The sequence below is a fragment of the Streptomyces sp. AP-93 genome, from assembly GCF_022808175.1.
In the GTDB taxonomy this organism is placed as follows: Bacteria; Actinomycetota; Actinomycetes; order Streptomycetales; family Streptomycetaceae; genus Streptomyces.
Genome location: NZ_JALGBX010000030.1, coordinates 2305 through 117647, shown reverse-complemented (window position 1 = coordinate 117647; position 115343 = coordinate 2305). Strand labels below are relative to the sequence as shown.

At 70.1% G+C, this 115343-nt stretch carries 103 protein-coding genes and 2 pseudogenes (1 of these 105 running past the window's edge); 45 read left to right on the top strand and 60 right to left on the bottom strand.

The genetic code is table 11. The features are described from left to right. A protein-coding gene (locus MTF69_RS36525) for a transposase (RefSeq protein ID WP_243340687.1) crosses the window boundary here: on the bottom strand, positions 1-21 show its start. The gene continues 1194 nt to the left of window position 1, outside the view; only the first 21 of its 1215 coding nucleotides appear in the window; its start codon is at positions 19-21; the stop codon falls past the left edge of the window. Positions 22-331: 310 nt separating this feature from the next. Beyond that, positions 332-835 (bottom strand): ATP-binding protein, encoded by a 504-nt coding sequence (locus tag MTF69_RS36520; protein WP_243340686.1) that lies wholly within the window; start codon positions 833-835, stop codon positions 332-334. Positions 836-1063: 228 nt separating this feature from the next. Between MTF69_RS36520 and MTF69_RS36515 the strand changes: the two genes are divergently transcribed. The 3 genes from MTF69_RS36515 to MTF69_RS36505 all read left to right on the top strand — a co-directional run bounded on the left by MTF69_RS36515 (position 1064) and on the right by MTF69_RS36505 (position 3587). Then, the gene (locus MTF69_RS36515) at positions 1064-2266 is read left to right on the top strand and encodes an IS110 family transposase (protein ID WP_243340685.1); all 1203 of its coding nucleotides are present in this window, start codon (positions 1064-1066) and stop codon (positions 2264-2266) included. Positions 2267-2526: 260 nt separating this feature from the next. Then, positions 2527-3378, top strand: coding sequence for a helix-turn-helix transcriptional regulator (locus tag MTF69_RS36510; RefSeq protein ID WP_243340684.1), 852 nt, complete (start codon positions 2527-2529; stop codon positions 3376-3378). Positions 3379-3389: 11 nt separating this feature from the next. Then, the gene (locus tag MTF69_RS36505) at positions 3390-3587 is read left to right on the top strand and encodes a hypothetical protein (protein WP_243340683.1); all 198 of its coding nucleotides are present in this window, start codon (positions 3390-3392) and stop codon (positions 3585-3587) included. Between the two features lie 35 nt (positions 3588-3622). On the opposite strand, the gene MTF69_RS36500 is transcribed toward MTF69_RS36505, so the two are convergent. The 15 genes from MTF69_RS36500 to MTF69_RS36430 form a co-directional block, all read right to left on the bottom strand. Beyond that, a complete protein-coding gene (locus tag MTF69_RS36500; RefSeq protein WP_243340682.1) occupies positions 3623-4258 on the bottom strand; it encodes an OmpA family protein in 636 nt (211 codons plus the stop codon). A gap of 4 nt (positions 4259-4262) precedes the next feature. Beyond that, positions 4263-4850, bottom strand: a complete 588-nt coding sequence (locus MTF69_RS36495) for a hypothetical protein (protein WP_243340681.1) — start codon at positions 4848-4850, stop codon at positions 4263-4265. A gap of 30 nt (positions 4851-4880) precedes the next feature. After that, positions 4881-5477 carry a pilus assembly protein TadG-related protein gene (locus MTF69_RS36490; protein ID WP_243340710.1) on the bottom strand — a complete coding sequence of 199 codons (597 nt, stop codon included), beginning with the start codon at positions 5475-5477 and terminating at the stop codon, positions 4881-4883. Beyond that, the gene (locus tag MTF69_RS36485) at positions 5477-5677 is read right to left on the bottom strand and encodes a hypothetical protein (protein WP_243340680.1); all 201 of its coding nucleotides are present in this window, start codon (positions 5675-5677) and stop codon (positions 5477-5479) included. Before MTF69_RS36485 ends, MTF69_RS36490 begins: the two co-directional genes overlap by 1 nt. 110 nt (positions 5678-5787) lie before the next feature. Then, positions 5788-6474 carry a response regulator transcription factor gene (locus MTF69_RS36480; protein ID WP_243340679.1) on the bottom strand — a complete coding sequence of 229 codons (687 nt, stop codon included), beginning with the start codon at positions 6472-6474 and terminating at the stop codon, positions 5788-5790. Continuing rightward, positions 6474-7712: a sensor histidine kinase gene (locus MTF69_RS36475; RefSeq protein ID WP_243340678.1), complete on the bottom strand. Its 1239-nt coding sequence runs from the start codon at positions 7710-7712 to the stop codon at positions 6474-6476. Before MTF69_RS36475 ends, MTF69_RS36480 begins: the two co-directional genes overlap by 1 nt. A 3-nt stretch (positions 7713-7715) precedes the next feature. Then, positions 7716-8606, bottom strand: coding sequence for a DUF5936 domain-containing protein (locus MTF69_RS36470; RefSeq protein ID WP_243340708.1), 891 nt, complete (start codon positions 8604-8606; stop codon positions 7716-7718). A gap of 20 nt (positions 8607-8626) precedes the next feature. Then, positions 8627-9565 carry a type II secretion system F family protein gene (locus tag MTF69_RS36465; protein ID WP_243340677.1) on the bottom strand — a complete coding sequence of 313 codons (939 nt, stop codon included), beginning with the start codon at positions 9563-9565 and terminating at the stop codon, positions 8627-8629. After that, the gene (locus tag MTF69_RS36460; RefSeq protein WP_243340676.1) at positions 9562-10932 is read right to left on the bottom strand and encodes a CpaF family protein; all 1371 of its coding nucleotides are present in this window, start codon (positions 10930-10932) and stop codon (positions 9562-9564) included. Before MTF69_RS36460 ends, MTF69_RS36465 begins: the two co-directional genes overlap by 4 nt. A gap of 7 nt (positions 10933-10939) precedes the next feature. Then, positions 10940-11323, bottom strand: coding sequence for a TadE/TadG family type IV pilus assembly protein (locus MTF69_RS36455; RefSeq protein ID WP_243340675.1), 384 nt, complete (start codon positions 11321-11323; stop codon positions 10940-10942). Between the two features lies 1 nt (position 11324). Further along, positions 11325-11657 carry a TadE family protein gene (locus MTF69_RS36450; RefSeq protein WP_243340674.1) on the bottom strand — a complete coding sequence of 111 codons (333 nt, stop codon included), beginning with the start codon at positions 11655-11657 and terminating at the stop codon, positions 11325-11327. A 42-nt stretch (positions 11658-11699) separates the two neighbouring features. Beyond that, positions 11700-13004, bottom strand: a complete 1305-nt coding sequence (locus MTF69_RS36445; protein ID WP_243340673.1) for an AAA family ATPase — start codon at positions 13002-13004, stop codon at positions 11700-11702. Continuing rightward, the gene (gene iscB / locus MTF69_RS36440; RefSeq protein WP_279346718.1) at positions 13001-14335 is read right to left on the bottom strand and encodes an RNA-guided endonuclease IscB; all 1335 of its coding nucleotides are present in this window, start codon (positions 14333-14335) and stop codon (positions 13001-13003) included. Before iscB ends, MTF69_RS36445 begins: the two co-directional genes overlap by 4 nt. Positions 14336-14676: 341 nt before the next feature. Continuing rightward, entirely contained in the window at positions 14677-15372 is a 696-nt protein-coding gene (gene cpaB / locus MTF69_RS36435; protein WP_243340672.1) for a Flp pilus assembly protein CpaB, read from the bottom strand. A gap of 38 nt (positions 15373-15410) precedes the next feature. Next, positions 15411-16328 (bottom strand): hypothetical protein, encoded by a 918-nt coding sequence (locus MTF69_RS36430; protein WP_243340671.1) that lies wholly within the window; start codon positions 16326-16328, stop codon positions 15411-15413. A 323-nt stretch (positions 16329-16651) separates the two neighbouring features. Between MTF69_RS36430 and MTF69_RS36425 the strand changes: the two genes are divergently transcribed. Together MTF69_RS36425 and MTF69_RS36420 are read left to right on the top strand one after the other, a co-directional pair. Next, on the top strand, positions 16652-18391 hold the full coding sequence (locus MTF69_RS36425; protein WP_374325072.1) for a chitinase: 1740 nt from the start codon (positions 16652-16654) through the stop codon (positions 18389-18391). Positions 18392-18500: 109 nt separating this feature from the next. Continuing rightward, positions 18501-19838: a M14 family metallopeptidase gene (locus MTF69_RS36420; RefSeq protein ID WP_243340669.1), complete on the top strand. Its 1338-nt coding sequence runs from the start codon at positions 18501-18503 to the stop codon at positions 19836-19838. Between the two features lie 65 nt (positions 19839-19903). Here MTF69_RS36420 and MTF69_RS36415 read toward each other — a convergent pair whose 3' ends face one another. From MTF69_RS36415 to MTF69_RS36400, 4 genes are all read right to left on the bottom strand, one after another. Continuing rightward, the gene (locus tag MTF69_RS36415; RefSeq protein ID WP_243340668.1) at positions 19904-21793 is read right to left on the bottom strand and encodes a serine/threonine-protein kinase; all 1890 of its coding nucleotides are present in this window, start codon (positions 21791-21793) and stop codon (positions 19904-19906) included. A 140-nt stretch (positions 21794-21933) separates the two neighbouring features. Further along, a complete protein-coding gene (locus MTF69_RS36410; RefSeq protein WP_243340667.1) occupies positions 21934-22428 on the bottom strand; it encodes a lamin tail domain-containing protein in 495 nt (164 codons plus the stop codon). A 107-nt stretch (positions 22429-22535) separates the two neighbouring features. Beyond that, positions 22536-22955, bottom strand: a complete 420-nt coding sequence (locus tag MTF69_RS36405; RefSeq protein WP_243340666.1) for a RidA family protein — start codon at positions 22953-22955, stop codon at positions 22536-22538. Beyond that, on the bottom strand, positions 22952-23725 hold the full coding sequence (locus tag MTF69_RS36400) for an IclR family transcriptional regulator (protein WP_243340665.1): 774 nt from the start codon (positions 23723-23725) through the stop codon (positions 22952-22954). Before MTF69_RS36400 ends, MTF69_RS36405 begins: the two co-directional genes overlap by 4 nt. A gap of 136 nt (positions 23726-23861) precedes the next feature. On the opposite strand from MTF69_RS36400, the gene MTF69_RS36395 reads away from it, so the two are divergent. From MTF69_RS36395 to MTF69_RS36380, 4 genes are all read left to right on the top strand, one after another. After that, the gene (locus tag MTF69_RS36395) at positions 23862-25139 is read left to right on the top strand and encodes an amino acid deaminase (RefSeq protein ID WP_243340664.1); all 1278 of its coding nucleotides are present in this window, start codon (positions 23862-23864) and stop codon (positions 25137-25139) included. Positions 25140-25143: 4 nt separating this feature from the next. After that, positions 25144-26718, top strand: coding sequence for an amidohydrolase family protein (locus tag MTF69_RS36390; protein ID WP_243340663.1), 1575 nt, complete (start codon positions 25144-25146; stop codon positions 26716-26718). Between the two features lie 54 nt (positions 26719-26772). Beyond that, positions 26773-27783 (top strand): YdcF family protein, encoded by a 1011-nt coding sequence (locus MTF69_RS36385; RefSeq protein ID WP_243340662.1) that lies wholly within the window; start codon positions 26773-26775, stop codon positions 27781-27783. A 100-nt stretch (positions 27784-27883) separates the two neighbouring features. Further along, positions 27884-28069, top strand: coding sequence for a hypothetical protein (locus MTF69_RS36380; RefSeq protein WP_243340661.1), 186 nt, complete (start codon positions 27884-27886; stop codon positions 28067-28069). Between the two features lie 60 nt (positions 28070-28129). Here the strand turns inward: MTF69_RS36380 and MTF69_RS36375 are convergent, their stop codons facing one another. Then, positions 28130-28789 carry a DUF4386 domain-containing protein gene (locus tag MTF69_RS36375; protein WP_243340660.1) on the bottom strand — a complete coding sequence of 220 codons (660 nt, stop codon included), beginning with the start codon at positions 28787-28789 and terminating at the stop codon, positions 28130-28132. A 159-nt stretch (positions 28790-28948) separates the two neighbouring features. On the opposite strand from MTF69_RS36375, the gene MTF69_RS36370 reads away from it, so the two are divergent. Further along, complete coding sequence (locus MTF69_RS36370; protein ID WP_243340659.1) at positions 28949-29656, top strand: TetR/AcrR family transcriptional regulator; 708 nt, start codon at positions 28949-28951, stop codon at positions 29654-29656. 41 nt (positions 29657-29697) lie between these two features. Here MTF69_RS36370 and MTF69_RS36365 read toward each other — a convergent pair whose 3' ends face one another. Then, on the bottom strand, positions 29698-30174 hold the full coding sequence (locus tag MTF69_RS36365) for a macro domain-containing protein (protein ID WP_243340658.1): 477 nt from the start codon (positions 30172-30174) through the stop codon (positions 29698-29700). A gap of 260 nt (positions 30175-30434) precedes the next feature. On the opposite strand from MTF69_RS36365, the gene MTF69_RS36360 reads away from it, so the two are divergent. The 3 genes from MTF69_RS36360 (at position 30435) to MTF69_RS36350 (ending at position 33511) form a co-directional block, all read left to right on the top strand. Continuing rightward, positions 30435-31697 carry a PTS transporter subunit EIIC gene (locus MTF69_RS36360; RefSeq protein WP_243340657.1) on the top strand — a complete coding sequence of 421 codons (1263 nt, stop codon included), beginning with the start codon at positions 30435-30437 and terminating at the stop codon, positions 31695-31697. Positions 31698-31699: 2 nt separating this feature from the next. Next, the gene (locus MTF69_RS36355; RefSeq protein WP_243340656.1) at positions 31700-31954 is read left to right on the top strand and encodes a DeoR family transcriptional regulator; all 255 of its coding nucleotides are present in this window, start codon (positions 31700-31702) and stop codon (positions 31952-31954) included. A gap of 345 nt (positions 31955-32299) precedes the next feature. Then, on the top strand, positions 32300-33511 hold the full coding sequence (locus MTF69_RS36350) for a pyridoxal phosphate-dependent aminotransferase (RefSeq protein ID WP_243340655.1): 1212 nt from the start codon (positions 32300-32302) through the stop codon (positions 33509-33511). Between the two features lie 93 nt (positions 33512-33604). Here MTF69_RS36350 and MTF69_RS36345 read toward each other — a convergent pair whose 3' ends face one another. Next, complete coding sequence (locus MTF69_RS36345; RefSeq protein WP_243340654.1) at positions 33605-34246, bottom strand: biliverdin-producing heme oxygenase; 642 nt, start codon at positions 34244-34246, stop codon at positions 33605-33607. After that, positions 34243-35364, bottom strand: a complete 1122-nt coding sequence (locus MTF69_RS36340; protein WP_243340653.1) for a polyprenyl synthetase family protein — start codon at positions 35362-35364, stop codon at positions 34243-34245. The genes MTF69_RS36345 and MTF69_RS36340 overlap by 4 nt, the downstream gene beginning before the upstream one ends. A 304-nt stretch (positions 35365-35668) precedes the next feature. Here MTF69_RS36340 and MTF69_RS36335 point away from each other — a divergent pair, with 304 nt between their 5' ends. After that, a complete protein-coding gene (locus MTF69_RS36335; protein WP_243340652.1) occupies positions 35669-36067 on the top strand; it encodes a hypothetical protein in 399 nt (132 codons plus the stop codon). Between the two features lie 209 nt (positions 36068-36276). Here MTF69_RS36335 and MTF69_RS36330 read toward each other — a convergent pair whose 3' ends face one another. Then, positions 36277-36798, bottom strand: coding sequence for a hypothetical protein (locus tag MTF69_RS36330; protein WP_243340651.1), 522 nt, complete (start codon positions 36796-36798; stop codon positions 36277-36279). A 143-nt stretch (positions 36799-36941) separates the two neighbouring features. Here MTF69_RS36330 and MTF69_RS36325 point away from each other — a divergent pair, with 143 nt between their 5' ends. Genes MTF69_RS36325 through MTF69_RS36310 form a run of 4 tightly spaced genes read left to right on the top strand, consistent with a single transcriptional unit; the run spans position 36942 to position 41461 of the window. Then, positions 36942-38021, top strand: coding sequence for a substrate-binding domain-containing protein (locus tag MTF69_RS36325; RefSeq protein WP_243340650.1), 1080 nt, complete (start codon positions 36942-36944; stop codon positions 38019-38021). 14 nt (positions 38022-38035) lie between these two features. After that, entirely contained in the window at positions 38036-39229 is a 1194-nt protein-coding gene (locus MTF69_RS36320) for a toxic anion resistance protein (protein ID WP_243340649.1), read from the top strand. Next, entirely contained in the window at positions 39226-40854 is a 1629-nt protein-coding gene (locus MTF69_RS36315) for a substrate-binding domain-containing protein (protein WP_374325061.1), read from the top strand. The genes MTF69_RS36320 and MTF69_RS36315 overlap by 4 nt, the downstream gene beginning before the upstream one ends. Beyond that, positions 40841-41461 carry a hypothetical protein gene (locus MTF69_RS36310; protein ID WP_243340647.1) on the top strand — a complete coding sequence of 207 codons (621 nt, stop codon included), beginning with the start codon at positions 40841-40843 and terminating at the stop codon, positions 41459-41461. Before MTF69_RS36315 ends, MTF69_RS36310 begins: the two co-directional genes overlap by 14 nt. Positions 41462-41536: 75 nt before the next feature. Here the strand turns inward: MTF69_RS36310 and MTF69_RS36305 are convergent, their stop codons facing one another. Beyond that, a complete protein-coding gene (locus MTF69_RS36305; RefSeq protein ID WP_243340646.1) occupies positions 41537-43396 on the bottom strand; it encodes a phosphoenolpyruvate carboxykinase (GTP) in 1860 nt (619 codons plus the stop codon). Positions 43397-43616: 220 nt separating this feature from the next. Here MTF69_RS36305 and MTF69_RS36300 point away from each other — a divergent pair, with 220 nt between their 5' ends. Next, the gene (locus tag MTF69_RS36300) at positions 43617-44303 is read left to right on the top strand and encodes a hemolysin III family protein (protein ID WP_243340645.1); all 687 of its coding nucleotides are present in this window, start codon (positions 43617-43619) and stop codon (positions 44301-44303) included. Positions 44304-44377: 74 nt separating this feature from the next. On the opposite strand, the gene MTF69_RS36295 is transcribed toward MTF69_RS36300, so the two are convergent. From MTF69_RS36295 to MTF69_RS36260, 8 genes are all read right to left on the bottom strand, one after another. Then, on the bottom strand, positions 44378-46798 hold the full coding sequence (locus MTF69_RS36295; RefSeq protein WP_243340644.1) for a galactose oxidase-like domain-containing protein: 2421 nt from the start codon (positions 46796-46798) through the stop codon (positions 44378-44380). Positions 46799-46820: 22 nt separating this feature from the next. Beyond that, on the bottom strand, positions 46821-47996 hold the full coding sequence (locus MTF69_RS36290; protein ID WP_243340643.1) for a glycosyltransferase family 2 protein: 1176 nt from the start codon (positions 47994-47996) through the stop codon (positions 46821-46823). Between the two features lie 6 nt (positions 47997-48002). Continuing rightward, complete coding sequence (locus MTF69_RS36285) at positions 48003-49703, bottom strand: ArnT family glycosyltransferase (protein ID WP_374325056.1); 1701 nt, start codon at positions 49701-49703, stop codon at positions 48003-48005. After that, positions 49700-51004 carry a glycosyltransferase gene (locus MTF69_RS36280; protein WP_243340642.1) on the bottom strand — a complete coding sequence of 435 codons (1305 nt, stop codon included), beginning with the start codon at positions 51002-51004 and terminating at the stop codon, positions 49700-49702. The genes MTF69_RS36285 and MTF69_RS36280 overlap by 4 nt, the downstream gene beginning before the upstream one ends. Positions 51005-51294: 290 nt before the next feature. Beyond that, complete coding sequence (locus tag MTF69_RS36275; RefSeq protein ID WP_243340641.1) at positions 51295-53346, bottom strand: thioredoxin domain-containing protein; 2052 nt, start codon at positions 53344-53346, stop codon at positions 51295-51297. Between the two features lie 284 nt (positions 53347-53630). Further along, positions 53631-55304 (bottom strand): DUF262 domain-containing protein, encoded by a 1674-nt coding sequence (locus MTF69_RS36270; protein ID WP_243340640.1) that lies wholly within the window; start codon positions 55302-55304, stop codon positions 53631-53633. Between the two features lie 2 nt (positions 55305-55306). Beyond that, the gene (locus MTF69_RS36265; RefSeq protein ID WP_243340639.1) at positions 55307-56335 is read right to left on the bottom strand and encodes a hypothetical protein; all 1029 of its coding nucleotides are present in this window, start codon (positions 56333-56335) and stop codon (positions 55307-55309) included. Continuing rightward, a complete protein-coding gene (locus MTF69_RS36260) occupies positions 56322-57584 on the bottom strand; it encodes a DUF3696 domain-containing protein (RefSeq protein ID WP_308401497.1) in 1263 nt (420 codons plus the stop codon). Before MTF69_RS36260 ends, MTF69_RS36265 begins: the two co-directional genes overlap by 14 nt. Before the next feature lie 451 nt (positions 57585-58035). Here MTF69_RS36260 and MTF69_RS36255 point away from each other — a divergent pair, with 451 nt between their 5' ends. Continuing rightward, positions 58036-59100: a serine hydrolase domain-containing protein gene (locus MTF69_RS36255; RefSeq protein WP_308401496.1), complete on the top strand. Its 1065-nt coding sequence runs from the start codon at positions 58036-58038 to the stop codon at positions 59098-59100. A gap of 10 nt (positions 59101-59110) precedes the next feature. Here the strand turns inward: MTF69_RS36255 and MTF69_RS36250 are convergent, their stop codons facing one another. Beyond that, a complete protein-coding gene (locus tag MTF69_RS36250; RefSeq protein ID WP_243340636.1) occupies positions 59111-59845 on the bottom strand; it encodes a DUF4344 domain-containing metallopeptidase in 735 nt (244 codons plus the stop codon). Between the two features lie 163 nt (positions 59846-60008). Here MTF69_RS36250 and MTF69_RS36245 point away from each other — a divergent pair, with 163 nt between their 5' ends. Then, positions 60009-63404, top strand: coding sequence for an ATP-binding protein (locus MTF69_RS36245; RefSeq protein WP_243340635.1), 3396 nt, complete (start codon positions 60009-60011; stop codon positions 63402-63404). A gap of 664 nt (positions 63405-64068) precedes the next feature. Here MTF69_RS36245 and MTF69_RS36240 read toward each other — a convergent pair. Genes MTF69_RS36240 through MTF69_RS36230 form a run of 3 tightly spaced genes read right to left on the bottom strand, consistent with a single transcriptional unit; the run spans position 64069 to position 66007 of the window. Beyond that, positions 64069-64287: a hypothetical protein gene (locus MTF69_RS36240; protein WP_243340634.1), complete on the bottom strand. Its 219-nt coding sequence runs from the start codon at positions 64285-64287 to the stop codon at positions 64069-64071. Positions 64288-64289: 2 nt separating this feature from the next. Then, the gene (mca, locus tag MTF69_RS36235; RefSeq protein WP_243340633.1) at positions 64290-65171 is read right to left on the bottom strand and encodes a mycothiol conjugate amidase Mca; all 882 of its coding nucleotides are present in this window, start codon (positions 65169-65171) and stop codon (positions 64290-64292) included. Beyond that, positions 65168-66007 (bottom strand): transposase, encoded by an 840-nt coding sequence (locus MTF69_RS36230; RefSeq protein WP_243340632.1) that lies wholly within the window; start codon positions 66005-66007, stop codon positions 65168-65170. The genes mca and MTF69_RS36230 overlap by 4 nt, the downstream gene beginning before the upstream one ends. A 151-nt stretch (positions 66008-66158) precedes the next feature. On the opposite strand from MTF69_RS36230, the gene MTF69_RS36225 reads away from it, so the two are divergent. Together MTF69_RS36225 and greA are read left to right on the top strand one after the other, a co-directional pair. After that, positions 66159-66572, top strand: a complete 414-nt coding sequence (locus MTF69_RS36225; protein WP_243340631.1) for a DUF4307 domain-containing protein — start codon at positions 66159-66161, stop codon at positions 66570-66572. A gap of 125 nt (positions 66573-66697) precedes the next feature. After that, positions 66698-67195 carry a transcription elongation factor GreA gene (gene greA, locus MTF69_RS36220; RefSeq protein ID WP_243340630.1) on the top strand — a complete coding sequence of 166 codons (498 nt, stop codon included), beginning with the start codon at positions 66698-66700 and terminating at the stop codon, positions 67193-67195. 76 nt (positions 67196-67271) lie between these two features. Here the strand turns inward: greA and MTF69_RS36215 are convergent, their stop codons facing one another. The 3 genes from MTF69_RS36215 to MTF69_RS36205 form a co-directional block, all read right to left on the bottom strand. Further along, complete coding sequence (locus tag MTF69_RS36215; RefSeq protein WP_243340629.1) at positions 67272-68123, bottom strand: ABC transporter permease; 852 nt, start codon at positions 68121-68123, stop codon at positions 67272-67274. Beyond that, positions 68120-69142: an ATP-binding cassette domain-containing protein gene (locus MTF69_RS36210; RefSeq protein WP_243340628.1), complete on the bottom strand. Its 1023-nt coding sequence runs from the start codon at positions 69140-69142 to the stop codon at positions 68120-68122. Before MTF69_RS36210 ends, MTF69_RS36215 begins: the two co-directional genes overlap by 4 nt. 244 nt (positions 69143-69386) lie before the next feature. Further along, positions 69387-69524 (bottom strand): hypothetical protein, encoded by a 138-nt coding sequence (locus MTF69_RS36205; protein ID WP_243340627.1) that lies wholly within the window; start codon positions 69522-69524, stop codon positions 69387-69389. A gap of 140 nt (positions 69525-69664) precedes the next feature. Between MTF69_RS36205 and MTF69_RS36200 the strand changes: the two genes are divergently transcribed. Further along, on the top strand, positions 69665-71662 hold the full coding sequence (locus tag MTF69_RS36200) for a transposase (protein ID WP_243340626.1): 1998 nt from the start codon (positions 69665-69667) through the stop codon (positions 71660-71662). 15 nt (positions 71663-71677) lie between these two features. Here the strand turns inward: MTF69_RS36200 and ilvA are convergent, their stop codons facing one another. Next, entirely contained in the window at positions 71678-72910 is a 1233-nt protein-coding gene (ilvA, locus tag MTF69_RS36195; protein WP_243340625.1) for a threonine ammonia-lyase, read from the bottom strand. A 175-nt stretch (positions 72911-73085) separates the two neighbouring features. Here ilvA and MTF69_RS36190 point away from each other — a divergent pair, with 175 nt between their 5' ends. From MTF69_RS36190 to MTF69_RS36180, 3 genes are read left to right on the top strand one after another with little or no spacing between them, the layout of a single operon-like run. Next, a complete protein-coding gene (locus MTF69_RS36190; protein ID WP_243340624.1) occupies positions 73086-73619 on the top strand; it encodes a MarR family winged helix-turn-helix transcriptional regulator in 534 nt (177 codons plus the stop codon). Between the two features lie 47 nt (positions 73620-73666). Beyond that, positions 73667-74203, top strand: coding sequence for a sigma factor-like helix-turn-helix DNA-binding protein (locus MTF69_RS36185; RefSeq protein ID WP_243340623.1), 537 nt, complete (start codon positions 73667-73669; stop codon positions 74201-74203). Next, the gene (locus tag MTF69_RS36180; RefSeq protein ID WP_243340622.1) at positions 74200-74442 is read left to right on the top strand and encodes a hypothetical protein; all 243 of its coding nucleotides are present in this window, start codon (positions 74200-74202) and stop codon (positions 74440-74442) included. Before MTF69_RS36185 ends, MTF69_RS36180 begins: the two co-directional genes overlap by 4 nt. A gap of 45 nt (positions 74443-74487) precedes the next feature. On the opposite strand, the gene MTF69_RS36175 is transcribed toward MTF69_RS36180, so the two are convergent. Beyond that, positions 74488-75645, bottom strand: a complete 1158-nt coding sequence (locus MTF69_RS36175; RefSeq protein WP_243340621.1) for a cystathionine gamma-synthase — start codon at positions 75643-75645, stop codon at positions 74488-74490. Between the two features lie 173 nt (positions 75646-75818). On the opposite strand from MTF69_RS36175, the gene MTF69_RS36170 reads away from it, so the two are divergent. Further along, positions 75819-76931, top strand: coding sequence for a hypothetical protein (locus tag MTF69_RS36170; RefSeq protein WP_243340620.1), 1113 nt, complete (start codon positions 75819-75821; stop codon positions 76929-76931). Between the two features lie 130 nt (positions 76932-77061). Here MTF69_RS36170 and MTF69_RS36165 read toward each other — a convergent pair whose 3' ends face one another. Then, a complete protein-coding gene (locus MTF69_RS36165; RefSeq protein ID WP_243340619.1) occupies positions 77062-81387 on the bottom strand; it encodes a ricin-type beta-trefoil lectin domain protein in 4326 nt (1441 codons plus the stop codon). Between the two features lie 791 nt (positions 81388-82178). On the opposite strand from MTF69_RS36165, the gene MTF69_RS43605 reads away from it, so the two are divergent. The 6 genes from MTF69_RS43605 (at position 82179) to MTF69_RS36140 (ending at position 91340) form a co-directional block, all read left to right on the top strand. Continuing rightward, positions 82179-88982 (top strand): polymorphic toxin-type HINT domain-containing protein, encoded by a 6804-nt coding sequence (locus tag MTF69_RS43605; protein WP_243340618.1) that lies wholly within the window; start codon positions 82179-82181, stop codon positions 88980-88982. Positions 88983-89086: 104 nt separating this feature from the next. After that, positions 89087-89611 carry an Imm50 family immunity protein gene (locus MTF69_RS43920; protein WP_374325041.1) on the top strand — a complete coding sequence of 175 codons (525 nt, stop codon included), beginning with the start codon at positions 89087-89089 and terminating at the stop codon, positions 89609-89611. Next, on the top strand, positions 89598-89993 hold the full coding sequence (locus MTF69_RS36155; protein WP_243340617.1) for an Imm50 family immunity protein: 396 nt from the start codon (positions 89598-89600) through the stop codon (positions 89991-89993). Before MTF69_RS43920 ends, MTF69_RS36155 begins: the two co-directional genes overlap by 14 nt. Before the next feature lie 80 nt (positions 89994-90073). Then, positions 90074-90742, top strand: coding sequence for a peptide-methionine (S)-S-oxide reductase MsrA (msrA, locus tag MTF69_RS36150; RefSeq protein WP_243340616.1), 669 nt, complete (start codon positions 90074-90076; stop codon positions 90740-90742). Then, complete coding sequence (locus MTF69_RS36145) at positions 90739-90981, top strand: hypothetical protein (RefSeq protein WP_243340615.1); 243 nt, start codon at positions 90739-90741, stop codon at positions 90979-90981. Before msrA ends, MTF69_RS36145 begins: the two co-directional genes overlap by 4 nt. Further along, on the top strand, positions 90978-91340 hold the full coding sequence (locus MTF69_RS36140; protein WP_243340614.1) for a hypothetical protein: 363 nt from the start codon (positions 90978-90980) through the stop codon (positions 91338-91340). The genes MTF69_RS36145 and MTF69_RS36140 overlap by 4 nt, the downstream gene beginning before the upstream one ends. On the opposite strand, the gene MTF69_RS36135 is transcribed toward MTF69_RS36140, so the two are convergent. The 3 genes from MTF69_RS36135 to MTF69_RS36125 form a co-directional block, all read right to left on the bottom strand. Beyond that, entirely contained in the window at positions 91341-91574 is a 234-nt protein-coding gene (locus MTF69_RS36135) for a hypothetical protein (RefSeq protein WP_243340613.1), read from the bottom strand. Between the two features lie 606 nt (positions 91575-92180). Continuing rightward, a complete protein-coding gene (locus MTF69_RS36130) occupies positions 92181-93062 on the bottom strand; it encodes a hypothetical protein (protein WP_243340612.1) in 882 nt (293 codons plus the stop codon). Then, positions 93059-93304: a hypothetical protein gene (locus MTF69_RS36125; protein WP_243340611.1), complete on the bottom strand. Its 246-nt coding sequence runs from the start codon at positions 93302-93304 to the stop codon at positions 93059-93061. Before MTF69_RS36125 ends, MTF69_RS36130 begins: the two co-directional genes overlap by 4 nt. Positions 93305-93412: 108 nt before the next feature. On the opposite strand from MTF69_RS36125, the gene MTF69_RS36120 reads away from it, so the two are divergent. The 3 genes and pseudogenes from MTF69_RS36120 (at position 93413) to MTF69_RS43595 (ending at position 94515) form a co-directional block, all read left to right on the top strand. After that, positions 93413-93655 (top strand): hypothetical protein, encoded by a 243-nt coding sequence (locus tag MTF69_RS36120; protein ID WP_243340610.1) that lies wholly within the window; start codon positions 93413-93415, stop codon positions 93653-93655. Between the two features lie 81 nt (positions 93656-93736). After that, on the top strand, positions 93737-94033 hold the full coding sequence (locus MTF69_RS43600; protein WP_308401495.1) for a helix-turn-helix transcriptional regulator: 297 nt from the start codon (positions 93737-93739) through the stop codon (positions 94031-94033). Continuing rightward, a pseudogene (locus tag MTF69_RS43595) lies at positions 94008-94515 on the top strand (DUF5753 domain-containing protein). The gene MTF69_RS43600 and the pseudogene MTF69_RS43595 overlap by 26 nt, the downstream one beginning before the upstream one ends. Before the next feature lie 210 nt (positions 94516-94725). Here MTF69_RS43595 and MTF69_RS43590 read toward each other — a convergent pair. Next, complete coding sequence (locus MTF69_RS43590; RefSeq protein WP_243340609.1) at positions 94726-96210, bottom strand: recombinase family protein; 1485 nt, start codon at positions 96208-96210, stop codon at positions 94726-94728. 48 nt (positions 96211-96258) lie between these two features. Here MTF69_RS43590 and MTF69_RS36105 point away from each other — a divergent pair. The 3 genes and pseudogenes from MTF69_RS36105 to MTF69_RS36095 all read left to right on the top strand — a co-directional run. After that, positions 96259-96354, top strand: a pseudogene (locus MTF69_RS36105) (peptide-methionine (S)-S-oxide reductase); the annotation flags it as partial. Between the two features lie 138 nt (positions 96355-96492). After that, entirely contained in the window at positions 96493-96846 is a 354-nt protein-coding gene (locus MTF69_RS36100; protein ID WP_243340701.1) for a DUF6247 family protein, read from the top strand. 73 nt (positions 96847-96919) lie between these two features. Next, positions 96920-97417 (top strand): SRPBCC family protein, encoded by a 498-nt coding sequence (locus MTF69_RS36095; protein WP_243340608.1) that lies wholly within the window; start codon positions 96920-96922, stop codon positions 97415-97417. A gap of 64 nt (positions 97418-97481) precedes the next feature. Here the strand turns inward: MTF69_RS36095 and MTF69_RS36090 are convergent, their stop codons facing one another. After that, on the bottom strand, positions 97482-98528 hold the full coding sequence (locus MTF69_RS36090; protein ID WP_243340607.1) for an NAD(P)-dependent alcohol dehydrogenase: 1047 nt from the start codon (positions 98526-98528) through the stop codon (positions 97482-97484). Between the two features lie 239 nt (positions 98529-98767). Here MTF69_RS36090 and MTF69_RS36085 point away from each other — a divergent pair, with 239 nt between their 5' ends. Next, on the top strand, positions 98768-99736 hold the full coding sequence (locus MTF69_RS36085; RefSeq protein WP_243340606.1) for a helix-turn-helix transcriptional regulator: 969 nt from the start codon (positions 98768-98770) through the stop codon (positions 99734-99736). A gap of 25 nt (positions 99737-99761) precedes the next feature. On the opposite strand, the gene MTF69_RS43170 is transcribed toward MTF69_RS36085, so the two are convergent. The 5 genes from MTF69_RS43170 to MTF69_RS36050 form a co-directional block, all read right to left on the bottom strand. Further along, complete coding sequence (locus MTF69_RS43170; protein WP_279346702.1) at positions 99762-100751, bottom strand: GNAT family N-acetyltransferase; 990 nt, start codon at positions 100749-100751, stop codon at positions 99762-99764. A gap of 34 nt (positions 100752-100785) precedes the next feature. After that, a complete protein-coding gene (locus MTF69_RS36065) occupies positions 100786-101463 on the bottom strand; it encodes an ABC transporter ATP-binding protein (RefSeq protein ID WP_243340605.1) in 678 nt (225 codons plus the stop codon). A gap of 136 nt (positions 101464-101599) precedes the next feature. Then, positions 101600-103123, bottom strand: coding sequence for an ABC transporter permease (locus MTF69_RS36060; RefSeq protein ID WP_243340604.1), 1524 nt, complete (start codon positions 103121-103123; stop codon positions 101600-101602). A 160-nt stretch (positions 103124-103283) separates the two neighbouring features. After that, positions 103284-104567 carry an Ig-like domain-containing protein gene (locus MTF69_RS36055; RefSeq protein ID WP_243340603.1) on the bottom strand — a complete coding sequence of 428 codons (1284 nt, stop codon included), beginning with the start codon at positions 104565-104567 and terminating at the stop codon, positions 103284-103286. Between the two features lie 116 nt (positions 104568-104683). Next, a complete protein-coding gene (locus MTF69_RS36050; protein ID WP_243340602.1) occupies positions 104684-104968 on the bottom strand; it encodes a hypothetical protein in 285 nt (94 codons plus the stop codon). A 164-nt stretch (positions 104969-105132) separates the two neighbouring features. Here MTF69_RS36050 and MTF69_RS36045 point away from each other — a divergent pair, with 164 nt between their 5' ends. After that, entirely contained in the window at positions 105133-105423 is a 291-nt protein-coding gene (locus MTF69_RS36045; protein WP_243340601.1) for an LPXTG cell wall anchor domain-containing protein, read from the top strand. Between the two features lie 126 nt (positions 105424-105549). Here the strand turns inward: MTF69_RS36045 and hutH are convergent, their stop codons facing one another. The 3 genes from hutH to MTF69_RS36030 all read right to left on the bottom strand — a co-directional run bounded on the left by hutH (position 105550) and on the right by MTF69_RS36030 (position 109638). Then, positions 105550-107091 (bottom strand): histidine ammonia-lyase, encoded by a 1542-nt coding sequence (hutH, locus tag MTF69_RS36040; protein ID WP_243340698.1) that lies wholly within the window; start codon positions 107089-107091, stop codon positions 105550-105552. A gap of 436 nt (positions 107092-107527) precedes the next feature. Continuing rightward, entirely contained in the window at positions 107528-108646 is a 1119-nt protein-coding gene (locus MTF69_RS36035) for a sensor domain-containing diguanylate cyclase (protein ID WP_243340600.1), read from the bottom strand. Positions 108647-108837: 191 nt separating this feature from the next. Continuing rightward, positions 108838-109638 (bottom strand): enoyl-CoA hydratase/isomerase family protein, encoded by an 801-nt coding sequence (locus tag MTF69_RS36030; protein ID WP_243340599.1) that lies wholly within the window; start codon positions 109636-109638, stop codon positions 108838-108840. 152 nt (positions 109639-109790) lie between these two features. Between MTF69_RS36030 and MTF69_RS36025 the strand changes: the two genes are divergently transcribed. Beyond that, the gene (locus tag MTF69_RS36025) at positions 109791-111047 is read left to right on the top strand and encodes a transposase (protein ID WP_243340598.1); all 1257 of its coding nucleotides are present in this window, start codon (positions 109791-109793) and stop codon (positions 111045-111047) included. On the opposite strand, the gene MTF69_RS36020 is transcribed toward MTF69_RS36025, so the two are convergent. After that, positions 111031-112263 (bottom strand): adenylate/guanylate cyclase domain-containing protein, encoded by a 1233-nt coding sequence (locus MTF69_RS36020; RefSeq protein WP_279346701.1) that lies wholly within the window; start codon positions 112261-112263, stop codon positions 111031-111033. The genes MTF69_RS36025 and MTF69_RS36020 overlap by 17 nt on opposite strands. Before the next feature lie 136 nt (positions 112264-112399). After that, on the bottom strand, positions 112400-113278 hold the full coding sequence (locus MTF69_RS36015) for a biotin--[acetyl-CoA-carboxylase] ligase (protein ID WP_243340597.1): 879 nt from the start codon (positions 113276-113278) through the stop codon (positions 112400-112402). A gap of 131 nt (positions 113279-113409) precedes the next feature. On the opposite strand from MTF69_RS36015, the gene MTF69_RS36010 reads away from it, so the two are divergent. Both MTF69_RS36010 and MTF69_RS36005 read left to right on the top strand, forming a co-directional pair. Next, positions 113410-115005: an acyl-CoA carboxylase subunit beta gene (locus tag MTF69_RS36010; protein ID WP_243340596.1), complete on the top strand. Its 1596-nt coding sequence runs from the start codon at positions 113410-113412 to the stop codon at positions 115003-115005. A gap of 19 nt (positions 115006-115024) precedes the next feature. Next, the gene (locus MTF69_RS36005; RefSeq protein WP_243340595.1) at positions 115025-115234 is read left to right on the top strand and encodes an acyl-CoA carboxylase subunit epsilon; all 210 of its coding nucleotides are present in this window, start codon (positions 115025-115027) and stop codon (positions 115232-115234) included. Positions 115235-115343 lie beyond the last annotated feature (109 nt).

Genomic DNA, 115343 nt, shown 5'->3' with positions numbered 1-115343 from the left:
GAACTTGTACGCACGGATCACCCGGCCCACCCCCCTTCGGTCAAGGTGTCATCAACCTAGCGGAGGCCACTGACAACGCAGCGAACTCCGCCGCTCCGCGCCTCCGGGCCAAGGATCGCTTTCCCGCCCGGCCTAAAGGCCGGGATTCCCAGCGAAGATCAGGGGATGGCCATGCTCGCTACTCCCCCTGAGCGTGACGCCGCCGGTCGGCAGACGGGACGTCACGCGGCTCCCCCAGCGCGACGATCATAGGCAGCGGTCGCCCGACCGCTGACGCCGACGCCGACGCCGACGCCCGTCAACGTCGACGAGGGCACCGACGCGGTCACCGTCACTCCGGCGCAGCCGCTGACCCGGCCAGGTACCCGGCGGCCCCCGCCACCGGCAGGCTCGCCCAGGTCCGCGTCCCGCCGCCGGGCTCCCGCGACTCCCCGAAGCCCCAGGCCCCGCCGCAGTCCCGCACGACGGCGGCCATCACGCGCAGGGCGGCGCGGCGGCGGGCCTCGCAGTGGGCGGCGAGGCGGGGATGGGTGTGGGAAGTGTGCCCGTCGTAGACGGTGAGCCGCAGAGCCCCCTCGCGGTGGCGGAGGGCGAGGTACAGGCTCCGGCCGGGGTCCAAGTACCAGGCTGTGGCGATGAGTTCGCCGACGACCTGTACGGCGGCGGGCGCGACCCGGTCGAGGTGATGTGCGTGCAGGACGGACCGTACGGTGCTGCGCGCGATCTGGGCGCTGTACGGCTCCCCGGGCACGGTCAGGCTGCACGACAGCCCGTCGGGGGACGGCGGCTCATCGCTTGGCGGGCAAGCGTCGAAGCAGCCGGGACTTGCGGGCATGAAGGGGCTGAGCATGACGGACTCCGTAAGTTGTTAGGCGGCCCGGGAGGGCCGGATGTGGCTAATGACGGCTTGCCAGTCGTGGCTCGCAGGGAGTGGCCGTCCGGCTCTTCGGGGCGCCCTGGCTGCTGATTGAGATGTGCGCGCTGTGTGCGGTCGCTGATTACGGAGATGACAGCGGGGTGTTCCTCGGGCCAACGGCATGCCGTGCGGCACGAGGAGGGGCAAGTGAACGAGCAACGGGACCAGGTCTGGGCCGGTATCGACGCCGGCAAGGGCCACCACTGGGCGGCGGTGGTCGACAACAGCGGCGCGACCCTGTGGTCGAAGAAGATCGACAACGACGAGACAGCGATCCTGACCGCGATGGGCGAGATCCTGGATCTGGCCGACGCAGTCCACTGGGCAGTGGACATCTCCGGCACAGCCTCGGCCCTGCTGCTGGCCCTGCTCGCAGCGCACGGCCAGAAGGCCGTCTACGTGCCCGGCCGCACCGTCAACCGCATGGCGGGGGCCTACCGGGGCGAGGCGAAGACCGACGCCCGCGACGCCTACGCCATCGCCGAAACCGCCCGCCACCGCCAGGACTTCACCGCGATCGACGTACCTGCCCAACTGGCAGCCGACCTCGCGCTGCTGACCACCCACCGATCCGACCTGATGGCCGACCGAGTCCGGATGATCAACCGACTCCGTGACGTCCTGACCGGCATCTTCCCAGCACTGGAGCGGGCCTTCGACTACAGCAGCCACAAAGGCGCCCTCGTGCTGCTGACCGGCTACCAGACCCCCGCCGCTCTGCGCCGCCGCGGCCATGCGCGACTGACGGCCTGGCTCGCAAACCGCCACGTACGCAGTGCCGACCAGGTCGCGGCAGCCGCCCTGGAAGCGGCCCAGGCCCAACACACCACGCTGCCCGGCGAGGACGTCGCCGCGCAGATCGTCGCCGATCTCGCCACCCAGATCCTGGCCCTGAACGACCGGATCAAGAAGATCGACCGGCAGATCCGCGACACCTTCCGCACGCATCCGCAGGCGCCGGTCATCGAGTCGATGCCCGGCATGGGCCCCCTCCTCGGGGCCGAGTTCGTCGTCGCGGCCGGTGACCTGACCGCCTACACCGACGCCGGTCACCTCGCCTCGGCCGCCGGGCTCGTGCCCGTCGCCCGCGACTCCGGCCGCCGCACCGGGAACTTCCATCGGCCCAAGCGCTACAGCCGCCGCCTGCGGCGGGTCTTCTACATGTCCGCGCAGACCAGCATCATCCGCGACGGGCCGAACCGGGACTTCTACCTGAAGAAGCGCGCCGAGGGCTGCAAACACGTCCAGGCCGTCATCGCACTGGCCCGTCGACGCGCCAGCGTCCTGTGGGCACTTCTGCGTGACAACCGGGCCTTCACCCCCGCCCCACCGGTCACGCAAGCGGCTTGACTTCGTCATTGAGACTCCCTGTCGTGACGCGGATGAGGACGTGACTCCGGTGAGCTCGACGCGCACGGGTTGCTCTCGCGTTGTGTGGGGGCAGTGGCTCGTCGCCGAGGCCGAGGCATGCTGCGGCGATGCACTTCCAACTCCCTTGCGTGAGCGGTGCATTACCGAATGTAGCGCGCTCGGGCCTTTTTTGGCCCGCCACCCGGCAGAAGTCAGCCGTTCGTGGCACGAGGGGCTGTCGACGCGCAAGACTGCACCCCATGACCGCGAGGACAGCTCCCACCGAGCGCCAGAAGCGACTGGGGTACGAACTGCGCCGAATGCGCACGTCAGCAGGGCTCTCAGCCGAGTTCACGGCGGGCCTGCTGGGCGTGGACCGCGGCGCGATCTCCGCCATGGAGTCGGGCACCCGCGCCATCTCGACCGACCGGATCCGCACACTGGCCGCCAACTGCCAAGTGGATGACGAGCGATACATCGCCGGGCTGACGGACATGGCCCTGCCCGCAGGCCCTCGATGGTGGGACCGTTACAGGGGACAAGTACCGCAAGGCTTTCTGGACATCGCCGAGTTGGAGTCCCGCAGCATCCGCATGCGGGTCGCGTACCCTCACCACATGCCGGGGCTGCTCCAGACCTCAGACCACGCTCTCGCCGTGTTCCGCATGGTCATCCCCGCGCTCCCCGAGCACGAGGTCGCATTGCGACTGGCACTGCGCGTCGAGCGCCAGAGCGTCCTGGACGGCGAGAACGCTCCCACGTTCGTGACCGTCGTGCACGAAGCCGCCCTGCGGTTGCGGTTCGGTAGTAGGGACATCCTGCGGGCGCAGCTGAACCACTTGATCCAGCGCTCCGAACAGGACAATGTGACTCTGCTCGTCCTCCCGTTCGAGGCGGGCGGCTTTCCGGGAGCAGGGCAAACGGTGCTCTACGCGGAAGGGCCGACGGCGCAACTCGACACCGTGCAGATCGACAACTCACACGGGCCCGACTTCCTCCACGCCGAGACCCAACTCGCGAAGTACCGAGCTCATTTCGAGCTGATGGAGCAGATGGCGCTACCTCCGGGGGCATCCCGGGACTTCATCCACTCCATCGCGAGCGAACTGTGAGAGGGGACACCGTGACCGACGTGACCTGGGAGGACCCCTTCTGCGGCGAGGGGAACTCCTGCTACCGGATCGGGGTGGACGGGGAGGGCAACAGCTACATAGCCCTATCCGGCCAGGAGCACACGTACCTCACGGACACCCGCGAGGCACTGCACCAGCTCATCCGGGACATCAAGGCCGGCAAGGCCGACCACCTGCTGACGGACTGACCCCGCCCCCGCCGGAGCGGGGACGGGGTCCGGCACTACTTGCTGCTGCGCGGGAAGGTGATCTCCACGCGGCGGTTCTTCTTGCGGCCTTCCTCGGTGCCGTTGTCGGCGATCGGGTAGTCCTCGCTGTAGCCGCGTACGTCGAAGGTGACGCCGGGGTTCGTCACCGTCTTCGCCAGCTCGGCCTGGACCGCGTCGGCGCGCTTCTTGGAGAGTTCCTTGCCGTGCTCGTAGCTGCCCTGGTCGTCGGTGAAGCCAAAGACCCGGACGGTGGTGGCCTTCTGGGAGTTGATCTCCTGCGCGATGGCCTGGATACGAGCGGCGGCCTGGGCATTGAAGATGGCACTGTCCTCGGGGAACATCACCTCGGACTGCAGCGCCATCATGACGGTCTGGTTCGTCTCCTGGCGCCGTTCCTCGCCACCGAGGTCTTCGACGACCTCCACCATGTCCAGCACCTTTGAGGGTGCGAGTACGCCGCCCTGGGGGAGTTTCAGCCCCGGGGAGTCGGGCCTGATGGGCGGGGGCGCAGAGGCCGAAGGTTCGGTGCCCGGGGGCACGGACGGCGTGACGTCGTCCGCGTAGGCACTGGTCGCGCTGATGAAATGGGCCCCGGCAATGACGAGGCCGGCGACGGCTGTGGCAGCTGTGGTGCGATGGCGTTTGGTCATGGGGTCACCCGGAGATTTTGATGGTGGCCGCGGCAAAGGTCGGCAGACCAAACACGACCTCGGTGGTGGTGGCCGGTGGCGAGGGGAACTGCGCGAAGAAGGCGATGCTCTCCCCACCCTTGATGTTCGCGAGACCGGTTGTGCATGCACACCGCCCCTCTGTGTCACGCAGCACGAAGTAGCGCTTCTTGCCCACAGCATCGACCAAAGTTGCGCCGGCAACCGACCCGTGACTGGCCGTCTTCTCCTCACCGCGCAGAGAACCGAACTGGGAGAACGTCGTGGAACCTGCGTTCTTGATCTGACCGCTGACAGTGACGTACCCGTCTTGGTCGCGTACAGCTGAATTGACCTCCAAGACGATGCTGGAAGGCCCTTGTGCCGTAGCAATTACTTCGAGAGGCCCCGAGTCCTTGCTTGCGGTGGGCGCGGGCTGCTGAGGGCTACTTGCCTGGCTCTGGGGAGACTCGGACTTCGTCGGCTCCTTCGCCTTCTCGCCGCCTCCGCCGCATCCGGCCAACGCAAGGGCCAAGACCGCCGCAACCGCAACGGCCGCTCCCCCACGGACCTTCACCTTCTGCCGAATGCTCATGTACGCCGTTTCCTTGTCTCTTGTTCGATGTCAGTCGGTCAGTCGCACGACGAAGAGCTTCCTCGCCAGCTTGTGCAACGGGCCTGGATCCGACGGATCCACGGTGATCACTCCTCCGCCCCGGCACTTGATGCCGACATGCCCGGGTGGCGGTGGTGGGGTGGGCGCGGGATCCAGGAAGCAGCGTGGTTCGATCAAGGCCGTCGCCCTGGCCTGGCCAAGCAAGGTCTCGGTAGCCGGGATGACCGAGTCCCCGACCGCGTCGTTGGTGGTCACCGCGACGGTGAACTCGGGGACGTTGAAATCGCATACCGCAGAAGCCTCGTTCGAGCCAGCGAAGTCCTGCGCCTTGACACAGGCCCCCTTAGTGTCGAAGCGGCGACCCCTGAGGATCTCGTCCCAATCCGCCGGTGTGAGCGTGAGGAGATTCCTGCCCACGAACGCGTTGTCCCTGACCTCCCGCGCAGCGGCGAGCGCCGCCGCATCGGCGGCACCCTGCGCATCGCTGCGCGTGGCCCCCGCCATCCCGACGGTGACGAAGACCAACGCGGCGAAGAGCAGGCAGAACATCATCGCGGCGTAGAAGGGGAGAACCTGTCCCCGGTCACGCGAGCCCAACCCAGCCATCAACTCGTGATGTTGTCCAAGACGGTCTGAATCTCCCCCGCGATGTCGCCCGCAAGGCCGGTTGCGATGATCGCCGCGATGATCAGCGCGATGATCACGATGATCCCCAGGTACTCGAAGACCGTCTGCCCCTCGTCCCCACCCCGCCGCATCCGGTTCTTCCGTTCGACGATCGCCTTGAGCAGCCTGAGGTGCAGCATGGGAGTCCTCTCCAGAGCCGGCGCCGGTATCGGTTCGCGGACGGTACGTCGACGCACCAGCAGTTGCAAAGGGTCCCGGGACCCAATTACGGACCCACTGCGCACTCCGTCTACCCACGGCCAGCCACCCCCGGACGGGCGGTTCCCAGCCAACGGGCTATCGCCTCGCTGCGCGTGGCGGTCTGGAGCTTCGCGAAGATCCGGTTGATGTGGTTCTTGACCGTCTTCTCGCTGATAAAGCAACTGGCTGCGATCTGCTGGTTACTCATGCCGGAAGCGATGAGACCCATGACCTCCTCCTCACGTGAACTCAGCCCGAACACAGCATGGTTGGGAAGACGCTCCGAAGACTGTCCCACAGTTCGTTGCTGATGCGAAGAGGTCCGGAGTTCCGCGAGCACCGCGCTCGCCGCCGTCGGGCTGAAATGCGCCCGCCCCGCGCGGACGTCGCGGACGGCTGCGACGAGGTGGTCCGGCGTGAATTCGCCGTGCACCAAGTAGCCGCCCGCACCCAGGAGCAGCGCCTCCCGGACGATCTCGGACTCCTGGCTGTACGTCAGCATCAGCACCGGAGCGAGCTGCACCAGGTGGGGCAGCGCCGAGATGCCGTCCACCCCCGGCATCCGGACGTCCAGGAGGACCACATCGGGAGCGTGCAGCCGCGTCAGGCGGAGCGCCTCCCGGCCGTCGGCCGCCTCTGCCGCCACCTCGATGTCCTCCGCGGTGGCCAGGAGGGCCGACAGGCCGGCCCGTACGACCGGGTTGTCGTCGGCGATCAGGACGCGCAGCGGGGCCATCACGCACTCCTCCCCGCAGCGAGGGCCGCCAGCGGAAGGGTCAGGCGGACCTGGGTCCCCGGCTGCCCGCCCGGGCGGGCTCCTATGTGGAGGCGGGCGCCGATCGCGGCTGCGCGTTCCGCCATGCCCAGCAGGCCGAAGCGGCCCGCGCCGTGCAGCGACGCGAGGTCCACAGCAGCCGGGAGGCCCCGGCCGTCGTCTTCGATCACCAGTAGGAGGTCGGAGGCGGCTACGGCTGCCTCGACCGTGATCCGTTCCGCTCCCGCATGGCGACGGGCGTTCTCCAGCGCCTCCCCCGCCACCGCCAGCAAGTGCCGGGCCACCGGAGAGGGCACCACCGGGAGGGTGCCGCTCACGCGCAGCTCAGCCGTATCAGCATCGATCCGGGCCCGGAGTTCCGAGGCCAGCGAAACCCCCGGCGCGTCCAGGTCCCGGCGCAGGTCGGCCAGTACGTCCCGGGACTCCGCCACCGCGCGGCGGGCCGCGCCGGACACCAGGGCGGCCTGGTGGCGGAGGGTCGCCGGGTCGGTGGTGCGGGTCAGGGAGTCGGCGGCCAGGGCGAGGCCGTGCAGGGTCTTCGCGACGGAGTCGTGCAGCTCGCGGGCCAGGTGGTCCCGTTCGGCCTGTACTGCTTCCGCCACCACCAGGCGGGCCCTGGTCTCCAGCAGGGCCTGGCCGGCCGTGCCGAAGCGGAGGAGCAGGCCGCGCAGGGAGGCCCCGGCCGCGCCCGCCAGGACGCAGAGCACCGCCAGTGTCAGGGCCTCGGCGACCGCCGCCACCACGGCCGCCTGGACCACCGCGTAGACCGCCGCGCCGCGTCGGCCGTAGACGATCCCGGCCAGCAGCGGGGTGCACACCGAGGCGAGGAGGAGCGGGGAACCGGGGGTGGCCGTCAGGAGCAGCAGTCCGCTGAAGAACACCCAGTCGACCGCCAGTGGCCAGCGGTGGCGCAGGAGCAGCGGTCCGAAGCGCTCCCAGTCGCGGAGCAGGACGTAGGACAGCAGCAAGGTGAGCAGCACCGCGCCGCCCGCCAGGTGCGTCGGCGTCCCGGGTGCCGTGCGGCTCAGCACCACCGGCGTCCCGAGGGCGATCATCACGAGGCGGAACGCGAAGACCTGGCGGCACAGCGCCTGCAGGGCGTTGGCCTGGAGGGCGATCGGCAGCTGCACCGCGGGGCGCGGAGACGGCCGGTCCCGGGCGGCGGCGAACGCCGTGGCGTCCAGCGAGGTGGCAGTCATGGCTCAGCCGCCCCCGAACATGGCGCCGAAGTCGACGTCGGCTCCGTACACGAACCCGCCGATCAGGAGGATCATGGTCCCGGGCAGCATGAACATCGTGACGACGAAGGTGGCCTTCGGGACGGCCTTGGCGGCCCGGCGGCGGGCGTTCTGGGCGTCAGTGCGCCGCATGTCCTCGGCGATGGCGATCAGGGTGTCGACGATCGGGGAGCCCAGTTCCTCGCCCTGCTGGAGGGCGGTGACGAACTGCGCCACCTGCTCGGAGTCGTTGCGCCGGCGCAGCTCGTCGAAGGCCTGGCGGCGGCTGACGCCCATGGTCATCTGCTGGAGGGTGATCCGGATCTCGTCGGACCACGGGCCCTCGTACTTGTCCGCCACCCGCTCCAGCGCGGGCCGGAAGCCGAGCCCGGCGCTGACGACCACCGCGAGGACGTCCAGGAAGTCCGGCAGGGTCCGGTCGATGTGGTCGCGGCGGATCCGGATCGCCGACCAGAGGCCGGCCTCGATCCAGAACAGGCCGAAGGCCACCATCAGCAGGGCCAGGATCAGCTGGCCGTTGATCAGCATGGCGAAGGCCCCGACGCCGCCGAGGAAGGCGTAGACGGCGCGGCGGGCGGCGTAACGGTCGATGGTCAGGCCGGACGGGTTGCCCGCCGTGTCGATCTGGCGGCGTTTGCGCGCCACCCGGTCGGGGCCCATCAGGCGCAGTATCAGCGGCGCGTAGCGGATGCCGATGCGGTCGATGAGCGAGCCGACGGCCGTCGTGCGGGTGGCACCGACCTCCAGGGCCAGCATCAGGTCGGACGGGAGTTTGGTGTCGGCGCGGTAGAGCCGGATCCCGTGGAACACGCCGAAGACCGACAGGCCCACGGCCAGGGCCAGGAGCAGCGCGATCATGCGGACCTCCTCATACGTCATACGTCGATCTTGGACAGGCGGCGGATGGCGAGGAATCCGAGCGCGAAGAGCCCCAGGGCGACCAGGACGAGGGTCTGCCCGATGACGGATCCCGTCATCCGGTCCAGCGCGCCCGGCATCATCGCGTCCACGAGGAGCAGCGAGCCGATGCCCATGACCGGCACCAGGTACGCCGTGGCCGTGACCTGGGACAGCTGGGTACGGACCTCCCTACGGGTCTCCTTGCGCTGCTCCAGCGTCACCGTCAGGTTGCGCAGGCTGCCGACGATCGCGCCGCCCGCGCGGGCGGACAGGACGAGGGTGGAGACCAGGACGACCAGTTCGCGGGAGGGCAGGCGCTCTTCGATCTCGCCGAGGGCCTCCTCGATGGAGTGGCCGACCGCGAGCCGGTCGGCGACCCGGGCCAGTTCCTCGCCGGCCGGTGCCTCCAGTTCCTCGGCCGCCATGCCGATGGCCGTACGCAGGGCCAGGCCGGCCTGGGTGGCGTTCGCGAGGATGCGGGCCAGGTCGGGGAGCTGGTTGATGAACCGCTCGGTGCGGCGCGACCGCTGCCAGTTGAGGAAGGCGTTGGCGCCCCACAGGGCGATCAGACCGGCCACCGGACCGAAGAACGGGGCCAGGAAGGAGGCCGAGACCAGCCAGATCCCGGCGACCGTGGCCAGCATGTAGACGAAGTACTCGCCGACGGTGAGGTCCAGGCCGGTCACCGCGAGCTTGCGCTCGATGCCGCGGCCCAGCGTGGTCTTGCGCAGGCGCCGGTCCACGCCCGGGAAGCGGCGCCTGCGCCCGAGGGGGGCCGGGAGGCCGGTCGCCGAGAGGCGCTCGATGAGCGCGGCGCGCTGGGCGCGGCCCGCGGCGTAGACGTGGAGGCCGACGACCACCAGGACGCAGGCCAGCAGGGTGGCGCCGAGGGTGAGGAGGACGAGTGGGTTCACAGGGCAGTCCGGGTGATGCGGGCGGGGAGGGGGCCGGTGAGCGGGTCGGTGAGCGGCTCGTCAGCCGGCGCGACACCGAAGGCCTGCGGGATCGGCTGGTTGTTCATGTAAAGGCGGTCCGCGAGCCGGCGGGGCAGCGGGTAGTACTCGAAGCGGCCGTGGACGCGGCCGTCCGGGCCCATCGGCATCGCTGCGAAGCGGCAGACCGTCGTGATGCGGAACGGCTCGCGGCCGTGGGAGTCGAGGAGGGAGATCTCGGTGATGCGGCGCGTGCCGTCGCCGAAGCGGGTCAGCTGGACGATGACGTGGACCGCGCTGTTGATCTGGTCCTGGAGGGCCTCGAAGGGGATCTCCACCTCGGACATCGAAGCGAGGGTCTGCAGGCGCATCAGGGCGTCGATGGAACTGTTCGCGTGCACGGTGGCGAGCGAGCCGTCGTGGCCGGTGGACATCGCCTGGAGCATGTCGAGCGTCTCTCCGCCGCGGACCTCGCCGACGATGATGCGGTCGGGGCGCATGCGCAGGGAGTTGCGGACCAGGTCGCGGATGGTGATCTCGCCCTTGCCCTCCACGTTGGCCGGGCGGGATTCGAGGCGGATGACGTGCGCCTGCTGGAGCTGGAGCTCGGCGGAGTCCTCGATGGTGATGATGCGCTCGCCCTCCGGGATCAGGCCGGAGAGGGCGTTGAGGAGGGTGGTCTTGCCGGTGCCGGTGGCGCCCGAGACGATCACGTTCAGCTTCGCCGCCACCAGCCCCGACAGCAGGAGGACCATCTGCTCGTCCAGGGAGCCGACGCCGATCATCTCGGGGAGAGTAAAGGCGCGGGGGAAGCGGCGGATCGTGAGGGTGGCGCCGGTCAGCGAGAGCGGCGGGATGATCACGTTGACGCGCTCGCCGCTGGGCAGGCGGGCGTCGACCATCGGATTCGCCTCGTCCACGCGGCGGTTGACCGTGGAGACGATGCGCTCGATGGTCTGCATCAGCTGCTCGTGCGAGGCGAAGCGGAGCGGGAGCTGCTCCACGCGGCCGGAGCGTTCCACGAAGATCTGGTCGGGGCCGTTGACCATGATCTCGGAGATGGTCGGGTCTTCGAGCAGCGGTTCGAGCACGCCGAGGCCGAGGGCCTCGTCCACGACGCGGCGGATGAGCTGGGCGCGCTCGGCGGTGGACAGGACCGGGCCCTCGCGGCTGATGATGTGGCCGAGTACGCGCTCCAGGCGCGCGCGGCGCTCGGCGGGCGCGAGCGCGGACATCTCGGCGAGGTCGATCTCCTCCAGCAGCTTGGCGCGGTACGAGGAGACCAGGCGGCCGTCCTCGCGCGGGTTGTGGCGGTCGTCGGGGGTGTTCACCCTGGAACGCAGGCTCATGGTCCGGTCACCTCGGGTCTTCGTTGGGCATGACGACGATCCGGGTGACGGGGCGGGAGGCGATCCCGGGCACGACCGAGTTGATCGTGATGGTCACGGTCGCCGTGACCGTGTCGGGCAACGGCGCCACGTGGACGACCGTGCTCGCGGCCGTGCCGAGACTCGGCCTGATCGACGCCCTGCCGGCCGCCTCCCCCTCGCCCGGATAGCGGGCCTCCACGCGCGCCGCCGTACGGGCGGCCGTCTCCGCCTGCTGGGTCACGTACGCGGTCCAGCCCAACTGGATGCCGCCGAGCCCGACCAGGAGCAGGAAGGGCAGGAACCCGATGTATTCCAGGGCGACTTGACCCCGGTCACGATGACCGTCGCGGATGCTGCGGATCCGGTCCATCTCAGTCCTCCTTCTCGTTCGCGGAGCCGCCGTGGCCTTCGATGGGGACACCGATGTCGAAACCCGGGAACAGAAGCGGAAGGTTGAGCGTGACCTTGGCCTTGTAGAGGTTCCCCGAGGCCCCGCACTCCGCGGGGGGCATGTTCCAGCCCCCCGAGATGTGCTCCCGCGCGGCCTCCCGGCAGGCACCGTCTCCGTGCACCGCCCCCACCCGCGCCGCCTCGTCCGCCGCGTTCCCCGCCAGCGAGAACGCGTACCCGATGAGCACGCACTCCCACACCGCCACCACGATGAGCAGGATGAAGGGCAGCATGCCGACGAACTCGATCGCCACCTGCCCCTGATCCCCGCGGTCCCGTCTCCGCCCGGACACCCCTCAGCCCTCCCGCCCGCGCCGCAGCCACGGCCCGAGGGCGCCGCGGTCGCCGCCGCGCAGCCGGGCCACCGGCCCGGAGCCCCGTACGGCCAGGGCCGCGCCGGGCTCGGCCGCAGGGGCGTCCTGGGCTTCCGGGGCGGTCAGCAGACCCAGTTCGCCCGCCACCGCCCACAGGGCCTGCTTGACCGTCGAGCGGTTGTCGAGGTCCTGCACCCGGCCCGCGTCGACGACGGCCTGGAGTTCCTTGAAGGCGGCCGGCACGGGGGTGCGTACCGCCCGGGTCTTGGTGATCTTCTCTATCAGGGCGGGCTGGATCTCGGTCTGCTTGGACCAGCGGTTGACGACCATGGTCGTCTCCTCCGCCTTCCTGACCTGGAGCCGCTCCCACATCCGGACCATCCGCTTGGCGGCGCGTACCGCGACCACGTCCGGGGTGGTGACCAGGACGGCCACGTCCGCCAGCTCCACGGCCGCCGCGTTGGCGCCGGTCACCTGGGTGCCGCAGTCGATGACTACGAGGTCGTAGCGGGCGCGCAGGGCGGCGATCACGTGCCGGGCGGCACGGTCGTCGACCTCCTCGCCCCGTTCGCCGTCCGCCGGGGCCAGGAGCAGCGCGAGGCCCGTGCGGTCGTCGTAGACGGCGTCCGACAGGACGCGCGGGGAGATGTCCTGGATCCCGGCGAGGTCGGCGATGGAGCGGCGGAACTGCACGTCGAGGTACGAGCCGACGTCCCCGGCCTGGAGGTCCAGGTCGACCAGGGCCGTACGCCGGCCGGCCGCCACCGCGGCGAGCGCGAACTGCACGGCCGCGAAGGTGGCGCCGACGCCGCCCTTGGCCCCGGTGACCGTGACGACCTTGCCGCCCGGGCCGCTCGGGAGCTCCGGGCCGCGGCCCAGGTGACGGCGTACGCCCACGGACCACTGGGCGGCGGCCTGGACGCGGGCGGCGAGCTCCTCGTAGGCGAGGGGCAGGCCGATCAGGCCGCGGGCGCCGGAGTCCATGGCGGCGGAGAAGAGCGCGGGGCTCGCGTCGGAGGTGAGGAGGACGACGCCGACGGCGGGGAAGCGCAGGGCGACCTCGCGGATGAGGTCCAGGGCGGGGAGCGGACCGATCCGCTCGTGTACGAGGACCACCTCGGGCAGCTCGTCGATCGACTCGCCCGCGAGCCGGGCGAGCATGTCGAGGAGGAAGGTGGAGTCGGGTACGGGGGCGGCCGGCTCGGCCCCCGGGAGCTGGCTCAGCAGGGTGGCGATGATGCGCGCGGATTCCGGGTCGCCGACCGCGGGGAGGATGCGAGTGGTCATCGGACTTCCTTCGTGGAAACGCCCTGCTTCAGCTGGGTGGCGGCGGGTCCTTCGGGTCGGCTGATGTAGGCGTATCCGTCGGCTCGCTGAAGGAGACGGCAGTGTTTGTGCCCAATGCTCTGGATGAGTCCCTGGGCAGTTTTGATGTTGAAGCTGCCGTTGGCGCGGACGGAGATGCGGCCGGTGTGGGTGCCGGTCTTCTTGCCCGTGGGGACGACGGCGCGGGCGAAGTCGCCGGTCTGGTAGCCGAAGAACGTCTTGGACCTGGGCAGGCGCTGGCGGGGGAAGCCGTACTTGTCCGGGCGGGTGCGGGTGTAGGTTCCGCGCCCCGTCGCGGTGACCGCGAGGACATGGGCCGGGGTACGGGTGACGGTGTCGAGGTGGCCGACGCACAGCGCGTCGAAGGTGTGCGTCTTAGGCAGACCAGTCCGTTGGCGGTTCCATTTGGTGCGGCCCCCGGATGCGGTGCGTACGGTGGCGAACGCGGCGTCAAGGGCACGCCAAAGTGCCCAGCGGGTGGCGTTGACGGCTGCCGCGTCGCGGAGGGGGGCTTTTGCCTGGGCGAGGATGCGGGCCAGCCGGCGCGGCGACTGCTTGAGGAAGTCTTCGACCGGCTGGTTGGACTTCTTCTCGTTGCAGGGAATGCACGCGGTGCACAAGTTGGAGACACGATCACTCCCGCCCCGGCTCTTGGGGTGGATGTGATCGATGTTGAGCGGTACCCCAGTGGTGCCGCAGTAGGCACAGGTCCGGTCCCATTTGGCGAGGAGGTATTCGCGGACTTCTGTGCCGTGCAGGGTGCCGTGATGATACTCGGCCCCCTCTAGTGGTCCACCGTGGGACATGGCCTGGGTGTCGAACGCGACCCGCTCCACATGTACGACACGGACGGGTGCCCAGCGCGCAAGCCGAGTGGCCCACGACATGGTGGTGTCCACCCGGTGACGCAGCGACGGGGCGAGCCACCCCTTGGGGCGCACGCGGTTGAAGAAGCGAGGTGCGCGGTAGCGCAGGTTGTTGGTGCGCCTACGGCGCCGGTAGGCGGAACGAGCGGTCAGCTTGTCCCGGATGAGGCTGCCCCGGTGGGCGAGCTCGACCGTAAACAGGCCGCGCCGCTCACCATCCCTGGAGGTGAACACGGCGATCCCGGTGTGCTTGGAGCCGGGGTCGATGCCGAGTTCCACACCGTCCACCTGTGATGCGGAGACCGTGCGGTCCTTGAGGCGGATCACGAACGGGGTGTGCCGGGCTACGACGGCCCGGCCTTGGCGGAGGAGCTTGCGGGCTCTGGCAGGTGTAGTCGGTTGCAGCGGATGACCATGCTTGTCCAGGACGAACGCGACGGGGTGGCCCTCACGGGCCTTCTCCCCAACCTCACGGTTGGGGGTGACGCCACCGATGCCAGGTGAGGCATCGGCGGTCTCCCCTCGCACATGTACCGCGCCGGGTGCCTTACGGCCTTCGAGTCCCGTTTCGTCCCCGATCCGGGGGGTGTCTGCTGACTCGAATTCCAGAGCCAACTGCTGAGGAAGCACAGGTGGGTGGGTCTTCTGTCCTACGCGATACGTAGCCAACTTCGTTCACCTCCAAATATGCGTTGTTGGCTGGTGCTGGTAACGGCGGCCATCAGCCAGTGCGGCTGACAGCCCCCTCCTTCCGGAGGGGGATCCCGTTACTCCAGGGTGTAGAAGCGGTCGCCCGGGCTGGGCGCGGAGTCGGTGCCGGGGGCCACCAGGGCCAGGCGTACGTGCACCGCGAAGGACTCGGCGTAGGCGACGCGCTGGGTGTCCTTGGTGGTCAGGGCGAAGGTGATCGGGACCGCCTCGGCGGCGCCCTTCCTCTCGCTGTCCTTGGGGTCGAGGGGGGTGAGCTTGCCGACGTTGATGACGCGGGCGTTGGCCACCATGACCACCGACTGGTCGGGGCCGTCCGCCTTCTTGCTCTTGAAGGTGCCGATGATGTTGACCTTGGCGCCGGGGGTGATCTTGCCCGCCACACCCGTCGAGGCGTCGATCATGATGGCCATCTCCTGCTCCCCCGCCTGGAGCTTCGGCTTGTCGACGAACATGTCGCTCTGGAGGAGCGAGCCCTTCTTCAGGGCGGTGAGCGCCAGCTTGTCCTTGAGTGCGGCCAGGTCGGTGACGGCGGTCTCGGACAGCCACCGCTTCGGGACCGTGACCTGCTCGAACTGGCCGGACGTCAGGGGGGTGTACGGGGCTATGTCGCCCTTCACCCGGTAGGCGGCGACCTCGTTGCCGACCTTGGAGTTGACGTCGCCCATCACCACGAGGACTCCGCCGAAGGCGGCGAGGGCGCACAGGACCGACAGGATCAGCAGGATGACGCCGCGGCGCTGGCGTGAGTTCATGGCGTACTACCTCGCCGTTCTTCGTTCGTTCGGGGCGGTCAGTGTCTGGATCTGGGTCTCGGACGGAGCCGGTCCGCTGACGCCGTCGGCGGGGGTGGGGGCACCGGTGCGAGGAGCGGGGCCGCGCAGAAGCCGCAGCGGTCGCCGATGAGTTCGAAGCCGCACCAGCGGCACTCCTCGCGGCGGACCGAGGCGACGAGCTGGTAGAGCACCGAGGGGTCCGGGATGGCGGCCGCGAACTCCACGAGCTTCGGTGTGGCCCACCAGACGGGCGAGTCGGCGGGCAGCCGGCTCTCCATGACGCCCTGGACCCGCCAGGCGGGGGCCAGCTCGGTGGCCACCCAGTCGGTGGTGAGCTGGCCGCGGGCGAAGGTGAGGTGGGTGGCGAATTCGGGGCCCGGGGGGAGGGTGGCTCCGCCGCCGTGGGTTCCGCCGGAGCCAGAGCCCAGTTTGACCAGGTGCGGGGCCGGGTTGGCCAGTACGGCGAACTGGGCGTTCGGCGACCAGGACTTGGCGTGCGCCTTGAGCCCGACCGGCACCCGGTCCAGCTTGGCGACCGAGCCGAGCAGCGCGCCCGCGTAGATGTAGTGCGCGAGGAGCCGGGCGGCGGACGCGAGGACTCCGGGGCTGAAGTCGCTGACGCTGAGCTGGCGCAGCTGACGTACCAGCAGGGCGGTGCCCAGCGGCGGGAGATCGACGTCGACGAGGGCGATCCGGTCGGTTTCCAGGATGGCCCGGACGGTGTGCAGGCGGCGGACGGCGGAGGCGCGGAGCCAGGACGGCACGAGGACCACGAGGTGGCCGTGGCGCTCCAGCAGGCCGGCCGTCTGGGCGAGCGCGCCCTCCAGGTCGAGCTCCTCGGGCGGCGGCAGCACGGCGGCGGCCGGGGTGTGCCGGTCCGGGGCCGGCAGCACCAGATCGGCGCTGGTGACACCAATGGCGATCGGCACGCGCATCCCCCCGTTCACCCGGTCATCCGCAGGTGTTCCCCTGGCCGCCCACGGGTGCGCGCATGCTGCGCGACCGCAAACGATCAACACCCTTCCCCCTTGCCCCAGCACCATATCCACGTCCTTCCTGACAGGGCAGGGCCTTACACATTCCCGTGCCACGGGCACGTGTCACGGGGGGCGGGAAAATCCGGACAACAAGGATCGGAAGATGACGGCGCGGTCGATCAGTTCAAGCCATATTGCAAACACTCTTGACATGGACATTGGACTAGACCAACTTGGCCTCGGGGCACCCCACTTGCCCCAGACATGCCCCAGACACGCCTATGACGCGACCTCACTTCCCCACTCCCCCCACCGGAGCCCACGTGAACCGCATACGCTCCCTCGCCATCCCGCTCGCCGTGACCCTGGCTGCCGCCGGGCTCACCGCCCTGGCCACCGGCACCGCCCAGGCCGCCGACGTCAACGTCGTCCGCAACGGCGGCTTCGAGTCCGGCCTCGCCAACTGGACCTGCACCTCCGGCAGCGGCGCCGTCGTCTCCTCCCCCGTCTTCGCGGGGGCCGGCGCCCTCAAGGCCACCCCGGCGGGCCAGGACAACGCCCGGTGCAGCCAGGTCGTCACGGTCAAGCCGAGTTCGACGTACACGCTGAGCCAGCAGGTCAACGGCTCGTACGTGTACCTCGGCGCGACCGGGACCGGCACCCAGGACGTCTCCACCTGGACCCCCGGCACCGGCGGCGGCTTCCAGAAGCTGTCCACCACCTTCACCACCGGGCCGAGCACCACCCAGGTCACCGTCTACACCCACGGCTGGTACGGACAGCCGGGCTTCGTGGTCGACGAGTTCAGCGTCTTCGGCCCCGACGGCGGGGGCGGCACCGACCCCTCGCCGACCATCCCCGGCGCCCCGGCCGGCAGCGCCGTTTCCGGCCAGAGCTCCAGCGGGCTCACCCTTTCGTGGAACACGGTCACCGGCGCCGCCGGGTATTACGTGTATCAGGACGGCGTCCGCGTCCAGACCGTGACCTCCGGCACCTCCGCGCAGATCACCGGGCTCGCCGCATCGACCTCGTACGCCTTCCAGGTGAGCGCGTACAACGCGGCCGGCGAGGGCGCGAAGGGCGCGGCGGTCACCGGCACCACCACCGGCGGCGGGGGCGGCAACCCGAACCCGGCGGTGCCCAAGCACGCGCTGACCGGCTACTGGCAGAACTTCAACAACGGCGCGACCGTCCAGAAGATCTCCGACGTCTCCGCGCAGTACGACATCATCGCCGTCTCCTTCGCCGACGCCACGGCCACGCCCGGCGGCATCACCTTCGCCCTCGACTCGGCCGGACTCGGCGGCTACACGGTCCCGCAGTTCAAGGCGGACATCGCGGCGAAGAAGGCGGCCGGCAAGTCGGTCATCCTCTCCATCGGCGGCGAGAAGGGCACCATCACGGTCAACGACTCGGCGTCCGCGACCAACCTCGCGAACTCCGCGTACGCCCTGATGCAGGAGTACGGCTTCACCGGGATCGACATCGACCTGGAGAACGGCCTGAACCCGACCTACATGACCCAGGCGCTGCGCGCGCTGTCGGCGAAGGCCGGGCCCTCGCTCGTCCTCACCATGGCCCCGCAGACCATCGACATGCAGTCGACGCAGGGCGGCTACTTCAAGACGGCGCTCGCCGTGAAGGACATCCTCACCGTCGTCAACATGCAGTACTACAACAGCGGCTCGATGAACGGCTGCGACGGCAACGTCTACCACCAGGGCTCGGTGGACTTCCTCACCGCACTGGCTTGCATCCAGCTCGAGGGCGGGCTCGACCCCTCGCAGGTGGGCATCGGGGTCCCGGCCTCGCCCAGCGGCGCGGGCAGCGGCTACGTCTCGCCGGCCATCGTGAACAACGCGCTGGACTGCCTGACCCGGGGCACGAGCTGCGGAAACTTCAAGCCGTCGAAGACCTACCCGGGACTGCGCGGCGCGATGACCTGGTCGACCAACTGGGACGCCAAGGCGGGTAGTGCTTGGTCCAACGCGGTGGGTCCGAAGGTCCACGGGCTGCCGTAGCAGGTAGGTGTGTGGGGATGGCCGGTTCGTGTTCTTGACCCGGACATGCCACGAGAGCACGCTGTGCGCGTCCGCACGGCTACCCCCACACTCCCACCCAGGAGAACGCATGCGGCTCCACCACCGCCGAAGGGCCGCCATCACGGCGGCCCTTCTCGCGCTCGCGCTCGGCGCACCCGCCTACGGCATGAGCGCGACGGCAGCCCCGCCGCCCACCCCGTCGACCGCCACCCAGGACGAGTCGATCGTCCAGTACGAGATCCAGGGACCGTCCACGGCGACGGAACGCACCGCCCTGCTCCGTACCGGCATCTCCATCGACGAGGTGGACGCCCGCTCGGTCGTCGTCAGCGCCGACACGATGCAGGCCAAGAAGCTGCGCGCACTCGGCTACGAGCTGACCGCGCTGCCCGGACCGCCGGACCGCTCCGACGGGCGCGACATCGCCGCCGGGATCAACGACTTCCCGTCGAAGGACGCGCTCTACCACAACTACGCCGAGGCGAGCGCGGAGATCGACCAGCGCGTCGCCCAGTACCCCTCGATCATCAGCAAGCGGGTCATCGGGAAGTCCTACCAGGGCCGGGACCTCGTCGCGATCAAGATCAGCGACAACGTCGCGACCGACGAGGCCGAGCCCGAGGTGCTCTTCACCGCGCACCAGCACGCCCGTGAGCACCTGACGGTCGAGATGGCCCTCTACCTGATCAAGGAGTTCGGCTCGAAGTACGGGACGGACTCCAGGGTCACCAACGCGGTCAACGGCCGCGAGATCTGGATCATCCCCGACCTCAACCCGGACGGCGGCGAGTACGACATCGCCTCCGGCTCGTACCGCTCCTGGCGCAAGAACCGGCAGCCCAACGCCGGCTCCTCCTATGTCGGCACGGACGAGAACCGCAACTGGAACTACAAGTGGGGCTGCTGCGGCGGCTCCAGCAGCAGCAAGAGCTCCGAGACCTACCGGGGCCCGGCCGCCGAGTCGACGCCCGAGGTGAAGGCGGTCTCCGACTTCGTGCGCAGCCGCGTGATCGGCGGCAAGCAGCAGATCACGGCCGCCATCGACTTCCACACGTACAGCGAGCTCGTGCTGTGGCCGTACGGGTGGACGTACAACGACACGGCGCCCGGACTGACCGCCGACGACCTGGGCGCCTTCAAGGCGGTCGGTCAGAAGATGGCGGCGAGCAACGGCTACACGGCCGAGCAGTCCAGTGACCTCTACATCACGGACGGCACGATCGACGACTGGCTGTGGGGTGACCAGAAGATCTTCGGCTACACCTTCGAGATGTACCCGGCCAGTTCGAGCGGCGGCGGCTTCTACCCGCCGGACGAGGTCATCGACCGCGAGACGGCGCGCAACAAGGACGCGGTGCTCCAGCTCCTGGAGAACGCGGACTGCATGTACCGGTCGATCGGCAAGCAGGCGCAGTACTGCCCGTAGCGCCGGTCGTCACGTGAACCGGGGCGCCCCACCGCCAGGGGGGCGCCCCCCTCGCACGGGCCCGGCTAGTCCTTCGCCGCGTCCTGGGCGTTGCGCCAGATCGTGAGGTCGACGGTGATGTACCGGGTCGACTCCTTGTCGCCCGTCCTGCCGCGGAAGGTGGCCACGGCGATGTGCCCGGCCTTGCTCAGCACGCAGACCTGCGAACCGTCCGTGAGCTCGTCGAGGCCCAGCTTCTCGGTGAAGCGCGTCACCGTGCGGCAGGTCTCCAGGGAGCCCTTCTCGGAGTTGTTCAGCAGGACGAGCTTGCCGTTGTCGGTGCCGAACCTCTCGTCCCCGAACAGGGTGTCCCGGTAGTAGAAGAGGTCCCCGCTTCCGTAGAGCACGCCGCTCTTGGTCTCGGCGGGGCGCGGCGGATTGTCGGCGAACATCACCTGGTGGTTCTCGGGCATCTCGATGCGCTGGTAAGAGACCGGCTGCGGGTCGGCGCGCTTGCCGGACCCGCCGGGCGAGGCGCTCGCGCTCGCCGTGCCGCCGCCGCTGCCGGGCGACCCGGCCGCACCGTTCTTCTTGGAGTCGTCCGGCAGCAGGGACCCGAGGACGGCGAGCCCGATGACGGCGCCCACGACGGACAGGGTGACGATCAGCCCGGTCCGCTTGGGGCGGGTCGGCGCGGGCGGGTACGCGGGCTGCCCCCACCCGGGCTGCGCGTAGCCGGGCTGGGCGTACGTCGGCTGCGCGTACGAAGGCTGCTGGCGCGGAGGCTGCGCGTACGCGGGCTGCGGGTACGGGGGCTGCTGGTGCGGAGGCTGCGCGTACGGCGGCGGTGTCCCGTAGCCGGTCGGCACCGTCGCCGGTCCGGGCTGCGCCGGAGCGGCGTGCGTCGGGGCGGCGGCCAGGCCGGTGGGCGTGTACCCGGGCGCGGCGGGGGCGGCCGGAGGCGTGCTCGGGGCCGGCGGCTGCGCGGCGAGTTCCGTCGGAGTCGGAGCCGGAGCCGGAATCGGAGCCGCCGTGGCCGCCTTCGGCAGCGGGGTGGGCGCCGGGGCGGGGAGCAGCTGCACCCGCTCGGTGATGGAACCGGCGATCGCGCGCGGCAGCCAGTCCTCCCCCTGGCGCAGCGGAGCGGCCGAGGCGGCGTGGCACAGTGCGATGACCTCGGTCGGCGCCGGGCGGTCGGCCGGGTCGCGGCTGAGGCAGCGGGTCACCAGGGGCCGCAGTTCCTCGGGCAGCCCGCTGAGGTCGGGGTCCTCGTGCACGATCCGGTAGAGCACGGCGTGCGAGGGCCCGTCCCCGTAGACGGAGGAGCCGATCGCCGCGAAGGCCGCGATCTGGCCGAGGGCGAAGACGTCGGTGGCCGGGCTGATCGTGCCCGCCGAGGCCTGTTCGGGCGCCATGAACGCCGGGGTGCCGATGCTGACGCCCGTGCTGGTCAGGGCGGTGCTGTCGGCCGCGCGGGCGATGCCGAAGTCGATGACGCGCGGGCCGTCGGAGGCGAGGAGGACGTTGGCGGGCTTCAGGTCGCGGTGCACGATGCCCGCGCCGTGGATGACGGTCAGGGCCTCGGCGACCCCGACGGCCAGCAGCAGCACGCTGCGCGGCGGCAGTGCGCCGTGGTGGGCCACGGCGTGCGCGAGCGAGGGGCCGGGCACGTAGGCCGTGGCCAGCCAGGGCTGGGAGCCCTCGGTGTCCGAGTCGATGACCGGTGCGGTGTAGAGGCCCTGGACCCGCTCCGCGGACCGCACTTCCTGCTGGAAGCGCCGGCGGAACTCGGGGTCCTCGCCGAACTCGGACCGGATCACCTTGATCGCGATGGGCCGGCCGCCCGGCGTGTACGAGAGGTACACCTTGCCCATGCCGCCCGCACCGAGCACCGCCGCGAGCCGGTAACCGCCCACGACCTCGGGATCGTCCGCCTTGAGCGGTTGGAAGATGCCTGCCGAAGGTGCGCTGCTCATGAGGATCCGTCCCTGCTGGCGGCGTTCCGGCCCCCGCCGGCGCCCCGAGTCACCCGTGAGGGTACCCAATGGGCGATCACGTCCAGGACCCGGACCGCGGGACCGGCGGCGGCAGTTGGCCCGCCGCCGGTCTGCGCCGGTCAGCCGTGGAAGGTGATGTACCCGTTGCCGTCGGAGTCGGATCCGCTCTTGGTGTAGGAGTGGGAATCCGCGGACTTGCCGGACGGGGTGGACAGGTAGATCGTGTCGCGGTCGTTGTTCCAGATGAAGTTGCAGCTGCCGCGGTAGGCCACGTTGCCGGCGTCGGACTCGGTGCCGTGGCCGCCGCGGAGCTTCACGAAGTCACCGGGCTGCAGGTAGTGGTTGTTGGTGAAGGTGAAGCGGTTGCCGGTGGCGTCCTTGACGACGTAGCCCTTGAGGTTGACCGTCGACGTGGTGGAGTAGTTCTTGATCGTCAGGTACTCCGCGGCGGTGTTGCCGGTGGAGCAGCTGTTGGAGTCCGCGCCGGGGGCGTCGTACTGGACTCCGCGGATCTTCAGGGAGAAGCCCGACTCGGCGGCCTGGGCCGGGGTGGCGGCGAGGACGGCCAGCGTGCCCGTGGCGACGGCCGCGGCTATGACAGAGAGCTTGCGCAAGAGAGTTCCCCCCACATTGTGTGTACAAAGCGCGCTCAAGATACACAAAATGCGGAAGATGATCACCGGTTCGCACACACTCCGAGATGCGGGCCGCAGGCCCCGGCTCAGGCCCCGGCGTCGAGCACCGCGAGGGCGTCGATCTCGATCAGCAGGCCGCCGGGGAGGCCCACGTACACGGTGGTGCGGGCGGACGGGGCCTCCTTGAGGTTCTGCTCCTCGAAGTAGGCGTTGTAGATCGCGTTCATCTCCGCGAAGTGGGTGGTGTCGGTGAGGTAGACGCGCAGCATCATCACGTCGTCCCAGGTGGCACCGCCCGCCTCCAGGACGGAGCGGACGTTCTCCAGCGTCTGGAGGGTCTGCTCGCGCAGGGTGGGTCCGGCCGGCGTGGGCGCCTGCCCGTCCACGTGCGGGAGGAAGCCGACCTGGCCGGCGACCTGGAGGATGTTGCCCTTGCGGACGCCGTGCGAGAACTTCGCGGGCGGGTCGGTGTGGGTGGCGGGGGCGATCGCGGTCTTGACGGTCATGGCCTGTCTTCTTCCTGTTCCTGCACGGGGCCCGAGCCTGAGTACTCGCGGCCGATGGCGTCGGCGGTCTGCCGTACGAGCGGGAGGAGTTCGAGCAGCCCCGCGACGGGGAGGACCACTCCGGGGGCGGAGACGGACATCGCGGCGACCACGCGGCCGTCGGGTCCGCGGACGGGGGCGGCCAGGCAGTTCAGGGACTCCTCGTGGCCGCCGAGGTCCGTGGCCCACCCCTGGGCGCGTACGAGGTCCAGCTCGCGCAGGTACGCGGCGGCGTCGGGGGTGGAGCGGGAGGTGTAGGCCGGGTACTCGATGCGCGCGGCCAGCGCCCGGCGCTCCGCCTCCGGCAGGTCGGCGATCAGCAGCTTCGCCACGGCGGCGACGGTGAGGGGGACGGGCCGGCCGATGCGCGAGTACATCCGTACCGCGTAGCGGCTGTCCACCTTGTCGACGTAGACGACCTCGTCGTCCTGGTGCAGGGCGAGGTGCACGGTGTGCCCGGTGGTCCGATTCAGTTCCAGCAGGTGGGGGTGGGCGATCTCGCGCACGTCGAGGTTCTCGATGGACTCGCAGGCCAGGGCGAAGAGGGAGGCCCCGAGCCGGTAGCGCCCGTCGCCCTGCCGGTACACGAAGCCGTGTTCCTGGAGGGTCCGCAGCAGCCGCAGGGCCGTGCTCTTGTGCACGTCGAGCACCTCGGCGACCTCGCCGAGCCCGGCCGGCCCCTTGGCCAGCGCAGGCAGGATCCGCAGCGCCCGCTCCACCGACTGGCTCACGCCGTGTACCTCCGTACGGAACCCGGACCCGGACCCGTTGACCCGTCGTCATCCGGGATGTTAGACAGCATGCAGCGGTACGCGCAACGACTGTTGCACTGTACGCAACAACCGCAACCCCCTGGAGGCACACCACATGCCCAGCGACCCCGTCCAGGCCCTCGCCCAGGAGCCGGTGGACCACCGGTTCAAGGGACTCCCCCCGGACGCCGGGCAGGCGGGCCTCACCGTCGGGGAGCTCACGGCCCAGCGGCGCAACCTCCACACCGGCGGGTTCACCACGCCCGTCCTGACCCTCGACGCGGAGGCGCTGAGCCACAACCTCACTGCCCTCGGCACCTACGCCGAGCGCCACGGCCTGGCCTTCGCCCCGCACGGCAAGACCTGCATGGCCCCGCAGCTGTTCCGGCGTCAGCTCGACCACGGCGCCTGGGGCATCACCGCGGCCGTCCCCCACCAGGCCCGCGTCTACCGGGCGTTCGGCATCCAGCGGATCTTCCTCGCCAACGAGCTCGTCGACGCCGCCGCCCTGCGCTGGGTGGCCGCCGAGCTCGCCGCGGACCCCGCCTTCCGCTTCGTCTGCTACGTGGACTCCGTGCGCGGGGTCCAGCTCATGGACCGGGCCCTGGCGGGCCAACCGCAGCGCATCGACGTGGTCGTCGAGCTCGGCGCCGGGGAAGGCGCCCGCACGGGGGCCCGTACCGACGAGGACTGCCGGGCCGTCGCCGACGCGGTGGCGGGTACGGACACCCTGCGCCTGGTCGGCATCGCCGGGTACGAGGCGGAGGTGCCCGGGGCCGACCCGGACTCCGTGCACGCCTACCTGCGCCGGCTCACCGGCCTGGCGGCCGAGTTCGACAAGGCGGGGCGGTTCGAGGGCGTCGACGAGATCGTCGTCAGCGCGGGCGGCTCCGCCTGGTTCGACGCCGTCGCCGACGTGTTCGCCGAGCTCCCGGAGCTCTCGCGGCCGGCCTTGAAGCTGCTGCGCTCCGGTGCGTACGTCTCCCACGACCACGGCTGGTACACCCGCCTCACCCCCTTCAACCGGGTCCCCGAGGAGGGCGGTCTGCGCCCCGCCTTCCGGCTCTGGGCGCAGGTGGTCTCCCGCCCCTCCCCCACCCAGGCGTTCGTGAACGCCGGCAAGCGGGACATCGCGTACGACCTGGGGCTGCCCGAGGCGGAGCTGGTCCGCGATCCGCTCACCGGCGCCGAGCGCCCGGCGACGGGGATCCGCGTCCTCAAGCTGTCCGACCAGCACGCCTGGCTGGAGACGGATCGCGCCGAGGACGTGGAGGTCGGCGACTGGGTGGCGCTGGGGATGTCCCACCCGTGCACCATCTTCGAGAAGTGGCCGCTGATCCCGGTGGTGGAGGCCGACGGCACGGTCACGGAGTACGTCCGGACGTTCTTCTAAGCCCATGGACCTGGTCATCCGCGGGGCCCGCGTCGTCGACGGCACGGGCGGGCCCTCCTACACCGCCGACGTGGGGATCCACGAGGGCCGCATCATCGAAGTGGGCGGCCGGATCGCGGGCGGCGGACGGCACACGCTCGACGCCCGCGGCCTCGCCCTGGCCCCCGGTTTCATCGACATGCACGCCCACAGCGACCTCGCCCTGCTGCGCGATCCGGACCACAGCGCGAAGGCCGCCCAGGGCGTGACCCTCGAAGTCCTGGGCCAGGACGGCCTGTCCTACGCCCCCGTCGACGACCGCACGCTGGGCGAGGTGCGGGCCGCCATCGCCGGCTGGAACGGCACGGGCGAGGACATCGACTTCGACTGGCGCACGGTCGGCGGATACCTGGACCGGCTGGACGCGCAGGGCATCGCCGTCAACGCCGCCTACCTCGTCCCCCAGGGCACCGTCCGCGCGCACGTGGTGGGCTGGGGCGACCGCCCGGCCACACCCGAGGAGCTCGACCGGATGCGGGCGCTGGTCGCCGAGGGGCTCGCGCAGGGCGCCGTCGGCATGTCCTCCGGGCTCACCTACACCCCGGGCATGTACGCGTCCGGCGCCGAACTGACCGAGCTGTGCCGGGTGGTGGCGCGGTACGGCGGCTACTACTGCCCGCACCACCGCTCGTACGGCCGCGGCGCCCTGGCCGCCTACGCCGAGATGGTCGAGCTGACCCGCGAGGCCGGCTGCGCCCTGCACCTGGCCCACGCCACGATGAACTTCGGGGAGAACCAGGGCCGGGCGGGCGAGCTGCTCGCCCTGCTCGACGGGGCACTGGCCGGCGGCGCCGACATCACCCTCGACAGCTATCCGTACACCCCCGGCTGCACCACCCTGGTCGCCCTGCTGCCCAGTTGGGCGAACGAGGGCGGGCCCGAGGCGGTCCTGGCGCGCCTGCGCGACGACGCCGAGGCCGAGCGGATCCGGTACGCGCTGGAGGTGGAGGGCGCCGACGGCTGCCACGGGGTCCCGGTCGACTGGTCGACGATCGAGATCGCCGGGACCACGGATCCGGCCTACGGGGCGTACGTAGGCACGCGCGTCCCGGACTGGGACACGGCCCGGGCGCTGCTGCTGGGCGACCGGCTCGGACCGAGCATCCTGCAGCACGTCGGGCACGAGGAGAACGTACGGGCGATCATGCGCCACCCGGTCCACACGGGCGGCTCGGACGGCATCCTGCAGGGCGCGAAACCGCATCCGCGGGCCTACGGCACCTTCCCGCACTACCTCGGGCACTACGTGCGCGAGCTGGGCGTCCTCTCCCTGGAGGAGTGCGTCGCCCACCTCTGCGGCCGTCCCGCCGCGCGGCTGCGGCTGGCGGACCGGGGGCTGGTGCGCGTCGGGCACCGGGCCGACCTCGTCCTCTTCGATCCGCTGACGGTCGCCGCCGGATCGACGTACGAGCGCCCGCGCGCACTGCCGGCCGGGATCCCGTACGTCCTGATCGACGGGCGTTTCGTCGTACGGGACGGGCGCAGGACGGACGTCCTCGCGGGGCGGGCCGTGCGTCGCACCCCGCACGGCGGCCGGTAGTCGTCCCTGCGCCGATCATCCGACCGTCCTGTCTTCACACCTACGATGAGCGGCATGTACGCCTTCGTACCTGCCGCCCTGTTCCGCGTCCTCTTCGGCGTGAGCGTCCGGGAGGACCGTCGGCGCTTCCGCAACGCGGTCTACCTGGGCCTCACCTTCATATTCCTGTCCGTCGGCCTGCTCACCCTGGTCCCGGACCTGCCCCACGGCCTCGGCGGGATCATCGTCGCGCTGGTCTTCCTGATCCCCTCGCTCGGCACGATCGCGCTCGGCTTCTTCCTGATCGGCAACGGGCTGACGATGATCCGCAAGGAGGGCCGCCGCCCGGCCAATCTGCTCGCCTTCGTGGCGGGGGTGGGGATCTTCGCGCTGATCGCGTTCGTCCTGACGATGGGCAGCCGGGGCTCCCAGACCTGGGACGCGGTGGTCGGGGGCGTGGTCTTCCTCGCCGGGTACGTCTCCTTCCTCTTCCTGTGCTTCCTCGCCTACGCCTTCCTCTACGGCCGGATCAAGGTGCGCGGGGACGTCGACTACGTGGTGATGCTCGGCTCCGGCCTGATCGGCGGCGACCGGGTCCCGCCGCTGCTGGCCTCGCGGCTGCGCAAGGGCCGGGAGATCCACGACGCGCAGATCGCCCGGGGCGGACGGGCGCCGCTGCTGCTGACCTCGGGCGGCAAGGGGACGGACGAGAAGGTCGCCGAGGCGCGGGCGATGGCGGACTGGCTGATCGCCGAGGGCGTGCCGCAGGAGCACGTGCGGCTGGAGGACCGGTCCCGCACGACGGAGGAGAACCTCCGGTACAGCCGGACGATCATGGAGACGGCCGACCCCGGCTACCGCTGCGTGGTGGTCACCAACAACTTCCACGCCTTCCGCGCCGCGATGATGGCCCGCAAGGCCGGGGTGAACGGCCAGGTGCTGGGCTCGCCCACGGCGAAGTACTTCTGGCCGAGCGCGACGATCCGCGAGTTCGCGGCCGTGTTCTGGGAGCACAAGATCGTGAACCTCGGCATCTGCGGGGCGGTCGTCGCGCTGACGGCGGTACTGGCGATCAACAGCGCCTGAGGCACGGCCCCGAGGCGCGGCCCCGACGTGCGGCCCCGACGTGCGTTCATGGGGGCGCGGCCGGAGTATGGGGGCCAGGGGGACACAGCAGGAGGTAGCGATGGACAGTGAATCGGACCAGCAGCCCCAGCGCCCCGCCCACCTCTACACCGGGTCGGAGCACCCGTTCGACCCCGAGGACCTCGTCATGGCGCGCGGCCAGGACGTGACTCCGGAGCGGGTCGAGAAGGCCCGCAAGCTGATCGAGAAGGAGGGCGCGAGGGCGCTCGAACGCTACCTCCCGTAGACGGGCCCGGACCGGGGCGGACCGGGCTCCCCGGCCCGCCCCGAGGTGCGCGGCTCGTCGTCATGGAGCGAGGACGCCGGCCCCGTCGGCCGCTCGGGGCCCGAAGCCACGGACGATCAGCCACCCGGCCAGCGCCAGTTCCCAGGCGAACACGGGCAGTGCGGCGACGGCCCCCGCCGTGGAGAGCTGCTCGTAGGCACCGAACATCACGGCCACGGCCGAGGCGCAGATCAGCGGCCCGCCGACCAGCCCGAGCACGGCGATGAAGCGCGGCACGAGCCATGCGCGGTACGCCACGTACGCGAGCACGACGGTGTTCAGGCCGAGGGCGATGTTGGGCCCGAGCAGGAACGTCCAGTCGTGCACGGCCACCAGCACGACGTCGGCGCCGCCGTCCGCCGCCGTCCCCGCGTCCCGCCGCAGGGTGACGAGCGCCAGGACGGAGACGATCCCGACGGCGATGACGGCCGCCTCCAGCAGGCGCCCGAAGGCGTAGCCGAGCGCGAGCCCCTCGCCGTGGCGCCGCAGGACGGGGAACAGCGCCGCCCCGGTGCCGGCCACCGCCACCACCAGCACCACCTCGCAGAGCGCCCCGAGCAGCGCCTGCGTGTCGGCTCCCTGCGGGATCCGGCCGTCCGCCGCGCCCAGCAGGGGGCGGTACAGGATCGCCCCGGCTATCGCGGAGGCCTCGGTCAGCAGGAACAGCAACCCGGCGGCCACTGCGGTTCTCCGGTCCGGACTCATCTCTCGGCACCCCTCACTCGATGGAGGTGTACGCCGTACACCTGCCAGCGACCATAGGTGTACTGCGTACACTCGTCAAGGAGAGGGTGTCGTCGAGGCGGGAAGGACCCAACCGGAATGACCCGGCAAGAAGCCATGGACCAAGCCACGGACAGGGGCACGGACAGGACCGCGGACAAGCAGCGGATCCCCCTGAACAGGGACCGCGTGCTGCGCGCCGCCGTCGCGCTCGCCGACGCCACGGGCATCGACGCGCTGAGCATGCGCAGGCTCGCGCAGGAGCTGGGCGTCGTACCGATGGCCCTCTACAAGCACGTGGCCAACAAGGAAGAGCTGCTCGACGGCATGGTCGACGCGGTCGTCGGCGAGATCGACCCGCCGGCCGCGGATCCCGACTGGCGGCACGTGGTGCGCGGGCGGATCCTCTCGGCCCGGCGGGTCCTGCTCCGCCACCCGTGGGCGGCGCGGGTCATCGAGTCCCGGACCGGCCCCACCCCGGCCGTGCTGGGGTACCTGGACTCGATGGCCGGGTGCTTCCGCAGCGGCGGCCTCTCCGCCGACCTCACGCACCACGTCATGCACGCCATGGGCAGCCGCCTGCTCGGCTTCAGCCAGGAGCTGTTCGACACCTCAGGCCCCTCCGGCCCGCCGGACCCGGGGATGGCGGCGCGCTACCCGCACATCGCGGAGCTGGCCGCGACGGCCGCACACGACGGGGGCTCCACGGTCGGCAGCGGTGGCGGCTGCGACGACCAGTTCGAGTTCGAATTCGCCCTGGACCTCCTCCTGAACGGCTTCGAAGCCCTCAACCGCCAGGGCTGGACGTCGGCGCGGACGGCATAGCGAACGCCGCCGGCCGGACCTTCCGGAACCCGGAGCGCCGGCTATCCGAAGTCGTACACCGTGACGGGTATCCCCTTCGCGCACAGCCCGTCGCGGATCAGCGGCTCGATGCGCGACCACTTGCCGCCCGCCAGGCCGCAGCCGATGCGGGGCATGTGGACGGAGGCCCCCAGTTCGGCGGCGTGGGCCGCCAGGAGTGCGAGGCAGCGCTCGACCGCCTCGTAGCGGATGGGTGGGCCACCGCTGCCGGTGCGCATGCCGTGCTGGCCGACCATGTTCGCGACCCAGGTGTCCGGGCGGACCTGGACGAGCTGGACCGCGCCGAGCCCGAAGTCGTTCCCGCTGCGGCCCCTGTGCCAGGCCCGGTACGCGGCCTCCGGCTCGCTCCAGCGCTTCGAGAGCGCGAGGACGAAGCCCTTCCCCCAGCCCCCGAGGTCGTTGCAGACGTGCGCGATGATCTTCGGCCCCCGAGCCTGCGGACTGCTCGCATCCCCTCGGATGACGGTCGGCTGCTGCATGCGGATCCCCCTCCACTCCCCTGCCCGCAAGGTACCCGGACCCTCTGACATCGCCAGAGGGCACGAGGTTCGCGGGGCTTGGGACCTCAGCCTTCGGGTCATAGGTCCACAGTGTCTCCAGCCTTGGGTTTATGCGGTTTTAACCGTGTTACAACTGGAACATCGCGCTGCAAATGGCGCATTTTCCCTAGCTGTTGCCCAGCCCACACAAGCGCTGCCTGCCTTGGCAACACACCCCGTTTCCTCTGGAGGAAGCAACCGTGAGTACAGCCGAGCAGACGGCCACGTCTGCCAAGAAGAACTCCGCCGTGATGGCGGTCATGCAGCGCCTCGGCCGCAGCCTCATGCTGCCGATCGCCGTGCTGCCGGCCGCCGCGCTGCTGATGCGCTTCGGCAACGCCGACATGCTGGGCAGCGAGTCGCTGCCGGGCTGGGTCAACGAGATAGCCAAGTACATGGCCGCCGGCGGCAACGCCGTCTTCGGCAACCTGGCGCTGCTGTTCGCCGTCGGTATCGCGGTGGGCTTCGCGAAGAAGTCCGACGGTTCCACCGGCCTGGCGGCCGTCGCCGGTTACGTGGTCTTCGCCAGCGTGCTCGGCAAGTTCAGCGACGGCAACGTGCCGCAGATCGAGGCGGTCGTCGACCACAAGGTCGCCCTGATCGACGCACCCGTCAACGCCGGTGTCCTCGGCGGTGTCGTCATGGGCATCGTCACCGCCCTGCTGTACCAGAAGTTCTACCGGACCAAGCTGCCGGACTGGGCGGGCTTCTTCGGCGGCCGCCGCCTCGTCCCGATCCTGTCCTCCTTCGCGGGCCTGGTCATCGGCATCGTCTTCGGTCTCATCTGGCCGGTGCTCGGCAAGGGCATCCACGGTCTCGGCGAGTGGCTGGTCAACTCCGGCTCCGTCGGCGCGGGCATCTTCGGCGTCGTCAACCGCGCGCTGATCCCCGTCGGCATGCACCACCTGGTCAACTCCTTCCCGTGGTACCAGGCCGGCGAGTACAACGGCGCCCACGGCGACATCGCCCGCTTCCTCGCCGGTGACCCGACCGCCGGACAGTTCATGACCGGCTTCTTCCCGATCATGATGTTCGCCCTCCCGGCCGCCTGCCTCGCGATCGTCCACTGCGCGCGCCCCGAGCGCCGCAAGGTCGTCGGCGGCATGATGTTCTCCCTCGCGCTCACCGCCTTCGTCACGGGCATCACCGAGCCGATCGAGTTCACCTTCATGTTCATCGCCCCGGTGCTCTACGCGATCCACGCGGTCCTGACCGGTGTCTCCCTGGCCCTGACCTGGGCGCTCGGAATGAAGGACGGCTTCGGCTTCTCGGCCGGCGCGATCGACTTCTTCCTCAACCTCGGCATCGCGTCCAACCCGTGGGGCCTGGCCGGCATCGGCCTCTGCTTCGCGGCGATCTACTACTTCGTCTTCCGCTTCGCCATCACCAAGTGGAACCTCCCGACCCCCGGCCGCGAGTCCGACGAGGAGCTCGCCGAGATCCTCAAGGCCGAGGCGAAGTAACCGTGCCCCGGGCGCAGCGCACCCCCGGACGGGGAATGCCTTGCGAGGAGCGGCGCGAGCTGATCGCCGGTGCGGTGCATGCCAGGGGCCGCGTACGGGTCGCCGATCTCGTACGGGAACTGGGCGTCAGCCGGATGACGATCCACCGGGACCTCCAGCACCTGGACGCCCGGGGCCGGGTACGGCGGATCCGCTCCGGGGCGACCGCGATGCCGCCCGCGACGGCCGCCACGGAAGCCAGGCCCGTCACGGCCTGAGCTCCCCCCGAAAGCGGGGGCGGGGCACCACCGACCGACCGGTGGCGCCCCGCCCCCTTTTCGCGCTCCCTCGTTCCCGCGCTCCCGCGTTCCTCAGGCCCGGGCCACCAGCAGCCCGCGCCACCTCAGGACCCGGCAGGGTGACGAGCGCAACACCGGTCCGGGCCCCTCCGTCCGGCCCACCCATTCCGCAGGCGGGAGCAGGGAGCCGGCCCCGCTTTCCAAGGGCTCGTGGCGCCCGTACCCAAGCTTTGCGCGAAAGGGGACATATCGGTCCGCCGCCCGCCCCTCCGCTCCGGGCCGAATAACGGAGCGCGCCCGCATCCGGACCCGTAAGCTCCCGTCATGCAGGTGATCCAGTCAACGAAACTCGCCAATGTCTGCTACGAGATCCGCGGCCCCGTGCTCGAAGAGGCGATGCGGCTCGAAGCAGCAGGTCATCGCATCCTCAAGCTCAACACCGGCAACCCCGCGGCCTTCGGCTTCGAGTGCCCGCCGGAGATCCTTGAGGACATGCTCCGCAACCTGGGCAACGCCCACGGCTACGGGGACGCGAAGGGCCTGCTGTCGGCGCGCCGTGCGGTCATGCAGCACTACCAGACCAAGGGCATCGAGCTGGACGTCGAGGACGTCTACATCGGCAACGGGGTCTCCGAGCTGATCCAGATGTCCATGCAGGCGCTGCTCGACGACGGCGACGAGGTCCTCGTCCCGGCGCCGGACTACCCGCTGTGGACCGCCTCCGTCAGCCTGGCCGGCGGCACCGCCGTGCACTACCGCTGCGACGAGCAGTCCGACTGGATGCCGGACCTCGCCGACATCGAGCGCAAGGTCACCGACCGCACCCGCGCGATCGTGATCATCAACCCGAACAACCCGACCGGCGCCGTCTACGACGACGAGATGCTGCGCGGGCTCACGGACATCGCGCGCCGCCACAACCTGATCGTCTGCTCGGACGAGATCTACGACCGGATCCTCTACGACGGCGCCACGCACACGAACACCGCCGCCATCGCGCCGGACCTGCTGACGCTCACCTTCAACGGGCTCTCCAAGAACTACCGCGTCGCCGGCTACCGGTCCGGCTGGATGGCGGTGTGCGGGCCCAAGAAGCACGCCTCGTCGTACATCGAGGGCCTGACGATCCTGGCGAACATGCGGCTCTGCGCCAACATGCCCTCCCAGCACGCCATCGCCACCGCGCTCGGCGGCCGGCAGTCGATCAACGACCTGGTGCTGCCCGGCGGGCGGATCCTGGAGCAGCGCGACACCGCGTACGACCTGCTGACGCAGATCCCCGGCATCACCTGCGTGAAGCCCAAGGGCGCGCTGTACCTGTTCCCGAAGCTGGACCCGTCCGTCTACAAGATCAAGGACGACCGGCAGATGGTCCTCGACCTGCTGCGCGAGGAAAAGATCATGGTCGTGCACGGTACGGGCTTCAACTGGCCCGAGCCCGATCACTTCCGGATCGTGACCCTCCCCAGCGCGAAGGACCTTGCCGACGCGGTCACCCGGATCGGCAACTTCCTCGACGGGTACAGCCAGCCGTAAGTCCCCGCAAGTCCCCGCAAGTCCCCGCGCACGCGCGGACGGCCCCCGTGTGCGGACCCGTGAGTACGGGCCGCGCACGGGGGCCGCGGCGTTCTACGGGGCGGCGACGAGTCCGGTCGACAGCGCCCCGGCGATCGCGGCGACGTGGTGGTAGGCGCGCCCGGCGGCGGTGAGCACGCCGTCCTGCTCGCACGGCCCGGGGAGGGCCTCGTTCATGCGCGCCGTGAAGCGGGCCCAGCGCTCGCGGTCGCCGCTGGCGTAGTACGCCACGCCGTCCGTGTCGCGCAGCCCGTAGGCCTCGGCGACGTACCGGCGCAGGATCAGGCCGCCGAGCGTGGAGCCTTCCAGTACGTAGAGGAACCCGAGCAGCGCCGGGGGGTCCGAGACCGCGGCGGCGCGGATCTCGCGCGCGAAGGCCTGCGCCTGGGCGGCCGCGACGGACGCCGGGAACACGCCGTCCTCGGCGAAGTACATCAGGTCGCGGTCTATGAGGGGGAGTTTGACCAGGTCCGGCGACCACACCGAGGTGACGCACGGGCCCGTGGCGCGGGAGAGCTCGTCCTCCAGCACCTTCAGGACCACGCGGTAGGCGGCGAGCTGGTCGACGTACCGGTCGAGCGGGAGCGTCCCGGCGAGCATCGCGGTGGCGAAGGCGGTGCCCTCCAGGTCCTCGTGCCAGATTCGGGTGCTCGCCCGGATGCGCTCGACCATCGTGTGGCAGTCCGTGGGGCTCATGCGCCTTCACCCTTCAGGAGCGTCGCGTGCAGCCGGTCGATGAGGTGTCCCTTGCGTTCGATCGTCACGTCGAAGTACCGCGCGCTCCGCTCGGAGCGGCACACGCCGCGCACCGCCGCCATCGCCGAGCTCTTCAGCTCCACCGCCTGCGCCGCGAGCGACAGCAGCGTCTCCCGCAGGTCCGGGTGGCCGAGCACGAACTCCTTCAGCCGCGCCCCCACGAGCTCGCCCGGGGCGCGCTGGTCCGCGGGCGCGGAGTCGAGCAGTTCGAGGAAGACCCGGTTGCTCAGCTGGTCGAAGTCCTCGTGGGCGCCCCGGCCTGCGAACTCGGGCACGAAGTCGGTCAGGTCGTTGAACAGCTGGCTGGCCAGGCCGAGATCGCGCATGGCCCCGTCCAGGACCCGCCGCTCGTCCTCCACCACGCCCAGGGCGGCCACCGCCGCGTCCAGCGGCATCCAGAACAGCGTGCCCGTCTTGAGCGCGGCCATCGACTCCCAGAAGGCCACCCGCTCGGCGAGGGGCGCGGCCACCAGCTGGGCGCGCGTGAGCGCGGTCCGCGTGGAGACGTCGACGGCCTGGCCGGTGAGGCCCCGGCCGACCGACTGCAGCAGGCTCCGCACGACGGCCGGCTCGGCCGCGTGCTCCAGCGCCGCCGTGATCAGCAGGGAGCCCGTGTTGAGGGCCAGCGGGATGCCGTGGGTGACGTGGAGGGCGGGCTCGCCGTAGCGGATGCCGCTGCCGTCCTGGATGTCGTCGAGGGCGACCGCGGCCTTCAGCAGCACGCGTACCGCCACCGCCGCGCGGCGGACCGCGGCCAGGTCCGCGGCGGAGGCCTCCTCGCCGGCCCGGCCGGGGAAGCCCCGGTAGTTGCGGTAGGCCCAGAACACCATCGAAGGGCGCAGCGGGGCCCGGCCCGCGGGCGCTCCCGCGGCGGGAGCCAGGGCCGCCTGGCCCACCTTCGAGCCGACGGCGTCGGCGACCGGCGCGTACAGGGAACGCCGCAGCGCCGCCTCGTACACCGATTCCGGCGCGGACGACCCCTGCCGCGCGGGCGCGGTGGTCAGGGAGGCCAGGAAGGCCGCCAGGTCGTCCTCCAGGAGCGCCGCATCGCTCCGCACCACTGCCTCTACCGCGGATGTGTCCGCATCCGATTCGTCCGATACATCCGATGCGTCCCGCGCATCCGACACGTCTCTCGCTCCAGCCATGACTTGTCCCACCCCGAACTTCGTGTACGTCGGCCCGCAAGGATCCCCCCATGCGGGTGCCGAAAGGAGAAGAGTGCTGGTCAGTGCCCGACCGTCACAAGACGCATTCAAGCCGCCGCACACGATCAAGACATCGACACGCGCGGCCAAGATTCAGCTCAAGTTTAGAACCGATCCAATGTAGGATGGTCTTCTGACCACGCAGGAGGCCTCCATGTACGAGCCGATTCGCACCAAGGCGGTCGACCCCCGCATAGGCGCCCACCGCAGCGAGTACCCCCGCAGCAGCCGCGCCGAAGCCCTGGACATCCAGCTCGCCGGGCACCTCGCCGCACTGCTCACCGTGACCGACGAGCTCGGCCTCGACGAGGCCGCCGCCGTCGTCGCCGCCCAGGTGACCCGCCTGCGCGGGTCTCAGCCCGCACGCGCGCCCCGGCGCCCCGGCCGGGAGCCCGACGCCGAGGCCGCCGCCTCGCTGCACCAGCGCGCCCACGACCTCGCCGCCCGCGCCCTGCTCGTCGCCGCGTCCCGCGCCGACACCACGGTCGCGATCCTCGCCGCCGAGCGCATGGACGCGCACGCCGCCGCGCTCGACCTCGTCGGCGCCCACTGACGGCCCCGGTCCGGGGCCGCGGAGGCTCCGGACCGGGCGCCATGCCCTGCGGGGCTTGAACGTGCACCCCATCTCGGCCGCGGCCGCCGTCTGACCCCGCCCGTACGGGCCTGCGTGCCGTGCCGCCCCTGCGCAGCGGGGCCGACCCTGCGGGGCTCGTCCCCTACCCGCCCTTCCCCCGTTCCCCGGGCTCCGCCCGGACCCGCGCCTCAAACGCCGGCGGGGCTGAGAAGGGGTACCGGGCTGCGCCCGGACCCCCTGGGGCTCCGCCCCAGGGAACGGGCGAAGGGTGGGTCCGGGGCAAAGACGGCTGCGGCGATGCCGCACCAGGGGATCGTGGCCGGGGGCCAGACCGGGCCGACGGCTTCCGTACGCTCCGCCGCAGCCGGGCGGACACCGGGGACCTTCACCAGCACCTGGGGACCACGGGCACCCGGGACCCCGGGCCGGGCCGGGGGCGACGGCAGCGGCGGCGGCTCGCGGAATTCCACCGTGACCACGTAAGCTCCCCGCTCCGGGAAGCCGTTGACCGCCTCGACGGAGGCCACCACCCGCCGACTGGTCGGATCGATCCGGCAGTCGGTGATCCGTACGTCGCCCCGCGCCGCCCCCGCAGGCCTCGCAGCGGGAGCCCCGCCGGCCCACACGTACAGCCCCAGCGGGGCGAAGACCAGCAGTCCCGCCACGAACACCAGGGCGACCAGCCAGCCCTGCCACTTCAACGCGCTCACGCCCATGGCACGATCCTCCCGGCAGCCCGCCCCGGTCACCAGCACCCACGGGCCCACACAGCATTTCGAAGTGGGACCGCCTCGTCACCTCGCGTTCACTCAACTCCGCGCGGAATGTGGGTTTCCGCGAGCACTCTGCACCCGTGAGACGCATCCTAGGAATCGCCCTGGCGGTCCTCCTGGTCGGCGGCGTGATAGCCGTCATCGCCATCGGAGGAACCAAGCCGGAGGGCACGGCAACGAAGACCGTGCGTGGCGTCATCGGTTCGGAGAAGTCCGAGTTCTTCCGCGACCCCGACGTCGTCAAGGCCCTTGCGGACAAGGGCTACACCGTGAAGACCGAAACCTCGGGCTCCTGGGCGATGGACCAACTCGCCCTGAAGGAATTCGACTTCGCCTTCCCCAGCAGCAGTGAACCGGCCGACGGGATCGAGCTGGCGGCCGGAGTGAAGGGCGCGCAGAACGCCAAGCCCTTCTTCTCCCCGCTCGTCGTCATCGCCCGCGCCAACGCGGCCAAGGTCCTCAGCGACCACGGCCTCGCGAAGATGAACGGCAAGAACTCCGGCACCCTCCTCCTCGGCCCCTTCCTGAAGGCCGCCGCCGAGGACGAGAAGTGGCAGGAGCTCCAGGGCGGGACCAGCGCCTACCCCGAGCTGGCCGGCACGGTGTTCGTCAAGACCACCGACCCCACCACCTCCAACTCGGGCGCGCTCTTCCTCGCCACCGCCTCGAACGTCGCCAACGGCCTGACCGTCGTCTCCGACGACGCCGGCATCGACCGGACCGCGCCCCTGATGAAGAAGCTGATCTCCGTCCAGGGCGCCCTGGAACAGAGCACGGACGGCCCCTTCCGCGCCTTCATCAGCGGCAGCGGCGAACCGCTCATCCTCGCCTACGAGGCGCAGGTGGCCAGCCTGCTCCAGCAGAAGCAGGATCCGGGCGACATGGTGGTCCTGTACCCCGACACCACCGTCAACTCCCCGCACACCTTCGTGCCGATCAGCGAGAAGGCCAAGGAGCTCGGCACCCTGCTGGCCACCGACCCGAAGCTGCGCTCGCTCGTGGTCCGCCACGGGTTCCGGCCCACCGAGGGGGTGGCCGAGTTCAACACCGCCACCGCGCCGCACACCGCGTACCTCAAATCGGAGCTGACCGGCATCCGCCAGGTGAGCGCACCGACCGTCAAGGTCCTGATGGCGCTGGCCGCGCGCGCCAAGGGATAGGGGGACCCATCACCATGACATTGACACCGCCCGACGACACCGCTGCCGGCCCGCTCGTCCTCACCGCCCCCGAACCCGTGGCCCCCGTCAAGCGGGAGCAGGCCTCCGGCCTGGTACCGCTCCAGGACGGGGTGCGCGAGGAGATGGCCCGCCGGGCCGGGGAGTACGTCGGCTCGCTGGCCGGCATCGACAGCCGCTCCCCCGAGTTCGCGCACCGCATCGGGGAGATCGCCGGCCTCGGCTCCGCCGACATCCGCGGCGCCGCCCAGCAGTCCAACCGCATGCTGGAGCGGGCCGTACGCTCCCTCGGCACCGACGGTGGCGGCGACGCCCAGGGCAGGGTCGCCGGATCCCTGGTCGAACTGCGGCGCACCGTCGAGGACCTCGACCCGAGCGACAGCTCCGCCAAGGGCGTGCGCAAGCTCATCTCCAAGCTGCCCGGCGGCAACAGGTTCCGCGACCACGTGGCCAAGTACGCCTCCTCGCAGGCCACCCTCAACCGGATCGTCGGCGCGCTGCGCGGCGGCCAGGACGAGCTGCGGCGCGACAACGCCGCCCTGCACACCGAGCGCGCCCGCCTCTGGGAGACCATGGGCAAGCTCCAGGAGTACGCGGTGCTCACCGAGGCCCTGGACGCTGCCGTCGAACAGCGGATCGCCGATCAGATCGACCCCCAGCAGGCCGACGCACTGCGCGTGGACGTGCTGTTCCCCGTACGGCAGAAGCACCAGGACCTGCTGACCCAGCTGGCCGTCTGCGCGCAGGGCTACCTGGCGATGGACGTGGTCCGGCGCAACAACGAAGAGCTGATCAAGGGCGTCGACCGGGCCGCGACCACCACGGTGTCCGCGCTGCGGATCGCCGTGATGCTGGCGCAGGCGCTGAACACCCAGGGCGAGGTCATCAAGCAGATCGACACCCTGCGCGACACCACCGAGGGCCTGATCCGCGGCAACGCGGAGATGCTGTCCACGCAGAGCGGGGAGATCCAGCGGATCGCCGCCGACCCGGCCGTCGGCGCGGAGACGCTGCGGACGGCCTTCGCCCAGATCTACAAGACGCTCGACACCATCGACACCTTCAAGGTGCAGGCCACCGAGAACATGGCCGCCACCGTGGAATCCCTGACCGGCGAACTCCAGACCGCCTCCGCGTACCTGGCGCGCACCCGCACCGCGAGCGCCCTGGAAGGCGGCGACGCCCGATGAACGGCATGAGCATCCGCAGCGCTGTGATGCGCAGACGGCTCGCCGCGGCGGTGGCGCTCGCCGCCACCCTGCTCGGGGCGAGCGCGTGCACGGAGCAGTCCGACGGCCCCAAGCCCGAGCAGACCGCGTACCAGGAGGGCAAGCTGCGCGTGCTGGCCTCCAGCGAGCTGTCCGACATGGACGAGGTCCTGAAGGCGGCGAAGGCCGCCACCGGGATCACCGTGGAACTGAGCATGTCGGGCACCCTCGACGCCGTCGAGCAGATCGCCTCCGGCAAGGCGGACGGCAGGTACGACGCCGTCTGGCTCTCCTCCAACGACTACCTGCGGCTGCGCCCCGAGGCCGTGGGCAAGCTGTCGAGCGAGACCCCGGTGATGTCCTCGCCCGTCGCCCTCGGAGTGAAGCCCGAGGCGCTGGCCCGGCTGGGCTGGAAGCCCGAGTCGGTGACCTGGTCGGCGGTCCACGAGGCGGTGGCCGGCGGGAAGCTGACGTACGGGATGACCGACCCGGTACGCTCCAACTCCGGTTTCTCGGCACTGGTTTCGGTGGCCTCCGGGCTCTCGGGCGCACAGGCGGCGCTGACCGACGCGGACGTGGCGACGGCGCAGCCGAAGCTGAAGGAGTTCTTCACCGGGCAGAAGCTGACCTCGGGCTCCTCCGGCTGGCTGGCGACGGCGTACGCCCAGCGCGGGAACGTGGACGCGCTGGTGAACTACGAGTCGGTGCTGCTGTCCATGAACCGGGACGCGCAGACGAACCTGACGGTGATCCGGCCCCTCGACGGCGTGGTCACGGCCCACTACCCGCTGACCCTGCTGACCTCTGCCCCGGCCGGGGCCCGCGAGTCGGGGCGCGTGCTGACCGAGTACCTGCGCGGCGCCGAGGCACAGAAGGCGATCACCGAGAAGACCTTGCGGCGGCCCGTCGCGGCCGGGGTGGCCCCGGCGGGCGGGCTGAACCCGGACAAGCGGCGGGAGCTGCCCTTCCCGGGCACCCGGTCGGTGGCGGACGGGCTGCTCGCCAGCTACGAGAACGAGCTGCGCCGGCCCTCGCGCACGGTGTACGTGCTGGACACTTCGGGGTCGATGGCCGAGGAGGACCGGATCGGCCGGCTGAAGTCGGCGCTCACCGACCTGACGGGGACCGGCAGTTCGGGCACCGGAGAGCGGTTCCGGGACCGTGAGGAAGTCACCCTGCTGCCCTTCGGCGACAAGGTGAAGAAGGTCCGGACGCACGCGGTCGAGCCGGGCAACCCCGGACCCGCCCTGGACGCCATCCGCGCCGACGTGAAGTCGCTGCGGCCGGACGGGGGCACGGCCATCTACAGCAGTCTGGAGGCGGCGTACCAGCAGCTCGGCAAGGGCACCACCGACGCCTTCACCTCGATCGTGCTGATGACGGACGGCGAGAACACGGCGGGCGTCGGAGCCAAGCACTTCGACGACTTCTACGCGGGGCTGCCCGAGGCGCAGAGGCACACGCCGGTCTTCGCGGTGCTGTTCGGCGACTCGGACCGCAAGGAACTCGCCCACATCACCGAACTGACCGGCGGGCGGCTCTTCGACGCCACCGACGGCAACGGTTCGCTGGACGGAGCCTTCGAGGAGATCCGTGGCTACCAATAGGGCTCTCAGGGCGCGCCTTCTCCAGTACCTCGAGTCGAAGAAGAACCTGGCCGGCAGCGCCTGCGGGGTCGTCGGGGTGGGCCTGACCCTCACCGGGGTGGCCGGCACGTACTGGCCGGTGGTGGTCGCCGGGCTGTACGGGGCGGGCGCGCTCGTCGCCCCGCCGGACGTGGCGGCGCCGCCGGTACCGCCGGAGCCCGCCGAGCAACTGGGCTTCGTACGGGAGGACTTCGCGCGGCTCCAGGAGTACGTCGGCGAGGTGGACCTGCCGTCGGAGCCCGCCGAGGTGCTGACCGGGCTGCTGGAGCTGTACGCGGCGATGCTGGAGCCGGGCTGGGTGGCCGGGGTGCTGGCCGCCGACCCGGAGGCGGTGCACGCACTGACCCGGGCCATCCGCACGGACGTGCCGGAGTGCGTGGACACCTACAACCGGACCCGCTGGTGGACCCGGCTCACGGCGGGCGGCGAATCGCCCGAGCGCCACCTGGAGCGGCAGCTGACGCTGCTGCGGGAGGAAGCGGAACGCATGACGGCGGACCTCCGTGAAACGGAGGCCCGCCGTCAGCAGACGCACACGACCTATCTTGAAGGTCGCAGGGAATCCTAGGTCGGGGAATCCCGCGTCAGCCCGTGGCCGGGGACAGCCGGCCGCAGGGGTTCTATGGGGGCTGGATCAGCTGGATCAGCCCAGGCGCTCGACGAGCGCTTCGTACTGGTCCCACAGCTCCTTCGGCGTGTGGTCGCCGTAGGTGTTCAGGTGCGCGGGGACCAGCGAGGCCTCGTCGCGCCAGACCTCCTTGTCGACCGTGAGCAGGAACTCCAGGTCGGCGGCCGGCAGGTCCAGGCCGTCGGTGTCGAGGGAGGCGACGGTCGGCAGGATGCCGATCGGGGTCTCCACACCCTCGGCGGTACCGTCGAGGCGCTCGACGATCCACTTCAGGACGCGGCTGTTCTCGCCGAAGCCGGGCCACACGAACTTGCCCGCGTCGTTCTTGCGGAACCAGTTCACGTAGTAGATCTTCGGGAGCTTCGCCTGGTCCTTGTCCTTGGCGACATCGACCCAGTGACCCATGTAGTCGCCCATGTTGTAGCCGCAGAACGGCAGCATGGCGAAGGGGTCGCGGCGCAGCTCGCCGACCTTGCCCTCGGCGGCGGCGGTCTTCTCGGAGGCGATGTTCGAGCCGATGAAGACGCCGTGGTTCCAGTCGAAGGACTCGGTGACCAGCGGCACGGCGGAGGCGCGGCGGCCGCCGAAGAGGATCGCGGAGATCGGGACGCCCTTGGGGTCCTCCCACTCGGCGGCGATCGTCGGGCACTGCGAGGCCGGGACGGCGAAGCGGGCGTTGGGGTGGGCCGCCGGGGTGTCAGACTCCGGGGTCCAGGCGTTGCCCTTCCAGTCGATCAGGTGGGCGGGCGCCTCTTCGGTCATGCCCTCCCACCAGACGTCGGAGCCGTCGGGGGTGAGCGCGACGTTGGTGAAGACGGTGTTCGCGTACATGGTCTTCATGGCGTTGGCGTTGGTGTGCTCGCCGGTGCCGGGGGCGACGCCGAAGAAGCCGGCCTCGGGGTTGATCGCGTACAGGCGACCGTCCTCGCCGAAGCGCATCCAGGCGATGTCGTCACCGACGGTCTCGACGGTCCAGCCGGGGATGGTCGGCTCCAGCATGGCCAGGTTGGTCTTGCCGCAGGCGGAGGGGAAGGCCGCGGCGATGTACTTGGACTCTCCCTGCGGCGGGGTGAGCTTGAGGATCAGCATGTGCTCGGCGAGCCAGCCCTCGTCGCGGGCCATGACGGACGCGATGCGCAGGGCGTAGCACTTCTTGCCGAGCAGGGCGTTGCCGCCGTAGCCCGAACCGTAGGACCAGATCTCGCGGGTCTCGGGGAAGTGCGAGATGTACTTGGTGGTGTTGCACGGCCACGGCACGTCGGCCTGGCCCTCGGCGAGCGGAGCGCCGAGGGTGTGGACGGCCTTGACGAAGAAGCCGTCGGTGCCGAGCTCTTCGAGGACGGCCTGTCCCATGCGGGTCATGGTCCGCATGGCGACCGCGACGTAGGCGGAGTCGGTGATCTCCACGCCGATCGCGGAGAGCTCCGAGCCGAGGGGGCCCATGCAGAAGGGGACGACGTACATCGTGCGGCCCTTCATGGAGCCGCGGAAGATGCCGCCTTCTTCGCCCTTGCCCGCGAAGCCCCCCTCACCGGTGAAAAGGGCCTTCATCTCGGAAGGGGCCTTCCAGTGGTTGGTCGGGCCCGCGTCCTCCTCCTTCTCGGAGCAGATGAAGGTCCGGTCCTCGACGCGCGCGACGTCGGAGGGGTCGGAGGCGGCGTAGTACGAGTTCGGGCGCTTGGCCGGGTCCAGCTTCTTGAAGGTGCCCTTGGAGACCAGCTCCTCGCAGAGGGCCTCGTACTCGGCCTCGGAGCCGTCACACCAGACGATGCGGTCGGGCTGGGTGAGGGCAGCGATGTCCTCGACCCAGGCGACGAGCTCCTGGTGCTTGGTGGGTACGTCGGAAGTGGTGCCAGCCGCGATGTCGCGCGCCACGATCGCTCCTTGTTGAGGGGTTTGATTTGTGATTGCCCCGTGGGGGCCGCGACCCGGACGCTTCGCGCTCCGCTCATCCGGTGTCGACCGCACTCATCTGATCATCCGGTGCGTGTGCGCATATGTCCAGGGGGCCTCTCACGTGAGCATCGCCACTCCGGTCAATCTTCCGTAAAGCGCACTAACGGAAACCTACGCAACCGTAGGTAGCATGGCCGGCATGACTTCCGACGCCGCTGCCGTGGCCGCTCCGATGGTCGAAACCGCCGATCAGGAGACCAAGCCGCTCATGCGCGGCTGGCTCCACACCGGCATGTTCCCCGCCGTGGTGATCGCCGGTCTCGTCCTGATGGCCTTCACCGACTCGACCCGGGCGCGGGTCGCGTGCGGGGTGTACATCCTCACCGCGTGCCTGCTCTTCGGAGTCAGCGCCGTCTACCACCGCGGTACGTGGGGCCCGCGCGGCGAGGCCATCCTGCGGCGGCTCGACCACGCCAACATCTTCCTGATCATCGCGGGCACGTACACACCGCTGACCGTGCTGCTGCTGCCCGACTCCAGCGGGCGGACCCTGCTCTGGGCGGTCTGGATCGCGGCCGCGGCCGGCATCGCCTTCCGCGTCTTCTGGGTCGGCGCCCCGCGCTGGCTCTACACCCCCTGCTACATCGCCATGGGCTGGGCGGCGGTCTTCTTCCTCCCCGACTTCATGCGCTCCGGCGGCATCGCCGTCCTGGTCCTGATCATCGTCGGCGGCCTGCTCTACAGCGTCGGCGGCGTCATCTACGGCATGAAGCGCCCGGACCCCTCACCCCGCTTCTTCGGCTTCCACGAGGTCTTCCACTCCCTGACCCTGGCCGCCTTCGTCGCCCACTACGTGGGCATCTCGATCGCCGCGTACACCCACTGACCGGAGCGGGGCCCTGCCGCGCGAGCGGACAGGGCCCCGCCTCCTACCGGCTCCTACCGGCCTCTACCGGGCGCCTACGTGCAGGCGTAGCCGTCACCGTCCGGGTCCAGGCGCAGCGGGTCGCTGCCGTTGACCTTCAGGCGGGTGGGGTACTTGTGGGCGGCCAGCCAGTCGCAGCGGGCCTTGGTCGTCGCCTTCACCTCCGCCGGGAACCGCGTGGGCACGCACACGTTGGCCGTGCCGTAGTGCCGGTCGCAGCCGGCCACGCTCGGGGCCACCGGGGCCGAGTCCCGCTTCGCGGGGTTCTTCTTCGGGGCGGCCAGCTCGTTCGCGAAGGTGTGCTCGTGTGCGGACGGGGGCTCGGCGGTGGCCGCCAGGGCGGACGGGCCGCCCAGGTGCACCCACTGCGCGATCGACGGGATGCCGTTCGCGTCGACCGCGAAGAGCATGTACCAGCCGGGCGGCGCCAGGTTCGGGTTGCTGGTGACGTTCAGGTCGATGGTGGTGCCGTTGACCACCGTCAGCGGCAGGTCCACGAACCGCTGGTTCGGGTCCGAGGAGTGCGTGACCGCCGCCGGACGGATCAGCTCCGCCTTGACGACCGCCCGGTTGACGGTGATCCGCTGTGTGTCCCCGTACACCCACTGGTTGTCGATCACCGAGGTGATCTGCGGGCGCGCCCCCTTGAAGAGATATGGCGGGGTGTAGATCGACACGTTGTGGTTGTACGTGCCGTTGCCCGGGTTGTCCCCGACCGACATGACGCGGCCGTCCGGCATCAGGAACGACGCCGAGTGGTACGTCCGCGGGATCGGGTCGGTGGCCAGGCCCGCCTGGTAGGTGTTGGTGGTCGGGTCGAAGAACGAGGCCTCGTACACCGGGTCGGCCCGGTCGTGCAGCCCGCCGCCGGTCTCCAGCACCTTGCCGTCCGGCAGCAGCACCGCGGACACGAACATCTTGCCCTCGGCGCCGGTCTGCGGCCGCTTGCCCTGGCCCTGGTCGACCAGGCCCTGGGGGATGTCCGGGCCGGCCGTGTAGGCGGGGCTCGGCTGCTTCAGGTCGATGATGTCGGTGAGCCGGTTCGCCGCCGGGTTGCGCTCGTTGTTGCCACCGCCGATGGTCAGGACCCGCTGGTCCTGCGCCGGGGGCAGCAGCACGCTCGCCGACTCGTCGCGCTCGTCCTTGTTGCGCAGGCCGGGCACGTCGGTGATGGTGTTGGCGTCGTAGTCGTAGACGGAGGCGCCGGTGCCCGGGGTGCCGTTGCCGAAGGTGTGGCTGCCCGAGTAGAAGAGCCGCCCGTCCTGCATGAGGATCATCGACGGGTACAGGCCCCAGTACGACCAGGTCTGGTTGACCTCGTTCATCGGCAGCCACTTGTTCTGCGCCGCCGAGAACTTCTCCGCGGTCACGTTGCCCGTGGAGTCCTCCTTCAGCCCGCCGAAGGAGATCACGTCGCCGTTGCCGAGGATCGTCGCGGACGGGTACCAGTGCCCGCCGTTCATGTCGTTGGTCTTCGTGTACTTCTCGGTCGTCGGGTCGAAGGTGTACGAGTCCTTCAGCCCCTGGTAGCCGATCGTGCCGTCGGCCGACGGATACCCCTTGTTGCCGCTCATCACCAGCACCCGGCCGTCGGACAGCTGGACGTGGCCGGAGCAGAACATGTCCACGGGCGTCGGGATCGTCTTGAACGAGCCGTTCGCCGGGTCGTAGACGGCGGAGGTGAAGGTGCCCGCGTCGAACTGGGCGATGTCGTTGCCCGAGCCCGCGATCAGCAGCACCTTGCCGTTCTTCAGCACGACGGCGTGCATCGACCGCACCGGGTTCTTGGCGGCGATCACCTGCCACTTGCCCTTCGCGCACTCCGTGGCCGTACCCGTGCAGGTGGCCGGCGGCGGGGGCACGCCCACCTCCTCCAGCGCGTAGTCGTCGGTGGTGAGCGTGCCCACCCCGTAGACGGACAGGCCCCACACGATCTTGTCGGTGCCCGGCGGGACCGCGGGCGTACGGACCTCCGTGCGCGCCCACGCGGCACTGACGGGGGGATTCTGCAGGTCGGTCCAGTACTGCCAGCCGGCCGTCGTGTCGTGGCGGAACACGGTCACCGACACGTCCGGGGTGTTCGACTTGTACCAGGCGGACAGGTCGTACTGCCGGCCCGGCACGACCGTCGGGGCGCAGGTGCCGTTCTCGGTGACCAGGGCCTTGCGGTCGCCGTCCACCCGGCGGGTGAGCGAGACCTTCATCGCCTTGGTTCCGGAGTGCGCGTCGGCGACGGTCGTGAAGGTGAAGTCGTTGTCGCCCCAGCCGGACTTGGACCAGCAGGAGGGCATGTCGGAGCCGGCCGGGCCGGCGGTCTCGAAACCGGGGTTGGTGAGCAGGTTGGGCGGTCCGGCCGTGGCCTGCTGCGGTGCGGTCAGCAGCAGGCCCGCGGTCATCGCCCCGACGGCCAGCAGAGCGGCCCGCCACCCTGCCCTGCGCCGGATTGTCCTTCGCATGCGGAGCATCCCTTCGTGCGGCTCAACTCGTGCGGGTGGAGCCCGCCTTGCGCGGGAGGTAGACGAGTGCCTCCGTCGCCGCGAAGCGCAGGACGAAGGTGACGACCAGCGCGAGCGCGGTCGCGGACAGGACGCCGAAGCCCCAGGTGCCGACGAACACCGCGATCAGCGGGATCCGCAGCAGCAGATCGGCGTTGGCCAGCAGCGTGAAGCGCCCGAACCGGTCGGCCCAGTGGCGGTGGCGGCGCCGGTCGCGGAACAGCAGGGTTTCGATGAGGAGGAAGTTCCACAGCACCCCGGCCTGGTTCGCCACCACCTCGGCGAGCAAGTAGTTCATACCGGTGTGCGTGAGCATCCACAGCGCGGCCAGGTTCGGGACGAAGCCGGAGAGCCCGACGAGCCCGAAGCCGATCATGCGGGCCAGCGGGGTCGCGGACCGCAGCGAGGCGAGGTGGGTCAGGAAGCGCAGGCCCTCGCGGGCCGTGGACTTGGACTCCCCCGAGAAGCGGTCCTGGAAGACGAAGGGCACCTCGGCCACCCGCGCCGGACGGCAGCGCACCGCCAGCTCCAGCAGGATCTTGTAGCCCAGCGGCTTCAGCGCCTCCTGGGTGACGGCCGAGCGGCGCATCGCGAAGAACCCGCTCATCGGATCACTGATCCCGTGCAGGGCCCGCGGGAAGAGCCCCTTGGTCAGCCAGGTCGCCCCGCGCGAGACCGCGATCCGGTAGCTCCCGGCGAGCCCGGCCCGGCTGCCCCCGGCGATGTACCGGGAAGCGACGACGAGGTCGGCGCCGGTGCGCTCACCCTCCCCGACGATCTCGGGGACCAGGTGGGGCGGATGCTGGAGGTCGGCGTCCATGACGACGATCCAGTCGGTGTCCGCGCGCCGGATCCCCTCCACGACGGCCCCGCCGAGCCCTCCCTCGGGGCTCTCGCGGTGCAGGACCTCCACCGGGAAGGCGCACTCCAGCGCGGCCTTCTCGATGACGGCCGGGGTGTCGTCCGTGGAGTCGTCGACGAAGAGGACCGAGCAGGGCAGGTGTGCGGGCAGTGCGGCGGCCAGCCTGCTCAGCAACTCGACGATGTTTCCGGACTCGTTGAAGGTCGGGATGATGAGGGTGACGCTACCCGGGGCGGGCGCCTCGGCGGCGGCCTCCGGCAGGTGCGGTGCATGCGGGGCCCACAGGTCTTCGCTCATGCCGGATCAACTCCCGTTGACGGTGCGGGCCGTGGGGTCAGTGCGCCGGATCTCGATGCGGTCCTCGCCCGTACCGAAGACGGCGACCGCGGTCGAGTTCTCCAAAGCCGCCTTCACGTTGGGCAGTTGCGCAGCATCGCGCCGGACGGTGGGCGAGGAGACCACGTAGTCGATGTCCCGCCAGCCGCCCGGCAGGGTCTTGGTGACCGCCGGGTCCAGGTCCGCCTTGTAGAACCAGATGGCCCCGAGCCCCGGGTCGAACCCGTGGTGGACGGCGTCCAGCCACAGCGCGTCGTCGACCAGCACCCGGGTCGTCGCGGGCTCGCTCACCTCGCGCCCGAGCCAGGCCGCGGCCTGCCGGTACGGGGCGTTCGCGTCGGCCGTGAGCGCCGTCCGGTTGCCGTCGTACCAGCGCGGGACGAGGTACACGAGGGCCGAGGCGGCCAGGACGCCGATCAGCGCCCACCGCCCGTAGACCAGGGCGCGCCGCTCCCCCGGCGCACGGCGGCGGCGCAGCACGGCGTGGGTGACGCTGGCCGCGCCCCCGGCGAGGACCAGCGCCAGGAACGGCAGCGCCTGGATCACGTACATCGCCGGGAGGTAGCCGGAGGGCCGCATGGCGACGAGGGCGAGGATGACCACGGCCAGCGCCGGGCCGGCGAGCGCCCGGGCCGTGACCGACCAGCGGATGGTGACCAGGAGCAGGACCGCGCCGGCCAGGCCGCCGAGCGGCAGCACGGTGTCGTAGTACAGCCAGGACTCGAAGACCCCGTGCGAGCCGGAGCCCGGGTCGAGGATGAAGCCCGAACCGGCCCGGCCCATCTGGTAGACGATCCCGCCGATGAGGGAGACGTGGCCGGAGCCGGGCAGCAGCTCGGCGTTGAGCAGCGCGTACAGGGGGTACGTCACCCCGATGAGCACGCAGGCGGTGACGGCTCCGGTGACGGCGAACTTGCGGGTGTCCCGGTGACTGTGGCGCCACATCGTCACCAGCAGCGCCGGGAGCACCACCAGCATCGTCTCCTTGGTCAGCACGGCGGTGGCGGCCGCCAGTCCGGAGGCGAAGTGGTGCCACAGGTGGCGGCTGGGGGACGCGGCCAGGCAGAAGGCCAGCAGCATCCACATCACGGCGATGTTGTCGAGGAAGATCTCCCGCTGCAGCACGACGGAGAGCGGGGAGAGCCCGAACAGGCCCATGGCGAGGCCGGCCGCCCAGCGCGGCAGCCAGAGCCGGCGCGCGAGCACGTACAGCAGGACCGAGCTGGCGGCGGAGACCGCGAGCATCGAGAACCGCATCGGCGCGACGGTCATCGAGTCGGGTACGAACAGGGACGGCAGGTAGGTCAGGCCCGCTATCTGGATCCAGCCGAGCGGGGGATGGTCGTACCAGTAGGTGTAGTGGGCCAGCCCCTTGCCCTGCTGGACGGCCCAGGCCTGGGCGAGGTAGGTGCCCTCGTCGTCGCTGAGCGTCGGGAAGTTCGTGATGTTCCAGCCCTGCACGAGCAGGATCGCGAGCAGCAGCGCCCCGCACAGCAGCAGGTCGGGGCGGGAGGAGCGGAACCGGACGAGCGGCCGGGCCGGCGCGGGCGGGCGGACCCCGAGTCCGCCGGTCCGCTGGCGGGGGATGAGGGTGGCGTCGGCGGTGGTGGTGGCGGTGGTGGCAGCACCGGGCTGGGGATCAGTGGCCGCGGGCAGAGTGGTGGTCACTGGGGGCTGTCCTCTCGGTTCAGGGTGCTCGGGGCGCCGGACGCCGACGAGGGATCGGACACGGGCGCGAGGTGGGCTCCGGTGTGGCTGGTGAGCTCCCACTCGTTGCGTCCGCGCTGCTCGCGCCAGACCGCGCGGATCGCGGCGCCGGCCAGCATCACCTGGTAGAACGGGCCGCCGACCACGAGCTTGACGTAGTGCGTGAAGCGCACCCGCAGCCCGTACTGACGGCCGAAGTCGTGCAGTCCGACCACTTCGAAGACGAAGGTCACCATCGCGGTGATCATCGGCAGGAAGGTGACGATCGCGACGCCGACGGGCACGTCGAGGAAGACGGCGACGGCGAAGTTCACCGGGATGACGACCCCGGACGTGGCCTGCATGAACGGGGTCATCAGCGTGTAGCGGGCCAGCCAGCGCTGGCCGCGGCCGGGCAGCTGCTGCCAGTCCTTCTTGCGGTAGACCTGGAGGAATCCCTGGTTCCAGCGGGTGCGCTGCTTGAGCAGGCTGACCAGCGACCCGGGGGTCTCCTCGCGGGTCACCATGTCGGAGTCGTAGGCGACGACCACCTTCTTGCCGACGGAGGACAGCCGTACGCCCAGGTCACAGTCCTCGGCGAGGCAGTTCGGGTCCCAGCCGCCGGCCTCGCGCAGCACCTCGGTGCGCACGAAGACGGTGTTGCCGCCGAGCGGGATGAAGCCCTTCTCCGCGTGCAGGTGCAGCCGGGAGCGGAACCAGAAGAAGTACTCCAGGCAGTTGCGCAGGCTGTACCAGCTGGAGTGGAAGTTGATGAGCTGGACCCCGCCCTGGACCACGTCGGCGCCGGTGGCGCGGAAGGCGTGGTCCACGTGGGACAGCAGCTCGGGATGGACCTGGTCCTCGGCGTCGAAGACCCCGACGATGTCGCCCCGGCAGTGCGGGAGGGCGGTGTTGAGGGCCTTCGGCTTGTTCTTGACCTCGTGGTGGTCGGTGATGACGCGTACGAGACCGGGTGCGCGGGCGGCCGCACGTTCGGCCACCTCCGCGGTCCCGGGGTCGTCGTGGCCGACGATCACGATGATCTCGTAGTCGTGGTGGCTCGATTCCAGGAGCCGCTCGATGGTGTGCTCCAGGACCGCCTGCTCGTGCCGGGCGGGCAGGAGCAGGGAGAAGGCCAGCCGGCCGCCGCCGTCAGGGCGGTCGAAGCGGGTCGAGGCGAGCGTCTCGGGCGTCCGCCAGGCGTGCATCTGCCACCAGAGCGTGAACGCCGCCATCCAGAAGAGCGCGAGCGATACGACACAAATGAACACGGATATGAACAAAGCGTCCCCCACAGACATGCCGCAACCCCAGGCGGCGATCCTTCGACCCCCCGGGCGACGGACGCGCGGCAGGCTCCCCAGCCCGCCGCCCTCGCCCGTCCCCGACTTTCCCGCGTGCGCAACCCCCCCGGTGCGCGCTCCCCCGCGCCCGAGGGCGCTGTCAGTGACCGATCGGTGACTCCGAAGTCACGAGACTAGGCACCGAACATGACGCGCAGGCGCTATCGAGATAAAAACCATGTTGCCGAACTCACGTTCAGACAACCGGAATTGACGCTACTCCACCGCTTTCAGGGACGAACCGTCCCCAACTGCTCCGCCAGCTCGACCGGATCGGTCGTAGGCCGCGCGCAGACGAAATGTCGACACACATACGCCGTCGGGAGCTCGTGCATGAGCGTGCGCTCGGCCAGAAGGGGGAACTCCCCGCCACTCCCGTCCGCCGCCTCCGGCAGACCCGTCGCCACGACCGCCCCGGGCGCCGTCCCCAGCAACGCGACCCGGTGCAGCTCGGCCCGCGCCGGATCCTCCGGATGGCCGACCACGGCGACCTCGCGCGGCCCGTCGACCAGCGCCTCGGCGACCGCCAGCCCGTGCCCGATGAAGCGCGGAGCGCGCGGCCCGAGCGCGTGCACCACGGCGAGCGCCCGCTCGGCCGCCGTACGGTGTGCCTGCGAACCGGTGTGCGCGGCGTACGAGAGCAGGGCGCCGGCGGCGGCCGTCCAGCCGGAGGGGGCCGCGGTGTCGGTCGGGTCCTGCGGCCGCCTGATCAGCCGCTCCGCGTCGTGCGCGGTGTCGTACAGCGAGCCGTCCTCGGCGGTGAACCGGTCCAGGACCAGGTCGACGAGGAACCCGGCGAACTCCAGCCAGACCCCTTCGCCCGTCACGGCGGCCAGGGCCAGGAACCCTTCCGCCACGTCCCCGTAGTCCTCCAGCACCCCGGCGTTGGCCCCGACGCGCCCGTCCTTGCTCGTGCGCGCGAGGCGGGCCATCCCGTCCATGTGCACCCTGACCAGCAGATCGGCGGCCTCCGTGGCCCGCTCGACCAGGTCGGGCCGGTCGAAGAAGGCCCCGCACTCGGCGAGGGCCGCGATGGCCAGCCCGTTCCACGCGGCGACGATCTTGTCGTCCCGGCCGGGCGCGGGCCGCGCCTGCCGCGCGGCGAGCAGCCGCTCCTTGAAACCGGCGAGCCGCTCGTCACCGATGTCGGGCCCCTGCGCCGGCAGTTGGAGCACGGACATCCCGTGCTCGAAGGTCCCCTCCTCCGTCACCCCGAAACAGGCGGCGGCCAGACCCCCGTCCTCCTCCCCGAGCACCTCGCGCAGTTGCTCGGGAGTCCAGGCGTAGTAGGCCCCCTCCACGTGCTTCCCGGTCTCCGGGTCCTCGCTGTCGGCATCCAGCGCGGAGGCGAAGCCGCCCTCGTGGGTGCGCAGTTCGCGCACCATGAAGTCGGCGGTCTCCAGCGCGACGCGACGCGCGAGATCGTCCCCGGTGGTGCGCCAGAGGTGGGCGTAAACCCGACAAAGCAGCGCATTATCATACAACATCTTCTCGAAGTGCGGCACGACCCACTCCCGGTCCACGGAGTACCGCGCGAACCCGCCCCCGAGCTGGTCGTAGATCCCGCCCCGCGCCATGGCCTCACACGTATCGGCCGCCATCTCCAGCGCCCCCTCGGACCCGGTCCGGGCGTGGTGGCGCAGCAGGAACTCCAGCACCATGGACGGCGGGAACTTCGGCGCCCCGCCGAACCCGCCGCGCGTGGAGTCGTACTCCCGCACCAGCCCGAGCAACGCCTGCGCGAGCTCCTCGGGCCCGGGGGTGCCGGCCTTCCCGTAGTCGAGCTGCCGCCCCGCGAGGTCCCGTACGATCCGCTGCGCGACCTCCGCCACATCCTCGGGCCGCCCGACCCACGCGGTGCGCACGCCTTCGAGCACCTGCATGAAGGAGGGCATCCCGTGCCGGGGCTCGGGCGGGAAGTAGGTCCCGAAGTAGAACGGCTCGGCATCGGGGGTGAGGAACACGGTCATGGGCCACCCGCCCTGCCCGGTGGCGGCCTGCACGGCTTCCATGTAGACGGCGTCGATGTCGGGACGCTCTTCACGGTCGACCTTGACGTTGACGAAGTGCTCGTTGAGATAGACGGCCGTCAGCTCGTCCTCGAAGGATTCGTGCGCCATGACATGACACCAGTGACACGCGGAGTAACCGACCGACAGCAGAACGGGCACGTTGCGCCGCCGTGCTTCCTCGAAAGCCTCCGGCGTCCAGGGCCACCAGTCGACGGGATTGTCGGCATGCTGAAGCAGATAAGGCGAGGTCACACCAGCCAACCGGTTCATCCACCCAGCCTCTCACACCACCCCTGCCCTCCCCGTGGAACCCGCACGCCCCCGTCCGCTTGGCCGATGTGCGCTGATCCGCCGCCGCCTGGCATGAGATGGGGATCCCAGACCCGGGCGGCGGCATGGGGTGCACCTTCGTGGGATCAACGACTCCCTGGCCATGGCCAAGCGGAACCTGATCCGCATGTCCGCCATCCCGCGCCGTGCTGCTGGTCGACAAGCCCAGGGCGGGAAAGCCGCACTGCGCCTTCGAGCCTGTACCAGCCTGGACTCGCCGCCCGTCACTCGGTGTCGATGTCGGCCTCCCCGACCTCCTTTTCGGCTGACTCGATGCCCAGGCTCTCGATGAACTGCCTCTCTCGCGCGGCCAATTCCTGTTGGCGCGCAAAGATGAAGTCGGTGTAGCTGTCGGCCTTGAGGTGCTCGATGGACGCGAGACTGACTCCGTGTGAGTCCAGGATGTCGGTCCTCCCCTCCTCCGCAAGCCTGATGAGCGCCTGCCGGATCGACACGCCTGGCGGAGTCGTCATGACGATCCGGTTGGCGGGACTGGACGCCCCCGGGACCCCGCTCTGGGTGATGATGTGTCGATAGGTCTCGCTGTGTGCCGTCGCCAGCAGCTCCAGCACGTTGACGGTGCTGCCATCGGGGTTCTTCCGCTCCGGGAACGTCTGCAGATCCCAGAGGAGGTAGGCGCGTACTCGCGCGCTGCGCAGGTCGAAGCGGTCGGGAAAAGCACGGGCCCGCTCGCCCGAGTAGCCGAGCGCACTCGTTCCTCCGGCGAAGGCTTTCATCTGGCGGATGAAGTTCCGGACTTGGGTGGTGGTGGCCCCGGCAAAGGTCCCCGCCAGCGACGTGGTCCAGAACCAGTTCCGGAGTTTGGCTCGCTGCTCCGCTTCCGCCTTGTCAGAGAAGTGGAAGAAGACGGCGAGCAACATGATCTGGATGTTGTAGGGAACCAGGCGGGCCAGGGGAACCCGGACCTCGTCCCGCAGGAACTCGACCACCTCCTGCACGATCCGGTCAGTGTCCTCCACTGCGGTCATGAGCTGGCCCTGAACCTTGCGGGCCATCGTCTCCCAGGAGGTGTCTCGCTGCACGTCCTCCTCGCCGGACAGCGCGAGGACGGTCTGGAAGATCGTCATGATCGGGATCTCGCCGAAGCCCGAAGCGGCGACCCGCCCCCTGATCTCCTCCATCTTGTCGCTGAGCGTCTCCGACCCGATGGTTCCGTAGGTCAGAGCGGAGACCATCTGGTCGGGACGCATCTTCTGGCCGCTGCTGTTGATCCTGGAGAAGACCTCAATGGCCTGCTTGAGAGTGCCACCCTCCATGCGCACCACGGAGACCTTGTAGTTCTTCACCCGCTTGGCGATGCGTTCGCTCTCCTTGGTGAGATGGTCGGCCTCCTCGCGGGAACCAGAGACATCGGACAGTTTCCGTGCGTATTCGAGGAAGTCCAGAGTCCCCAGCACGGACCTCATGGGCAGGAAGCTGCCGGGCACCGTCTCGCCGCTCTTCCAGTGGCGGTAGCGCACGCCGTCATGGTCCGGCCGGACGAGCGGCCGGTACACCCACCACATCCAGTCCTCCTGCTGCGTGGACTGCGGGGCATCGTCCGAGCGGTGGAGGACCCCGAAGAGCGTCGAGAGCCGCTGATGGCCGTCCAGGACATAGGCAACCTTTGCTCCCTCCGGTGCCGACGGGATACTGCGCCCACCAATGGTGTCAAGGCTTTCGAGCGGCATGGTGGTCTCCCAGATGAGCAGGCTTCCCATCGGGTAGCCGCGCTCCATGCTGTCGAAGAGCTGCAGCATCTGGTCAGGCCGCCACAGGAACGGGCGCTGGAACTTGGGCACCCGCAGCTCACCCTGCGAAATCCGCTCCAGCACCTGCTCCAGGAAGTGGACCTCCGGCACCACGGAGATATCCTTGACCACCTCAACGTCTCCCATCCTCAGATCACGCCCCGAATCTTTTCGAACATCGATTGCAACTCCTGCTTCGCGTCGGGACCCAGCCCATCCAGGTCTCGCTCCGATACGCCACCGCGCATCACCTCTTGCAGGAACAGGCCCGGCAGGTCCGTTCCGAATCCCTCTTGGAGGACGATGAGGTCCGGCTCCGCCACGTCGCCGTACAGATCGCCGTGGCGCGGTGGGACGAAATAGGTCGTCCCCGTCATCCCGGAGTTCCGCACCTTCTGGCCAGCGCCCTTATGCGGCTTGCCCTTGAATCCGTGCTTCATGTCGAAGTGGGCGCGCTGCTCGGGCGATAAGACCTTGAGGGACTCAAGGCGCTTGGCCATGTGAGACATTCCGGCCGTTTTCTTCGGCTGCCGAGCCAGGACACGGTTGGGAATGTAGTTCTCCATTTCCCGGAAGCTGAGGACGTGCGAACTCACGCCTTCGCGGGCTGCGGCATCGGCCTTCTCGTGATTTCCGGTCCGTTCCGCGGGATGGAAACTGTCGCTGTCGATGACAAGGACCACACGCTTGGTCCTGGAGAACGTCGCAGCCTGGTCGACAGCGTGCCGGGTCGCACCGTCTTTGCCGCCTCCGTTGTACACACCGAGGCGACTGCCCTCCTTGGCGTCGATGACGTCCTCGCAGCCCAGCAGGCGCGCGAGCGCCTCGATCATCTGCCAGTCGTAGATCGCGTTCTCCACGACCAGCACGGCTGGCCGCTCCAAGTCGCGGATGTCGCCCGCCAGCGTCTCGCCGGCCATCCTGACCACGCCTACGGTCCCACCATGCGGTGCCCAGGCCTGAGCCATGCTCGCCTTCTGTGCGAGCAGCAGGTAGACCTGCGCCAGGGTCGGGACGTGACGCTGCAAGAACGCCTGGACGGCGCCCACATCATGCGGGGCGATCACCCACTCGTGCCGCGCCTCCCTGAAGAACGCGATCAGCTTCAATATGAGCTCTGCGTTCTCGTCACCCTGGCGGTCCCTCAGCAGGTCGACCGGAATCTCAATGCGCATCATCGATCCGATTCGCCTGCGCGTCCGCGAGAGCGCGTACCTCCTCGAAGTCCTCCGCGAAGACTCCCCTGGGCCAGTAGTCGAGGTTGCCAAGGGCATCAACTTCGATCTTTCGCAGGGTGGCGGATCCCTCAACCTGCTCAACGAAGTAGATCTTCACGTCCTCCGGCCTCAGCTTCTGCTCCGCAACCCGCCGACGCAGCCTGAGGAGGAAATTCTCGCTGTGCGTCTCCACCAGGAAACGCACCTCCGACTCCTGCACAGCGTCGACATAGAGATCGGCGATCGCAGCGTGCGCCGACGGATGGAGGTGGAGTTCGGGCTCCTCCACGATTTCGATCACAGGTTTCGCGGGTGGCTCCACCCGGTCCACGGCCCGCTGGATCACGATCGGCAGGAACTGGACCACACCGGTGCCCACGTCATCGATGTGGACGACGAGATCGGTATCGCGCAGGGAACGCAACTTGGGAATGTACATCCCGGATCCGACATCGGTGACTTCGAGGTGCCACCCGGGCAGGATGCCCGCCAGCAGGTCATTTACCTCGCGACCGATTCGACCGCGCCCGTAAGTCTCATCCGCGGCCAGTATGCCCAGCGCCCGCTCCCCTCGGTAGCCGACGCTGCCCAAAGCTCTGGCTGGTGACCGAAAAAAGCGCTCCGGGCTCTTCCTGAACAGGCCCAGGTACCGGATCTCGTCAAACTCTTCTCGAATTATCTTGGTGACTCCGCGGACACCACCGACAGAGTCCGGCCAGTCAGCCGGATCGGGCAGCAGCCCACGGAATCCGACCTTTCGCTCCTGGCCGTCGACAAGATACGTGCGCTTCTCCGGAGAATAGGCGTCGACACCCGGGACCCAGGAGAGATTCGCGACCTCTGGCCCGCAGGAGATCTCCAACGAGGAAACCAGTTGCATTCCCTGGTTGGCGATGTTCTGGACTTCGGCGGTGGCACTGATGACATTGCCGCCCTCGATACCGAACGATGCCCCCATGTGAATGCGCCCATGGGGTGACGATCCGTGGATCAGATCGGCGAACGAAGGAGTGACGCCCTGGATCAGATCCAAGTCCAGAGGGTACGGGGAATCGCCGCGGATGCCGACGGACAGGAGCGGGAGCGCTCGCACGACCGCACTCTTGCCGGAGTTGTTCCGGCCCAGCACGACGGTGATCTTTCCGAGCTCCACCTCCTGCCTCTCCTTGAAGCATCGATAGTTCTCCAGCGAGAACCGTTCCAACGGCACCTGGGCTCCCGTTCGCTTGAACCATGTCTGACGAGGCCCTGCCGACCTCAGTGAACACCGCTCCAGCGGCGCACCCGCAAAGCTGCAGCAATGGTCGCAGACGCTGGAAGCTCAGTACCCGGGTTCGGCATGCATCGCGTGATGGGGCATCAGGCCGCGGTATCCGGTGCCGCTGACGGACCCCGGGTGCCTCGCGCTGCGGTACGACCAGATGGGGGGAGTGGTGGTGAAGGTGCCTGGCGTGATGTCCATCCGGCTGGCACCCGTTCGGGACGGGGCGCTTGCCGGATGGTTGGCGGCCCTTGCTGTTCCTAGCCTTCGGGTCATGGTCTCTCGTCGTTTGTGGTTATCAGCTGCGGTGCTGGCGCTGGCTGCGTCATCTCTGCCGTCCGTTGCGGCTTCGGCCGCGCCACGCACAGGGCCACCGGCGCCCTCCGGCACGGCTCGGTCCGTGCAGCGTGACGCCGACGCACTGCGGGACACCGGGGTCACCGGGGTGGCAGTCCGCCTGGAAACCCCGCGCGGGACCGTCACGGCCCGCTCCGGGGTGGGAGACCTGGTCACTCGCCGCCCGGTTCCGAAGGACGGCTACCTGCCCCTGGGCAGTACCACCAAGACGTTCGTCGCCACCATCATGCTGCAACTGGTGGGCGAGAAACGGATCTCCCTCGACCAGACGGTGGAGGAGCTGCTGCCCGGGGTCGTGTCCGGCGCTGGAAACGACGGCCGGACCATCACCCTGCGCCACCTGCTGCAGCACACCAGCGGCCTGTCCGATTACATCTCTGACGTCTTCCCCGACCCCAGTACCCAGACCTACTTGGCCAACCGGTGGCGTACCTACGAGCCCGAAGAGCTGGTGGACCTGGCCCTGCGCCATGAACCCGCCTTCCCGGCAGGCACCCGCTGGGAGTACTCCAACACGAACTACGTGCTGGCCGGAATGATCATCGAGACGATCACGGGCCGCACCTGGGAACAGCAGGTCCACGATCGCATTCTGCGCCCGCTCGGCCTGCAGCAGACCGCCACCCCGGGCACGCGGCCCTTCCTTCCGTATCCGCACACGGCCAACTACCAGCAATTCGTCGTGGACGGCCCGTTGGTGGACACCACGATCCCCTACCGTCCCTTCGACAGCGGTGCCGACGGCTCGATGACCGGCACGGCCCTCGACCTCAACCGCTTCTTCGCCGCACTGGCACGTGGACAACTGCTGAAGCCCGCCGAACTCTCCGCCATGCGCAACGCCGTGCCGGTGCCGCAGGACAGCGGTCACCCGGAAGGCACCCGGGACGGTTTGGGTCTGTTCTTCACACCCTTGTCCTGCGGCGGCGGCTACCTCGGGCACGGAGGAAGCGGCTTCGGATATGTCATCCGGGCAGCGACGACCACGGACGGTCGACGCACCATCACCGTCTCCGCGCACAGCCGCTCCGCGGACCCGAAGGCGGCGGCCCGACAGGAAGCGGCACTGCGCAACCTCATCGACCACGCCCTGTGCCGCACCGCTTGATCACGCACTGTCAGCTGTGCCGCAGCAGCGGGGCCAGGTCGTGGGTCCAGGTGTCGCGGGTGTGGGTCCACGTGGCCGCGCAGTCGGTGCGGGACGGGGTGGCCAGGGCTTTGTGGCGGGTCGGGGAGGCGCCGTAGACCGCGCAGCGGTGGGATTCCGCGCGGGCTGCCGGCGGGGCGTGCTCGGCTGTGGTGAGGTCGGAGGTGGGGTCGAAGGCGGCCGACAGGTCGTAGGCCCGGGCCGCGATCAGGAGGGCCTCGGCGCCCACCTTGCTGCCGTTCAGCATCAGCTGGGCGAAGCGGTCGGCGGCGTCGCCCTCCGCGCGATCCCCGCCCGCCGGGAGGTGCAGTGCGTCGATGAGGGCGTGGCCCACCTCGTGGTAGAGCATCTCGTTCACGAGGTCGGCGAGGTCCTCGTCGTGGAGGGGGCTCTCCGCGCGGGAGAACAGTTCGCGCCGCTTGCCCAGATCGTCGTAGCAGAAATCGATGCGCCGGGCCTGCGGGGCGTAGCCGCTGCCTTCGCCGTGGCAGGAGCGGACGACGACGGTGACCAGGTGAGGGAGGTCGACGTAGTCGTTGAGGCCACCGACGATCATGTCGGCGAGGATCCACTGCTTCAGGAAGCGGGCTTCGTCGCGGTCGGCGGCGACCGGCTTCTCGTAGCGGAGCCAGAACCCCCGTGTGGGCACGGGTTCTTTCGGCAGCAGTTCACAGCCGGCGGTCGCCGCGAGCAGCAGCGCCGTCATCGTCGCGCACAGTCCCGGAGTTCTCCACCGTCTGCTCACCGGGCCACCATAAGCGACCGCTTGCGCGTCAACTCCCTCTGAACTAGCTCAGATTCCCTCGCGCTTGCGACCGTCCCGACGGACACTTGTGGCACGGTGCCGGAGCTCTCTGAGGGGGATGCCGATGCGGGACAGTCATCGCGGTGAGGCCGAGCGGCTGCTGGGGCGGGCCGTGGAGGAGGAGTCCCGGCGGGGAGCCGGCGGGGCGGCCCGCACTCCGGAGGCCAAGGCGGCGCTGCTGGCGCGCGGCACGCAGGCGCTGGACTCGCTCGCGGCGAGCGCGGCCACCGAGTACGAGGCGTACACGCGCGCCCTGGACGAGGCGGCGGCCGGGGACGAGTCGCTCGGCGAGGCCTTCCGGCGGGCGAACACCTCGACGGCGTTGCTGGTCACGGGGGTCGCGGCCGCTGCCGCGATCGTGGCCGACCTGGCCTTCGGCGTGGCGGTCGGTACGGCGCTGACCACCGGCGCCGTGGTGGGCGTGGCCGGGGCGACGGCGACCGTGGCCAAGGTGACCGCCCTGCACCTGCCCGCGGCGAACCGGCGTGCCGGGGAAGCGGGCCGGCCGGGCGGCGCGGAGCAGCTCAAGCTGCAGTGGCTGTCGGCGCTGGAGGTGCGCGGGATACGCCCCTTCCTGGAGCAGCAGCGCAAGGTGGCCGCGGCGCTGCACGCCCCGCACAAGGCGAACGGGACCGGCGGCAACGGCGGCTCCAGCCTCCCGCTCCGCGGCGCCAATCGCAGCGCCGAGGCCCGCCGGCGGGCCATGCTGGAGCAGTCTTTCGGCCAACTTCCGTCGCTGGAGGGTGTGTTCGTCGGGCGTCGGGCCGAGCTGGCCCGGATCGCCCAATGGGTGCACAGCGCCCGGGCGAGCACCGAGACCCGCCCGGTGGTCGTGGTGCTGCACGGGGAGCCCGGGGTGGGCCGGACCACGCTCGCGCTGCACGCGGCGCAGGCGCTGCGGGACCAGTTCAGGGGTGCCTGTGTGGTGGACCTGCGCGGCGGCGGCTCCTCCGAGAGTCCGCTGCCGACCCGTGAGGCGCTGCTGCACCTGATGAACCGGCTCGGCGCGCCGCGGGAGCAACTGCTGTTCCGTGAGGGCTCGTCTGCGGAGCAACAGGTGCGCAGGCTGGGCGAGTTGTACCACCAGCACGTGCAGGGCACCCCGGTGGCGGTGGTCCTGGACGATGCCGTGGACGCCGCGCAGGTACGGATGCTCGTGCCCGAGCGTTCCGAGAGCCTGGTCCTGGTCACGGCCCGGGAGCCGCTGGAGCTGCCCTCCGAGCTGGCGGCCTGGGTGTACCAGCTGCCGGTGACCCGGCTGACGGAGGAGGCCGGTGCGGAGCTGGTCCGGGCGTCGGGCACGGACCCGGCAGGGGTGCCCCTTGCGGGCGCGGACCCGGCGGGGACGGGAGGTGCGGGAGCGGGAGCCGCGGGGGCGGGAGCCGTCGGAGCGGGAGCCGTCGGGGCGGAGCCGCCCGCAGGCTCGCCCGCGCCCTCGCCCTCGCCCGCGCCCTCGCCCGCGCCAGCTGCCGCGCTCGCAGCCCCGTACCCGCAGGAGACCGTACGCACGCTGCTCGCGCTCGGCGCCGGCCTGCCGCTGGCGCTGCGCGTACTGGCCCCCCTGGGAGGCGTCGGGGAGTCCCCGGAGCCCGGCGGCTCCCTGGAGGCCGCCCTGGACCTGGCCTACGCGGCCCTGCCCGAGGAGCGGCGCCGGCTGCTGCGCCGTCTCACGCTGGCGGGCCGGGCCTCGCTGGGGGCGGCGGCCGCGGCGGCGCTGATCGACGCGGACCAGGTGGAGGCCGGGCGGCTGCTGCGCGAGCTGGCGCGGGCGGGGCTGCTGGACCACGTGCGCGGGGACCGGTTCCGGATGCACGACGCGGTGCGCGCGTACGCGGCCGCGCGACTGGCCCAGGACGAGGACCGGGCCGGCGCCGCTGCGGCCCACGAGCGGCTGATCCGTACGTACGCGCAGCTCGCCGACTCGGTGATCCGGATGGTCGACGGGAAGATGTCCACGCGGGCGAACGCCCTGTCCAAGGCGAGCACGGTCGGCGGGCACGGCTTCGTCTCCCTGGACGCGGCCCTGCGCTGGCTGGACGACGAGTCGAGCTTCATCACGGCGGCGCTGCGGCACTCGGAGGGCGTGGACCAGCAGGCGGTGCTGGACCTGCTGGGCGCGCTCTGCGACTTCTGCCTGCTGCGCGGGGACCTGTACCGGCTCGGTGAGATCAACGAGCTCACGCAGGCCGTCGATCAGGGCCTGCTGGTCCGCTCGGTGCAGTGGCGCACGGGCATCGCGGCGCGCCAGCTCGGCGAGCTGGACAAGTCCCGCACCACCCTGACCTCACTGGTCGACCAGTACAAGGAGGCCCGCCAGGAGGCGGGCGCGGGCATGGCCCTGGTCTCCCTCGGCATCACCCTGCACCACCAGGGCAACCTCCCCGAGGCCTCGGCCCGCATCCGCGAGGCGCTGGTGCTCCAGGCCCCGGACGAGCTGGCGGGCGACCGGGCGTGGGGCCTGCACGCGCTCGGCGCGGTGGAACGCGACCGCGCGCACCTCGCGGAGGCGCTGCGGCTGCTGCGCGAGTCGCTGGTGCTGCACCGCGAGAGCGAGAGCGTGCACGGCGAGGCCTGGGCGCACCTGCAGCTCGGCCAGGTGTACCTGCGCCTGGGCGAGGTGCCGCGCGCGGAGGCGGAGCTGCGCCTGGCGCTGGAGCTGTACGGGCGCACGCGCGACGACCGCGGCCAGGCCTGGGCGCTGACCCAGCTGGGCCGGGCCCGCGTGGTCGACGGGGATCCGGGGCCGGCGCTGGACCGGCTGCGGGACGCGCTGGCCCGGCACCGGGAGGCGGAGGACGCGCGCGGCGAGGCGTGGACGCTGTACTACCTGGGCCAGGCGCTGGAGGAGGCCGGGGAGCGCGACCGGGCGGTACGGGAGCTGGAACGGGCCCGCACGATGTTCTCCCGGATGCGGGACGTGTACGGGCTGGCGCACGCCCGCCACCACTCGGGCCGGGTCACGCGCGACCAGCGGGCGGCGCAGACGGGGAACCTGAAGAACTCCGGGTTCGCCCGCCAGCTGCTGGTGGACGCGCGGGCGGACTTCCGGCGGATCGGGCTGGCCCACGGGGAGGCGTGGACCTGCCTGGAACTGGCGGTGGTGGACGCGGGCAACGGGCGGACCGCGCAGGCGCTGGACCTGTGCGAGGAGGCGGTGCGGCTGTTCATCTCCTACGGGGACCGGCGCGGGGAGGACTGGGCGCGCTTCCTGCGCTGCACGCTCCTGCCGTACGCGCTCCCGGCGGCTTCGGAGGAGGCGCGGACGGAGCTGGCGCGGCTGGCGGCGGCCCCGCACCCGATGCGGGACGGGCGGCTGGAGGACTGCCTGGAGTCCTACACAGTGATCCTGGCGCGCGGGGTGGACCCGGCGGAGGGCTGGCAGGCGTGGCGGCTCTCGCTCGTACCGAACCTGCACTCGCGGGAGATCATGGGCGTCCCGGTGGCGCTGCCGCCGCACTAGCCGGTACGTGCGGGTGCCAGGTGTGCTCCTCGTACGGCCCGTGGCCGGGGTGGTCGCGCCGGGTGGGCCGGCCACTGCTCGGAGGTAGGTTCCCCTACCCGCCCTTCGCCCGTTCCCCGGGGCTGCGCCCCGGACCCGATGCCGGGTGCGGCCCCGTTGCCCGGGGCCGGGTGTTTCAGCCGTCCGGCGCTTGAGGACCGGGATCCGGGACGGAGCCCCAGGGGTCCGGGGCGCCGGGCCGGGTGTTTCAGCCGTCCGGCGCTTGAGGACCGGGGTCCGGGGCGGAGCCCCAGGGGGTCCGGGCGCAGCCCGGCACCCCCTCCAGCCCGTCCGGCGTTTGAGGACCGGGGTCCGGGCAGAGCCCGGGGAACGGGCGAAGGGTGGGTAGGGGACTTCGCCCCGCGCAGCGGCAAGGGTCGCTGCGGGGACTCCGCCCCGCGCAGCGGAACACCCGCACCCGCAGTCGGGGCTGGCCGCCGCCGGCCAGGGCCAGGTAGACGGTGGATCCCAGCGGCCGCAGCCGCGGCGCGGCGGAGGCCGGGTGCCCGGCGGAGGTGCTCATCCGGCGATCACGCACGTGCGAAAGTCCGCCGCCTCACCGGTTTACGGCGCGACGGCGGTCGCACGCGGGGTCGGACCGGCCCCGGTACCGGTGTCGCGGCCCCTACGGGACGCGCGTGCCCTCCGTAGGGGCGGGCTCGGGGGCTTCCTTGAAGTCGACCCGGCCCATGTGGCGGCTCATCGACTTCATCAGGCCCCACACCCCGAGGGCGAGGGCCGCGAAGACGACGAATCCGAGGAGGCCCGGGGTCACCTTGTTCTTGTCGAAGGTGTCGCCGGCCAGCGGAAGGAGCTGGACGATTGCTTCCTGCGTAGCGCTCATAGCTACGCATTCTCCCGGATGCCCGCGAAGAGGTCGGACTCGGGGAGGGAAGTGTCCACGAGGGACTTCGCGAGCTCGTACTCCTCCGTCGGCCAGACCTCCTTCTGGATCTCCATCGGGACGCGGAACCAGCCGCCGTCGGGGTCGATCTGCGTGGCGTGGGCGATGAGCGCCTTGTCACGGATCTCGAAGAAGTCGGCGCAGGGCACGTGGGTGGTCAGGGTCCGCTCCTTGCGCTCGAACTCCTTCCACCGCTCCAGCCACTCGCCGTACGGGGATTCCAGGCCGCGGGCGAGCAGCGCCTCGTGCAGGGCGATGGTGCGCGGCTTGTTGAAGCCCTGGTTGTAGTAGAGCTTCTGCGGCTGGTAGGCCGGGCCGAACTCGGCCTCGGGGTACTTCTCGGTGTCGGCCGCGTGATCGAAGGCCACCATCGTGATCTTGTGGGTCATGATGTGGTCGGGGTGCGGGTAGCCCCCGTTCTCGTCGTACGTGGTGACGGCCTGCGGCCGGAAGGCGCGGATCTTCTTCACCAGGCGGCCGGCCGCCTCGTCGACGTCCACGAGGGCGAAGCAGCCCTCGGGCAGCGGGGGCAGCGGGTCGCCCTCGGGCAGCCCGGAATCGACGTATCCCAGCCACTCCTGGTCGACGCCGAGGATCTCGCGCGCCTCGTCCATCTCCTTGGCGCGCACCTCGTGGATGTGCTCCTCGATGTACTTGTCGCCCTGGAGCTTGGGATTGAGGACGGAGCCGCGCTCACCGCCGGTGCAGGTCACGACCAGCACGGACACCCCCTCGGACACGTACTTGGCCATGGTGGCCGCGCCCTTGCTCGACTCGTCGTCGGGGTGGGCGTGGACGGCCATCAGTCGAAGCTGCTCGGTCAAGACAGGATCCTCTTTGAGTCGTTCAGGCGGGCGCCTCCTATATTGAATCCTCCCCGATCCTGAGGGCCGGGGATTCCTGGCTCACGTTGGCTGTGGGCCTGCGGCCCGTCAGCTCTTACACGATCAGCACCAGCCGGGTTGAGACCAGCCCGGACCAGCATCACGCGGGCGGAATTCTTGTCCCTGGGGGACACGGCTCCGCACACGGTGCAGGTGTAGGTACGTTCCGAGAGAGGCAGTGCGTGCTTGGTTCTCGCTCCGCACTGCGCACAGTCCATCGTGGTGTGCGCGGGATGGACAAGATGCACGATACGCCCGTGCTTGCGAGCCATGTTGATCAGCTCACGCTTAGTGGTGGAGATCGCGGCGTCGGCCGCTCTACGTGCCATGGCGGACTTGGCGAGGAACTTCGGGCGGAAGTCCTCCACAGCCAGGTGCAGGCGGCCGCCCTTGATCCGGAAACCGCGCCGGGTGTAGTTCCGGCTCGGATCGGCCTTGGCCTTCTTCTTGTACTTGGGCATTCCCGCCCGCTGCCGAATGGGCAACCGAGCCTTGATGTCTTTCAAGGCCTTGGTGCGGGACTTCCCGAAGTCCCGCACCAACTGCTGCTGCGGAACGCTGCTGCCGTCACCCAACCAGGTGTTGCGGTTGCGGGCTTCAGTCAGCATCTTGTCCAGCCGGGCCCGGGCCTTCCTCGACCGGGCGCAGCATTCGTTCCAGACCCACCGGCACCGCGCCCACTCATCCGACAACCCGGCGAGCGCGGTGGAAGACACGCGACGCCGGTAGGTGAACCGAGCAAGCCCGGTCTCCTCCTTCTCGTGTCGTGCCGTCATGCGATCAACCTAACCGAGCCCACTGACAATGCCGGAAAGCGCAGATCACGACAGGCGCGAAGAGAACCGGAGTCCTCCGCGTCTACGATGGCGGGACCGCCCTCCCCGGGCTGGGATTTCCGTGGTTCGCCCACCTCGAAGGGAACGATCGATGAGCGCGGTGCGCGAAGAGCTGCCCGAGGGCCGCTACGGCCGGTCGGCGGACGAGCGTGCGGACCGCAAGCTCAAGGTCATCGGTTCGGTCCTCGGGGTCGGCCTGCTGGGTGTGGTCGGCTGGATCGGCTGGGACTACGTGGCCGGGCAGAGCGTGAGCGCCGAGCTCATCAAGTACAAGGTCGTCTCCGACTCCGCGGTCGAGGTGCACCTGGAAGTGCGCAAGGAGGCCTCGGTCACCGGGGTGTGCACGCTGAGCTCCCAGGACGAGACGCACGGCGAGGTGGGCCGCGCCGATTTCACCTTCGCGCAGAAGAGCGGGCGCGTGGACGAGATGGTTACGCTGAAGACCACCGGCCGCGCCACGATGATCGAAATCGTCGGCTGCCGCGTGGCCGGTTCTGCGGGCTGACCTGAGGCGTGACCTGACGCAGTTCACACACTTGGCGTCCTCCCCCTTTTCTTCCCGAATTGTTAGGCTCGTGGTTTCGTCCGCCGCTGGCGGCTTTGTTGTCCCTGTACCGACGAGGAGCACCCGTGACCCAGACGAGCGAGAGCGTCACCTGGCTGACCCAGGCGGCGTACGACCAGCTGAAGGCCGAGCTGGAGTACCTCTCTGGTCCCGCACGGTCGGAGATCACGATCAAGATCGCGGCCGCCCGCGAGGAGGGCGACCTCCGTGAGAACGGCGGTTACCACGCGGCCAAGGAGGAGCAGGGCAAGCAGGAGCTCCGCATCCGCCAGCTCACGCAGCTGCTGGAGAAGGCCAAGGTCGGCACGGCTCCCGCCTCCGAGGGCGAGGTGGCCCCGGGCACCCTGGTCAAGATCGCCTTCGACGGCGACGAGGACGACACCATGGAGTTCCTGCTGGCCTCGCGCGAGTACGCGTCCTCGGACTTCGAGACCTACTCCCCGCAGTCCCCGCTGGGCTCCGGCGTGATGGGCAAGAAGATCGGCGAGGACGCCCGGTACGAGCTGCCGAACGGCAAGCAGGCCTCGGTCAAGATCCTCGACGTCAAGCCCTTCACCGGCTGATCACCCCCCTTCTTTTCACCACATCGCCCCGCCGAGCCATTGCTCGGCGGGGCGATGTGCGTGCTGGGGGCGATGCCTACGCCGTCGCCGAGCGGTACTTGCGTACGGCGAGGGTGCGGAACACCACGATGATCACGACGGACCAGAGCAGCGAGGCCCACACCGGGTGCTGCATCGGCCAGGCGTCCGACGGCGACACGCCCGGGTTGCCGAACAGCTCGCGGCAGGCCTGGACGGTCGCGCTGAACGGGTTCCACTCCGCGATGGGCTGGAGCCAGCTCGCCATGTTCTCGGTGGGCACGAAGGCGTTGGAGATGAACGTGACCGGGAACAGCCAGATCAGCCCGCCCGAGGTGGCCGCCTCCGGGGTCCGTACCGACAGGCCGATCAGGGCGCCGATCCAGGAGAAGGCGTAGCCCAGGAGCAGGAGCAGGAGGAAGCCGGCGATCGCCTTCGGTACGCCCTCGTGGATGCGCCAGCCCACGAGGAGCGCCACGATCGCGAGGACGACCATGGTCAGGGCGGTCTGCACGAGGTCGGCCAGGGTGCGGCCGGTGAGGACCGCGCCGCGGGCCATCGGCAGCGACCGGAAGCGGTCGATCAGGCCCTTGTGCATGTCGTCCGCGATGCCCGCGCCGGCTCCGGCGGTGGCGAAGGTGACGGTCTGCGCGAAGATGCCGGCCATCAGGAAGTTCCGGTAGTCGCTCGCGCTGGTCGAGCCGCCGATCATCATCGAGCCGCCGAACACGTAGCTGAACAGCACGACGAACATGATCGGCTGGATCAGCCCGAAGATGACCATCTCGGGGATGCGGGACATGCGGATCAGGTTCCGCTTGGCCATGACCAGGGAGTCGTTGATCCCCTGGACGATGCCGCCGCGCGGGCGGGACGCCGCCGGCTCCGGGGTCGTGGAGGTGAGGGTCACTTCGCCACCTCCTTACGGTCCTTGCGGCCGCCCTTGGACTTCGCGTCGGCGGGGGCCTCTCCGTTCTCCTCGGCGGTGAGCTCCGCCGCGTGGCCGGTCAGGGAGATGAACACGTCGTCCAGGGTGGGACGGCGCAGGCCGATGTCGTCGATCTCGATGCCGCGTCCGTCGAGTTCGCGGATGACCTCCGCGAGCAGCTTGGCTCCGCCGGAGACCGGCACGGTCAGCTTGCGGGTGTGCTCCTCGACGGTGGTCTCGCCCTTGCCGAAGCCGGCGAGCACCTCGCGGGCGGTGGCTATGTGCTCGCGCTCGTGCACGACGACCTCGACGCGCTCGCCGCCCGTCCGGGCCTTGAGCTGGTCGGAGGTGCCGCGTGCGATGACCCTGCCGTGGTCGACGACGCAGATGTCGTGGGCGAGGTGGTCGGCCTCCTCCAGGTACTGCGTGGTGAGCAGCAGGGTGGTGCCGCCCGCGACGAGCTCCTGGATGATGGCCCACAGCGCCTGGCGGTTGCGCGGGTCGAGACCGGTGGTGGGCTCGTCCATGAACATCACGGGCGGGCTGACGACGAGGGCAGCGGCGAGGTCGAGGCGCCTGCGCATGCCGCCGGAGTACGTCTTGGCCGTGCGGTCGGCGGCGTCGCCGAGGTTGAAGCGCTCCAGCAGTTCGGCGGCCCGGGCCTTGGCCGCCTTGGCGCCCATCTGGTAGAGCTCGCCGACCATTTGGAGGTTCTCGCGGCCGGTGAGGTATTCGTCCACGGCGGCGAACTGGCCGGAGAGGCCTATCGAGCGCCGGACTTCGTTGGGGTGCTTGAGGACGTCGATCCCGGCCACCACCGCCTTGCCGCTGTCGGGCTTCAGGAGGGTGGTCAGGACGCGTACGGTCGTGGTCTTGCCCGCGCCGTTGGGGCCGAGCAGACCGAGGACCGTACCTTCGGGTACATCGAGATCAACGCCGTCCAGAGCCCGTACGTCGCCGAAGGTCTTGACCAGACCTTCGGCGTAGATGGCGCCTGGCATATGGATACTCCCAGTGCAATTCGAACCGGTTGAATCGTGACATTCCTACGCGAATCCTATGGGCGCGGGCCTGGACCCGCCGTCCGAGCGCCACCGTAACGAGCTATATCGCGTCCCGCTACGGAATATCCCCGAACGCGCGAATGTACGAGGACTCCTGGAGGCACACCTGGGGCGACTCCCAGCGCGAGCGACCGCTGCACCCGACCCGGGGCCGACTTGCCCCTACTCGGCGACAGGTCGACTACTTTCCGTGCTGGGGGTGGGCTTCACGCCAGGCATCCAGCTGGTCAACGGGCCACAGTGGAGTACGGCCGATGTAGACGGGAGCCGGGAAGTCGGCGCGGCTGCTGTTGAGGTTGTAGACGTGCTGAACGGTCACTTTGAGCCGTTCCGCCGCCTGTCGGGCATCCATATATCCAGGAATCGTTACTGCCATGAACCCGTTCCATTCAGCTGTCTTAGCTCAACTCATCGGATATTGTGCCGTAGGTCAGCTACTAGCGATGGGAGGTGACGGTAATGCAGGCTGCCCAGCCAAGGAAGTTCCGGGGGAAGAACAAGGCCCCGAAATGGACCAAGCCCGACGACGGGATCGTGTCGGTGATGGTGCTGCCGCTGACCGTCACCGATCCCGCCGACATCGACCGGCTGGAGAAGCTGTTCGGGGCGATGTGGTCGATCAAGCGCGCCGTCCAGCGTGACGCCCGCGCCAAGGTGGACGCCTACTGGGCCGCGGAGCATGAACGCGAGCGCGACAAGGGCAAGTCCGCCCGCCAGCGCCTCGGTCTGTCCCGTGAGGGCCTGGAACGCTGCGCGTACAAACACCTGGAGGACTCCGGGCACCTGAAGCACCACGCCTCCAAGGCCCTGGCCATGCACATGGCCGATGAGGTGTGGAACGGGGTGCAGCGGCACCTCTTCCCCGACGACACCGGCCAACGCTTCGGCCGTCCGCAGGCAGGCAACTGGCACGACTTCACCCGCATTCCTGGCCGCGCCCGCTCCCACACCACCGACAACAAGTGGGAGACCTTCCGCCTGGCCGGCACCCTCCACGGCCACGCCACGGCCTACACCGGCGGCGGCCGGCACGCGCTGACGCAGCCGCGCCGGATGCCCAAGCCCACGACCCCGGACCGCGTGCCCACGGGCAAGGTCACCGCCTCGGGCAAGCCCGCCGCCCGGAAGGCGACGTGGTGGGACCACACCGGCCCCCTCGCCGTCGTCTTCGCCGGAGGACCCGAAAGCGGCCGTAGTGAGCTCGTACTTCCCATACGTATCCCGCAGCAGCCAGGCCAGTGGACGCGGGTGCAGCACTTCCTCTCCAATCCCGGCCGCTGGCACAAGGTGGACCTCGTACGCCGCCGGAAGGCGTCCGCGCCGGGCGGCTGGGTGTACGAGGCGCACCTGATGGTCCTGGGCCCCGGATACAGCGCACCCAGCGTGCGGACCATGCGTGACCGTGCCGCCCAGCTCGACCGTGTCGGCGGTGTGGACGGCAACGTCTCCAATCTCTCGATCGTCTCCTTCCCCGCCGGCCTCGCCGGCGGCAAGCCCGTCTCCACCGAGATCACGCTCACCGATGCCGAGCGGGCCCTGTTGGAGAAGCAGACGAAGAAGCAGCGGGACCGTGCACGGGCGCTGCAGCGCTCCCGTCGTGCGACGAACGCAGCGCAGTACGGGCTGTCGAAGAAGCAGGCCAAGCAGGCCGCCCGGAGGGCAGCGCAGGGCCTCAATCCGAAGACGGTCAACGTTCCTGGTGGTGCCCGCGCCTCACGCGCCGATGGAGTGCCGAAGCAGGCGTTCCGTCATGACCGGCTCTCCGGCAGCTATCGGAAGACTCGGGCCCGCCAGGCCGAAGAGGCCGCCGGTATCGCTGAACACCGTCGCCACCGCGCCCGCCTGGTTGCCCGCGAGATCACCGCCGCCCACGGACCCGTGCTCGTGGTCGAGGACTGCGATATACGAACCTGGTACCGGCTGTGGGGCAAGCGTCTGTCGCAGACCACGCCGGGCATGCTGATCTCCGCCCTCAAGGTGGAATGTGAAGCGGCTGGCGGTCGGCTAGTCCGGGCTTCCACGTGGTCGACGGCCCTGTCCCAGCACTGCCTGTGCGGTGAGCGCGTTTCCAAGACGCTGAGGGAGCGTGAGCACTGGTGCACCGCGTGCGGCCTCACCGGCAAGCGGGACCTCGTATCCGCCGCGTTGGCCGCGTTCGTCCGCTTCCGCGACGTGGACGACCCCAGGACCGCGTACCTGGACACCACTGCGTCCCGGCACGCTCAGATCACCTATGCGCAAGCGCTGGAAGAAGCGCTGCGGGAGTCAACCACACCGAGCCCGAAACCGCTCCGGCGGGCGGGTCGCGTGGCAGTCCCACGGCAATGCCGCGAGACCTCTGCTCCCCGAATCGCCGGACAGCGGCACCGAGCGACCCCGGATGAGTCACGCTTGCGTGGCCACGCCGGAAAGCCCGATACCCGCCCCGGCCGCAGTCCGCAACTCACCCTTTGGTGACCTACGGATCAAGTCTTAGCTCATGACCTTGTACCCCGCACCGTGCAGCGCCCGCGCGACTTCCGCGCAGTGCTTCGGCCCCTTCGTCTCCAGGTGCAGCTCCACCTCCACCTCCGTGAGCCCCAGTCGCGGATCCGTCCGCACGTGGCTCACGTCCAACACGTTCGCATCGACCACTGACAACTCCCCCAGCAGACCGGCCAGTGCCCCCGGCCGGTCGGTCACCCGCAGCCGCAGCGACAGGTAGCGGCCGGCCGCCGCCATGCCGTGGCGCAGGATCCGCTGCAGGAGCAGCGGGTCGACGTTGCCTCCGGACAGCACCGCCACCACCGGGCCGTCGCCGTACAGCTCGGGCTCGCTCAGCAGCGCGGCCACCGGGCTGCACCCGGCCGGCTCGACCACCAGCTTCGCCCGCTCCATGCACAGGAGCAGGGCGCTGGAGAGCGCGTCCTCCGACACCGTACGGACGTCGTCGAGCAGCTCGCCAATGATTTTGAAGGGGATGTCGCCGGGACGGCCCACCTTGATGCCGTCCGCCATCGTGATCGGGTTCTCGATGGACACCGGGTGCCCGACCTTCAGCGAGGGCGGGTACGCGGCCGCGCCCGCCGCCTGGACACCGATCACCCGGACGTCGGGGCGCAGCGCCTTCACCGCGACCGCCACCCCGGCGGCGAGCCCGCCGCCGCCGATGCCGACCAGGATCGTGCGCACCTCGGGGCACTGCTCCAGGATCTCCAGACCGACGGTGCCCTGGCCCGCGATGATGTCGCGGTGGTCGAACGGGTGGATGAACACCGCGCCCGTGCGGTCCGCGTACTCCTGGGCCGCGGCCAGCGTCTCGTCCACGACCTGCCCGTGCATCCGCACCTCGGCGCCGTAGTCCTGGGTCGCGGCCACCTTCGGCAGCGGCGCTCCGACCGGCATGAACACGGTCGAGCGGACCCCGAGGAGGGAGGAGGCCAGCGCCACGCCCTGGGCGTGGTTGCCCGCGCTGGCGGCGACGACCCCGGCGGCCCGCTGCTCGGGGCGCAGGCCCGCGATGCGCACGTAGGCCCCGCGCAGCTTGAAGGAGCCGGTGCGCTGGAGGTTCTCGCACTTGAAGTGGACCGGGGAGCCGGTCAGCGAGGAGAGGTACCGGCTGCCCTCCATCGCGGTCACCCGGGAGACGCCGGAGAGCATCTTCTGGGCCCCCCGGACGTCGTCGAGGATGACCTGCGGGACGGGCTGCGGTACTCGGTAGTTCATGCGGCCAGTCTCGCAGCCGGTCCGCCGGAGCGGCGATATCTCGCCATGCGGGACGGCGCGTAGTCGCCGTTTCGCCGCTGCCGTATCAGTTCTTGTACGAGGAGTACGAGCCGTCGCACGGCCGCGTACTCTGTCCCCCATCCTTGTCGGCCCCATGCGAAGAGAGCCCACGGCCATGCCCTCCACCCCGGCCAGTTCCGACCTGCCCGCGCCGGCCGGCGCGCCCGCCGAAGCCGGTCTCCTCGACGCGCTCCAGCACCAGGTGGCGGTCTTCGCCCGGCGCGCCGAGCAGACCCGCCTGGGCGGGGTCGGCCAGGCCCGCAACTCCATGGACCGGGCCGCGTACCTGCTGCTGAACCGGCTCGACCTGGAAGGCCCGATGGGCGTCAAGGCGCTCGCCGGCGGGATGGGCATCGACTCCTCCACCGTCACCCGCCAGGTCGCCCCGCTCGTCGACAGCGGCCTGGTCAAGCGGACTTCACACCCCGAGGACGGGCGGGCCGTCGTGCTCGCGCTGTCCCCGCGCGGGCTGGCGCGGCTGGAGGAGGTCCGCTCCTCACGGCGCGAACTGATGGCCCGGGTGACGGACGGCTGGGACGAAGAGGAGCGCGAGGCGTTCACCGGTCTGCTGACCCGTTTCAACGTCTCGCTGTCCGAGCTGATGTCGGCCGGCTCCGAGCCCGGGTCCGAGGCCGGCCCCGCCTCCTGACGCCCGACCCCTTCCGAGGCGGTCCCTCCGGCCGCACTATGTGGTGTGTGGACCACGGACCGGGCCCCTACGCGGAGTTCGAGGCCTTCGTCGCCGGGGCGGCGGGGCGGCTCCTGCGCGTCGCGATCCTGCTGACGGCGGAGCCCACGACGGACACGACGGACACGCGGTCCGACGCGCGGTCCGGCGCCCCGGCCCCGTCCGACGCCACCGCCGCGGCCGAAGCCCCCGCCGCGCGCAGGCTGCTCGGCGGCGCCCTGGCCCGTACGTACGCCAACTGGCGCAGGCTGCGCGGGGACGACCCGTACGACTACACCCGCCAGGAGCTGTGCGCCGCCTTCGCCCGCACCGGCCGCCGCCACCACGGGGGCAGCGGGGTGCTCGGGCGGCTGGGCCCGCTGGAGCGGCTCGTCGTGGTGCTGCGGCTCTACGAAGGGGTCGCGGAGGAAGTCACGGCCGCGCAGCTGGGGCTGACGCCCGAGCGGGTACGGACCCTGTGCGACCGGGCCGTCGCCGAGCTGCGCACCCGTCCCGGAGCCACCCCCGGTCCCCGGCCGGACGCTCGCCGCCACGAGGCGGCATGAGCCGCCCCGATCCCGCGGAAGCCCAGGTCAGGCGGCTGCTGGAGGGCCCCTACCCGGCGGTGCCGCCCGACCTCGCGGCGGGCGCGGCCGCGCGCGGCGACCGGCTGCTGCGCCGCCGCCGGGCCGTGCGGCGGATCGGCTGGACCCTGCTGTGGGCGGCGGTGGTGGCCTTCGTGGTGTGGGCCACGCTGACCGGAGCCTGGTCGACGCCTTCGAGCGAGGTCTCCCCGCCCTGGTAGGACGTGCTCGGGCGGGGAGACCTGTTCGGGCTTGCGGGCGGCCGGCTAGCCCAGCGCCTGCGTCAGGTCGGCCAGCAGGTCGTCGGCGTTCTCGATGCCGACCGACAGGCGGACCAGGTCGCCCGGGACCTCCAGGGCCGAGCCGGCCACCGAGGCGTGGGTCATGCGGCCCGGGTGCTCGATGAGGGACTCGACGCCGCCGAGGGACTCGCCCAGGGTGAAGATCTTGGTCCGGTCGCAGATCGCGACGGCCTCCTCCTCGCCACCGGTGACCCGGAAGGAGATCATGCCGCCGAAGTTGCGCATCTGCTTGGCGGCGATCTCGTGGCCCGGGTGCCCGGGCAGGCCCGGGTAGAGGACCGTGTGGACCTTGGGGTGACGGACCAGCATCTCGGCGATCTTGCCCGCGTTCTCCGCGTGCCGGTCCATGCGGACGGCCAGCGTCTTGATGCCGCGCAGCACCAGCCAGGAGTCGAAGGGGCCGGCCACCGCGCCCATGGCGTTCTGGTGGTAGGCCAGTTCCTCGCCCAGCGCCGCGTCGGCGGCGACGAGCGCGCCGCCGACGACGTCGGAGTGGCCGCCCATGTACTTGGTCAGCGAGTGCACGACCACGTCCGCGCCGAGCGCGAGGGGCTGCTGGAGGTAGGGGGACGCGAAGGTGTTGTCCACGACCAGCTTGGCGCCGGCCGTCCGCGCGATGTCGGCGACGACGGCGATGTCCGTGATGCCGAGCAGCGGGTTGGAGGGGGTCTCGACCCAGATGACCTTGGTCTTCGGGGTGAGGGCGGCCCGTACGGACGCCGGGTCGGAGGTGTCGGCGACCGACCACTCGACGCCCCAGCGGGAGACGACCTTCGCGAAGAGGCGGAAGGTGCCGCCGTACGCGTCGTTCGGGATGACCACGTGGTCGCCCGGGGAGAGCAGCGTACGCAGCAGGCAGTCCTCGGCGGCGAGCCCGGACGCGAAGGCGAGGCCGCGCCGGCCGCCCTCCAGCGCCGCGAGGTTCTCCTCCAGCGCGGTCCGGGTCGGGTTGCCGCTGCGGCTGTACTCGTAGCCGCCGCGCAGTCCGCCGACGCCGTCCTGCTTGTACGTGGACACCTGGTAGATCGGGGGCACGACCGCGCCGGTCAGCGGGTCCGCCGTATTGCCCGCGTGGATGGCGCGGGTCTCGAAGCTCTGGTGCTCGTGGCTGTCGTCGCTCATGGCCCGATGCTATGCCCCGTCCGGGCCCGGCGCGGCCCCGCCTCCGGGTGCGCGCAGGGGTACGGGGAGGGGTACGGGGAGGGCGCTGTGGAGAGGGTCGGCGGGAAGACCGTTTCGCGTCGTCCTTTGCCTCCTATTGGCCATTCCCGGGGTGGGTCTGGTTCGCTGGGGGGATGGAGATTCTGTGGTTCCTGCTCGCGATGGCCCTGCTCTTGGCCGCCGTCTCACCGATCCTGCGGCGCAGGCGCGGCGGACTGCGCCTGGTCACGCCCGGGAGCCCGGACGCCGCCGACCCGGCGGACTACGGATTCGCCCTCCAGGAGGAGCTCGACATCCGGATCCCCGGCCCCGACCCGGACCTGATGGACGCCCTCGACCACGTGCGGCGGACCGGCCAGTGGCAGGCCGCCTCCCAGCTGCTGGCCGGCACCCCGCGGGAGGGCGAGGTGCGCTGGCAGCGCGTCCAGGCCTTCGCCGGATCGGCGGCGCTGGAGCTCTCCCGGGAGCCCGGGGCCGGGGCTCGGTGGCTGAAGGCGTGGCGGCTGGAGGCGCCGAAGGACGCGGGCGGTGCGCAGGTGCACGCCGAGCTGCTGGCGCAGCAGATGTGGCGGCGCCCGGAGGGCATGACCGAGGACGGAGACGACGTACGGATCATCGCGGAGGAGGCCCGGGAGTCCTGCCGGCGGGCCGCGCTGCTCGCCCCCGGCGACCCGGTCCCGTACATCATCGAGCTCTCCGTGGCCCGCATGCTGCACTACTCGGAGCCCGAGTACGACGCCCTGTGGGCGAAGATCATCGACCGGGCGCCGCAGCACATGGGCGCGCACCTGGCGGCGCTGAACTACTGGTGCGAGAAGTGGCACGGCTCCCGGGAGAAGGCCGACGCCTTCACCCACCACGCGGCGGCCCGCGCCCCGCAGGGCTCCCTGCTGGCGGCGCTCCCCCTCTTCGCCCTGTACGAGCACGTCCCGGACGTCGTCCTGATCCGCAGCTTCCACCAGAGCGCGTCCGTCACCCGGGCGGTGGAGGGCGCGCTGTACGCGGTCCACAGCGCGCGTCCCGACGACCCGATGCTGGCGCACGTACGCCACCTGCTCATTCTCTTCCTGGTCGGCGGCGAGCGCTGGGCCGAGGCGATGGACCAGATCCGCCACGTCGACGGCTACGTGGGCGCCCTCCCCTGGTCCGCCGACCCGGACCCGGCGGCCTCGTACGCCATCTACCGCGCCCTGGCGGTGGCCGGCTACGAAGCCAACGGCGGCTCCCCGGCGACGCTGCCGCACTGACGGGCACCCGGACACACACCCGCACACGGCGACGGCCGCCCCTCCCGGACGGGAGGGGCGGCCGTTGTTCTGCCGTGGTGGCGCCGGCGTCAGCGGCTCTGCCGCCGGCTACCGGTTGCTACCGGGTGGGTCAGGGTGCCGCGTCCAGGGTGGGAATGGGGAGGGGCGCGGTGCCCAGGGTCGTGATGGTCCAGCGCTGGGCGTCGCCGCCGTGGCAGTCGTACAGCCAGAGCTGGTTGCCCGGGGTGGTGTCGTAGTTGCCGAGGTCCACGCAGCGGCCGGAGGCCGGGTTGTAGATCGAGCCGTCGGCGCGGGGCACGAAGACCTGCCCTGGAGTCGGCGTACCGCCACAGGTCCGCAGTTCGAGCCGGGTGAGGAGGGCGGTGCCCTCGTTCGCCGCGCTCACGCACTTGCCCTGGATCCGCAGCGAACCGTCTCCCCGGACCTCGAAGTCCTGGGCGACCGTGCCGTTGCAGCCCGCGATCTGGATCGGGTTGCCGTCATCGGGGCGGGCGTAGTCGTTGTCCACGCAGTGGACCGGGGCCGCGGTGAGCGAGATCCGGCCCACGGTCGCCGGGGCGGTGGGGGCTGCCGCGTAGGGGTAGGCGGCGAAGTTGCTGACGCCGCCGTTGAGGACGTCCGAGTTGGCCCCGGAGACCTTGTAGCGGCCGAAGACGATCGAACCGCTGGGGGCGGGGCTGGTGCTGGCCGCGTGATGGCCGGTGCTGGCGAGGACACCGTTGACGTAGAGCCGCATCAGACCGCTGCCGGCGTTGTAGACGGCGGTCAGGCGGGTCCAGGCGTCAGCGGTCCACCGGGCGTTCTGGTTGGCCACGCTGGTGTAGTCGAAGGGCCAGCCCCCGCCCTGCGCGTTGGCCATGGCGAAGTGCCACTGACCGGTTCTCTTGTCGCCGTAGATCATGAACGAGCTGTTCTGCGTGCCGTCCTGACTGACGATCATGCTCGTCGTGGGCTCCGGGGTCGTCGACCCGTGCTTGGCCCAGGTGGTGATGGTGAAGTCCTTACGGGTGTCGACACCCGTGTTCGTACCGGAGGCGGTGATGGTGGCCCCTGCACCGCCGAAGGCCGCGTAGGGAGTGCTGCGGCCCTCGATGACCGCGGTGGGGAAGGTGACGGCGCCCGCGATGGTGGCGGGGAGGTTCGTGCCGCCGGCGCTCGGCGTCTTGCCGGCCGCCGCCGTGTTCAGCTTCCACTGGTGGCTGGGGGTGTTCAGGTTGCCCTGGAGCGTGAAGGTGGAAGTGACTCCGGAGACGGTGGAGTAGAGCACGCTGGTGCCGTTGGGGACCGTGCCCACACCGTTGAAGGAGACGAGCTGCTGTTCCTTGTCCACGGCCCAGAGGTCGGGGATGTTGTCGCCGGTGAGGTCGCCGTCGGAGCCGACGCGGGGGTAGCGGGCGGGGTCGATCTTGCCGCTGATGGTGCCGGCGGCCGGGTTGGTGGCCGCGGTCAGGACCGGGTTCTCCGCGGTGCCGCCCGTGAGGCTGAAGGCGTGGAGGGTGCCGCCGTCCTTCTTGTTGCGGGCCCACAGTGTCGGGAAGTTGGTTCCCTTGGCGCGGCCCGGGGTGATCAGCTCGTAGTCGCCCCACTTGGTGTCGTTGGCGGAGAGCAGGATCGCCGTGGGCTCGAGCTGGTTGATGTCACCGGGGATGCCCAGCCACAGGCGCCCGTTCTCCACGAAGAGGAGGGAGCTCCGGGGCAGGGAGTTGGGGAGTCCGGCCTTGCTGTCACCGGTGATGGAGCCGTAGGCGGCGATCTGGGTGACGTTGGTCCAGTTGGTGGTGCCGTAGCCGTGGAGGGCGCAGTCGATGACGGCGAAGTCCGGCATGACGCAGGTGTTGGGCTTGTCCACCGTGTTGGGTGCCTGGCTGTCGACGAGCCCGGTGTTGTTGTTGGTGAAGACGTAGAGGTCGGGCTTGCCCGGGGCGTGGGCGAGGAGGTCGTCCACAGTCTTGTAGCCGAGGTTGCCGCGGTGGGTGAGCTGGACGCCGTTCCAGGTGCCGCCGAGCACACTGGAGCGGGCGAGGGCCACGGGCGAGGACGCCGGGTCGCCGCCGCCGTTGATCTGGCGGATGTTGCCGGCGGAGTCCGCGAGGACGACGTCGGCCTTCATGTCACCGTTGATGTCGCCGAAGATCGGCGCCGGGCTGTTCGGGTTCGACGGGACGTAGAAGCTGTGGACGACGGGCTGGGACATGTTGCCCGCGTTGTCCTGCGTCTGCAGGTACAGGTAGTTCGTGCCCCAGGCCTGCGGGGTGTACTTGACGGTGGCCTTGCCGTTGGTGAAGGTCTTGACGATCCGGGGATCGGCGTCGGTGCAGTTCCAGTCGGAAGCCGCCTTGACCGGGTCGGTGGTCCAGCGGGCGCAGGCCAGGCCCGAGCTGCGGTTGGTACCGGTGGCCGGGGCGTTGTCCGCACCGGCGAGGGTGAAGGTGCCCTCCTCACCGACGCGCTTGGGGTGGCCGCCGGTGGTCCCGGAGAGCGGGAAGTCGGTCGAGGTCACGGCCGCCGACGGCGGGGTCCGGTCGACGCGGAAGAAGCACCAGTTGCTCTCGGCGCTGGTCAGCGTGTCGTCCGTGGTGCGCGAGGTCCAGCCGTACTGGTGGCCTTCGATGAGCGTGCCGGCGTTGACGACGGCGTCGCCCGCGGAGCCGTTCCAGCCGGTCTGGTGGTACGCCGACTTACCGGCGTCGTCGTCGTCCCAGATCTGGAAGGTCGTCTGGAGCTGGCGGCCGGTGGGCGACCAGGTCTCGGACGTCAGGTGCACGTTGGTGTTGGCGCCGATCCAGCCCGGGTTGTCCCAGGGCTGGGCCGCACCCGGGGTGGTGCAGGCGGAGTAGGTGCCGGTACCGGCGAAGCCCGGGGTGGGGCTGGTGCGCGGGTTGCCGATGTGGGGCTGGAAGTCGTACGTGGTGACGATGCGCGGGCTGTTGCTGAACCGCTGGCGGTAGTACATGTTGCCTTCGTCGTCCGGCGCGAAGCCGAACGTGAAGGTCGACCAGCGGCCGGAGGCGGCGTTCTTCATCTGGCTGGTGACGTTGTACTGGATCTCAGTAGTGCCCGAGATCGTGGCGCCACCGATCTTGGTGCAGCCGCCCATGCGCGTGGCCTTGTCGCAGGGCTGCCGGTTCCAGGACGTGGGGCTGCTGATGCCCGTGGGGCTGTGGTACAGGCCCATCGGCGTGGCCGTGCTGGGGCTGGAGGAGGAGACGACGGTGGCGTAGAGCCGCGCGTCGAGGACCTCGGCACCGTGGATGCCCGAGTTGATCCCGATCTGGAAGTACGCGCGCTCGCGGCCCTTCCGGGTACACGTCGAGTAGCCGCAGTAGCCGGCGGCGGGCGTGTTCTGGCCGTCCGTGGTGCCGTTGAACTCGTTCGTGTCGGGGTACGCCTCCTGGACCTGCGACCAGGCCTGGTTGGCGCTGTTCGCGGTGGGGTTGACGCCGGGGTCGATGTACCAGGGGCCGGTGCCCTGGCCGAGGAGGGAGGTGTCGGGGATCAGGTCGATGCCGGTGGCATCGGCCTTGACGCCGATGGGCTTGATGTTGGCGGTGTCGCCGGGGGCGTCCGCGCTGGAGGCGATGACCCGGTCGGCGGCGGCCGCCGCCGACGGCGGGGCGTCGGCGCCGCTCGCGGCCGCGGACTTGCCGCTCTTGCTGCCACCCTGCGGGGCAGCAGCGGCCTCGGGGAGGGCCTTCTTGGTGGAGTCCCACATGAAGGAGGTGGGGCTGGTGAAGCGGGCCTTGCCCTGGGCGTCGTTGAAGCTGATGTTGCCCGCCGCGTCGGCGGTGGTCTTCAGCCCGGGGGCGTCGACGCCGAGGCGGATCTTCTTCAGGGCCGGGTTCGCGGCGGCCTGTGCGGTGCGGACGATCAGGACCTGGCTCCAGCCACCGAGCTGGGTCGCGGTCAGACGCAGGTCGACGTCGGGCAGGACGTTCTTGTAGAGCGCGTCGTTGCCGTCGAGGACCGGCTTGGGCAGCTTGAAAGGTGTCTTGAAGGCCAGCTTCTTGCCGTCGGCCGTGGCCATCGTCGCCATCGGCCCGCTGCCACCACCGGAGATGCTCAACGGGGCAGGAACGACCGCCGGGGATATGGTCCCATCGGCGTTGACCCGGAGCGTGGTGTCGATCGCCTTCCAGGACCCGTTGGCCTGCTTCACGCGCTCGGGCGCCGAGGCGGCGTCCACGGTGAGGGTGCCGACCGGGTTGGCGAACGTCTGCGAGTTCCCGGTCGTCAGGTGCTCGATGGCCACGCGCTTGCCACTGCTCTTCGCCTGCGCCAGCGCGGCTTCCACGGCCTTCTGCTCGGCGGTGGGCTCGGGCTTGGGGGTCGAAGCGGGCCAGTTGCTGTCGGCCGGCCCGTTCGAGGCGAAGGCACCCGGGGCGGTGATCAGTCCGGCCCCGAGGGAGAGCACTACGGCGCCTGCGACGGGAAGCATCGCGGCCGCGGATGCCCGCCGACGCCGGAGGGCCCCCGGTCTGGCGTCGGAAGATGAAGAAGATGGCCTCATGGGCAGAGGTCCTCGCTATGCGCGTCGGTGAACGAAGGTCACGCGCACGGTCCTTGCTGGCCGAAAATCTGTCAACATTTCGCCAGGGCAATATGCCTGGTTCAGATCAATACATGTCATGTTGACTGTCACGTGACATTGATCATGTAAGGAAATGTTAAGAAAAATTATGAGAGCGGATCCCCCCTTCCTTAGGGTGCGCTGTCCGGACTGCGCCAGAACCGGACTTTGTCATTCCTTTTTGTGGGGGGATTTTGTTGTCTCGTCAGGGTGGTTTGCTTTCGCGCGCCCGCGCGAAACGGCCACGTGTAGCGATGGTCGCCGCGCTTGCGGTGCTCATCTCCGGCCTGGGCTTGCCCGCGGTCGAAGCGGTGGCGAAGCCGCCGAAGGTGTGGGTGCCGCCGAATACGGCCCTCCCGCAGACCAAGCCCGTCAAGGGCTCGAATGCCAAGCCCGTCAACGCTAAGGCGCCGGCCGGCAAAGCCTGGACTCCGGACGGGAAGACGAAAGTCCCGTCGGGTTTCGCGACTGTTCCGCTCAACATTGCTGACGGATCGGCAACTGCGGTCGCCAGTAAGTCGGTTCAGGCCGGCACTTTGCCTGTCTGGGTTGCCCCCGCTAAGGGGGTGAACCGTTCGGCGAAGCTTTCGGAACTCGCGATCTCCGGTTCCAGTTCCGGTTCTGGTTCTGGTTCTGGTGAGGGTTCGCTGCGGGTGGAGGTGAAGGACGAGGCAAAGACGCGTGCGGCTGGTGTCGGGGGTGTCCTCGTCGCTCTGACCGATGCGGCGGGCAGTGCTTCTTCCGGAAAGGTGCAGGTCGGTTTCGACGTCTCGGCGTGGTCGAAGACGACGGGCGCGAACTGGGCCGACCGTGCGCGGGTGGTGCGTCTTCCCGACTGTGCGCTGACGACTCCGGGTGCGCCGGGCTGCACGGCCCGTACGCCGGTTGCTTCCCACAAGGACTCTTCGGGCCGTCTGGTCGCGGAGGTCGACACCCCCAAGGCGACTACCTTCAAGTCGACTTCGGATGCCAAGTCGGCTCCGTCGGCGCTCTCGGATGCTCCGCAGATGCTGTCCACGCAGGCCGTGGCGCTTGCGGTGGAGGCGGGTCCGTCGGGTGCGAGTGGTGACTTCACCGCGACGCCGATTGCACCGTCGATGTCGTGGCAATCTGGTTCGAATGCCGCGAACTTCACCTACGGCTACACCGTCGAGGTTCCCTCCGCGATCGCGGGTGCGGGCCCGAGTGTGGGCCTGGCCTACGACTCTTCGTCCATTGATGGCCGTACGGCGTCGACGAATGCGCAGGCGTCTGGGTTCGGTGAGGGCTGGGACTGGAGTCCGGGCTCGATCTCCCGTACCTACAAGGGCTGCAAGGACGCGGGGATCGCGGAGTCGGGAGACGAGTGCTGGGCCGGGGACATCCTGTCCCTGAACCTCGCCGGCCACGCCGGCCAGATCGTCCGCGACGACACGACGTGCGTCTATCACCTTCAGGGTGAGGACGGCACGAAGATCGAGCGTCTGACCAACCAGCGCAATGCCGCCTGGAAGGGCGAGGGCTTCAAGGTCACCACGACCGACGGAACCCAGTACTACTTCGGCTCCAACCGCCTGCCGGGTGGCGACGGCACGGACCCGGAGGCCAAGTCCGTCTCCACCGTGCCGGTGTACTTCAACAGTGGTCAGGACAAGTGCCTGGGCGCGACGACTCCGGCGAACGGTACGTGGCAGCAGCTGGGCTGGCAGTGGAACCTCGACTACGTCGTGGACCCGCACCAGAACCTGGTCTCCTACCGCTACGAGCAGGAAGACAACTACTACGGGCGTGGTGGCGGCCAGAACGGCGGCACCGGCACCAACACGAAGTACCAGCGCGGCTCCTACCCGACCTGGATCGGCTACGGCCAGCGCCTGCCCGAGCAGATCACGGCGAAGGGCCTTGCGAAGCCGGCCGTCCAGATCAACATCAAGAACGCGGAACGCTGCGTCGTGATCGGGGCCGTGACCTGCACGGACACCGCTCAGCGTGTGAAGGCGAACGCCGCTTCCTGGCCGGACACTCCGATCGACCAGGAATGCCCGGCGACCGGCCAGTGCCTGAACCTTTCGCCGACGTATTTCACGACGAAGAAGTTCACCCAGATCGCCACTCAGGTCTGGACGGGCACGGCCTGGCGCACGGTCGACTGGTACGACCTCAAGCACTCCTTCCAGGACCCGGGTGACGGCACGTCACCCACGCTGTGGCTCGACTCGATCCAGCGCAACGCGACCAACAGCAAGACCGCGATCAAGCTCCCCGCGGTCCTGTTCCAGGCGACGCAGTTCCCCAACCGCGTCGACGGTGTCGTCCGGCGCCCGGACGGTACGGATGCCTCGGCGCCGAGCTATCGGCGTCCGCGGATCCAGACGATCACCACCGAGACCGGCGGCCAGATCAACGTCGCCTACAAGGCCCCCGAATGTTCCCGCCTCGCGGGCACGATGCCGTCCTCGGAGGACGGCAACACGATGGCCTGCATGCCGGTCAAGTGGTACCTGCCCGGCCAGTCCTTCCCCGACCCGGTCAACGACTGGTTCAACAAGGTCATCGTCCAGTCCGTCACCCAGCAGGACAAGGTCGGCGGCCAGGTCTCCACGGTCACCAACTACGAGTACGGCGGCGGCATCGCCTGGCACCGCAACGACTCCGAATTCGCCGACCCCAAGACCCGCACCTGGGACCAGTTCCGCGGCTACGCCACCGTCACCACGAAGACGGGCAGCGGCAACGCGAGCGAAGCCCCGCGCACCAAGAACATCTCCACCTACCTGCGCGGTATGGACGGCGACGTCCTGGCCAACGGCACCAAGCGCACCGTGTCGGTCAGCGACACACAAGGCGGCACCATCAAGGACGAGAACGTCCTGTCCGGATTCGTCCGCCAGAGCCAGACTTTCGACCGCGACGGCGGAGCGGTGGTCTCGGACGAGGTCACCACGCCTCAGATCAGCAAGGTCACCGCAACCCGTGTCCAGGCCGGTGGGATGCCCGCCATCACCGCCCAGGCGGTGAACACGGCCAAGGTCACCACTCGCGCGAAGCTCGCCAACGGCACCTGGCGTACGGGCGAGCGCACGTCCACCTACGACGAGACGCTGGTGACGCGTCCGCTGCAGGTCGACGACAACAGCGACATCTCCCGCACGGACCAGCGTCTGTGCACCACGTTCGAGTATCCGACCGGCCCGGGCGGTGTGGTCACCGAGATCGCTTCGCGCACGCTGGTCATCTCCGGTGTCTGCGGGCAGACCCCGACCGCGGCCAACACCGTCGGTGACACCCGCTCCTACTTCGACGGTCTGCCCTACGGCCAGGTCGGAGCGACCGCGGACGGCACGGGTACCGAGGTGCTGGAGAAGTACGACGGCACCGGCAAGCCGGTCTACCGTCTCAACTCCACCTCCACCTACGACGCCTACGGCCGCGTCACCAGCAACACCAACAAGGTCCGCACCGACACCGCACACCCCGGCGGCGCCGTCACCACGACCCAGTACGCGCCGGCCACCGGCGCCTTGCCGAACACGGTGACGCACACCAATCCGCTGGGCTGGAAGTCGACCACCACACTCGACATCGGCCGCTCCCAGCCGCTGAAGACCACCGACGAGAACAACCATCTCGCCGAACGCGAGTACGACGCGCTCGGCCGGATCGTCTCGATCTGGCAGCCGGGCCAGGAACGCGCGAACTCCGCGCTCCCGGTGCGCAAGTACTCGTACACGATGAACGGCACGAACGCGCCGTCCGCCGTTCTGAGCCAGGCGCTCATGAACGACAACACCTACACCTCCAGCTACTCCATCTACGACGGCCTCGGCCGCGTCCGCCAGACCCAGGCCACCGCACCCTCGGGTGTCGCCGGCCGAATGATCACGGACGCACTGTTCGACTCCCACGGCTGGCAGACCAAAACCAACGCCGCCTACTACACCGACCAGGGCGCGCCCTCCGCGGCGCTCTTCCTGCCCAACGGCGGCGTCCAGCCCGACAGCAAGATCCCGGCCCAGAGCGTCCAGGTCTTCGACGGCCTCGGCCGTCCCACGGCCACCATCACCCAGTCGTTCGGCGTGGAGCAGTCCCGCTCAACGACCCAATACCTGGGCGTCGACGAGGTCCGTTCGACCCCTGCAGCCGGTGGGTTCGCCACGGCCAAGATCACCAACGGCACCACCTCGATCCTGCGCCAGTACAAGGCCAACACGCCCACCGGCGCGTACGACGAGACGACCTACCTGACAAACCCCCAGGGGCAGGAGCTGTCGCGGAAGGACTCCGCCGGTAACGAGTGGACCTTCACCTACGACCTCCTGGGCCGTCCGGTGAAGACCACCGACCCCGACTCGGGCACCAGCACCGCCGTCTACGACGACAAGAAGAACCTGGTCACCGCCACGGACGCCCGTCTCAAGAGCGCCACCTCGGTTTCCGACCTCCTCGGTCGCCTCGTCGCGACGTACGAGGGCACGGCTATCGACCCGGCCAAGCAGGTCGGCGCGTTCACCTACGACGTCAAGAAGCTCGGCAAGCCCGACACCACCACCCGCTACGTGGGCGGCAAGACGGGCAGCGCCTACATCTCCGAGAACACCGGTTACGACGGCGGCTACCGCTCCCTCGGCACCAAGATCACCATCCCGGCGGCGGAGAAGGAACTCGCCGGCACCTACGAGGTCGCCAATACCTACGACGCCTTCGGGCAGCTGAAGACATCCGCCCTGCCCGGCATCCCCAAGGCCGGCCTCGGCGTGGAGACGCTGACGTTCGGTACGGATGTCGCGGGCAACCTGACCTCGCTCGGCGGCAAGATCGGTCTCGCCAGGACCCCGTACCTCGTGGACATGCGCTACGACCCCTACGGCCGTCCGATCCGCACGACCGTCGGCGACACCGGCATGCAGGTCGTCTCCACGACCGACTACGACGCCGGCAGCGGACGCCCGGTCCGCTCCACCCTGGACAAGCAGACCGCCGCGACCGCGAGCGTCGACGTCCTGGACTACACCTACAACAAGGCCGGCCTGATCACCTCGATCGGTGACACCCAGGACGGCACCGGCCGTGACCTGCAGTGCTTCACCCACGACTACCTCGGCCGCCTGACCCAGGCCTGGACCGACACCGGCACCCAGACCACCGCTCCCGCACCCAGCGTGCGCGGCATAGGCGGCTGCACCAACGCAGCCGGCCCCGCAGTCGACGGCACCGGCAAGCCCAGCGTGGGCGGTACGGCTCCGTACTGGCAGCAGTACGAGTACGACCAGATGGGCAACCGCAAGAAGCTGGTGAAGAAGGACGTCACCGGGAACGCGGCCAAGGACGTCACGGTCACCCAGACGTTCGGCCCGAAGAACAACACCCCGTCCACCGACCCCAAGACGGGCGGCGGCACCGGCGGCCCGCACGCGCTGATGAACTCGACCGAGACCGGCCCGTCCGGAACCAAGGTCACCTCCTACACCTACGACGCGACCGGCAACACGGCGTCCATCACCAACACCGCCGGAACCAAGGCTCTGACCTGGAACGGCCAGGGCAAGCTGGACAAGATCGTCGGCACCGGTGAGAGCGCCGGCACCAGCTACCTCTACGACACCGGCGGCAACCAGCTCATCCGCCGCGACCCCACCAGCACCACGCTGAACCTCGGCTCCGACCAGATCACCCTGGACACCGCCAGCGGCAAGGTCTCCAACGTCCGCACCTACGGTGCCCCCGGCGGCTTGTCCGTCACCCGCACCACCAGCACCACCAGCGGCTCCACGCTCTCCTACCAGAGCTCGGACCACCACGGCACCGGCGGAGTCCAGCTCAAGGCCTCCGACCTCAGCCACGTCCGGCGCGCATCCGACCCGTTCGGCAACGAACGCGGCACCCAGCCCGCCCCCGGCGCCTGGGCAGGAGACAAGGGATTCGTCGGCGGCACCAAGGAGAAGTCCACCGGATTCACCCTCCTAGGCGCCCGCGAATACGACCCCACCACCGGCCGCTTCATCAGCCCCGACCCCCTCATCGACCCCGGCGACCCACAGCAGTGGAACGCCTACGCCTACTCCAACAACAGCCCCGTCAACGCCTCAGACCCCAGCGGCCAGCTGGCCGTCCCCAGGGTGCCCAGCTCGTTCCTGAAGCCGCCGAAGGCGCCGACCAGTGATCCGGAACCGGACAGGTCGGGCCTGGACGAGGCGAACAACAAGGTCTCCAACGCGAAGAAGAAGCGCGACAAGCTCGTCGATGAAGTCGTCGACATGGTCGGCGACCTGATCGGATACAACGACGCCCGGGACTGCTTCACCAAGGGCGACGTCATGGCCTGCATCAACACGGCCCTGAACTTCGTCCCCTGGGGCAAGATCGTCAAGGCCGTCAAGATCGGCATCCAGGCCTTCAAGGTCTACAAAGAACTGAACAAGGCCTACGACGCCATCCACGAAGCCGAACGCGGAGCTTCAAAGGCCGCCGAGGCCTACAGCACGGCCAAGAAGGCACTGAAGGAAGCGCGCGACGCCGAAGCCAAGGCAGCTAAATCCGCATCGGAGAAGGCCGCCAAGGAATCAGCCGACGACGCTGCGGGGACAGAGAGCCGGGCCGCCAGAGAGAGCAGCAGCGGGACAGAGGCGTCGTCCGCCGGCGAGGCTTGCTCGATCGCCGCGAAGAGGAACAGCTTCCCCACTGGCACCCAGGTCCAGATGGCCGATGGCAGTACCAAGAACATCGAGGACATCCGCGTCGGCGACACGGTGATGGCCACGGACCCCCAGACGGGCGAGACCCGCCCGAAGAAGGTCACTGACACCGTCACCACCCCCGACGACAAGGAATTCACTGACCTCACCCTCACCGACGACAGCAACCCGCAGGGCACGACGGCGAAGGTCACATCCACCTCTCACCACCCCTACTGGAGCGAGACCCGCCGCCAGTGGCTCGACGCCGGCGAGCTCGTCATCGGCGAGCAGCTCCGCCAGCCCAACGGCACCACCCTCACCGTCAAGACCACCCGCGACTACCCCTATGCCGTCACCACGCACAACCTCACGGTCGCCGGTTTCCACACGTACTACGTGCTGGCGGGTACGGCTCCGGTCCTGGTCCACAACTGCGGGAACGCAGAAACCGGCGAAGGGATCACCGGGGCCGAGGCCAAGAAGCGGGCGCTGAGCGAAGCCGGTGTCCCGGAAGGCGCGGAGCCGCTGGATGTCCGCCAGGTTCCCTCGACGACACCCCGCGGTAAGCAGATCATGGACGAGGACCACCAGCCTGTATTCTTCGCCGAAGAAGACCATCTGACGGAAGCCGGCGATTTGGTCACTTACCAGGATCACTACACCGGTCACAGTTTCGGGGCACCGGACGGAGTCGGCGATCAACGCCCACACGTTCACGTCCGCCCGTTTGACGATCCACGCCATGGGATCATCCCAGGTGTAGAACCCCACTACTACTACGACCCCAAATTGGCAGGTCGCGCAGGCTAGTCGAGTTCCTTGACGTAAATCAGGGGTGCGGGAAATGACGGAATGCCTCTTCATCGAGGCAGCGATTCGCAACGTCATTCCCGCACCCCTGATGCGCACCCCGGATGAGGAGTCCCACCATTTCGGTTCCCACTTGGTCGAATCTTCTGGTCGATGCCGATCGACTGACTTCCCTTTATACCGACCTCCCTCCCCTGGAAGGACTGGTACTCAGGTCCGTCCATCTGAGTCCCTACGGTCCTGGCCTGAAATTGCGGGTGGAGCTTCCCCGCTACCCGGACCGACCCCCTTCGACCTGGGTGGAGTCCGGTTGCGACCGTCTTGAGGTCCAGATCCATTTCCTGGCCGTCGGCGAGGACCTGCACATGCGCGGGCTGCCACAGCAGACGGTGGTCGACGTCCAGCTCCGATCGATCGCGCAACGGCGTCTCCAGGTCCTGACGCAGGGAACGGACTTCACCCTCGCATTCACAGCTGCGGAGGCCCTCCAGGTAAGCCACCTAAACGCCTACCAATCCAACCGGGGAAACCCGTATGCCGTGCAGCGTCACTTCGAGAATCGAGTCGACCAGCGGCTGCACACAGTACTTCCCCCAGTAACGACAAGGCCGTTCTATGATTACCCCTGACTGGTCGTCCAGCCTTGTGGATCCACGCGCGATCCGCGAAGTGCTCGGTTCACCGCCTCCACCGTTGACCGATTATGATCTGCTCTCCGTACACATTGACGAGAGGGAATCATCGGTCACTCTCGGCTTCTTTGCATTCGGTTTTCCTGCGGGCGCAGCTGCCCAGTGGGAAGCGAAGGGACATAACGCTGTCGAGTTCTTCCTGATCTGCACCGGGGTGGAGGACCTCGCGGTGGACGGCTGGAGCATCGACCCCTTCACCTTCGTGTCCCTTACCGGCTCGCATCTGGAACTGGGAGGCGACGGAAACCGGATGTCTTTCCGGGCGGCGCACATCAATGCCGACACCCCGGTCGGCCGCCTGGCCAGTCGGGTTCAGTAGGCTCCGCCGGTGGAACCGAGGACCCGCGGGAATCCCCGCCCGTCGTCCGCCGTTATCGGTAGACCACAAGGAGGGAATCCATGTTCTCGTACCGCCGCACGCCCGAGCTCCCCACCCGCGAGGAAGCCCTGACCGGCCGCGCGGAGCCGCTGTTCGGGCTGCCCGCCGTGCACACCGTGCTCGGCAACCCCCTCGCGGGCCCGTACCCCGCCCACCTCCAGGTCGCGGACTTCGGCCTCGGCTGTTTCTGGGGCGCCGAGCGCAAGTTCTGGCAGACCCCGGGGGTGTGGACCACCCTGGCCGGCTACCAGGGCGGCTTCACCGAGAACCCGACCTACGAAGAGGTCTGCTCGGGCGGCACCGGCCACACCGAGGTGGTCCGGGTCGTCTTCGACCCCTCCCTGGTCTCCTACGAAGCCCTGCTGAAGCTCTTCTGGGAGTCCCACGACCCCACCCAGGGCTTCCGCCAGGGCAACGACGTCGGCACCCAGTACCGTTCGGCGGTCTACACCCACTCCCCCGCCGCCCAGGCCACCGCCGAAGCCTCCCGCGAGGCCTACCAGCGCGTCCTGACCGCCTCCGGCTACGGCACGATCACCACGGCCGTCCTCCCGGCGGCGGAGCGCCCCTTCTGGAACGCAGAGGCATACCACCAGCAGTACCTCGACCGCAACATCAACGGCTACTGCGGCATCGGCGGCACGGGCGTGGCCTGCCCGATCGGCATCGCCGAGGCTCCTGGGGAGTGAACGACGCACCTCTCCCCGACCCGGGGCACGAGCGGCTGACCCGGCTCTGGCATGCCCACGGGCCTGCCGGGCCGATGCTGCCCTGGGAGCTGAAAACGGTCTACGGGGACCGCTGGGTGCGCTTCCACAGCCTGCCGGAGTCGAAACGCTACGCGGAGGATGAGGCCGAGTACGCGGTCCTCCTCAACCGGTACAACACGGTCCTCGACGACCTCTTCTCGGGCGGGCGTACGTGGTGACCACCGACTGGGCCGACCCGTCCGAGCCGACGGACTGGTCGGCCCACCGCGCTGCCCTCCACCCGGAGGGCACGCTGTGGACCACCCTGGACGACACCGACGACCCGGATCCGGCCTTCCACACCCGCTGGTACTTCTACGCCGACCGCCGCCCCTGGCAGCGCGGCTGCCTGGACCCGCTCCTCCGCGCCGTCGCGGACGACACGCTGCCCGGCATCTTCGTGACGGACACCGAGCTCACACATATCCACCATCCGTACGACGGCGGCGCGGACGTTATCCTCCCCACCCCCGAGGAACGGGACCGCCTGCGCAACCGCCACTCCGCCTGGCTGTCCACACACCCCTCGGGCTACTGATCAGGACGGGTCGTAGCCGTAGACCCGCTTCGCGTCCAGATGGAGCTCGTACGGGCCCCAGCAGTCTGCGGCGAGCGTGGCCACTCGGGCGCCACAGGGACAGGCACGGTTGAGTCCGCTGTCTCCGGACGGTCCGCAGCATCCGACGCTGTTTTCCCAGTTCGGCAGCGGCTGGAGATCGGGCGCGTCCTCGGGGTGGATCACGATGTTGTGGCGCGGCCCAGCAGAGATCATTGCCACCCCTTCGTCACTCCGCCAGGGCCCACGCGGCTGCGCAGGGCCACCCTCCTCCTGGTCCGGATGCGGCACGTACGGGGCACCCCATGGTTCAGTCTCGATCGCGTAGTGCCCCTGCGGCATCGTGGCCGACGCCCGCCGACTCTCCTTGTCCCGTTCTTCAGCGTCGGGCGCTGAGGAAACGGCAGGCAGCGGCGTCAGGTCTGGCGTAAGACTGCTGCCGCACTTGGCACACAGGAAGACGGTCATGCTGCCGTTGTAGCCTCCGTGTATGTCTCAACGCATCCTCGGTTCCAACCAAGAGGGCTGCTTTCCTGTTCTGGAAAGGATCAGCGCTTGACCCCACTGTTTTCGGCGGGGTGAAGGAGAGCCACGTGGGCGGTGGTTTCGGGAGCCGCTTTGGTCCGTTCGTGCAGAGATGGACAACGGCGTAGGTCCAAGATCGGCGGCGAGAATGGGAGCCACCGCTACTGTATCGGGTGAACATCTGGTGGTGCTCTGAAGGAGGCGGGAGTGTCCGCGGGTGTGATGGCATCAGCCAGGCCCAGGCGTGCGGCCCTGCGTTAACCAACGCCGAGTCGCTGTCCCCCGGGCACCTCGCGTTTATGTCCTGGGAAGGCCGAACTCAAAGCCCGCGGGTAGCTGTTTCAGTTCGAATCCTTCCTGCAGTACAGCGACCGTGGACACAGTCAGCCGTCGACGCACCTCGGCGATGTCGGGATTGTTCCCAGCGTCAGCCAACTCGCAGTATTCGCCCACGCAATTACTTCCCGGGATGCGTTCGGCCCGGATAAGCAAATCTGTGAGCGAGGTTCCGGTAGCAGGCGCCCACTCTGCCCCTTGATGCTCGTTGTACTTAGCGGCGAAGAGGTAAGTCTTCTCTCTGGTGGCACCGCCAGGCCCATACACTTCAGCCCAACGCCACTCGGACCGGGTTCCGCCGGCGGATACGCCAAAGAGGTGGGCAGAACCAACCAGATTTTCGAAAGGTTTCCCCAGGTTGCGTACCATTCCCTCTCCCTCTGGCCGTTCCTCAGGCTTCGGAGGCTTTGGAATGAACTTATCCGTCTTGGCTGTCAGGGAGTATGCGACGACTGTACGGCCCGAATCTGAGATGGCTTTGATGAGATAGCCATCGCCATCCCAGGTGAATACATGCAACCCGTCCCCACTTTTCAACTGGCTCTCGTCTTCCACCTCTCCTAAAATGTCTCGAAAGAACTCCTCAGACTTCCCAACATCGAGCTTTTGTGCCTTCTCTGCTGGAGTCGGCGGCCTGTTCAAGATCGACTTGTCAAACCATTCCCATCCGATCTGAAGCGTGAGACCTAGAACTGCACCAAAGAGCAGACACGCCACTTCCCACGCAATCTGATTCTTGTCTCGGAGGGGGCCCGTCGTTCCGGCTCCTTCATGCTGCTCGCCAAGGCTCTGCGGGCCGCTCATGTCTGCACCCTCTGCAATCAGCTGTTGTGTCTCATTCACCCAAAGCGTTGTTTAGGGATGGTGCGCTTCTGCTTCGTCGGTGCCACCAGATCCGAGCGCAGCGTCGCGTCAATGAAGCCCTTCACCGACTCCAGCACGCTCTCGCGCGGCGGCGGCCTCTCCGCTTCGCCGGCACCGGACACGCCGCCTTCGTCACCGTGTTCCGCGACACCCGATATCGCCGGGCCAGCAACGACCCGACAACGCCGGATCGAGCCGCTTGCCCTGGCGGCTCCGCTCAAAGATCCACTCACGTGACCTGTGCGCACCGGTCTCCTGACAGGACTGTGATCAACAAGCACAGGTTGAGCGGCCAAACAGCCCAAAGGGCTCATTACGCCAACAGTGGCATGTCATACACCATCACACCGGGTGGCTCCCAAACTCACCGCCCAAACCAGTGGCTCCCGAAATCCCCGTCGTACCGGCTCTCCTGCAACCCGCTAGAAACAACCCCACCGCAACCGGCTCGGGAGCGTGGCTACGTCATCACCGACCCCGAGCGGCTGGCTCAGCTCGACCTGCCCGAGGGCGAGACCGCCGTCGTGGTCCTGGCCGCGGTGCTGGAGGAGCACTTCCGTGCTCAACGGTGAGGAGTTGGGCCGTCTCTTCGAGACCTTCGAGCGGACCGCCTGCGGGCGCTGCGCGATGCATCCGGACTCACGGGTGACGCAGTGGCCCGCAGGGCTTCCATGTCTGCCGGGAAGCTCTCGAAGATCGAGACGGGCAAGGTACGACCGACCGTCCAGGACGTGGACTTGGTCCTCACCGCCACAGGCGTGAGCAGGGAAGTCAAGGCGGAGTTCCTCGCAGCCGCCCGCGCTGAAGCCACCGAGGCCACCGCATGGCGTCTGCTGCGCCGCATGGGCCCGTGGAAGCACCAGAAGACCATCCGGGCCATCGAGGCCGGCACCACCACGCTCAGGGCTCTTCCAGGGACAGCTCATCCCCGAACTCCTCCAGACGCCTGAGTACGCCTCCGCCGTCTTCTCCCTGCCTCCGGCCCTGCCGGAGGAGGCCATGGCCAAGACCGCGGCGGCCCACCTCGAACGGCAGTCCGTCCTGTACGAGCCAGGCCGGTCCTTCCGCTTCCTGATCTGCGAGCACGTACTCCGGTGGCGCATCAGCGAGCCCGTGGTCATGGCTCGACCGGCTCGTATCCGTGTCCCGTCTGCCCAATGTCTCGCTGGGTGTCGTGCCTTCCGACCGCCGTATGCCCGACTTCCTCATGACCTGCTTCAGCCTCCGCGACGACCGGCTCGTCATCGTGTCGACGTTCCACTCCGAGGTCACCACCCGCGACCCGAAGGACGTCCAGCTCTACCTCGACACCTTCGAACGGTTCGCCGCGGTGGCCGTCTACGGCGACGCCATGAGAGCCCTGGTCGCGGGCATTCGGGACGGGTTCTTGCCCCAACAGGAAAGGTCCCAGCACGAACTGCTCAGCGGGTGAAGCATCAGCGGTGCCGACACCCGAGGGAGGGAATCCCAGTGAGCAGCCCCAGCACCACGATGGACCCGCCGGTTCAACTGTCCCTCCTCCGCACACCCCTGCGCCTGCGCCGGGCTGCGGCGTGTGCGCCGCAGCGGTAGTCCGGACCCGCAAGACATACGAAGGGGCACTAGCCAGACGGCGGTGCCCCACTCCGTTTCCACTACCCCGTCAGTCCCGCCACTTCGGGACCAGCAGGTCAGGGTTGAACGGGCGCCGACCTCCGCCTCCCACTGGCAGCACGATCACCGCGTGCAACGCTTCCCTGATCAGGGCACGCTTCTGCGCCAGGTCCAGCCTGCCCGAGGTCCAACGTTCGCGTACGTCGCCAGTGACTTCGGCGGCCCGCTGCCGGCTCAGGGCGTGACGTGTCCTGTCCGCGCGGAGTTCCTTGACACGCGCTTCCATCTTCTGGTTCTCGGGGAAGAACAGCTCATCCGAGACCTGGTCTTCCTGCCACGCCTGGAGCAGCTTGCGCTGCTTGGCCATCAGGCGGCCCAGCTCTTCCTCCCCTCCCCACAGCTCGTCGGTGTGCGTCGACCTGGCCGCCCTCTCTTCCAGCTTGGCAAGTACGGCCTCCGTGATGAATTCATCGATCTTGGCGCCGTTCCGTCCGGTGCCCCCACACCCGCCCATTTCTTTACTGGGGCACTGGTAGAGATATCCCCCGGAGAGGTCCGCTCGCACGGTTGCCCGAAGGGGCGAATTGCAGATCTGCTCATCCTCGCGAGGCTTTCCGCATCGAAGGATTCCCGTCAGCAGGTACGAGGGGGTCCGGTAGTCCGTGACCGATCCGTCAGCCTTCATGTTGGGGCCGACGCGGGCAGAGAAGATGGCGTCGATGGCCATCCATTCCTTGGGAGTGATGACGGGCTCCCAGCGACCCACAACGGGCACACCGTTGGCGTCACGCACCAGCTCGCCGTTGTGCTTCCGCCAGCCGCACAGCCGCGGGTTCCACAGCGCGAGCTTGAGCGAGCGGCTCGCCCATTCCTTGTCGTTGATCGTGCGGACGCTGGCCTCCCGCCACTCGCGGAGGATTGAGTGCAGGGACTTGCCCGCGATCACCTCGCGGGCGCCCTTCGCCAGCCACGCCGCCTCCTCGGGCTCCAGTGTGAGCTTGTCGTCCTGCCAGCCGAAGGGGCGCTTCCCGCCCACCGGGATGCCCAGCTCCGCGCGAGCGCGGTGTGAGCGGCGCGCCCGCCGCTGCATCTTGCGGACCTCCATCTTGGAGATGACGACGCCGAAGAGCCCCATGGACTCCACGTCCTCGCTGTAGAGGTTCTTCGACCCTTTGGCGTCGGCGTAGAGCCGTCCTTCCTCGTATGTGAGCGCGTCCACGAACCGCTCGTAGTCGCCCGCACGGCGCGTTAGCCGGTCGTCCGCGACCACGATGACGCCGCGTACGGGCTGCCCGTCCGGCATATGGCCCGACTTGAGCGCCTTCACCATGGCCTCGAAGTCCGGTCGCACCACCGCCGCCTTGGCCGCCGACAGGTCGTTGTCGGTGTAGCGGTGCACGATTGTCCAGCCGAGACGGGCCGCCGTCTCGCCGTTCACCTTGTGCTGGTCCTCGACGCCGTGACCGTCCCTGGCCGTGTCGGCGGAGATACGCGCGTACGAGACAACCGGGATCACCGGTGCCGCTTCGTTCACTTCCCACCCCTTTACGAAGAGTCACTAATTCCACGCAAAGAGAAGTGGTACCACAAGCAGTACCTCGACAAGAATCCGGGCTACTGCGGCATCGGCGGCACGGGCGTCTCCTGTCCGATCGGCGTGGCCCGCGCCGACGGCTGACGGCGCACCGCGCCCGCGCGGGCAGGGGCGTGGGCGGCTGGGCTTCCGGCCCATCCGTTCACCCCTTCGGGTGGGAACCCGGGCAATGCCCTGGGTACGCTGGCGCCGGGGCCCAGAATCTCGCGCATGGGAGCAACCGTGACCACAGCCGCCGCCGGGCAGCCGCTCATCCCGCAACCGCCAGCCACTGTGACCGCGCTGCGGCAGGCCGTCGCCCAGATCTCCCCCGTGGCACTGCCCGCGTTCACCCGGGAGCTCGACCAGGCGGCGGACCAGTCCCGGCAGGCGTGCGACCTGGCCCCCTTGCAGCGGTTCATCGCCCAGTGGGCGGCGTTCGTGTTCATCCAGCGCCAGCCGCACCTGGCTGCGGAGCTGCGGCGCTGGGAGGACACGGCGACCGGCGGCGACGCCGAACAGACCCGGCGCGCTGCCGCCGAGATCGGCAGGATCCTCGACGCGGCCCACACGGCCCTCGCGGGCCTGCGGCCGTGACCTTGTCCCTCCGTTCGACTCCCTGTAGCCGTCGGCGCATGCTCGGAGGTGGGGCTCCAGCTGGAGGTGCGCGATGACGCTGTCGGAGATCACGGAGAGTGTGCACGTGGATGCCTCGCCGGACGAGGTGTGGGCGGTCGTGACGGACGTACGGCGGCACACCGAGTTCGCTGGGCCGAAGAGCATCACCAAGGGGATCGAGTTCGCGGGTCCGCTGGAGGTCGGGACGCGCTGGATGGCCCACGAGAAGTTCGGGCCGTCGAGGTTCGACGCGCCGTCGAAAGTGACGGTGGTCGACCGTGGGCACGACTTCGGGTGGGTCTCGTTCCCTCCAATGAAGGAGGAGAAGCGCGGGGCGGGTGGCCGCGCGTACTGGGACTACCACCTGGAGCCCGAGGACGGCGGCACCCGCCTGTCCCACCACATGCGGGTGGAGGAGCCGGCCAAGGGCGCGCTGTCGCTGAAGGCGATGTACAAGGTGCTGAACCTGCCCAAGAAGCAGCGCGCCGCCATCCTCACCACACTCGGGAACGTCAAGGAGGCCGCGGAGCACCCGCACCCCACTCGGTGAGCGGCAGCGGCAGCGGCAGCGGCAGCGGCGGCGGCAGCCGCAGCCGCAGCCGCACCGCGCTCGGTCAGATCGTCGACGTGTCGATGACGAAGCGGTAGCGGACGTCGCCCGACTGGACGCGCTCGTAGGCCTCGTTGACCTCATCGGCGCGGATCAGCTCGATGTCCGCACCGAGCCCGTGCTCCGCGCAGAAGTCGAGCATCTCCTGCGTCTCGGCGATCCCGCCGATCATCGAGCCGGCCAGGGTCTTGCGGCCGCCGATGACGGAGAACAGGTTCAGCGAGACCGGCTCCTCCGGGGCGCCGACGTTGACCAGGGCCCCGTCCACCTTGAGCAGGCCCAGGTAGGCGTCGAGGGCGAGCGGCGCGGAGACGGTCGACACGATCAGGTCGAAGCGGCCGGCCAGCTCCGTGAAGGTGGCCTCGTCGCTCGTCGCGTAGAAGTGGTCGGCGCCCAGCTTCAGCCCGTCCTCCTGCTTGCGCAGGGTCTGGGAGAGGACGGTGACCTCCGCGCCGAGCGCATGGGCGATCTTGACGCCCATGTGGCCGAGGCCGCCGAGGCCGACGACCGCGACCTGCTTGCCGGGGCCGGCCTGCCAGTGCTTCAGCGGGGAGTACAGGGTGATGCCGGCGCACAGCAGCGGGGCGGCGACGTCGAGGGCGAGGCCGTCGGGGATGCGGACGGTGTAGTTCTCGTCGACGACGACGTGCGTGGAGTAACCGCCGTACGTGGGCTCGCCGTTCTTGTCGAGGGAGTTGTACGTGCCGGTCATGCCCTTGACGCAGAACTGCTCCTGCCCGGCGAGGCACTGCTCGCACTCGCGGCAGGAGTCGACGAAGCAGCCGACGCCCACGCGGTCACCGACCGCGAACTTGGTGACGTCGGGGCCGACTTCGGTGACGACACCGGCGATCTCATGGCCCGGGACCATGGGGTAGATGCCCTCGCCCCACCCATCGGTGACCTGGTGGATGTCGGAGTGGCAGATGCCGGCGAACTTGATGTCGATGAGGACGTCGTGCGCGCCGACCGGACGGCGCGGGACGGTGATGCGCTCCAGCGGGGCCTTGGGCGCGGGAGCGGCGTAGGCGGCGACCTGGGTGACGGACACGGTGGGACTCCTCGGAGGACTGTGGTGCGGGGACCTGCGGTGCGGGGACCCGCGGTGCGGTTCTGCGGTGCGGGGTCCTACGGTGCGGTTCTGCTGTGCGGTTCTGCTGTGTGTTCACAGCCTGCACGCCCCCGCCCCGGACACCCATCCCCCTGCCCTGCCTAGGTCTGGCAGACCTACCCTTGGCGGGGTCAGGCTCCCGCCCCCGGACTGCGCCCCCGCGCGGTGATACTGGGGTAATGGACCAGCTTGATCAACGAGCCGAGCTCGGCGAGTTCCTGCGCTCCCGGCGCGCCCGGCTGCGCCCCGAGGACGTCGGCCTGCCCGACTACGGGCGCCACCGCCGGGTCCCCGGCCTGCGCCGCGAGGAGCTGGCGCAGCTGGCCGGGGTGTCGGTCGCGTACTACACGCGCCTCGAGCAGGGCCACGGCCAGAACGTGTCGGCGGAGATCCTCGACGCCATCGCGCGGGCCCTGCGCCTGGACGGCACGGAGCGCGCGCACCTGAGCCGCCTGGCCGGCCCCAAGCCCCGCAAACGCCGCCAGGCCCCGCGCCCCCAGCAGGTCCGGCCGGAGCTGCGGAGCCTGCTGGACGCGATGGACGGCGTACCGGCGTACCTGGTCGGGCGGCGCCAGGACGTCATCGGCTGGAACCGGCTGGCGGCGGCGGTCTTCGGCGACTTCGGGAAGCTCCCGGCGCAGGAGCGCAACCTGGTGCGGCTGGTGTTCCTGGACCCGGCGACGGCGGAGCTGTACGCGGAGTGGGAGTGCCGGGCGTGCGAGGTGGTGAGCAATCTTCGCGTGTACGCCGGGCAGTTCCCGGACGACGAGCGGCTGTCCGCGCTGGTCGGTGAACTGTCCGTCAAGAACGAGGAGTTCCGCAGGCTGTGGGCGGCCCACACGGTGGCGGACAACAAGACGCACGGCGTGAAGCGACTGCGCCACCCGCTGGTCGGCGAGCTCCAGCTCTCCTTCGAGACCCTGGCCCTCCCGGACGACCCGGCGCAGTTCCTGGTCACCTACCACGCGACCCCGGGCTCCCCCTCGGCCGACGCCCTCAGCCTCCTCGCCTCCTGGTCCGCGTCACCGACCACCCCCGACCGGGACCAGGACGAAGACCGGGACCAGGACCAGGACCGGGACCAGGACCAGGCCCAGGAGGATGGCCGGAACCACGCCCCGGGCTCCGTCGAGGAATCCGCTCCGTAGGACACCCGCCGGCAGGGACCCCCGGCTAGAGCTTCAACTGGAAGTACCCGAGCCCGCGTTCGCGCCGGTAGCCCAGGGCCGCGTTGACCGCGAGCATCGGGGTGTTGTCGTCCGCCACCGAGGTGGCGATGGTGCGCAGGTCCGGGTGGCGGGTCGCCGCCTCGGCGAGCATGCGGAGCTTGACCGCGCGGCCGAGGCCGTGGCCCCGGTGGGCGGGGACCACCACGGTGTCGTACTGGAGCGCGCGCGGGCCGGCCGGGTCGGAGAGGACCAGTTCCGTGTAGGCCGCCACCTCGCCGTCCGGGGTGACGGCGGCGACCGTGGTCAGGGCGCCTCCCCGGTCCAGGATCTTGCGGTGGGCCGCGTGCAGGCGCTCCGCCGTCCAGGTCTGGGTCTGCTGGTCCAGCTCCCCGCTCGGCGCGTCCTCCATCGCCCCGTGGGCGAGGGCCACGGCCTGAGCCCAGTCGTCGGGCACCAGCCCCGGCCAGCAGTGCAGCTCGTAGCCGGCCGGGGTGGTCGCAGCCCCTCCCCCCGCGGCCTGCGCCGCCTGAGCCCCCTGCACCCACCGCGCCTCCCGCACGTCCTGCACGTACCAGGCCATCGGCAGGACGTTCTCGAAGCCCACGGACTCGGCGAACGCCTGCCCCGGACCGCCCAGGTCCACCTCCGCCGCGACCGAGGTCCGGCCGTCCGCGAGCAGCTCCTCGCGGACCCGCGCCCACAGGGCCGCTCCCGCGCCGCGGCGCCGCGCGTCGGGCCGTACGGTCAGCTCCTCCAGGAACGCCGTGTGGTCGTTGGCTCCGTCGGTGAACAGGACCAGGGAGGCGACGGCGTCGTCCGTCGCCCAGTGCACCGAGCGCCCCCGCGCCGAGGGCACCCGCAGCGCTCCGGCCACCTCCGTGCGGGAGGGCGGCGGAGTCCCCGGCAGGTCTGCCGTCCGGGCCGCGGCCAGGACGGCCCACCAGTGGTCGATTTCGGTGTCGGTCGGGGGCACGGAGAGCGCGGTGATCGTCATGCTCCGGACCCTAAACCGGAGCACGGCGGCGCGCTCAGGCGTTTTCGGTGACGGTCACCTTCCCCCGGCGGATCGTCGCCACCCGCGGAGCCCTCTTCGCGAGCGCGCTGTCGTGGGTGACCATGACGAAGGTCAGGCCGTGCTCCTTCCACAGCCCTTCGAGCAGTTCCATGACCTCGTCGCGCATGGACTCGTCGAGGTTGCCGGTCGGCTCGTCGGCCAGCAGTACCTTCGGCCGCTTCACCAGCGCCCGCGCGATGGCCACGCGCTGCTGCTGGCCGCCGGACATCTCCCCGGGCAGGTGGCCCATCCGCTCGCCGAGGCCCACGGAGCCCAGCGCCTCGGCGGCCCGGTCACGCCGCTCGCGGGCCTTCAGCCCGAGCGGGACGAGGGCCGTCTCGACGTTCTCCTGGGCGGTGAGCGTCGGGATCAGGTTGAAGGACTGGAACACGAAGCCGATGCTCTCCGCACGGACCCGGGTGAGGCGGGATTCGGAGACCGTGGCGAGGTCGAGTCCGTCGAGGACGATCTGTCCCGCCGTCGGGCGGTCCAGGGCGCCGAGCATCTGCAGCAGGGTGGACTTGCCACCGCCGGTGGGCCCCTGGATGACGAGCCGGCCGCCGTCCTCGATGGTCAGGTCGACGCCGGCGAGCGCGTCGATGGATTCCTTGCCGCGCTGGTAGCGCTTGGTGACACCGGTGAGCTGGTACATCTCTGGTTCGTTCCCTCGGGTTGCGGGGCGGTGGGACGGGCGGGCGTGCAAGCGGGCAGGCGCACGAAGCGCACGAGGCATGCGCACAGACATGCACACAGACGTACGAACGGCCGTACGAGCCTGCGGCCGCGGGCTATTCGACGCGACGCAGGGCATCCGCCGGCCTCAGCCGGGAAGCGCGCCAGCCGCCGAAGCCGCCTGCGATCAGTCCGCCCGCGACGGCGAGCGCGACGGCCAGGCCGATGGTGGAGAGCGAGACGGGCGCGGTGAGCGCGATGTCGAGGGCCTTGCCGGCGCCCTGCTGCGCGGAGCGCATCATCCCGCCCCCGCCGCCCCCGCCGCCGGGACCCTGGAGCCGGCCGGCGCCGCCCGCGAGCTGCGCGGTCAGCTGCGGGCTGATCGCGGTGATGGCGTACGCGGCTCCGAGCCCGAGGCCAATGCCGAGCGCCCCGCCGATGAGGCCGTTGACCAGGGCCTCGCCGGCGACCTGGCCGGTGACGCGGCCGCTCTTCCAGCCGAGCGCCTTGAGCGTGCCGAACTCGCGGACGCGCCGGGACACGGCCGAGGAGGTCAGCAGACCGGCGACGAGGAAGGCGGCGAGGAGGACCGCGTACGAGAGCCACGTGCCGACGGTGGAGGCGAGCGAGGCGGCGGTGGAGAGCGACCCGGAGACGGTGTCGGCGAGGTCGGCCGAGGTGGTGACCGTGGTGTCCGGGACGTTCTTCTGGATGGCCTGCTTGACGGAGCCGATCGCCTGGGAGTCCTCGGCCTGGACGTAGACCGTGGTGATCTTGCCGGGGGTTCCGGCGAGCGTCTGGGCCTGCTCGAGCGGTACGTAGACGTTGGCGGCCGCGTCGCCGCTGTCGGCGGTGGCGATCCCGATCACCTTGAACTTGGCGTTCTTGATGGTGATTTCGGAGTCGACGGCGAGCTTGTTCTTCGTGGCGTAGGCACTGTCGACGACGGCGACGGCCGCATCGGTCTCGCCGGCCGCGAAGGTACGGCCCGAGGTGATCTTGGAGGTGGTGAGCGGGCCCAGCTCGGGCCGGGTGACGTCCGCGCCGTAGACGGAGAAGGAGTTGACGTCGAAGTCGGCGCCGCCGCCCTCGACCGTACCGCCCGTACCGCCCGTACCCGCGGTACCGCCCGCGCCGCCGCCGGTGGCGCCGGTGGCGCCCGGCTTGGTGGCCGCGCCGGTGCCCGCCTCGCCCTCCGCACGCTTGAACTCGCCGCGCTTGAACTGCCCGTTGACCTTCATCACCTGGAGGCTGAGGCCGCCGACGGCCTGCGCGACGCCGGCCTGGCCGGACACCTTGTCCACGGTCGCCGCGTCGAGGGTCTGGAAGCCCTGCGGCATCACGAGGTCGCTGCTCTGCTCGGCCTCGGCGTCCTCCTCGTCCGCGCCCTTCGCGTCGAACTGGAACCGGGGCCGGGTCGCGGTCTCGCCCTCGGCCGGCGGGGTCTGGGCCTTGGTGACGGTCATGTCCGTGCCGAGGCCGTAGAGCGACTGGAGGACCTTGCCCTGGGCCTGCGCCATGCCCGCCGAGACGGAGGTGACGACGATGACGAGGGCGATGCCCAGCGCGAGTCCGGAGGCGACGACGAGCGCCGCCTTCCTGCGGCGGCGCAGCTCGCGCCGGAGATAGGTGAAGAACATGCGGCCGAAAGTAGGCAGCACCCGTGACGGCCGGATAAGCCGTCCATAAGAGTCGAATGAGAACGCGAACTCACAGGTGACACACAGACGGACGGCGGGGAGCCCCCTGGTCGGGGCTCCCCGCCGTCCGTAACGGGGTTCAGCTGTCGTTATCGGCGCGTCAGACGGCCGAGCCGGCCTTCCACTCTGCCCAGCCCATGTTCCAGCCGTTGAGGCCGTTGTCCGGCTTGATGGTCTTGTCCGGGGAGTTGACGACCGTGACGACGTCTCCGATGAGGGAGTTGTCGTAGAACCAGGCCGCGGGCTGGCTCGGGTCGTTCGCGCCCTTGGCGTCGTTCAGGCCGACGCAGCCGTGGCTGGTGTTGGCGCTGCCGAAGACCGAGTCCGCACCCCAGTAGTTGCCGTGGATGAAGGTGCCGGAGGTCGACAGGCGCATCGCGTGCGGTACGTCCTTGATGTCGTACTCGCCCTTGCCGTCGTCGTCCGTGAAGCCGACGGTGGCGCCGTTCATCCGGGTCTCCTTGAACTTCTCGGAGATCACCATCTGGCCGTTGTACGTCGGGTTCGCCGGGGCGCCCGCCGAGATCGGGATGGTCTTGAGGACCGCGCCGTCCCGGGTGACCGTCATCTTCTTGCTCTTCGCGTCGACCGTGGAGACCTGGCTCCGGCCGATCTTGAAGGTGACGGTCTTGCTCTGCACGCCCTGGATGCCCGGGCCGCCCTGGACCCCGTCCAGCGCCAGCTTCAGGGTGACGGTGGAACCGGCCTGCCAGTACTTCTCCGGGCGGAAGTCCAGCCGCTGCGTGCTGAACCAGTGGCCCACGACCTCCTGGCCGCTGCTGGAGGTGACCGTGATGGCCGCCTGGACGGCCTTCTTGTCCTTGATGGACTTGTCGAAGGTGATCGAGACCGGCATGCCCACGCCGACGGTCTGGCCCGCGTCCGGGATGAAGGAGCCCACGAAGCTGTTCTGCGGGGAGACGGTGGTGAAGGAGGCGTTCTCGTGCGCCTCGCGGCCCGCCTCGTCCTTCGCGGTCGCCGACAGGGCGTACTTGGTCGAGCGCTTCAGCGCGCCGTCCGGCTTCCAGCTCTTGCCGTCGGCGGCTATCTTGCCCGGTACCTTCGTGCCCTCGGAGCTCTTCAGCTCGACCTGGGTGAGCGTGCCGTCACTGACGGCCACGTTGGCCGCGTCGTTCAGGCCGACGTTGGTGGCGCCGTCCTTGGGCGTGATGGCTATCTTGGCCTTGGAGGCGTCCTTCGCCGCGGCCGCGTCCACGTCCGCCTGGGACTTGGCCGATGCCTCCCCGCTGGCCTTCGGCGTCTTGCCGCCGCCGTCGTCGTCGCCACCGCATCCCGCGAGCACCAGTACGCCGCCGAGTACGGCGGATATGGCCACCAGGGACCTTCTCCGCCGCTTGCTGTCCGTCCTCACACGCCACTCCATCGTTGCCGGAACCCCGAACTCCCCGGGCAGGGGGCATGACCCCCCTGCCTCGTCCTGACAACGCATTACACCCCGAGGTGCTGCCACATTCCGTTCGAATGTGGTCAACCCCACCGTCAGGCGTTGTCAGTCTCTTCGTCGAGCTCCCCATCTTCCTCGTCGAGGTCCCACTCCATGGACTCGGGGTCGTATTCCACGGGCTCGCTGCTCCAGGAGGCCTGCGCGAGCTCCACGCCGGGAATCTCCGCGACCAGGTCAGTGGGGTCCACGAGGTAGGCGAGAGCCTCCGATTCGTCCTCCCGGACGGCCGCCTCGGCGTGGCCGCGCTCCTCGTCCGGCATGAACTCGTCGGCCTTGATGTGGGCGAGGGCGGCTCCGGTGAGCGCGTCGACGTCCGGCACTTCAAGTACCAAATCAACCCGAAGGCGTACGTATCGTGAGGTCTCAGAAGGGTTCATACGACGGAGAGTAATCCCGCGGCAGCCCCGACTTTCCCACGACCCGCCCCTTTCCGTAGCATCACCGCACGGGGCCAATTCGCTGCTGCCACAAGGGGGATCGCACCGTGTCCGCACGCCGATCAACACTCACCGCTCTCGGAGCGACCACCCTCCTCGCCGCCCTGTGGTTCGTCCCCTCGGCGGGGGCCACCGCGCCCGAGCACGCCAAGGCCGCCTCCGGCGCACCGGCCGCCGCGAACACCCGGGTCCAGGCCGCCTCCGCGCCCGGACCCACCCTCGAGCTCGCCGACACGGGCGGCGTGGACACCACGCCCTACCTGCTCGGCGGCACGCTCTTCCTGGGCGCCGGGGCCGGCTTCGTGGCCTTCTCCGTACGCCGCTCGCGCACGGCGTAACGGCCACCGGCACGCGAAAGGGTGCGGACCCGGGGATGTCCCCGGATCCGCACCCTTTCGCGTACTCACGTACTCACGTACTCGCGTACTCGCCTACTCGCCTACTCGCCTACTCGAACCTTGACCTCAGGCGAGGGGGCCGGTGACGGCCTCGACGGCGTCCACGAGTGCCCCCGAACGGACGAAGGCGTCCGCGGCGGCCAGGTCCGGCGCGAGGAAACGATCCGGCCCGGGACCCTCCACACCCGCCGCACGCGCCGCGGCGATGGCGGCCCGGCTGGCCGGCGCCGGGGTGAGCCCGTGGCGCAGCTCGATGGCGCGGGTGGCCGCGTACAGCTCGATCGCGACGATCCGGGTGAGGTTGTCGACGGCGGTACGGAGCTTGCGCGCGGCCGACCAGCCCATCGAGACGTGGTCCTCCTGCATGGCGGAGGACGGGATCGAGTCGGCGGATGCCGGGACCGCGAGCCGCTTCATCTCACTCACGAGTGCGGCCTGCGTGTACTGGGCGATCATGAGCCCGGAGTCCACGCCGGCGTCGTCCGCGAGGAACGGCGGCAGACCGTGGCTGCGGTTCTTGTCGAGCAGCCGGTCGGTGCGCCGCTCGGCGATCGACCCCAGGTCCGCGGCGGCGATGGCCAGGAAGTCCAGGACGTACGCGACCGGGGCGCCGTGGAAGTTTCCGTTGGACTCCACGCGCCCGTCGGGCAGCACGACCGGGTTGTCGACGGCGGAGGCCAGCTCGCGGGAGGCGACGAGGGCGGCGTGCGCCATGGTGTCGCGGCCCGCGCCGGCGACCTGCGGGGCGCAGCGCACGGAGTAGGCGTCCTGGACGCGCGGGGCGGACTCCTCCTGGAAGTGCCCGGTGAGCCCGGAGCCCTTCAGGACGGCGGCCATGTTCGCGGCGGAGGCACCCTGGCCGGGGTGCGGGCGGATGGCGTGCAGCTCGGGCTGGAGCACCTTCTCGGTGCCGAGCAGCGCCTCCAGCGTCAGCGCGGCGGTGATGTCGGCGGAGGTGTACAGCTTGCCGAGGTCGGCCAGGGCCATGACCAGCATGCCGAGCATGCCGTCGGTGCCGTTGAGGAGGGCGAGGCCCTCCTTCTCGCGGAGCTCGACGGGGGCGATCCCGGCCTCGGCGAGCAGCTCCCCGGCGGGCCGCACGGTCCCGTCGGGACCCTCCGCGTCACCCTCGCCCATCAGCGCGAGCGCGCAGTGCGAGAGCGGGGCGAGGTCTCCCGAGCAGCCCAGCGAGCCGTACTCGTGCACGACGGGGGTGATCCCGGCGTTGAGCACGTCGGCCATCGTCTGCGCGACGGACGGCCGGACGCCGGTGTGCCCGGAGGCGACGGTCTTCAGCCGCAGGAACATCAGCGCACGCACGACCTCGCGCTCGACGCGCGGGCCCATGCCGGCGGCGTGCGAGCGGACGATGTTGCGCTGGAGCTGCGCGCGCAGCTCGGGGCTGATGTGCCGGGAGGCGAGCGCCCCGAACCCGGTGGACACCCCGTAGACGGGCTCGGGCTTCGCGGCGAGCGCTTCCACGATCTCGCGGGCCCGTCCGAGGGCGGCGACGGCTTCACCGGAAAGCTCGACGCGGGCGTTGCCGCGGGCGACCGCGATGACGTCTTCGGCGGTGGTCCCGGACGTTCCCACCACGACAGTGTGCATATCCATATTCAGCAGCCTACGGACTGAATCCCTTCATGTCACCCCTTCCGTGCGCCGCTCGCGCGGTGCGGCCCTGGCGGGCCTTACCGGCTTCGCCCCGCTGCGCCGGGCACCTCTTCGACGCACCCCTCGCGCGGTGCGGCCCTGGCGGGCCTTACCGGCTTCGCGCCGCTGCGCCGGACTCCGTCCGGCGGTGGCCGGGCGGGGTTGCCGCCACTGCCGCCTCGGGCGGGGGCCGGTGGGCGGGTGCGGCTGGTCCGGCCCTGCGGGGCGAGGTCCCCTACCCACCCTTCGCCCGTTCCCCGGGGCTGCACCCCGGACCCGATGCCGGGGGCTCGCCCCCGACCCCCTCGCCTCAAACGCCGGCGGGGCTGGATTCCCCCCAGCCTGGGGGGCACCGCCCCAGACGGCGGGGTCGCGGGCGGCCGGGCGGCGGCTACGTCCGGCCCCGGAACCGCCGCCGCTCCCCCGGACCCCCGGGCTCCGCGTCGGCGAGCCGGACCACCGCCGTGTCCCGCCCCGCCACCACCGGCTTCACCGACCGCGCCGCCTTCGCCTTGTACTGCGCCGCATCCGCCAGCCGGAACAACCGCCGCGAGGATTTCACCGGCCCGATGGGATCCCCCGTAGAGGCGACCCCGCAGGCGACCCCCTCCCCCAGCTCCAGCTCGGCGGCCCGCAGGCACACCTCCTCGGTGACCCGTACCACCTCGTCCGCCGAAGGCCCCACGCTGACCAGGCAGAACTCGTCCCCGCCCAGCCGCGCGACCAACGCACCCGGCAGCATCGCCCCGCACAGGCTGAGCACGGAGCCGAACCGTTCCAGCAGCCGGTCGCCCATCGCGTGGCCCAGGGTGTCGTTGACCTTCTTCAGGCCGTTCAGATCGCAGACGACCAGACTCACCACGACGTCGGCCCCACCCCGCCGGTGCTCCTCCAGCGCCTCGTCGAGCCGCATGTCCACGGCCCGCCGGTTGGCCAGCCCGGTCAGCGGGTCGGTGAAGGCGAGCCGCCGGGCCTCCTCCAGCCGGTCGCTCTGCGCCAGCCCGGCCGCGATCACCGCCGCGAGCACGGTCGCAAACTCCGCGTCGTCCTCGTCGAAGTCCGCCATGCCCTCGTCCCGGGCCACGTACAGCTCGCCCCAGGCCCGCCCGCTCAGCACGATCGGGGCGACCACGCACGTGCCGCGCCCGCGCCGCCGCAGCGCCTCGCCCCGGCGTCCCGGCCGGTCTCCGACCGCGCTGTCCACCCAGGCGTGGGGGCCGCCCCCGCCGACCCAGCGCTCGTGCAGGAACTCAGTGATCTCGGGGAAATCGTGCACGGGGTACGACTCGTCCTCGGGGAACTCCTCCTCCCCGTCCCGGCGCTCCCCCTCGTTCACGAGCACCCGCAGGCGCCCCCGCTCCCGCTCCCACGCGGAGATCGCGGCGAATGATCCGTCCATCGCCAGCCTCGCCCCGCGCGCGGCGGCCCGCACACTGTCCCGCGGCGCGCACGCGGCCGCCATGGCCTGCGCGAGGCCCACAACGGCTCGAAGCCGCCCGTCAACACCCATCACCCCAGGTTAGGGAGTTTTGTCCGATTTAGTGACAATTGGCGCGACATTCGGTGGCATCAAGATCACACCCGGTCACGACCGGAGACCCACCCGGACCAACGGGCGGACGCCCAGGGCGCGCCCCAAGCGCCCCCAGGAACACCGGGAACACCTGGCACACCTGGCACACCGGGCGCACCCGGGACGCCTCACACCCCGGGCCACTCCGGCTTCCGCTTCTCGTTGAACGCCGCCACGCCCTCGGCCCGGTCGCCCGAGAAGGCCACCGTCCGCCACGCCGCGTCCTCGATCTCCAGCCCGGCCGTCAGGTCCATGCCGTGCCCCAGCCGCAGCGCCCGCTTCGCGGCCCGCAGTCCGACCGGGGAGTTCGCCGCCATCGCCGCCGCCATCGCCAGGGCGGCCTCACGGTCCGACCCCGCCGGCACCACCGAGTCCACCAGCCCCAGGTCCAGGGCCTCCGCGGCCTCCACCCGGCGGGCGGTGAAGATCAGCTCCGCGGCCCGCGCCGCCCCCACCCGCCTCGGCAGCAGCTGCGTGCCGCCACCGCCCGGGATCACCCCGACCGAGACCTCGGGCAGCCCGACGACGGCCGTCTCGTCGGCCACGATGACGTCGCAGGCCAGGGCCAGCTCGAAGCCGCCCCCCAGCGCGAACCCGTGCACCGCCGCGATCACCGGCATCGGAAGCTCCAGCACTCCCCCGTACGCGCCCCGCGTGGTCGGCCGCTGCCGCAGCAGCTCGGCGTCCGAGAAGGAGTTGCGCTCCTTGAGGTCCGCGCCCACGCAGAACGCCCTCTCGGCGGTCGAGGAGAGCACGACGACCCGTACCGACGGGTCGGCGGCCAGCTCCGCGCACGCGGCGCCGATGCCCCGCGCCATCTCGGTCGACACGGCATTCATCGCCTTGGGCCGATCGAGCACCAGCTCGGCGACGCGCCCGTCGCCTTCGCGACGTACCGCGGTGAACTCTCCGAAGCGCTGCTCCGACATCCCTGGCCCCTCCAAGTTAACGACCGTTATCGCCAGACTCTAGTGTGCAGAGCGGCTCAGAAGGAGACCCCAAGCAAACCAATTCTCCGCAGGAAGCACCCCTTTACGAACATCGCCCCAAAGCTCACGATGCCGCCCCTACGGTCACCACCGTGCAGCTGCGCTACAACTACCGCCTGTACCCGGATTCCGCCCAGCGCCAGTCGCTGGCGCAGGCCTTCGGGTGCGCGCGCGTGGTGTGGAACGACTGTCTGCGTGATCGCCGTCAGGCACGCGCAGCAGGCTTGCCGTACGTGACATCGGCCGAGCTGTCGCGCAAGCGCATCACAGAGGCCAAGCGCACCGAGGAGCGCGGCTGGCTCGCCGATGTGTCGGCTGTCGTTCTCCAGCAATCGCTACGGGATCTCGATGCGGCCTTCAAGAACTTCTTCGACTCGGCCAACGGGAAGCCCAAGGGCCGCAAGGTTGGCCCTCCCGGCTTCAAGTCACGCAAGGACGCACGGCAGTCCATACGCCTCACCACGAATGCGTTCGTGGTGCGTGGCAATGGCACGATCTACCTGGCCAAGATCGGCAACGTCAAGATCCGATGGTCCCGAGCCCTGCCTGCGCCTGCGACATCCCTCTCCGTGGTCATGGATGCCTGCGGCCGCTATTTCGCGAGCTTCGTGGTGGAAACCGAGCCGGACATCCTGCCGACGGTGGAGAGCGAGGTCGGCATTGACCTCGGCCTCACGACCTTCGCCGTCCTCTCCGACGGCACGAAGATCTCCTCGCCGAGGTTCCTACGGCGGGCGGAGAAGAAGCTCAAGCGGCTCCAGCGGGAGCTTTCCCGCAAGGTGAAGGGGTCGAGGAACCGGGCCAAGGCCCGGATCAAGCTCGCCCGGCAGCACGCCCGGGTGGCCGACCAGCGCAGGGACTGGCATCACAAGGCATCTACGCAGATCATCCGCGACAACCAAGCGGTGTACGCGGAAGACCTCGCGGTGTCCGCCCTGGGCCGCACGAGGCTGGCGAAATCCGTCCACGACGCCGGATGGGCACAGTTCGTCGGCATGCTGGAGTACAAAGCGGTCCGGCACGGCCGGTATTTCGGGAAGATCGGCCGGTTCGAACCGACCTCCCAGGTCTGCTCCGACTGTGGCATCAAGGACGGCCCCAAACCCCTCCACGTCCGTGAATGGACCTGTCAGGAGTGTGGGGCCGTCCACGACCGCGACGAGAACGCATCCAAGAACACCCTGGCCGCCGGACGGGCGGACAGGCTAAACGCCTCGCAGAGCGTGGAGAAGACCGGGACAGCCGTCCCGGCGCCACGCGATGAAGCAGGAAGCCTCCCAGACGGCCGACCGGCCGCGGCAGGAACCCCGGGCCTGCCGGCCCGGGGGCACGTCAACCGGGGATCTTAGGGCTCCGTCGCGTCAGCGACCAGGGCTCCACGACGCCCAGGCCGCGCACCGGGCGCTGGAACATCGGCTGGAGGGCGAAGCGGTAGGCGCCGCCGCCCTCCTCGTTCTCCGCTTCCTTCTCCGAGACCGGCGCCGCGCCCGTGCGGCCCAGTTCCTGGGCCATCGCGCCGTCCACCAGGACCGCGTCCTTCGGCGCTATCGAGGTCAGCCTCGAGGCCAGATTCACCGTGGTCCCGAAGACGTCGCCCATCCGGGTGGTCACCGTCCCGAAGGCGATGCCCACGCGCAGCTCCGGCATCTGCGGATCGGCTTCCATCGTCTCGATCAGCCGCAGCGCGATCTCCGCCGCCGTCGCCGCGTCGTCGGCGCAGTACAGCACCTCGTCGCCCAGCGTCTTGATCAGCCGGCCGCCGTGCGCCGCCACCAGGTCCGCCGAGGTCGTCTCGAAGGACTCGACCAGCTCGCCGAGCTCCTCCTCCTCCAGCCGCCGCGTCAGGCGCGTGAAGCCCACCAGGTCGGCGAAGCCCACCGCGAGGCGCCGGTCGACCATCTCCTCGTCGTCCGCCACCTGCACGACCCGTCCGGTCGCGGCCGCGAGCTGGCGCCGCCACACGTAGACGAGGAACTCCTCCAGCTCGGGCAGCAGCAGCTCGACCAGCGGGTACGTGACCTCCGTACGGGTCATCCCCGGTTCCGGCGGCTCCGTCAGGCCCTCCAGGAAGGAGTCGATCTGCCACTCCGCGAGCCGGGCCGTGGTCTGCCCGGTGGACCGAGCGACCTGGACCGCCATCGGCTCGCTCAGCAGCCCGGCCTCGACGAGGCCGGCGAGCCGGCGCAGCGCCAGTACGTCGGCCTCCGTCAGGGCCCTGGCCTGGCCGATGTCCGCGAAGCCCATCGCCCGCCAGAAGCGGGAGGCGAGCTCCATCGAGACCCCGGCGCTGCGGGCCGCCTGGAAGGGGGTGTACCGGCGCTCGGCGCCCAGGATCAGCTGTTCCAGGCGGATGGCGAGCGGGTCGGCCGTCGGCTGCGCCGTGTGGTCGACCTCGTGGTGGGGAGTGTGCTGCTCGCGCCCGATCGGCGTGGCATGGACTCCCGAGCCACCCGAACCACCCGAGCCACCCGAGCCGCCGGAGCCGCCCGCACCGCCCGTCGCCGTTCCGGGGGCCGGGGCGGGGGCGGGGGCGGGCGCGCTGGACTGAGGGTCGTCGACGGTCAAGGGCCGCCTCCTGTCCATTGCCGTGCGCACTGCCGAACCGGGTGATCACCGCGAGGACCGGGATCGCCTAAACCATACGGCAGGTGTGCCGTAGCTCACTCCCCTGCTCCGTCACCCGGGGCAGCTCACCGGCGGGCTACCGCACGGACCGCAGATGGACGACGTCCCCTGCCCCCACGGCCTCGTGCTTGTCCTCGGCCGTCCGCACGACGAGCCGTCCGTCGGCGTCCACCGCTTCGGCCGTCCCGGTGAGGGTGCGCCCGCCGGGCAGCTCGGCCCGCACGTGCTTGCCGAGCGTCGCGCAGCCCGCCGCGTACGTCTCCTGCAGACCGCTGGCCGCCGGATCGCCGCCGGCCGCGCGCCAGTTTCCGTACCACTGCTCCAGGGAGCGCAGTACGGCCCTGAGCAGCGGGTCCCGGTCGGTGACGGTGGCCTTGGCCAGGAGCAGCGACCCGGCGGTGTCCACCGGCAGCTCGGCGTCGGTCAGCGTCACGTTGAGCCCGATCCCGAGGACGACCCCGTCGGCCACGCGCTCGGCGAGGATCCCGCCGGTCTTGCGTTCCTCACCGTCCACGGTGACCAGCAGGTCGTTGGGCCACTTGAGGGCGGTGTCCACGCCGGCGGCGCGCGAGAGCCCGGTGGCGGTGGCCACCCCGGCCAGCAGCGTCAGCCAGCCCCACCGCTCCTGCGGCACCGAAGGCCCCGGCTTCAGGAGTACGGAGAAGAACAGCCCGGACCGCGCGGGCGCGACCCAGCTCCGGTCGAGCCTGCCCCGTCCGGCGGTCTGCTCCTCGGCGACGAGCACGGCCCCCTCGGGCAGCTGTGCGGCCCGCGCGGCGAGATCGCTGTTGGTGGACCCGGTGGAGTCCACCACCTCCAGCGAGCTCCACAGCCCCTCGCCGGTCACGAGGGTCCGCTGCAGCGCGGCACCGTTCAAGGGCGGCCGGTCCAGACTCGACCAACGGCCCGTGGAAGCTCCGGTCGAAGCCCCGCCTGATGCATCTGATGGCGTCATGCAACCCAGATTAGGTGTGTCAAACGCCGCACCGCCGAGCGCCATGCCCGCCGATACGCTACGCACCAGTAGCTAGTAAGAACCAAGTAAGTCACCAGGCAGTTGACACCACGCAGGGAGCCGCGACCCCGATGTCACAACCGTCAGAGCCGATCGACATGCACACCACCGCGGGGAAGATCGCGGATCTGCAGCGCCGCGTCGAGGAAGCCACGCACGCCGGATCCGGGCGGGCGGTGGAAAAGCAGCACGCCAAGGGCAAGCTGACGGCGCGTGAGCGGGTGGCCCTGCTGCTGGACGACGGGTCCTTCGTCGAGCTGGACGAGTTCGCCCGGCACCGCTCGACGAACTTCGGGCTGGAGAAGACCCGCCCGTACGGCGACGGCGTCGTCACCGGCTACGGCACCGTCGACGGGCGGCCCGTCGCTCTGTTCTCGCAGGACTTCACCGTCTTCGGCGGGGCGCTGGGCGAGGTCTACGGCCAGAAGATCATGAAGGTGATGGACTTCGCGCTGAAGACCGGCTGTCCGCTGATCGGCATCAACGACTCCGGCGGCGCCCGCATCCAGGAGGGCGTCAGCGCGCTCGGCATGTACGGCGAGATCTTCCGCCGCAACGTCCACGCCTCCGGGGTGATCCCGCAGATCAGCCTGGTCGTCGGCCCCTGCGCCGGCGGGGCCGTGTACTCCCCGGCCATCACCGACTTCACGGTCATGGTCGACCAGACCTCGCACATGTTCATCACCGGTCCCGACGTCATCAAGACCGTCACCGGCGAGGACGTCGGCTTCGAGGAGCTGGGCGGGGCGCGCACGCACAACAGCACGTCCGGCGTCGCGCACCACATGGCGGGTGACGAGAAGGACGCCATCGAGTACGTCAAGTCGCTGCTCTCCTACCTCCCGTCGAACAACCTCTCCGAGCCCCCGGCCTTCCCCGAGGAAGCCGACACCGAGGTCTCTTCGAGCGACCGCGAGCTCGACGTGCTCATCCCGGACAGCGCGAACCAGCCGTACGACATGCACAAGGTGATCGAGCACGTGCTCGACGACGCGGAGTTCCTGGAGACCCAGTCGCTCTTCGCGCCGAACATCCTCACCGGCTTCGGCCGCGTCGAGGGCCACCCGGTCGGGGTCGTCGCCAACCAGCCGATGCAGTTCGCCGGCTGCCTGGACATCGACGCCTCCGAGAAGGCGGCCCGGTTCGTGCGGACCTGCGACGCCTTCAACATCCCGGTGCTGACCTTCGTCGACGTGCCGGGCTTCCTGCCGGGCACCGACCAGGAGTACAACGGAATCATCCGGCGCGGCGCCAAGCTGATCTACGCGTACGCCGAGGCGACCGTCCCCCTGATCACCGTCATCACCCGCAAGGCCTTCGGCGGCGCCTACGACGTGATGGGCTCCAAGCACCTGGGCGCCGACCTGAACCTCGCCTGGCCGACGGCGCAGATCGCCGTCATGGGCGCGCAGGGCGCGGTCAACATCCTGCACCGCCGCGCGATCGCCGAAGCGGAGGAGGCCGGCACCGCCGAGGAGACCCGGGCTCGGCTCATCACCGAGTACGAGGACGCGCTGCTGAATCCGTACACGGCCGCCGAGCGCGGCTACATCGACGCGGTGACCATGCCGTCCGAGACCCGGGCGCACGTGGTGAAGGGGCTGCGGCAGCTGCGCACCAAGCGGGAGTCCCTGCCCCCGAAGAAGCACGGCAACATCCCGCTCTAGCCGGCACGAGGAGCTCACAGTGGTGATCAAGGTCGTCAAGGGGAACCCGACCCCCGAGGAGCTGGCCGCCGCACTGGCGGTGGTCCGAGCGCGCGCGGCGGCCCTCGCGTCGGAGCCGTCGGGCGCGGAGCGGGTGACCGACGCGTGGTCGGCGCCGGGCCGGGTGGCCCGGCGGACCCTGCCGCGCCCCGGGCCGGGCGCGTGGGGCCGTACGTACTGGCCCGCGTAGATGAAGATGGCGTGAAACGGCCGTGGGGGGGGGGGGCGCCCCCGCGGCGGCCCACCCCCCGGGGCGGGGGGCCGCGAGGCACATCCAGGGGGAGCCCCCCCGACCAGGC

Bases quoted from the DNA above. Each gene is read 5' to 3' on its own strand.
- MTF69_RS36520 (WP_243340686.1), bottom strand. From the start codon at position 835: ATGCCCGCAAGTCCCGGCTGCTTCGACGCTTGCCCGCCAAGCGATGAG.
- MTF69_RS36510 (WP_243340684.1), top strand. From the start codon at position 2,527: ATGACCGCGAGGACAGCTCCCACCGAGCGCCAGAAGCGACTGGGGTAC.
- MTF69_RS36500 (WP_243340682.1), bottom strand. From the start codon at position 4,258: ATGACCAAACGCCATCGCACCACAGCTGCCACAGCCGTCGCCGGCCTC.
- MTF69_RS36495 (WP_243340681.1), bottom strand. From the start codon at position 4,850: ATGAGCATTCGGCAGAAGGTGAAGGTCCGTGGGGGAGCGGCCGTTGCG.
- MTF69_RS36490 (WP_243340710.1), bottom strand. From the start codon at position 5,477: ATGGCTGGGTTGGGCTCGCGTGACCGGGGACAGGTTCTCCCCTTCTAC.
- MTF69_RS36485 (WP_243340680.1), bottom strand. From the start codon at position 5,677: ATGCTGCACCTCAGGCTGCTCAAGGCGATCGTCGAACGGAAGAACCGG.
- MTF69_RS36480 (WP_243340679.1), bottom strand. From the start codon at position 6,474: ATGGCCCCGCTGCGCGTCCTGATCGCCGACGACAACCCGGTCGTACGG.
- MTF69_RS36475 (WP_243340678.1), bottom strand. From the start codon at position 7,712: ATGACTGCCACCTCGCTGGACGCCACGGCGTTCGCCGCCGCCCGGGAC.
- MTF69_RS36460 (WP_243340676.1), bottom strand. From the start codon at position 10,932: ATGAGCCTGCGTTCCAGGGTGAACACCCCCGACGACCGCCACAACCCG.
- MTF69_RS36455 (WP_243340675.1), bottom strand. From the start codon at position 11,323: ATGGACCGGATCCGCAGCATCCGCGACGGTCATCGTGACCGGGGTCAA.
- MTF69_RS36445 (WP_243340673.1), bottom strand. From the start codon at position 13,004: ATGACCACTCGCATCCTCCCCGCGGTCGGCGACCCGGAATCCGCGCGC.
- cpaB (WP_243340672.1), bottom strand. From the start codon at position 15,372: ATGAACTCACGCCAGCGCCGCGGCGTCATCCTGCTGATCCTGTCGGTC.
- MTF69_RS36430 (WP_243340671.1), bottom strand. From the start codon at position 16,328: ATGCGCGTGCCGATCGCCATTGGTGTCACCAGCGCCGATCTGGTGCTG.
- MTF69_RS36425 (WP_374325072.1), top strand. From the start codon at position 16,652: ATGACGCGACCTCACTTCCCCACTCCCCCCACCGGAGCCCACGTGAAC.
- MTF69_RS36420 (WP_243340669.1), top strand. From the start codon at position 18,501: ATGCGGCTCCACCACCGCCGAAGGGCCGCCATCACGGCGGCCCTTCTC.
- MTF69_RS36415 (WP_243340668.1), bottom strand. From the start codon at position 21,793: ATGAGCAGCGCACCTTCGGCAGGCATCTTCCAACCGCTCAAGGCGGAC.
- MTF69_RS36405 (WP_243340666.1), bottom strand. From the start codon at position 22,955: ATGACCGTCAAGACCGCGATCGCCCCCGCCACCCACACCGACCCGCCC.
- MTF69_RS36395 (WP_243340664.1), top strand. From the start codon at position 23,862: ATGCCCAGCGACCCCGTCCAGGCCCTCGCCCAGGAGCCGGTGGACCAC.
- MTF69_RS36390 (WP_243340663.1), top strand. From the start codon at position 25,144: ATGGACCTGGTCATCCGCGGGGCCCGCGTCGTCGACGGCACGGGCGGG.
- MTF69_RS36385 (WP_243340662.1), top strand. From the start codon at position 26,773: ATGTACGCCTTCGTACCTGCCGCCCTGTTCCGCGTCCTCTTCGGCGTG.
- MTF69_RS36380 (WP_243340661.1), top strand. From the start codon at position 27,884: ATGGACAGTGAATCGGACCAGCAGCCCCAGCGCCCCGCCCACCTCTAC.
- MTF69_RS36370 (WP_243340659.1), top strand. From the start codon at position 28,949: ATGGACCAAGCCACGGACAGGGGCACGGACAGGACCGCGGACAAGCAG.
- MTF69_RS36365 (WP_243340658.1), bottom strand. From the start codon at position 30,174: ATGCAGCAGCCGACCGTCATCCGAGGGGATGCGAGCAGTCCGCAGGCT.
- MTF69_RS36350 (WP_243340655.1), top strand. From the start codon at position 32,300: ATGCAGGTGATCCAGTCAACGAAACTCGCCAATGTCTGCTACGAGATC.
- MTF69_RS36345 (WP_243340654.1), bottom strand. From the start codon at position 34,246: ATGAGCCCCACGGACTGCCACACGATGGTCGAGCGCATCCGGGCGAGC.
- MTF69_RS36335 (WP_243340652.1), top strand. From the start codon at position 35,669: ATGTACGAGCCGATTCGCACCAAGGCGGTCGACCCCCGCATAGGCGCC.
- MTF69_RS36320 (WP_243340649.1), top strand. From the start codon at position 38,036: ATGACATTGACACCGCCCGACGACACCGCTGCCGGCCCGCTCGTCCTC.
- MTF69_RS36315 (WP_374325061.1), top strand. From the start codon at position 39,226: ATGAACGGCATGAGCATCCGCAGCGCTGTGATGCGCAGACGGCTCGCC.
- MTF69_RS36300 (WP_243340645.1), top strand. From the start codon at position 43,617: ATGACTTCCGACGCCGCTGCCGTGGCCGCTCCGATGGTCGAAACCGCC.
- MTF69_RS36295 (WP_243340644.1), bottom strand. From the start codon at position 46,798: ATGCGAAGGACAATCCGGCGCAGGGCAGGGTGGCGGGCCGCTCTGCTG.
- MTF69_RS36290 (WP_243340643.1), bottom strand. From the start codon at position 47,996: ATGAGCGAAGACCTGTGGGCCCCGCATGCACCGCACCTGCCGGAGGCC.
- MTF69_RS36275 (WP_243340641.1), bottom strand. From the start codon at position 53,346: ATGAACCGGTTGGCTGGTGTGACCTCGCCTTATCTGCTTCAGCATGCC.
- MTF69_RS36270 (WP_243340640.1), bottom strand. From the start codon at position 55,304: ATGGGAGACGTTGAGGTGGTCAAGGATATCTCCGTGGTGCCGGAGGTC.
- MTF69_RS36265 (WP_243340639.1), bottom strand. From the start codon at position 56,335: ATGATGCGCATTGAGATTCCGGTCGACCTGCTGAGGGACCGCCAGGGT.
- MTF69_RS36250 (WP_243340636.1), bottom strand. From the start codon at position 59,845: ATGACGGCGCTGCTGCTCGCGGCGACCGCCGGCTGTGAACTGCTGCCG.
- MTF69_RS36245 (WP_243340635.1), top strand. From the start codon at position 60,009: ATGCGGGACAGTCATCGCGGTGAGGCCGAGCGGCTGCTGGGGCGGGCC.
- MTF69_RS36240 (WP_243340634.1), bottom strand. From the start codon at position 64,287: ATGAGCGCTACGCAGGAAGCAATCGTCCAGCTCCTTCCGCTGGCCGGC.
- MTF69_RS36230 (WP_243340632.1), bottom strand. From the start codon at position 66,007: ATGACGGCACGACACGAGAAGGAGGAGACCGGGCTTGCTCGGTTCACC.
- MTF69_RS36225 (WP_243340631.1), top strand. From the start codon at position 66,159: ATGAGCGCGGTGCGCGAAGAGCTGCCCGAGGGCCGCTACGGCCGGTCG.
- MTF69_RS36210 (WP_243340628.1), bottom strand. From the start codon at position 69,142: ATGCCAGGCGCCATCTACGCCGAAGGTCTGGTCAAGACCTTCGGCGAC.
- MTF69_RS36200 (WP_243340626.1), top strand. From the start codon at position 69,665: ATGCAGGCTGCCCAGCCAAGGAAGTTCCGGGGGAAGAACAAGGCCCCG.
- ilvA (WP_243340625.1), bottom strand. From the start codon at position 72,910: ATGAACTACCGAGTACCGCAGCCCGTCCCGCAGGTCATCCTCGACGAC.
- MTF69_RS36190 (WP_243340624.1), top strand. From the start codon at position 73,086: ATGCCCTCCACCCCGGCCAGTTCCGACCTGCCCGCGCCGGCCGGCGCG.
- MTF69_RS36180 (WP_243340622.1), top strand. From the start codon at position 74,200: ATGAGCCGCCCCGATCCCGCGGAAGCCCAGGTCAGGCGGCTGCTGGAG.
- MTF69_RS36175 (WP_243340621.1), bottom strand. From the start codon at position 75,645: ATGAGCGACGACAGCCACGAGCACCAGAGCTTCGAGACCCGCGCCATC.
- MTF69_RS36170 (WP_243340620.1), top strand. From the start codon at position 75,819: ATGGAGATTCTGTGGTTCCTGCTCGCGATGGCCCTGCTCTTGGCCGCC.
- MTF69_RS36165 (WP_243340619.1), bottom strand. From the start codon at position 81,387: ATGCTTCCCGTCGCAGGCGCCGTAGTGCTCTCCCTCGGGGCCGGACTG.
- MTF69_RS43920 (WP_374325041.1), top strand. From the start codon at position 89,087: ATGAGGAGTCCCACCATTTCGGTTCCCACTTGGTCGAATCTTCTGGTC.
- MTF69_RS36155 (WP_243340617.1), top strand. From the start codon at position 89,598: ATGATTACCCCTGACTGGTCGTCCAGCCTTGTGGATCCACGCGCGATC.
- msrA (WP_243340616.1), top strand. From the start codon at position 90,074: ATGTTCTCGTACCGCCGCACGCCCGAGCTCCCCACCCGCGAGGAAGCC.
- MTF69_RS36135 (WP_243340613.1), bottom strand. From the start codon at position 91,574: ATGATCTCTGCTGGGCCGCGCCACAACATCGTGATCCACCCCGAGGAC.
- MTF69_RS36120 (WP_243340610.1), top strand. From the start codon at position 93,413: ATGTCATACACCATCACACCGGGTGGCTCCCAAACTCACCGCCCAAAC.
- MTF69_RS36095 (WP_243340608.1), top strand. From the start codon at position 96,920: ATGACGCTGTCGGAGATCACGGAGAGTGTGCACGTGGATGCCTCGCCG.
- MTF69_RS36085 (WP_243340606.1), top strand. From the start codon at position 98,768: ATGGACCAGCTTGATCAACGAGCCGAGCTCGGCGAGTTCCTGCGCTCC.
- MTF69_RS43170 (WP_279346702.1), bottom strand. From the start codon at position 100,751: ATGACGATCACCGCGCTCTCCGTGCCCCCGACCGACACCGAAATCGAC.
- MTF69_RS36065 (WP_243340605.1), bottom strand. From the start codon at position 101,463: ATGTACCAGCTCACCGGTGTCACCAAGCGCTACCAGCGCGGCAAGGAA.
- MTF69_RS36060 (WP_243340604.1), bottom strand. From the start codon at position 103,123: ATGTTCTTCACCTATCTCCGGCGCGAGCTGCGCCGCCGCAGGAAGGCG.
- MTF69_RS36055 (WP_243340603.1), bottom strand. From the start codon at position 104,567: ATGGAGTGGCGTGTGAGGACGGACAGCAAGCGGCGGAGAAGGTCCCTG.
- hutH (WP_243340698.1), bottom strand. From the start codon at position 107,091: ATGCACACTGTCGTGGTGGGAACGTCCGGGACCACCGCCGAAGACGTC.
- MTF69_RS36035 (WP_243340600.1), bottom strand. From the start codon at position 108,646: ATGGGTGTTGACGGGCGGCTTCGAGCCGTTGTGGGCCTCGCGCAGGCC.
- MTF69_RS36030 (WP_243340599.1), bottom strand. From the start codon at position 109,638: ATGTCGGAGCAGCGCTTCGGAGAGTTCACCGCGGTACGTCGCGAAGGC.
- MTF69_RS36015 (WP_243340597.1), bottom strand. From the start codon at position 113,278: ATGACGCCATCAGATGCATCAGGCGGGGCTTCGACCGGAGCTTCCACG.
- MTF69_RS36010 (WP_243340596.1), top strand. From the start codon at position 113,410: ATGTCACAACCGTCAGAGCCGATCGACATGCACACCACCGCGGGGAAG.